The organism is Novosphingobium umbonatum (assembly GCF_004005905.1).
Taxonomy (GTDB): Bacteria; Pseudomonadota; Alphaproteobacteria; order Sphingomonadales; family Sphingomonadaceae; genus Novosphingobium; species Novosphingobium umbonatum.
The window spans coordinates 1-108,543 of the sequence record NZ_SACO01000011.1; the positions used below are offsets into that span (position 1 = coordinate 1).

At 61.5% G+C, this 108,543-nt stretch carries 122 protein-coding genes, 2 tRNA genes and 2 pseudogenes; 52 read left to right on the plus strand and 74 right to left on the minus strand.

The window, feature by feature from the left end; genetic code table 11:
- From EOE18_RS13325 to EOE18_RS13345, 5 genes and pseudogenes are all read right to left on the minus strand, one after another.
- Positions 1-245 (minus strand): annotated as a pseudogene (locus EOE18_RS13325) (IS21 family transposase); the annotation flags it as partial.
- A 334-nt stretch (positions 246-579) separates the two neighbouring features.
- Positions 580-654, minus strand: a tRNA-Gln gene (locus EOE18_RS13330).
- 121 nt (positions 655-775) lie between these two features.
- Entirely contained in the window at positions 776-1,642 is an 867-nt protein-coding gene (gene yghU / locus EOE18_RS13335) for a glutathione-dependent disulfide-bond oxidoreductase (protein ID WP_127710339.1), read from the minus strand.
- Positions 1,643-1,884: 242 nt separating this feature from the next.
- Positions 1,885-2,988: a branched-chain amino acid aminotransferase gene (locus EOE18_RS13340; RefSeq protein ID WP_127710341.1), complete on the minus strand. Its 1,104-nt coding sequence runs from the start codon at positions 2,986-2,988 to the stop codon at positions 1,885-1,887.
- 737 nt (positions 2,989-3,725) lie between these two features.
- Positions 3,726-4,265, minus strand: coding sequence for a hypothetical protein (locus tag EOE18_RS13345; protein WP_127710343.1), 540 nt, complete (start codon positions 4,263-4,265; stop codon positions 3,726-3,728).
- Positions 4,266-4,321: 56 nt separating this feature from the next.
- Between EOE18_RS13345 and EOE18_RS13350 the strand changes: the two genes are divergently transcribed.
- From EOE18_RS13350 to EOE18_RS13360, 3 genes are all read left to right on the plus strand, one after another.
- A complete protein-coding gene (locus tag EOE18_RS13350) occupies positions 4,322-5,083 on the plus strand; it encodes a TlyA family RNA methyltransferase (protein ID WP_181953056.1) in 762 nt (253 codons plus the stop codon).
- 186 nt (positions 5,084-5,269) lie between these two features.
- Positions 5,270-5,824 carry a TspO/MBR family protein gene (locus EOE18_RS13355; protein ID WP_127710347.1) on the plus strand — a complete coding sequence of 185 codons (555 nt, stop codon included), beginning with the start codon at positions 5,270-5,272 and terminating at the stop codon, positions 5,822-5,824.
- 102 nt (positions 5,825-5,926) lie between these two features.
- Positions 5,927-6,175 carry an accessory factor UbiK family protein gene (locus EOE18_RS13360; RefSeq protein WP_127710349.1) on the plus strand — a complete coding sequence of 83 codons (249 nt, stop codon included), beginning with the start codon at positions 5,927-5,929 and terminating at the stop codon, positions 6,173-6,175.
- Between the two features lie 509 nt (positions 6,176-6,684).
- Here the strand turns inward: EOE18_RS13360 and EOE18_RS13365 are convergent.
- Positions 6,685-7,374: a PEPxxWA-CTERM sorting domain-containing protein gene (locus EOE18_RS13365; RefSeq protein ID WP_127710351.1), complete on the minus strand. Its 690-nt coding sequence runs from the start codon at positions 7,372-7,374 to the stop codon at positions 6,685-6,687.
- 239 nt (positions 7,375-7,613) lie between these two features.
- The gene (locus EOE18_RS13370) at positions 7,614-8,411 is read right to left on the minus strand and encodes an EF-hand domain-containing protein (protein WP_127710353.1); all 798 of its coding nucleotides are present in this window, start codon (positions 8,409-8,411) and stop codon (positions 7,614-7,616) included.
- A 126-nt stretch (positions 8,412-8,537) separates the two neighbouring features.
- Between EOE18_RS13370 and recO the strand changes: the two genes are divergently transcribed.
- From recO to EOE18_RS13385, 3 genes are all read left to right on the plus strand, one after another.
- A complete protein-coding gene (gene recO / locus EOE18_RS13375; protein WP_127710355.1) occupies positions 8,538-9,164 on the plus strand; it encodes a DNA repair protein RecO in 627 nt (208 codons plus the stop codon).
- Between the two features lie 16 nt (positions 9,165-9,180).
- A complete protein-coding gene (leuB, locus tag EOE18_RS13380) occupies positions 9,181-10,239 on the plus strand; it encodes a 3-isopropylmalate dehydrogenase (RefSeq protein ID WP_127710357.1) in 1,059 nt (352 codons plus the stop codon).
- 205 nt (positions 10,240-10,444) lie between these two features.
- Entirely contained in the window at positions 10,445-11,587 is a 1,143-nt protein-coding gene (locus EOE18_RS13385) for a glycosyltransferase (protein WP_127710359.1), read from the plus strand.
- A 56-nt stretch (positions 11,588-11,643) separates the two neighbouring features.
- Here the strand turns inward: EOE18_RS13385 and EOE18_RS13390 are convergent, their stop codons facing one another.
- Entirely contained in the window at positions 11,644-12,906 is a 1,263-nt protein-coding gene (locus EOE18_RS13390) for a phospholipid carrier-dependent glycosyltransferase (protein ID WP_127710361.1), read from the minus strand.
- A gap of 73 nt (positions 12,907-12,979) precedes the next feature.
- Between EOE18_RS13390 and EOE18_RS13395 the strand changes: the two genes are divergently transcribed.
- A complete protein-coding gene (locus EOE18_RS13395; protein ID WP_127710363.1) occupies positions 12,980-14,188 on the plus strand; it encodes a trans-sulfuration enzyme family protein in 1,209 nt (402 codons plus the stop codon).
- Positions 14,189-14,212: 24 nt separating this feature from the next.
- Here the strand turns inward: EOE18_RS13395 and EOE18_RS13400 are convergent, their stop codons facing one another.
- Complete coding sequence (locus EOE18_RS13400; RefSeq protein ID WP_127710365.1) at positions 14,213-14,647, minus strand: DUF6628 family protein; 435 nt, start codon at positions 14,645-14,647, stop codon at positions 14,213-14,215.
- A gap of 154 nt (positions 14,648-14,801) precedes the next feature.
- On the opposite strand from EOE18_RS13400, the gene apaG reads away from it, so the two are divergent.
- Together apaG and EOE18_RS13410 are read left to right on the plus strand one after the other, a co-directional pair.
- Entirely contained in the window at positions 14,802-15,212 is a 411-nt protein-coding gene (apaG, locus tag EOE18_RS13405; protein WP_127710367.1) for a Co2+/Mg2+ efflux protein ApaG, read from the plus strand.
- A 71-nt stretch (positions 15,213-15,283) separates the two neighbouring features.
- Positions 15,284-16,066 (plus strand): LysR family transcriptional regulator, encoded by a 783-nt coding sequence (locus tag EOE18_RS13410; protein ID WP_127710370.1) that lies wholly within the window; start codon positions 15,284-15,286, stop codon positions 16,064-16,066.
- Here EOE18_RS13410 and EOE18_RS13415 read toward each other — a convergent pair.
- The 3 genes from EOE18_RS13415 to EOE18_RS13425 all read right to left on the minus strand — a co-directional run bounded on the left by EOE18_RS13415 (position 16,056) and on the right by EOE18_RS13425 (position 18,595).
- A complete protein-coding gene (locus tag EOE18_RS13415) occupies positions 16,056-16,823 on the minus strand; it encodes a hypothetical protein (RefSeq protein ID WP_127710372.1) in 768 nt (255 codons plus the stop codon). The genes EOE18_RS13410 and EOE18_RS13415 overlap by 11 nt on opposite strands.
- A 298-nt stretch (positions 16,824-17,121) precedes the next feature.
- On the minus strand, positions 17,122-17,904 hold the full coding sequence (locus tag EOE18_RS13420; protein WP_127710374.1) for a 3-hydroxybutyrate dehydrogenase: 783 nt from the start codon (positions 17,902-17,904) through the stop codon (positions 17,122-17,124).
- A 91-nt stretch (positions 17,905-17,995) separates the two neighbouring features.
- Positions 17,996-18,595 (minus strand): nucleotidyltransferase family protein, encoded by a 600-nt coding sequence (locus EOE18_RS13425; protein WP_164852756.1) that lies wholly within the window; start codon positions 18,593-18,595, stop codon positions 17,996-17,998.
- A gap of 201 nt (positions 18,596-18,796) precedes the next feature.
- Between EOE18_RS13425 and pstS the strand changes: the two genes are divergently transcribed.
- Genes pstS through pstB form a run of 4 tightly spaced genes read left to right on the plus strand, consistent with a single transcriptional unit; the run spans position 18,797 to position 22,426 of the window.
- Positions 18,797-19,849 (plus strand): phosphate ABC transporter substrate-binding protein PstS, encoded by a 1,053-nt coding sequence (gene pstS / locus EOE18_RS13430; RefSeq protein WP_246027447.1) that lies wholly within the window; start codon positions 18,797-18,799, stop codon positions 19,847-19,849.
- On the plus strand, positions 19,846-20,763 hold the full coding sequence (pstC, locus tag EOE18_RS13435; RefSeq protein ID WP_246027448.1) for a phosphate ABC transporter permease subunit PstC: 918 nt from the start codon (positions 19,846-19,848) through the stop codon (positions 20,761-20,763). The genes pstS and pstC overlap by 4 nt, the downstream gene beginning before the upstream one ends.
- A complete protein-coding gene (pstA, locus tag EOE18_RS13440) occupies positions 20,763-21,611 on the plus strand; it encodes a phosphate ABC transporter permease PstA (RefSeq protein WP_127710380.1) in 849 nt (282 codons plus the stop codon). The genes pstC and pstA overlap by 1 nt, the downstream gene beginning before the upstream one ends.
- On the plus strand, positions 21,608-22,426 hold the full coding sequence (pstB, locus tag EOE18_RS13445; RefSeq protein ID WP_220446013.1) for a phosphate ABC transporter ATP-binding protein PstB: 819 nt from the start codon (positions 21,608-21,610) through the stop codon (positions 22,424-22,426). Before pstA ends, pstB begins: the two co-directional genes overlap by 4 nt.
- A gap of 105 nt (positions 22,427-22,531) precedes the next feature.
- Here pstB and EOE18_RS13450 read toward each other — a convergent pair whose 3' ends face one another.
- Positions 22,532-23,962 carry an AMP nucleosidase gene (locus EOE18_RS13450; RefSeq protein WP_127710382.1) on the minus strand — a complete coding sequence of 477 codons (1,431 nt, stop codon included), beginning with the start codon at positions 23,960-23,962 and terminating at the stop codon, positions 22,532-22,534.
- A 145-nt stretch (positions 23,963-24,107) separates the two neighbouring features.
- Here EOE18_RS13450 and EOE18_RS13455 point away from each other — a divergent pair, with 145 nt between their 5' ends.
- The gene (locus EOE18_RS13455; RefSeq protein ID WP_220446014.1) at positions 24,108-25,079 is read left to right on the plus strand and encodes an amidohydrolase family protein; all 972 of its coding nucleotides are present in this window, start codon (positions 24,108-24,110) and stop codon (positions 25,077-25,079) included.
- 64 nt (positions 25,080-25,143) lie between these two features.
- On the opposite strand, the gene rplI is transcribed toward EOE18_RS13455, so the two are convergent.
- From rplI to EOE18_RS13475, 4 genes are all read right to left on the minus strand, one after another.
- Entirely contained in the window at positions 25,144-25,740 is a 597-nt protein-coding gene (gene rplI, locus EOE18_RS13460; protein WP_127710386.1) for a 50S ribosomal protein L9, read from the minus strand.
- Positions 25,741-25,752: 12 nt separating this feature from the next.
- Entirely contained in the window at positions 25,753-25,977 is a 225-nt protein-coding gene (gene rpsR, locus EOE18_RS13465) for a 30S ribosomal protein S18 (protein WP_127710389.1), read from the minus strand.
- A gap of 3 nt (positions 25,978-25,980) precedes the next feature.
- Complete coding sequence (rpsF, locus tag EOE18_RS13470; protein WP_127710391.1) at positions 25,981-26,343, minus strand: 30S ribosomal protein S6; 363 nt, start codon at positions 26,341-26,343, stop codon at positions 25,981-25,983.
- Positions 26,344-26,544: 201 nt separating this feature from the next.
- A complete protein-coding gene (locus tag EOE18_RS13475; RefSeq protein ID WP_127710393.1) occupies positions 26,545-27,885 on the minus strand; it encodes a coiled-coil domain-containing protein in 1,341 nt (446 codons plus the stop codon).
- Positions 27,886-28,135: 250 nt separating this feature from the next.
- On the opposite strand from EOE18_RS13475, the gene EOE18_RS13480 reads away from it, so the two are divergent.
- Positions 28,136-29,071: a DUF808 domain-containing protein gene (locus EOE18_RS13480; protein ID WP_127710395.1), complete on the plus strand. Its 936-nt coding sequence runs from the start codon at positions 28,136-28,138 to the stop codon at positions 29,069-29,071.
- Between the two features lie 68 nt (positions 29,072-29,139).
- Here EOE18_RS13480 and EOE18_RS13485 read toward each other — a convergent pair whose 3' ends face one another.
- Positions 29,140-29,577, minus strand: a complete 438-nt coding sequence (locus EOE18_RS13485) for a PilZ domain-containing protein (protein ID WP_127710397.1) — start codon at positions 29,575-29,577, stop codon at positions 29,140-29,142.
- A 191-nt stretch (positions 29,578-29,768) separates the two neighbouring features.
- Positions 29,769-31,379 carry a globin-coupled sensor protein gene (locus EOE18_RS13490; RefSeq protein WP_246027449.1) on the minus strand — a complete coding sequence of 537 codons (1,611 nt, stop codon included), beginning with the start codon at positions 31,377-31,379 and terminating at the stop codon, positions 29,769-29,771.
- A 346-nt stretch (positions 31,380-31,725) separates the two neighbouring features.
- Here EOE18_RS13490 and EOE18_RS13495 point away from each other — a divergent pair, with 346 nt between their 5' ends.
- Both EOE18_RS13495 and EOE18_RS13500 read left to right on the plus strand, forming a co-directional pair.
- Positions 31,726-31,941 carry a hypothetical protein gene (locus EOE18_RS13495; protein WP_127710399.1) on the plus strand — a complete coding sequence of 72 codons (216 nt, stop codon included), beginning with the start codon at positions 31,726-31,728 and terminating at the stop codon, positions 31,939-31,941.
- Complete coding sequence (locus EOE18_RS13500) at positions 31,913-32,926, plus strand: DUF6976 family protein (RefSeq protein WP_127710401.1); 1,014 nt, start codon at positions 31,913-31,915, stop codon at positions 32,924-32,926. Before EOE18_RS13495 ends, EOE18_RS13500 begins: the two co-directional genes overlap by 29 nt.
- 151 nt (positions 32,927-33,077) lie before the next feature.
- On the opposite strand, the gene EOE18_RS18475 is transcribed toward EOE18_RS13500, so the two are convergent.
- Positions 33,078-33,377, minus strand: coding sequence for a hypothetical protein (locus EOE18_RS18475; protein WP_164852757.1), 300 nt, complete (start codon positions 33,375-33,377; stop codon positions 33,078-33,080).
- A gap of 351 nt (positions 33,378-33,728) precedes the next feature.
- On the opposite strand from EOE18_RS18475, the pseudogene EOE18_RS19010 reads away from it, so the two are divergent.
- Positions 33,729-33,836: pseudogene (locus tag EOE18_RS19010) on the plus strand (PEPxxWA-CTERM sorting domain-containing protein); the annotation flags it as partial.
- Here the strand turns inward: EOE18_RS19010 and EOE18_RS13510 are convergent.
- Entirely contained in the window at positions 33,837-34,088 is a 252-nt protein-coding gene (locus EOE18_RS13510; protein WP_127710405.1) for a hypothetical protein, read from the minus strand.
- 46 nt (positions 34,089-34,134) lie between these two features.
- Entirely contained in the window at positions 34,135-35,553 is a 1,419-nt protein-coding gene (locus EOE18_RS13515; RefSeq protein ID WP_127710407.1) for a glutamate ligase domain-containing protein, read from the minus strand.
- Between the two features lie 54 nt (positions 35,554-35,607).
- On the opposite strand from EOE18_RS13515, the gene EOE18_RS13520 reads away from it, so the two are divergent.
- From EOE18_RS13520 to dnaN, 4 genes are all read left to right on the plus strand, one after another.
- Complete coding sequence (locus tag EOE18_RS13520; RefSeq protein ID WP_127710409.1) at positions 35,608-36,417, plus strand: LD-carboxypeptidase; 810 nt, start codon at positions 35,608-35,610, stop codon at positions 36,415-36,417.
- Positions 36,418-36,493: 76 nt separating this feature from the next.
- Positions 36,494-37,432, plus strand: a complete 939-nt coding sequence (gene fabD, locus EOE18_RS13525; RefSeq protein ID WP_127710412.1) for an ACP S-malonyltransferase — start codon at positions 36,494-36,496, stop codon at positions 37,430-37,432.
- Positions 37,432-38,172, plus strand: coding sequence for a 3-oxoacyl-[acyl-carrier-protein] reductase (fabG, locus tag EOE18_RS13530; RefSeq protein WP_127710604.1), 741 nt, complete (start codon positions 37,432-37,434; stop codon positions 38,170-38,172). The genes fabD and fabG overlap by 1 nt, the downstream gene beginning before the upstream one ends.
- Positions 38,173-38,436: 264 nt before the next feature.
- On the plus strand, positions 38,437-39,555 hold the full coding sequence (dnaN, locus tag EOE18_RS13535) for a DNA polymerase III subunit beta (RefSeq protein WP_127710414.1): 1,119 nt from the start codon (positions 38,437-38,439) through the stop codon (positions 39,553-39,555).
- A 520-nt stretch (positions 39,556-40,075) separates the two neighbouring features.
- Here the strand turns inward: dnaN and EOE18_RS13540 are convergent.
- Together EOE18_RS13540 and EOE18_RS18950 are read right to left on the minus strand one after the other, a co-directional pair.
- Positions 40,076-40,363 carry a hypothetical protein gene (locus EOE18_RS13540; protein WP_127710416.1) on the minus strand — a complete coding sequence of 96 codons (288 nt, stop codon included), beginning with the start codon at positions 40,361-40,363 and terminating at the stop codon, positions 40,076-40,078.
- A gap of 159 nt (positions 40,364-40,522) precedes the next feature.
- Positions 40,523-41,713 (minus strand): GGDEF domain-containing protein, encoded by a 1,191-nt coding sequence (locus tag EOE18_RS18950; protein WP_127710418.1) that lies wholly within the window; start codon positions 41,711-41,713, stop codon positions 40,523-40,525.
- A gap of 350 nt (positions 41,714-42,063) precedes the next feature.
- Here EOE18_RS18950 and EOE18_RS13550 point away from each other — a divergent pair, with 350 nt between their 5' ends.
- From EOE18_RS13550 to ybaK, 5 genes are all read left to right on the plus strand, one after another.
- Complete coding sequence (locus tag EOE18_RS13550; RefSeq protein WP_246027450.1) at positions 42,064-44,892, plus strand: EAL domain-containing protein; 2,829 nt, start codon at positions 42,064-42,066, stop codon at positions 44,890-44,892.
- Between the two features lie 105 nt (positions 44,893-44,997).
- Complete coding sequence (gene lepA / locus EOE18_RS13555) at positions 44,998-46,815, plus strand: translation elongation factor 4 (RefSeq protein ID WP_127710420.1); 1,818 nt, start codon at positions 44,998-45,000, stop codon at positions 46,813-46,815.
- A gap of 8 nt (positions 46,816-46,823) precedes the next feature.
- The gene (locus tag EOE18_RS13560) at positions 46,824-47,825 is read left to right on the plus strand and encodes a polysaccharide deacetylase family protein (RefSeq protein WP_127710422.1); all 1,002 of its coding nucleotides are present in this window, start codon (positions 46,824-46,826) and stop codon (positions 47,823-47,825) included.
- 193 nt (positions 47,826-48,018) lie between these two features.
- Entirely contained in the window at positions 48,019-49,941 is a 1,923-nt protein-coding gene (locus EOE18_RS13565) for a methyl-accepting chemotaxis protein (protein ID WP_127710424.1), read from the plus strand.
- A gap of 106 nt (positions 49,942-50,047) precedes the next feature.
- Positions 50,048-50,521, plus strand: coding sequence for a Cys-tRNA(Pro) deacylase (gene ybaK, locus EOE18_RS13570; protein ID WP_127710426.1), 474 nt, complete (start codon positions 50,048-50,050; stop codon positions 50,519-50,521).
- 7 nt (positions 50,522-50,528) lie between these two features.
- On the opposite strand, the gene EOE18_RS13575 is transcribed toward ybaK, so the two are convergent.
- Positions 50,529-51,401: an SGNH/GDSL hydrolase family protein gene (locus tag EOE18_RS13575; RefSeq protein WP_127710428.1), complete on the minus strand. Its 873-nt coding sequence runs from the start codon at positions 51,399-51,401 to the stop codon at positions 50,529-50,531.
- A 147-nt stretch (positions 51,402-51,548) separates the two neighbouring features.
- Between EOE18_RS13575 and EOE18_RS13580 the strand changes: the two genes are divergently transcribed.
- The 4 genes from EOE18_RS13580 (at position 51,549) to EOE18_RS13595 (ending at position 55,896) form a co-directional block, all read left to right on the plus strand.
- Entirely contained in the window at positions 51,549-52,106 is a 558-nt protein-coding gene (locus EOE18_RS13580; RefSeq protein WP_246027451.1) for a peroxiredoxin, read from the plus strand.
- 105 nt (positions 52,107-52,211) lie between these two features.
- Positions 52,212-53,339: a peptide chain release factor 2 gene (gene prfB / locus EOE18_RS13585; protein ID WP_127710429.1), complete on the plus strand. Its 1,128-nt coding sequence runs from the start codon at positions 52,212-52,214 to the stop codon at positions 53,337-53,339.
- A complete protein-coding gene (gene bla / locus EOE18_RS13590) occupies positions 53,339-54,316 on the plus strand; it encodes a class A beta-lactamase (RefSeq protein ID WP_220446015.1) in 978 nt (325 codons plus the stop codon). The genes prfB and bla overlap by 1 nt, the downstream gene beginning before the upstream one ends.
- Positions 54,317-54,489: 173 nt before the next feature.
- The gene (locus EOE18_RS13595) at positions 54,490-55,896 is read left to right on the plus strand and encodes an NAD(P)H-dependent flavin oxidoreductase (protein ID WP_127710433.1); all 1,407 of its coding nucleotides are present in this window, start codon (positions 54,490-54,492) and stop codon (positions 55,894-55,896) included.
- Positions 55,897-55,941: 45 nt separating this feature from the next.
- Here the strand turns inward: EOE18_RS13595 and EOE18_RS13600 are convergent, their stop codons facing one another.
- Positions 55,942-56,238 (minus strand): DUF1294 domain-containing protein, encoded by a 297-nt coding sequence (locus EOE18_RS13600; protein WP_246027452.1) that lies wholly within the window; start codon positions 56,236-56,238, stop codon positions 55,942-55,944.
- 105 nt (positions 56,239-56,343) lie between these two features.
- On the opposite strand from EOE18_RS13600, the gene EOE18_RS13605 reads away from it, so the two are divergent.
- On the plus strand, positions 56,344-56,823 hold the full coding sequence (locus tag EOE18_RS13605; RefSeq protein WP_164852759.1) for an SH3 domain-containing protein: 480 nt from the start codon (positions 56,344-56,346) through the stop codon (positions 56,821-56,823).
- A 15-nt stretch (positions 56,824-56,838) separates the two neighbouring features.
- Here EOE18_RS13605 and EOE18_RS13610 read toward each other — a convergent pair whose 3' ends face one another.
- From EOE18_RS13610 to EOE18_RS13620, 3 genes are read right to left on the minus strand one after another with little or no spacing between them, the layout of a single operon-like run.
- Positions 56,839-57,639 carry an inositol monophosphatase family protein gene (locus EOE18_RS13610; RefSeq protein WP_127710437.1) on the minus strand — a complete coding sequence of 267 codons (801 nt, stop codon included), beginning with the start codon at positions 57,637-57,639 and terminating at the stop codon, positions 56,839-56,841.
- Positions 57,636-58,862, minus strand: coding sequence for a bifunctional glutamate N-acetyltransferase/amino-acid acetyltransferase ArgJ (gene argJ / locus EOE18_RS13615; RefSeq protein WP_127710439.1), 1,227 nt, complete (start codon positions 58,860-58,862; stop codon positions 57,636-57,638). The genes EOE18_RS13610 and argJ overlap by 4 nt, the downstream gene beginning before the upstream one ends.
- Positions 58,863-58,895: 33 nt before the next feature.
- The gene (locus EOE18_RS13620; RefSeq protein ID WP_164852760.1) at positions 58,896-59,936 is read right to left on the minus strand and encodes an acyltransferase family protein; all 1,041 of its coding nucleotides are present in this window, start codon (positions 59,934-59,936) and stop codon (positions 58,896-58,898) included.
- 93 nt (positions 59,937-60,029) lie between these two features.
- Between EOE18_RS13620 and EOE18_RS18480 the strand changes: the two genes are divergently transcribed.
- From EOE18_RS18480 to EOE18_RS13630, 3 genes are all read left to right on the plus strand, one after another.
- Positions 60,030-60,299 (plus strand): hypothetical protein, encoded by a 270-nt coding sequence (locus EOE18_RS18480; protein WP_164852761.1) that lies wholly within the window; start codon positions 60,030-60,032, stop codon positions 60,297-60,299.
- Positions 60,300-60,415: 116 nt separating this feature from the next.
- A complete protein-coding gene (gene secA, locus EOE18_RS13625) occupies positions 60,416-63,109 on the plus strand; it encodes a preprotein translocase subunit SecA (protein ID WP_127710442.1) in 2,694 nt (897 codons plus the stop codon).
- Positions 63,110-63,319: 210 nt separating this feature from the next.
- Positions 63,320-63,988, plus strand: a complete 669-nt coding sequence (locus tag EOE18_RS13630) for a PilZ domain-containing protein (protein ID WP_127710444.1) — start codon at positions 63,320-63,322, stop codon at positions 63,986-63,988.
- A gap of 66 nt (positions 63,989-64,054) precedes the next feature.
- Here the strand turns inward: EOE18_RS13630 and EOE18_RS13635 are convergent, their stop codons facing one another.
- Together EOE18_RS13635 and EOE18_RS13640 are read right to left on the minus strand one after the other, a co-directional pair.
- A complete protein-coding gene (locus EOE18_RS13635) occupies positions 64,055-64,546 on the minus strand; it encodes a hypothetical protein (RefSeq protein WP_127710446.1) in 492 nt (163 codons plus the stop codon).
- Between the two features lie 159 nt (positions 64,547-64,705).
- Positions 64,706-65,353 (minus strand): hypothetical protein, encoded by a 648-nt coding sequence (locus tag EOE18_RS13640; protein WP_127710448.1) that lies wholly within the window; start codon positions 65,351-65,353, stop codon positions 64,706-64,708.
- Positions 65,354-65,541: 188 nt separating this feature from the next.
- Between EOE18_RS13640 and EOE18_RS13645 the strand changes: the two genes are divergently transcribed.
- Positions 65,542-65,883: a DUF2322 family protein gene (locus EOE18_RS13645; RefSeq protein WP_127710450.1), complete on the plus strand. Its 342-nt coding sequence runs from the start codon at positions 65,542-65,544 to the stop codon at positions 65,881-65,883.
- 173 nt (positions 65,884-66,056) lie between these two features.
- On the opposite strand, the gene EOE18_RS13650 is transcribed toward EOE18_RS13645, so the two are convergent.
- The 8 genes from EOE18_RS13650 to EOE18_RS13685 form a co-directional block, all read right to left on the minus strand.
- Positions 66,057-66,275: a helix-turn-helix transcriptional regulator gene (locus tag EOE18_RS13650; protein ID WP_127710452.1), complete on the minus strand. Its 219-nt coding sequence runs from the start codon at positions 66,273-66,275 to the stop codon at positions 66,057-66,059.
- The gene (locus EOE18_RS13655) at positions 66,272-66,457 is read right to left on the minus strand and encodes a hypothetical protein (protein WP_127710454.1); all 186 of its coding nucleotides are present in this window, start codon (positions 66,455-66,457) and stop codon (positions 66,272-66,274) included. The genes EOE18_RS13650 and EOE18_RS13655 overlap by 4 nt, the downstream gene beginning before the upstream one ends.
- Positions 66,454-66,924 carry a hypothetical protein gene (locus EOE18_RS13660; RefSeq protein WP_127710456.1) on the minus strand — a complete coding sequence of 157 codons (471 nt, stop codon included), beginning with the start codon at positions 66,922-66,924 and terminating at the stop codon, positions 66,454-66,456. The genes EOE18_RS13655 and EOE18_RS13660 overlap by 4 nt, the downstream gene beginning before the upstream one ends.
- Before the next feature lie 12 nt (positions 66,925-66,936).
- A complete protein-coding gene (locus tag EOE18_RS13665) occupies positions 66,937-67,302 on the minus strand; it encodes a hypothetical protein (protein WP_127710458.1) in 366 nt (121 codons plus the stop codon).
- 53 nt (positions 67,303-67,355) lie between these two features.
- A complete protein-coding gene (locus tag EOE18_RS13670; protein WP_127710460.1) occupies positions 67,356-67,616 on the minus strand; it encodes a DUF2312 domain-containing protein in 261 nt (86 codons plus the stop codon).
- 180 nt (positions 67,617-67,796) lie between these two features.
- Complete coding sequence (locus EOE18_RS13675; RefSeq protein WP_127710462.1) at positions 67,797-68,162, minus strand: ogr/Delta-like zinc finger family protein; 366 nt, start codon at positions 68,160-68,162, stop codon at positions 67,797-67,799.
- Positions 68,159-68,617, minus strand: a complete 459-nt coding sequence (locus EOE18_RS13680) for a hypothetical protein (protein WP_127710464.1) — start codon at positions 68,615-68,617, stop codon at positions 68,159-68,161. The genes EOE18_RS13675 and EOE18_RS13680 overlap by 4 nt, the downstream gene beginning before the upstream one ends.
- Complete coding sequence (locus EOE18_RS13685; RefSeq protein ID WP_342772668.1) at positions 68,614-69,003, minus strand: transcriptional regulator; 390 nt, start codon at positions 69,001-69,003, stop codon at positions 68,614-68,616. Before EOE18_RS13685 ends, EOE18_RS13680 begins: the two co-directional genes overlap by 4 nt.
- On the opposite strand from EOE18_RS13685, the gene EOE18_RS13690 reads away from it, so the two are divergent.
- From EOE18_RS13690 to EOE18_RS13710, 5 genes are all read left to right on the plus strand, one after another.
- The gene (locus EOE18_RS13690) at positions 68,974-69,675 is read left to right on the plus strand and encodes an XRE family transcriptional regulator (RefSeq protein ID WP_127710468.1); all 702 of its coding nucleotides are present in this window, start codon (positions 68,974-68,976) and stop codon (positions 69,673-69,675) included. The two genes, EOE18_RS13685 and EOE18_RS13690, sit on opposite strands and share 30 nt — an antisense overlap.
- A gap of 11 nt (positions 69,676-69,686) precedes the next feature.
- Positions 69,687-69,911, plus strand: coding sequence for a hypothetical protein (locus EOE18_RS13695; protein WP_127710470.1), 225 nt, complete (start codon positions 69,687-69,689; stop codon positions 69,909-69,911).
- Positions 69,908-70,222 (plus strand): hypothetical protein, encoded by a 315-nt coding sequence (locus EOE18_RS13700; RefSeq protein ID WP_220446016.1) that lies wholly within the window; start codon positions 69,908-69,910, stop codon positions 70,220-70,222. Before EOE18_RS13695 ends, EOE18_RS13700 begins: the two co-directional genes overlap by 4 nt.
- A gap of 88 nt (positions 70,223-70,310) precedes the next feature.
- Positions 70,311-70,580 (plus strand): hypothetical protein, encoded by a 270-nt coding sequence (locus tag EOE18_RS13705; RefSeq protein WP_127710472.1) that lies wholly within the window; start codon positions 70,311-70,313, stop codon positions 70,578-70,580.
- Positions 70,577-71,104 carry a hypothetical protein gene (locus EOE18_RS13710; protein WP_127710474.1) on the plus strand — a complete coding sequence of 176 codons (528 nt, stop codon included), beginning with the start codon at positions 70,577-70,579 and terminating at the stop codon, positions 71,102-71,104. The genes EOE18_RS13705 and EOE18_RS13710 overlap by 4 nt, the downstream gene beginning before the upstream one ends.
- Positions 71,105-71,205: 101 nt before the next feature.
- Here EOE18_RS13710 and EOE18_RS13715 read toward each other — a convergent pair whose 3' ends face one another.
- The 30 genes from EOE18_RS13715 to EOE18_RS18840 form a co-directional block, all read right to left on the minus strand.
- On the minus strand, positions 71,206-71,499 hold the full coding sequence (locus tag EOE18_RS13715; protein WP_127710476.1) for an addiction module antidote protein: 294 nt from the start codon (positions 71,497-71,499) through the stop codon (positions 71,206-71,208).
- 66 nt (positions 71,500-71,565) lie between these two features.
- Positions 71,566-71,874: a type II toxin-antitoxin system RelE/ParE family toxin gene (locus EOE18_RS13720; RefSeq protein ID WP_281278046.1), complete on the minus strand. Its 309-nt coding sequence runs from the start codon at positions 71,872-71,874 to the stop codon at positions 71,566-71,568.
- A gap of 37 nt (positions 71,875-71,911) precedes the next feature.
- Positions 71,912-72,907: a contractile injection system protein, VgrG/Pvc8 family gene (locus tag EOE18_RS13725; RefSeq protein WP_127710478.1), complete on the minus strand. Its 996-nt coding sequence runs from the start codon at positions 72,905-72,907 to the stop codon at positions 71,912-71,914.
- Positions 72,907-73,305, minus strand: a complete 399-nt coding sequence (locus tag EOE18_RS13730) for a phage tail protein (protein WP_246027453.1) — start codon at positions 73,303-73,305, stop codon at positions 72,907-72,909. The genes EOE18_RS13725 and EOE18_RS13730 overlap by 1 nt, the downstream gene beginning before the upstream one ends.
- The gene (locus EOE18_RS13735) at positions 73,306-75,318 is read right to left on the minus strand and encodes a FlxA-like family protein (protein WP_127710480.1); all 2,013 of its coding nucleotides are present in this window, start codon (positions 75,316-75,318) and stop codon (positions 73,306-73,308) included.
- A 148-nt stretch (positions 75,319-75,466) separates the two neighbouring features.
- A complete protein-coding gene (locus EOE18_RS13745) occupies positions 75,467-75,793 on the minus strand; it encodes a phage tail assembly protein (RefSeq protein ID WP_127710482.1) in 327 nt (108 codons plus the stop codon).
- 124 nt (positions 75,794-75,917) lie between these two features.
- Complete coding sequence (locus EOE18_RS13750) at positions 75,918-76,421, minus strand: phage major tail tube protein (RefSeq protein ID WP_127710484.1); 504 nt, start codon at positions 76,419-76,421, stop codon at positions 75,918-75,920.
- Between the two features lie 24 nt (positions 76,422-76,445).
- On the minus strand, positions 76,446-77,603 hold the full coding sequence (locus EOE18_RS13755; protein WP_127710486.1) for a phage tail sheath subtilisin-like domain-containing protein: 1,158 nt from the start codon (positions 77,601-77,603) through the stop codon (positions 76,446-76,448).
- Positions 77,604-77,613: 10 nt separating this feature from the next.
- Positions 77,614-77,976, minus strand: coding sequence for a GPW/gp25 family protein (locus EOE18_RS13760; protein ID WP_127710488.1), 363 nt, complete (start codon positions 77,974-77,976; stop codon positions 77,614-77,616).
- A gap of 74 nt (positions 77,977-78,050) precedes the next feature.
- A complete protein-coding gene (locus EOE18_RS13765) occupies positions 78,051-78,611 on the minus strand; it encodes a phage baseplate assembly protein V (protein WP_164852762.1) in 561 nt (186 codons plus the stop codon).
- Positions 78,608-79,165 carry a hypothetical protein gene (locus EOE18_RS13770; protein WP_127710492.1) on the minus strand — a complete coding sequence of 186 codons (558 nt, stop codon included), beginning with the start codon at positions 79,163-79,165 and terminating at the stop codon, positions 78,608-78,610. Before EOE18_RS13770 ends, EOE18_RS13765 begins: the two co-directional genes overlap by 4 nt.
- Entirely contained in the window at positions 79,165-79,749 is a 585-nt protein-coding gene (locus EOE18_RS13775) for a lysozyme (RefSeq protein WP_127710494.1), read from the minus strand. The genes EOE18_RS13770 and EOE18_RS13775 overlap by 1 nt, the downstream gene beginning before the upstream one ends.
- A complete protein-coding gene (locus EOE18_RS13780; RefSeq protein WP_127710496.1) occupies positions 79,736-79,975 on the minus strand; it encodes a DUF7940 domain-containing protein in 240 nt (79 codons plus the stop codon). The genes EOE18_RS13775 and EOE18_RS13780 overlap by 14 nt, the downstream gene beginning before the upstream one ends.
- The gene (locus EOE18_RS13785; protein WP_127710498.1) at positions 79,959-80,177 is read right to left on the minus strand and encodes a hypothetical protein; all 219 of its coding nucleotides are present in this window, start codon (positions 80,175-80,177) and stop codon (positions 79,959-79,961) included. Before EOE18_RS13785 ends, EOE18_RS13780 begins: the two co-directional genes overlap by 17 nt.
- Positions 80,174-80,605 (minus strand): hypothetical protein, encoded by a 432-nt coding sequence (locus tag EOE18_RS13790; protein WP_127710500.1) that lies wholly within the window; start codon positions 80,603-80,605, stop codon positions 80,174-80,176. Before EOE18_RS13790 ends, EOE18_RS13785 begins: the two co-directional genes overlap by 4 nt.
- Positions 80,602-83,319, minus strand: coding sequence for a hypothetical protein (locus EOE18_RS18635; RefSeq protein WP_181953057.1), 2,718 nt, complete (start codon positions 83,317-83,319; stop codon positions 80,602-80,604). Before EOE18_RS18635 ends, EOE18_RS13790 begins: the two co-directional genes overlap by 4 nt.
- Positions 83,320-83,322: 3 nt before the next feature.
- Positions 83,323-84,279, minus strand: a complete 957-nt coding sequence (locus EOE18_RS13800) for a gp53-like domain-containing protein (protein WP_127710502.1) — start codon at positions 84,277-84,279, stop codon at positions 83,323-83,325.
- Positions 84,276-84,893 (minus strand): phage tail protein I, encoded by a 618-nt coding sequence (locus EOE18_RS13805; protein ID WP_164852763.1) that lies wholly within the window; start codon positions 84,891-84,893, stop codon positions 84,276-84,278. Before EOE18_RS13805 ends, EOE18_RS13800 begins: the two co-directional genes overlap by 4 nt.
- Positions 84,883-85,830 carry a baseplate assembly protein gene (locus EOE18_RS13810; protein ID WP_127710506.1) on the minus strand — a complete coding sequence of 316 codons (948 nt, stop codon included), beginning with the start codon at positions 85,828-85,830 and terminating at the stop codon, positions 84,883-84,885. The genes EOE18_RS13805 and EOE18_RS13810 overlap by 11 nt, the downstream gene beginning before the upstream one ends.
- Before the next feature lie 73 nt (positions 85,831-85,903).
- Positions 85,904-86,311, minus strand: a complete 408-nt coding sequence (locus EOE18_RS13815; RefSeq protein ID WP_246027454.1) for a type II toxin-antitoxin system HicB family antitoxin — start codon at positions 86,309-86,311, stop codon at positions 85,904-85,906.
- 33 nt (positions 86,312-86,344) lie between these two features.
- Positions 86,345-86,527, minus strand: coding sequence for a type II toxin-antitoxin system HicA family toxin (locus EOE18_RS13820; RefSeq protein WP_127710508.1), 183 nt, complete (start codon positions 86,525-86,527; stop codon positions 86,345-86,347).
- Between the two features lie 663 nt (positions 86,528-87,190).
- Positions 87,191-87,676 (minus strand): phage virion morphogenesis protein, encoded by a 486-nt coding sequence (locus EOE18_RS13825; RefSeq protein ID WP_164852764.1) that lies wholly within the window; start codon positions 87,674-87,676, stop codon positions 87,191-87,193.
- Positions 87,666-88,166: a phage tail protein gene (locus EOE18_RS13830; RefSeq protein WP_127710517.1), complete on the minus strand. Its 501-nt coding sequence runs from the start codon at positions 88,164-88,166 to the stop codon at positions 87,666-87,668. Before EOE18_RS13830 ends, EOE18_RS13825 begins: the two co-directional genes overlap by 11 nt.
- Positions 88,167-88,170: 4 nt before the next feature.
- Entirely contained in the window at positions 88,171-88,395 is a 225-nt protein-coding gene (locus EOE18_RS13835) for a tail protein X (protein ID WP_127710519.1), read from the minus strand.
- Positions 88,395-88,889, minus strand: a complete 495-nt coding sequence (locus tag EOE18_RS13840; protein ID WP_127710521.1) for a head completion/stabilization protein — start codon at positions 88,887-88,889, stop codon at positions 88,395-88,397. The genes EOE18_RS13835 and EOE18_RS13840 overlap by 1 nt, the downstream gene beginning before the upstream one ends.
- Before the next feature lie 133 nt (positions 88,890-89,022).
- The gene (gpM, locus tag EOE18_RS13845; protein WP_127710523.1) at positions 89,023-89,778 is read right to left on the minus strand and encodes a phage terminase small subunit; all 756 of its coding nucleotides are present in this window, start codon (positions 89,776-89,778) and stop codon (positions 89,023-89,025) included.
- A gap of 114 nt (positions 89,779-89,892) precedes the next feature.
- Positions 89,893-90,996 carry a phage major capsid protein, P2 family gene (locus EOE18_RS13850; RefSeq protein ID WP_127710525.1) on the minus strand — a complete coding sequence of 368 codons (1,104 nt, stop codon included), beginning with the start codon at positions 90,994-90,996 and terminating at the stop codon, positions 89,893-89,895.
- Positions 90,997-91,042: 46 nt separating this feature from the next.
- Complete coding sequence (locus EOE18_RS13855; protein ID WP_127710527.1) at positions 91,043-91,912, minus strand: GPO family capsid scaffolding protein; 870 nt, start codon at positions 91,910-91,912, stop codon at positions 91,043-91,045.
- A gap of 312 nt (positions 91,913-92,224) precedes the next feature.
- Positions 92,225-94,696 (minus strand): LamG-like jellyroll fold domain-containing protein, encoded by a 2,472-nt coding sequence (locus EOE18_RS13860; protein ID WP_127710529.1) that lies wholly within the window; start codon positions 94,694-94,696, stop codon positions 92,225-92,227.
- Complete coding sequence (locus EOE18_RS18840; protein WP_246027455.1) at positions 94,697-95,212, minus strand: spike base protein, RCAP_Rcc01079 family; 516 nt, start codon at positions 95,210-95,212, stop codon at positions 94,697-94,699.
- A gap of 135 nt (positions 95,213-95,347) precedes the next feature.
- Between EOE18_RS18840 and EOE18_RS13870 the strand changes: the two genes are divergently transcribed.
- From EOE18_RS13870 to EOE18_RS13880, 3 genes are all read left to right on the plus strand, one after another.
- Entirely contained in the window at positions 95,348-97,321 is a 1,974-nt protein-coding gene (locus EOE18_RS13870; protein ID WP_164852765.1) for a terminase large subunit domain-containing protein, read from the plus strand.
- A gap of 8 nt (positions 97,322-97,329) precedes the next feature.
- Complete coding sequence (locus EOE18_RS13875) at positions 97,330-98,445, plus strand: phage portal protein (protein WP_220446017.1); 1,116 nt, start codon at positions 97,330-97,332, stop codon at positions 98,443-98,445.
- A 153-nt stretch (positions 98,446-98,598) separates the two neighbouring features.
- Entirely contained in the window at positions 98,599-99,408 is an 810-nt protein-coding gene (locus EOE18_RS13880; RefSeq protein WP_246027456.1) for a DNA adenine methylase, read from the plus strand.
- A gap of 33 nt (positions 99,409-99,441) precedes the next feature.
- Here EOE18_RS13880 and EOE18_RS13885 read toward each other — a convergent pair whose 3' ends face one another.
- On the minus strand, positions 99,442-99,645 hold the full coding sequence (locus tag EOE18_RS13885; protein WP_127710533.1) for a hypothetical protein: 204 nt from the start codon (positions 99,643-99,645) through the stop codon (positions 99,442-99,444).
- 243 nt (positions 99,646-99,888) lie between these two features.
- Here EOE18_RS13885 and EOE18_RS13890 point away from each other — a divergent pair, with 243 nt between their 5' ends.
- Genes EOE18_RS13890 through EOE18_RS13920 form a run of 7 tightly spaced genes read left to right on the plus strand, consistent with a single transcriptional unit; the run spans position 99,889 to position 103,016 of the window.
- On the plus strand, positions 99,889-100,533 hold the full coding sequence (locus EOE18_RS13890; RefSeq protein WP_127710535.1) for a ParA family protein: 645 nt from the start codon (positions 99,889-99,891) through the stop codon (positions 100,531-100,533).
- The gene (locus EOE18_RS13895) at positions 100,526-100,843 is read left to right on the plus strand and encodes a hypothetical protein (RefSeq protein WP_127710537.1); all 318 of its coding nucleotides are present in this window, start codon (positions 100,526-100,528) and stop codon (positions 100,841-100,843) included. Before EOE18_RS13890 ends, EOE18_RS13895 begins: the two co-directional genes overlap by 8 nt.
- Positions 100,836-101,390 (plus strand): hypothetical protein, encoded by a 555-nt coding sequence (locus tag EOE18_RS13900; protein ID WP_127710539.1) that lies wholly within the window; start codon positions 100,836-100,838, stop codon positions 101,388-101,390. Before EOE18_RS13895 ends, EOE18_RS13900 begins: the two co-directional genes overlap by 8 nt.
- Positions 101,383-101,760, plus strand: coding sequence for a hypothetical protein (locus tag EOE18_RS13905; RefSeq protein WP_127710541.1), 378 nt, complete (start codon positions 101,383-101,385; stop codon positions 101,758-101,760). Before EOE18_RS13900 ends, EOE18_RS13905 begins: the two co-directional genes overlap by 8 nt.
- Positions 101,757-102,392 (plus strand): methyltransferase, encoded by a 636-nt coding sequence (locus EOE18_RS13910; protein WP_127710543.1) that lies wholly within the window; start codon positions 101,757-101,759, stop codon positions 102,390-102,392. The genes EOE18_RS13905 and EOE18_RS13910 overlap by 4 nt, the downstream gene beginning before the upstream one ends.
- Positions 102,389-102,670, plus strand: a complete 282-nt coding sequence (locus tag EOE18_RS13915) for a hypothetical protein (RefSeq protein WP_127710545.1) — start codon at positions 102,389-102,391, stop codon at positions 102,668-102,670. Before EOE18_RS13910 ends, EOE18_RS13915 begins: the two co-directional genes overlap by 4 nt.
- Positions 102,660-103,016, plus strand: a complete 357-nt coding sequence (locus EOE18_RS13920) for a ribbon-helix-helix domain-containing protein (RefSeq protein WP_127710547.1) — start codon at positions 102,660-102,662, stop codon at positions 103,014-103,016. Before EOE18_RS13915 ends, EOE18_RS13920 begins: the two co-directional genes overlap by 11 nt.
- A gap of 462 nt (positions 103,017-103,478) precedes the next feature.
- Here the strand turns inward: EOE18_RS13920 and EOE18_RS13925 are convergent, their stop codons facing one another.
- The 4 genes from EOE18_RS13925 to EOE18_RS13940 all read right to left on the minus strand — a co-directional run bounded on the left by EOE18_RS13925 (position 103,479) and on the right by EOE18_RS13940 (position 106,693).
- Positions 103,479-104,243, minus strand: a complete 765-nt coding sequence (locus EOE18_RS13925; protein WP_127710549.1) for a hypothetical protein — start codon at positions 104,241-104,243, stop codon at positions 103,479-103,481.
- A 16-nt stretch (positions 104,244-104,259) separates the two neighbouring features.
- Positions 104,260-105,546, minus strand: a complete 1,287-nt coding sequence (locus EOE18_RS13930) for a tyrosine-type recombinase/integrase (RefSeq protein ID WP_127710551.1) — start codon at positions 105,544-105,546, stop codon at positions 104,260-104,262.
- A 188-nt stretch (positions 105,547-105,734) separates the two neighbouring features.
- A tRNA-Asn gene (locus tag EOE18_RS13935) sits at positions 105,735-105,809 on the minus strand.
- 104 nt (positions 105,810-105,913) lie between these two features.
- On the minus strand, positions 105,914-106,693 hold the full coding sequence (locus tag EOE18_RS13940; protein ID WP_127710553.1) for an NAD kinase: 780 nt from the start codon (positions 106,691-106,693) through the stop codon (positions 105,914-105,916).
- A gap of 179 nt (positions 106,694-106,872) precedes the next feature.
- Between EOE18_RS13940 and EOE18_RS13945 the strand changes: the two genes are divergently transcribed.
- Complete coding sequence (locus EOE18_RS13945; protein WP_127710555.1) at positions 106,873-108,219, plus strand: bifunctional diguanylate cyclase/phosphodiesterase; 1,347 nt, start codon at positions 106,873-106,875, stop codon at positions 108,217-108,219.
- Positions 108,220-108,543: the final 324 nt, after the last annotated feature.

Here is a 108,543-nt window from a genome sequence, read left to right on the forward strand (position 1 = left end):
AGCTGCTTGGCTGTCCGCTTCTGCTTGCGCGATTTGCCCGCCTCCACCCGTAGCCAACCTGTCAGTTTCTCGGCAAACGGGTCCAGCTTACTTGGTCGATCTGGCACTTTGAACACCGGCTCTACCGCGTCGGCGCGAAGATATTTGCGGATCGTGTTGCGCGACAAGCCGGTACGCAGCTTGATCTCGCGAATGGGAATGCCTTGGCGAAAGTGCCAGCGGCGGATCACACTGAGTAGGTCCATGTCGATCACTCCGATGCCTCCCGACTGTCAGCCGGAGGCGAGGAAAGCATGGGTCAATTCTCAGTGAAAATTTACGCCCCTCCCGGGTCAATTCTCAGCGCAACTCAACACCCGGTAGTCAGGTTGATGCGAATCGCGCTCAAACTGGGGCTTACAAAACGGCGCGGCAAAGCGCTGCTTCGCCTGCAAGGCGTGGGACTTTGCTCCTAACTAGGTTGCATCTAATTCGGCGATAAGCAGCCGGTTTTTCGCGGTTGTGACAGTGACACAGACCGGTCACACACGGACTGGGGATTTTCGTCTATCAAATTGATTTTCAACGATAATAAGGAAATGGCTGGGGCGGGAGGATTCGAACCTCCGCATGGCGGTACCAAAAACCGCTGCCTTACCGCTTGGCTACGCCCCAGCATGGCGATTGTCTCGCCGCCAACCTTCCGGTCGGGAGGAGGCGCTTAGCCCGATTGGGGGCGGATGAAAAGAGGCAATTTGCATAAAGCCTCAATTTTCCGCCCCCTTGGGCAAAGGCCTTAGAAGCCGCGTACCACATCGCCCAGCAATTCGGGCGGCAGAGTGGCGAAATCCTCGGCGCTATGGCGCTCGATCAGGCCCTTGCGATTGTTGACCAGACGGCCACGCTTGACCGCCGGACGCGCGTCAATCTCGCCCACCCAGCGGCCCACATGCTCATATTCATCCAGCGTCAGGAAAGCCTTGGCTTCGCCATAGGCCTCGCCGCGATAGAGATTGCCCATCCATGTATAGGCGGCGATATCGGCGATGGAATAATCCTCCCCGCCCAGGAAACGGCTTTGCGCCAGACGGTTGTTGGCCACGTCGAACAGGCGCTTGGTTTCCATCGCATAGCGGTTGATGGCATATTCGATCTTCACCGGCGCATAGTGATAGAAATGGCCAAAGCCGCCGCCCATGAAGGGCGCGCTGCCCATTTGCCACATCAGCCAACTGATGGTTTCGGTGCGGGCGGGGCCGCTGGCGGGCAGGAAGGCGCCGAATTTTTCGGCCAGATGCATCAGGATCGCGCCCGATTCAAACACGCGCACCGGCTCGGCTCCGCTGCGGTCGAGCAGGGCGGGGATTTTGGAATTGGGGTTGATGTCGACAAAACCCGAACCGAACTGATCGCCCGCGCCAATGTCGATAAACCATGCGTCATATTCGGCTTCGCTGAAACCGGCGGCCAGCAGTTCCTCGAACATGATCGTCACTTTTTGCCCATTGGGCGTGGCCAGCGAATAGAGCTGGAAAGCATGTTCGCCCACGGGCAGCGCCACTTCGCGCTGGGCACCGGCGGTGGGGCGGTTGATATTGGCGAACTGGCCGCCATTGGCCTTGTCCCATGTCCATATGGCGGGCGGGGTATAGGTGTCGGTCATCTTTCGGCTCCTGCTCTCATGGGGTCCATACAGATTGTATGTGATGCATCCTATTTTGGCGCATCAGCGGGGGAGGGCAAGCAGAAAGATAGGGTGGGGCAGCCTTTGCTGCCAGTCGCGGGGCACAAGAATGTGTTGGCCAAGGGCAACAAAGCTTTGCTTGCCCGCAGGGTGGACAGGGGCATGAACAAAAAAAGGGGGCGTTGCGGCCCCCTTTTCCCGTTTTACGTTTTGCCCAAGGCTCAGGCGATCTTCACCACCCAGCCATGCGGATCGGGCGCCTGACCGCGCTGGATGGCCACCAGACGGTCCTTCAGCTTGGCCGTGGTCTGGCCGGGGCCGCCGCTGCCGATAGTAAAGCTGCTGCCATCGGGCGAGGCGACCTTGCCCACCGGCGTCACCACCGCGGCCGTGCCGCAAGCGAAAGTTTCCAGCAGGCGGCCCGAGGCGGCATCCTCGCGCCACTGGTCGATGCTATAGCGTTCCTCGCGCACGGTCAGGCCTTCCTCGCGGGCCAATTGGATCAGGCTGGCGCGGGTGATGCCGGGCAGGATCGTACCGGCCAGCGGCGGGGTCAGCAGGCTGCCATCCTCAAAGCCGAAGAACAGGTTCATGCCGCCCAGTTCTTCGACCCATTTATGCTCTGCCGCGTCAAGGAACAGCACCTGATCATGGCCGCGTGCAAAGGCTTCGGCGGTGGGCACCAGACTGGCCGCATAATTGCCGCCGCATTTGGCCGCGCCCGTGCCGCCCGGCGCCGCGCGAGTATAGTCCGAAACCCAGATCGACACGGCGGGGGCGCCGCTCTTGAAATAATTGCCTGCGGGGCTGGCGATGACGATGAACTTATACTGCTTGGCCGCGCGCACGCCCAGAAACGCCTCGGTGGCGATCATGAAGGGGCGCAGGTAGAGCGAGGCGCCTTCCTGTGCGGGGATCCACTCGCGGTCGGCCAGCACCAGGCGCTTCACCGCCTCGACGAACAATTCCTCCGGCAATTCGGGCATGGCCAGACGCTGTGCGCTGGCGTTGAAGCGCTGCGCATTGGCTTCGGGGCGGAACAGGGCCACCGAGCCATCGGCATGGGCATAGGCCTTCAAGCCTTCAAAGATCTCCTGCGCATAATGCAGCACGCTGGCGGCCGGATCGAGCGCGATAGGGCCGCGCGGGCCCAAGGTGGCATCGTGCCAGCCCTGTCCCTCGGTCCATTCGATCACCACCATGTGATCGGTAAATTGCGTGCCAAAGCCGGGGTTGGCCAGAATGCTGGCGCGCACATCCGCCGGTGTCGGGGCGGGGTGGGGCAGGCTGGCGAAGGAAAGCGGGGCTTCGGCGATGGTCGCCATGGGATTCGACTCCTTGGGGTTGGATGCGAGCCCTTTGAACGAAAGTTGCGCGCAGTTCAACCTAAATGTAATTTAAAAACGCGCCCCGCAGGTGCAGCGGCGCGGGCTACGCCGGCTTCTTGCGGCAATTTGATCGGCCGGTCCAGATGTTTGCGTGAGCCATTTTGCGCATAGCGCGGCGGGGATCAGCGTTACCCGCAAAAGAGCGTGCCCCCTAAAGAGCCTACCCCCAAAAGAGAAAGCCTGCGCGTAACCCTGTAAAGGATCAGCGCAGGCTTTCGCATGGTCAGCGGCCGGAAAGTGCCGCCCGTAGAGCCTCTATCGCTTAAACGTCCACTTTTTAGCGATAATGCTCCGCGATGCGCAATGCCGACCTCTCTGCTGAACCATGAGACATCGGATCACCTCCTTTCGCGCTTAGAGCCATAGGGAGCCGCACGTCTCCTGCCGGCAGCGGACCAACCCTGCATGGCAAGATCTGAACGACGGGGCGGGCGACGCTTTCACCCATTCCCTAGAACGGAAGGTTCCCCATTTTTGAAAGCACAACAAGACTTGATCGCAAAAATTTTGCTGTCACACTCGCGGCCTTCAAGGGGGCTTGGGCGCGTCGAATCCCGATGTTTCGGGCCTGCTGTGGCGGGGCAGATTACGCGCCGGATGGCCGCCGGTCCTTATCCACAATTTTGCCGGTGAAGGCCTGATTCGCAGGGGCGCTTTTCGCCTCCTTGGCGGTGCTATTTGCCCCCGCTTTGGCGGCAATCATCGACCACGCGGCCAAATTCGGGCGTAGCGGGCAGGATCAGGGGCGCAAGGCCGGGCACTTCCACCATCCAGCGCCCGCGTGAAAAGGCGATGGCGTCCAGCAACTTTTCACCCACCGGCAGGTTCACCAGCAGGCGGCTCCCTTCCAGCAGGCTGGCATCCAGCACGCGCTGGCCGCGACTGGTGGTAATGGCCAAAGTGGGGGTAAGCGGGGCGCTGTGGCTGGCATGCAGGGTGATCTGCACAAAGCGGTGATCGCTGCTGCATTGTGCGGTTAGTTGCTGGGAAGGCGCGGCAAAGCGGGCCTGCGCGGGCCTATGTCCAGTGTCCAGCTGCCAATGCCCCTCGGCCACGGGCGCGCTTTGCCAGTCCAGCGGCTGGGCCACGGGCGGCGGGGCAGGGCGCGGAGCGGCCACCACCGGAGCGGGGGCGGGCGGGGCTGCGGGCGGCACCGTGCAAGCGGCCAGCGTCAGGGTGAGCAGCAGGAGCGAGCTTTGCGGATTTGCCTTCATCGCTTCCCTATGGAATGAGGCCCCCGTCTAAGCAACCCTGCGATAGAGTACTCTCGATGACCGACCCGAAACCCCGTCCCGCTAAAAAAATCCGCGTCGATCAAATGCTGGTGGAACGCGGGCTGGCCGAGAGCCGCGCGCGGGCGCAGGCTTTGGTGCTGGCGGGGCTGGTGTTCAGCGGTGAGACCAAGATTGCCAAGTCGGGCCAGACCTTGCCCGCCGATGCCCCGCTGGAAACGCGGGGGCGCGATCATCCATGGGTCAGCCGTGGCGGGATCAAGCTGGCCCATGCCATCGCCCATTTCGGGCTGGACCCGCAAGGTGTGACCGCGATGGATATTGGCAGCTCGACCGGCGGCTTTACCGATGTCCTGCTGACCCATGGCGCGGCGCATGTGTTCGCGGTGGATTCGGGCACCAACCAATTGGCGTGGAAATTACGGCAGGACCCGCGCGTGACCGTGCTGGAACAGACCAGTGCCCGTATCCTGACGCCCGACCATATTACCGCGCCTTGCACTTGGGTGGTGTGCGATGCCAGCTTCATCGGCCTGTCCAAAGTTCTTGAAGTGCCGCTGGCCTTGGCCGCGCCGCAGTGCCGCCTGGTTGCGCTGATCAAGCCGCAATTTGAAGTGACCCGCGCCGAAGTGGGCAAGGGCGGGGTGGTGCGCGATCCGGCGCTGCATGAACGCGTCTGTGGCGAGGTCAAGGCTTGGGTGGAAGGCTTGGGCTTTATCGTCGATGGCATCGAGCCTAGCCCGATCACCGGACCAGAGGGCAATGTCGAGTTCCTGATCGCGGCGCGGCGGGGGTTTTGAGGGGGTAATTACGCATTTCTCCTGAATTGCCTGTTATACGGAAATAGACTTGGTTCGCGCGGCTTTGTGGATGGGCTTGCCCGTCCCCTCCATAATTTCACAGATTGCAAGATAAGGTTTCGCTTCCTCCTCATTCCCCGCTAGATTCAGGCTGAAACGATGTTCGCGACAGGATCCTTTTTAGGCATGACCGAAATAGCCTCGCCCAGCCAATTGCGCGCCGCGCTTGCCCGATGGGCTTTGGTGACCGTGCCGGGGATCAACCTGTTGGGCTTCATCTCCGCCCGTTTCAGCTTTAGCGGCGAGAGCAATCCGTGGTTCTCGTCCTTGATCAAGCCGGAGATCTATCCGCCCGCGATTGCCTTTCCGATCGTGTGGACCTTGCTTTATGTGCTGATGGGCGTGTCGCTGGCCATGGTGATTACCGCGCGCGGTGCAAGGGCGCGCGGGCTGGCGGTGGGGCTGTTCGGGCTGCATCTGCTGGCCAATCTGGCATGGTCGCCGCTGTTTTTCGGGGCGCATCAAATGACCTGGGCGCTGGCCGATATTGCGGTGATGGCGCTCAGCCTGTTGCTGGTGATGGTGGTGTTTGCGCGGGTGCGGCCTTGGGCGGCATGGTTGCTGGTGCCCTATATGGCGTGGATCCTGTTCGCCTCGGTGCTCAATTGGCAGTTTCTGACGCTCAACCCTGCGGCCGATGGTGTGGCCGGCGATGTGCCGGTGGTGCGGGTGCAATTGTAAACAAGGCCCTCTTGCAGTTCGCGTGTCGCAGGGCCATTTAGGCGGCGTGATTGGCGCTGTGGCCTTTGGTGGGCTTTGCGCCATAGATATGGAGCATCACCAATGCAGAGCGACAACCCTTTCATCGCCGATTTCGTCAAGATGATGAACAGCGCGGCGGGCACTTTTGCCGGTGCCACGCGTGAGGCGCGCGATGCGGCGCGTGAACGTTTCCGTGAAGCCTTTGGCGGGCTGGATTTTGTGAGCCGCGAGGAATTTGACGCGGTGAAGGCTTTGGCCACCAAGGCTCGCGAAGAGGTGGAAGATCTGAAGGCCCGTCTGGCCGCGCTGGAGGCCAAGTCGGGCGAATAAGCCGGTTGGGCAGGATTTTGGGGAAGGGGCGCTCGGTTTGGGCGCCCTTTTCTTTTGGGCAGGCTTGTTCATCGGGCAGGCTGGGGCGCGCTCTGGCGTCAGAGTTTGGGCATATCATCGAACTATGACTGAAAAATCAGGTCGGCCTTACGGGCGCCTGTCTGGGCGCGGAGGGCTGCCTTCGCGTGCGACCGGCCGGGTAAAGGCTTGGCAAACAGCCCGGCTCGACCCTGTGGCCTTGGCGCGGATCGGGCGGGCGGGCTCGCAAGAACCGCGCGATCCTGTCGGTGCGTGGCCCTAATGGGCGGCGGCACCGGCGCTAGAACCATATTGGCGATGCGTTGGCCTACGACTGTGGCGTCACAATCCGCGTGGACCAGCCCGCAAGGCCGACCTGAAACACCGATGCATCTGACGCGTTCAGCGCAGCGGATGGCGGATTGTTAACCGATATGGTTCTATTTGTCAAGATGGGGCGCCGAAACGCATCGGCGCCCCAAGGGCAGTCTTTAGGCCAGCGCCAGATCGCCGCGCGACTGCGCCTTGGCCTGTGCCTTGGCGCGGCGCATGGCATGGGCCACCACGCCAAAGCCCAGAATCATCAGCGCCCAAGTGGCCGGTTCGGGGACGGCGGCAACCGCGCTGGTCAGGCTGCCCTGAATGGTAAATGCAGCGTCAGAGATGCTGGGGTTGTAGAAGATGCCGCTATTCGTGGATTGCGAGGCGCGGTTGAGCAAAGTTTGGCCCGAGGTGATGTAAGAGGTCAAGCCGCCATTGGCGTTGTTCTGGATGCCAAGCCAATAGGTGCCGGATGCAAGCGAGATGTTGAGGCCGGTGACCGTGGTCAGCGCGGTTCTGCTACCGGTTGCCGTGTTGGTGCCAATGCTATTGCCCGAGAACAGCGGGCCTGCGGCGAAACTGGTGACCGGATTGGACGCCCAGATCGACCAATTGGTGCTGTTGTAGGATCCGGAGTAGTAATAGGAATTGTAGGTAAAGCCGGAGATGGTTGAAGCTGCCGTCAGGCTGAAATCGTCGTAGATGTTCCAGCCCAGGCCACCGCAAGAATAGCCCGAAGAACTGCACCAATTGCTGGCGGCTGCAGGCCCGCCATTGTCCCAAAGCGTAGTCGCCGCCTGTGCGGCATTGGCGCCGAACAAGGTTGCTGCGGCGGCGATGGCAATAGCGAACTTCTTCATGGCATTGTCTCCGGTTATATTTATGCTGCAGACTTATTTTATATATTAACTATAAATCTGCATTTCATGGGGAGTTGAGATAAAGCGGCTGATGAAGTTTGGATATTTTGTTATGTCATGATTTGCAAATGGGTAAAATGAGCTGTCTCTTCGCGGGACGGTTCATTGCGCATTCATGAAAAAGCCCCGCCGGTGAGGGCGGGGCTCTGAATTCTTGGGGAATTTATAGTTCAGGATGGTTAATCCTGCGGCGGCGGGCCTCCGGCCATGCGCCCTTCCGGCGGCCTGCCTTCCGGCCCGCGACCACCCATCGGCCCACCCTTGGGCTCACCACGCAGGCCATCCAGTTCCTCGCGCACCAGATAGGTGTCGTGGTTGGCGTCGGCCTTGTCGAAACGCGCGCCTTCATAGGCCAGCAATTCTTCCAGACTGACGCCGGCGTCGTAATTGAGATTGGCCTTGGCGATCACCACCGCGTTGAATGGCTCGATCGCCATGGCCAGCGCCATGTCGCGTTCCTTGTCGCCCAGCACGGGGCCGACCGAATCGGGGATGATCTCGCCCACCGCGTCAAAGCTCTGTTCCATCTGCGCGGCGGAGCCTTTCGCGCCCTGCCATGCGGCAAATTCGGCCTCGTCGATGCGGCCGTCATGGTTGGCGTCGATGCGGGTGAAGCGGTTGTGGATCACGGCCATGCGGCGGGCATTCACCACGCCTTCGAATTCGGCCAGCGTGACGATGCCATCCTTGTTGGTGTCGACAAGGCGGAACATGGCGGTGACGGCTTCGTCAAATTGCTTGCGGGCGATGGGTTTCATGGTCTTGGGCGCGCGCGGGCCGGATGGGCCTTCGCCGCCTTCGGGCGGGCCGCCGCGTCCGCCGCCGCCACCGGGGCCGCCCATGCCGCCGCCGCCGCCCATACCGCCGCCCATTCCGCCCATACCGCCACCCATGCCGCCCATCTGGGCATGGGCCGTACCGGCCAGCAGTGTGGCGGCCAGAATCCCTGTCAGAATTCCCGTCATAATCTTGCGCATCAGCGTCGCCCTTTAATGAATCCGTTGATGTCGCAACCCTTGGGTGGCGATGCAGAGGCCAAGCTTGCGGAAAGCTGAACAGGTGGGCCTCTTGTCGTAACCAAACGCGCAGGGCATTGGGGCGGGATGCAAATTCGCTCCTCCGCCATCATCTGTTCCGCGCGTGCCCATGGCGAGGTGGGGATGATCGTGCGGATGATGAGCGAGGCGCATGGCATGTTGGCAGGCTATGTCTCGGGCGGGCGCGGGCGCGAGATGCGGCCCGTTTTGATCCCCGGCAATGCGGTGATGGCCGATCTGCGCGCCCGCACCCCCAGCCAGCTGCCCGCCGCGCGGGTGGAACTGGCCATCAGCCGCGCGCCTTTCCTGAGCGAGCCTTTGCCTGCCGCCGCCATTGGCTGGGTTACCAGTTTTTGCGCAAGTGTCCTGCCCGAAAGGCAGCCCTATCCGGCCATCCATCACGCGTTGGAGGCTTTGCTGGAGGCGGTTTGCCATGCGCCCTCGGCGCGCGGATGGGCGCCTGCCTTGCTGGCCTTTGAGGCCTTGGTGCTGCGCGAATTGGGCTATGGTGAGCGGTTTGGCGCGGGCGCGGATGGCCAGCGCTGGCTGGATGGCGGCGATTGGGGCGAGGTTCTGGCGCGTTTTGACCGGATCGGCATGGCGCTATCGCGCTATCTGCTTGCCGATCGGCGCGGCGATGTTATGGGGGCGCGCGAGATATTGCGCCACCGTCTGGGGCGTATGGCGGCTTGAACAAGAGGTTTGACCCATGAAGATTGCGGTTTTCGCCGGTGACGGCATCGGTCCCGAAGTGACGGCACAGGCCGTGCGCGTGTTGAACGCGCTGGCGATTGACGGGCTGGAAATGGTGGAAGGCGATGTGGGCGGCGCGGCCTATTACAAGCATGGCCATCCCTTGCCCGAAGCCACGCTGGAGATTGCCCGCAATGTGGACGGCATCCTGTTTGGCGCGGTGGGCGATTTTTCCTGCGACCATCTGGAACGCGCTTTGCGCCCCGAACAGGCCATTCTGGGCCTGCGCAAGGCCTTGAGCCTGTTTGCCAATCTGCGTCCGGCCAAGCTGTTTGCGGGCATGGAAGGCTTTTCGGCTTTGCGTCCGGAAGTGGCCAGCGCGATTGACCTGTTGATCGTGCGCGAGCTGAACGGCGATGTTTATTTCGGCGAAAAGGGCATGCGCAAGACAGAGGATGGCCGCCGTCAGGGCTGGGACATGATGTCCTATGCCGAGGACGAAGTGCGCCGCATCGCGCATGAAGGTTTCAAGGCAGCGCAAAAGCGCGGCGGAAAGCTGTGCAGCGTGGACAAGGCCAATGTGCTGGAAACCAGCCAGCTGTGGCGCGATGTGGTGATCGAGGTTTCGGCCGAATATCCCGATGTGGAACTCTCCCACATGTATGTCGACAATGCCGCGATGCAGCTGGTGAAGTCGCCCGGCCAGTTTGACGTGATTGTCACCGGCAATCTGTTTGGCGATATCCTGTCGGATCAGGCCAGCATGTGCGTGGGTTCGATCGGCCTGCTGGCCTCGGCCTCGTTGGGCACGCGCCAGACCGAATATGGCACGGTGGGTCTGTATGAGCCGATCCATGGTTCGGCCCCCGACATTGCAGGGCAAAACAAGGCCAATCCGATGGCCACCATCCTGTCGGCGGCGATGTTGCTGCGCCACTCGCTGGGTCTGGGTGAACAGGCGGACCGGATCGAGGCGGCGGTGGCCAAGGCTTTGGCCGATGGCATTCGCGGCGGCGATCTGGGCGGCAATGCCTCGACCAGCGAAATCGGCGACGCGGTGCTGGCGCGCCTTTAAGCCGACATTTTTGTCATGCAGGGTTAAGGCCGCCTTCGCCAATGGGTGCGGGCGGCCTTATTCTTGGCCGAATGCGGCCGGTCTTGCCACGATTTGACCAAAGTTTCTGTGCAAGGCGCGGCCATCCCACGGATGCGACAGTTTTGCTGGCGGATATAAGGCTTGGGGCACCTGCGTTACGCTGGCTCTGGAACAGTTTGAGATTATGGAAAAAACCCTAGAACTTGCCATTGTGCTGCCCACGTTGAACGAGCGCAAGAACCTGCGCCGTCTGGTGGAACGACTCGATAATGCGTTGCAAGGGATCGCCTGGGAGGCGATCATTGTCGACGATAACAGCCGCGATGGCACCTCGGACGAGGCCCGCGCCATCAGCCTGGAAGACCCGCGCATTCGCTGCATCCAGCGCATTGGCCGCCGTGGTCTGGCCAGCGCCGCGATTGAGGGCATGTGCGCCACCGCCGCGCCGGTGGTGGCGGTGATGGATGCCGATCACCAGCATGATCCCAAGCTGTTGCCCGGCATGTTGGCCGCGATCAACAGCGGCGACTATGATCTGGCCTATGCCAGCCGCTTTGCCGAAGGGGCCAGCACCGAGGCATGGGGCCGCCCCGACCGCGTGAAGGCCAGCGGCCTGGCCAACAAGATCGCCCGCAAGGTGACCGGCGTCGATCTGTCCGACCCGATGAGCGGCTATTTCATGCTGCCCACCGCCATTTTGCGGGGCGATGCGGATCGTCTTTCGGGTGTGGGTTTCAAAATCCTGCTCGACATTCTGGCCACGGTGGATACGCCATTGCGGGTCAAGGAATTCCCCCTCGATTTCGCCGCGCGTGCCGAAGGCGAAAGCAAGCTTGATCGGACGGTTGTGTTTGAATTTCTGATTGGCCTTTATGACAAGTGGCTTGGCCGCATCATCCCTACCCGCTTTGCCCTGTTCGGCACGGTGGGGGCCATGGGCGTGGTGGTGCAATTTGCCATGCTGTGGCTGATGCTATCGGTCGTGCTGGGCGAGCGTTTCGTCTATGGCCATTGGTCGAGCGATGAGACGACTTTCAACATTGCCAATACGATTGCCGCTTTGGTGGCGATGACGTTCAACTTCGTGCTGAACAATGAACTGACCTATGCCGACAAGCGTCTGCGCGGGCTGGGGCCTTTGCTGCGCGGCTGGCTGAACTTTGCGGTCACCTGCTCGCTGGGCCTGTTGACCAACATTGGCGCCACGGCGGCCTTGAAGCGTATGCATATCAATGATGTGATTGCGGTGCTGGTGGGCATTGTGCTGGCGGCGGTGTGGAACTTCGCCCTGTCGAGCAAGTTCGTTTGGGGCAAATACGGGAACTGATGGTTCCTGTCGCTCGGTTTGAAAACCCGCCGGAGTTTAACGCTCCGGCGGGTTTTTTATCTCCAGCTGTCCAGCCACATCCATTGTTCAAAGCTGCGCGCGCCATGGGATAAAGGTGCAGCCGAAAGGATGGGGTAGAACCAGACCATCACGCCAATGGAGAGCAGCACGATCCCCGCAGCCTCGCGCCGCCAGCGTTGCCCCGCCTGCCACAGGCCATCCACCGCCAGCGCAAGAGCCGCCATCAAGCAGGTGCCGGGCAGCAGATAGTGGTAATAGAATTGCACCGGCTTGGCCGCCACCACCCATAGGCCAAGGCTGGCAAGGTAAGCGGCCAGCACCAGCGCGGCATCCACCCGCCTTTGCGCATAGGCGACCCAGCTGCACCAGACCAAAGCTACCAGCCCCGCCAGCATGGAAAAGGGATTGCCCAGCAGCACCACACCCCGCTGCGCCCCTTCAGTGAATTCATACAGATACCAGATCGCGCGCCAGTTGATGATCCATTGGCTCCACACGCTTTGATAGGGGTGATGTTTGATCACGCCTTCCTGCAGGTCCAGCATGGTGCGATGCCAGCCCAAAGGGTCCCATGGCGAGATGGCATCATGCGCATGATGGAACGCGGGCCAGAAGGTGAGCCAATAGGCGATAAGGGGCAGGGCGATGGTGTAAAACAGCACAGGCCCCCAGCCGAGCCGGTTCAGCTTATCAGGGCGCAAAAGTCTCAGCGCCAGCAAGGCGAAAGCGGCCAGCGCCCAGAGCGGCAGGGCGCTCCATTTCGCCCCCAGCGCCAGACCAAAGCCTACCCCGCCCAGTGCCAGCCACAGGATGCGCCGCGCTGGATGGGCGGTGCTGTCCATCGCCGCTCCGCTCCACAGCGCCAGCGCCAGCATGGCAAAGCCCGCCATCACCATATCCAGCATGGCAATCCGGCTTTGCACAAACCATGCAAAATCGCTGGCCAGCAGGACCATGCCCGCCAGAGCCGCCACCGGCCTGCCAGTGATCCACCATAGGCAGCGGCCAAAGGCTAGCAGTCCCATACAGCCCATCACCGCGCTGGGCAGGCGCCATGCCATGGGTGTATCGCCCAAAAGGCGGATGGACAGCGCCATCAGGCTTTTGGCGAAAAGCGGATGTTCGGGATTGGCGGGCAGGCCCTGCAACATGGCGCGGGCGGCGGGTATATAGTGGATCTCGTCAAAGAACAGTTTGGCGGGTGTGGCCAGATGCCAGAACACCAGCAGGGCAAAGCCCAGCGTCAGCAGGATTTGCAGCCTTAGCGGGTCTTGCGGGCGGGCTTTGGTGCCGATCATGCGATCTTGGTTAAGAGCGCGCTGCCCCCGAAGCAAGCTTGCCCAAGCGCGAGCGTGCAATTAAAGCGATGACATGAAAAGAAGCACTGGACAGGATCGCAAGATCACCTCGAATTGGCGTAGCGCAACGCAGGCTGTGCGCGGCGGCACTTGGCGCAGCGAAATGGGCGAGACCAGCGAGGCCATTTTCATGACCTCGGGCTATTCCTATGACGATGCCGAAACACCGGCGGACCGCTTTGCGGGCAAGATCCCCGGCATGACCTATTCGCGCACCGCCAACCCCAGCGTGCAAATGCTGGAAGAGCGTATCGCGTTGATGGAAGGGGCCGAGGCCTGCCGTTGTCAGGCCAGCGGCATGGGCGCCATGTCCAGCGTGATGCTGTGCCAATTGTCGGCGGGCGATCATATGGTGATTGCCAAAGCCGCCTTTGGCCCGACCCGCTGGGTAACGGATAATCTGTTGCCGCGTTTCGGGATTGAAGTGACGGCGGTGGACGGGCGCGACCTCAACCAGTGGCAAGATGCGATCAAGGACAACACCAAGCTGTTCTTCTTTGAAACGCCCGCCAATCCAACCATGGATCTGGTGGATATTGCCGAGGTTTCCAAGATTGCCCATGCGCGCGGCATTCGCGTGGTGGTGGACAATGCCTTTGCCAGCGTGGCTTTGCAGCGCCCGCTGGACCATGGCGCGGATGTGGTGGCCTATGCGGCGACCAAGCTGATGGATGGTTCGGGCCGCACTCTGGCAGGCGCGATTGCGGGCGATGCGCAATTCATCAACACCATCCTGCATCCCTATACGCGCAACACGGGCAATGTGCTCTCGCCCTTTAACGCTTGGGTGGTGCTCAAGGGGTTGGAAACGCTGGAACTGCGCGCCAAGGCGCAGGCGGCGGCCGCGCTCGATCTGGGCGCATGGCTGGAAACGCGTCTGCCGCGCGTGTTGCATCCCGGCCTTGCCAGCCATCCCCAGCATGATCTGGTGAAAAAGCAGATGTATGCGGCGGGCTCGATCTTTTCGTTCGAGGTTGATGGCGGGCGCGAGCAGGCGATGAAGCTGCTCAACGCTCTGCAATTGATCGATATTTCGAACAATATTGGCGATACCAAAACGCTGATGACCCATCCGGCCAGCACCACCCATTCCTCCATCTCCCCCGCCACCCGCGCCGAAATGGGCGTGAGCGAGGGCATGTTGCGCATCAGCGTGGGGCTGGAGGATGTGCAGGATCTGAAGGATGATCTCGACGCGGCGATGAAGTCGGTCGGCCTGTAAAAACGGGTTGTAATAGGGGGGGGGCTATTCCCCCACCGTCACCAGTCGCCGCCCGCTATCGGCAATCGCGCCTGCCAGAACTTGCGCGGTGGCCAGCAGCGAGGCGGCGGCATGGGGCTGTGACAGGCTTTGCGCATAGGCGCTGGCGCGGGCGGGGTCCTGCAGCGCCAGCGTGATCGTGCCCAGCAGCGCCGCCTCGTCCTGCGTCATGCGCGGGGCGCAGCAGGGGGCGATGCGGATGGCATGATCGGCCCCTTGCGAGGCCTGCATCACATAGGCGCGCAGCAGCACCAGAACTTTCCGGAAATGCAGGCCGAATTGCTGCATCATCATCATTGACGCGCCTGCTTCAAACAGGCCCAGCGCCGCCATGCGCCGCATCGCCACCAGCATGGCGCGGGTGGTGGGACAAAAGGGCGCGACATGGGGGAGGAGGCTGGCGACGGGATCGGTTTGCATGGTGGGACTCCTTGACTGACGACTCGATGTTATGTTTATTGCGAGTCATTATCAATATAAATCCCGCTCATCCCCTCATGGCTTTTGCTCAACCCGTCGCATTGTCCCTTTAGCATGGTTGCAGCGCGCCTGCCTCCTCGCTACCTTTCCTTCCATGAAGCAACTGTTCCAGCATTCGGCCACCACCCATGGCGTCACCGTGCGAGTCGCGGTCAATTTCCTGCCCGAACAATCGCGTATCGAGGCGGGGAAATGGTTTTGGGTCTATCATATCCGGATCGAGAATGGCTCTGACCAGACGCTGCAATTGCTCAGCCGCCATTGGCGCATCACCGATGGGCATGGCGCGGTCAATCTGGTGGATGGCGAAGGCGTGGTGGGCGAAACGCCGGTGCTGGCGCCCGGCCACAGCCATGATTACGTGTCGGGCTGCCCCTTGGCCACCGCCCATGGCAGCATGGAAGGCTATTACACGTTCCGCATCCATGCTGGCGCGCGCGAGGGGGATATGATCCGCGTGGCGATCCCGCATTTCGCGCTGGCGGCGCCGGCCACGGCGGGGTGAAAGTTTTGGCTGTTGCGCCTAAACGCAGCCTGTCTTGACGAAAGGCGCGGGCGGCGCGACAAGCTGCGCCCATGAAGCGCACCCATCTTCCGCTTAACGCCCTGCGCGTGTTTGACGCCGCCGCGCGCCATTTGTCCTTCACCCGCGCGGCGGATGAATTGGCGGTGACGCCTGCCGCCGTGGGCCAACAGATTCGCGCTTTGGAGGATTTGCTGGGCGTGGTGCTGTTCCGCCGCACGACCAAGGGGCTGGAGCTGACCGACGAGGCGCAGGCGGGGCTATCCTCTTTGCGCGCCGGTTTCCTGCAGTTTGAGGACGCGGTGCAGGCGATGCAGGCGGGGCAATCGGCCCATGTCTATACGATTGCCGCCCCCCGCGATATTTTCAACGCATGGCTGGCCCCGCGTCTGGCCGAATTCCGCGCCGCCAATCCTGATGCGCGCATGGTGTTGGTGGATGGCGATGCCACCGATTTTACCGAGGCGAATCTGGACCTTGCCCTGCGTCTGGCCGATGGTCCTGCCGATTTGCAGGGGGTGCAGATCGGCGCGGCGCAGCAGGTGACCGTGGGGGCGGGCGAATGGATCGCCTGGCCCGGAGACCCTTTCCCCGCGGGCGAGGGTGTGGATGTCGGCCTGCAAGTGGGTGATGCGGGACAGGCCATGGGTGCCGCCGCCGCTGGGCTTGGCAAGGCGCGCGTGCCTATGCTGCTGGCGCAGGGCTGGCTGGAAATGGGTCGTGTAGAGGCTGTGGGCGAACCGGAGGACTGCCACCGCGCCTATTGGCTGGTGGCGCCCTTGCCGCAATGGCGGCAGAAGAAGGTCAAGGCTTTGGTGGCGCATCTTACCGCTTGAGCTTTGCCTCCTCCAGTTCCAGCTTGGCGGCCTGAATTTCCTCTAACCGGCTGCGTAAACGGCGGTTTTCGGCGCGCAATTGCGTGACCTCCACCTTTTCACGCAAGCTTGGCGTTGGTGTCGCGCCGCGTGGGGCCATGGGAAAACCACGCTGGGGCACGGCGGGTTGATAGGTCAGGCGGCGCGGCTTTTTCTTCATAAAGCCCGATGCCAGCATTTTGCCAAAGCTGGATAGCCACGCGCTGATCGCGGCGATCAAGCCTTCGCCTTGGCGGGTGAGGGCGCGGTTGCGCGGCAGGATGGTGGGTTGTTGGCTGGTTGATGGTTGGTTTGCGACCAGGGGCTCATGTCTATCGGGCAGCGTTATGGCAGGGCGCGATGTGGCTGGTTGGGCCACGGGGGTGGCGGGCGCTTTGACCGCTTTAGGCACCGTTGTTTTGGGGAGCGCCATTTCCGGCATGGCAATGCTGGCAATCGCCACGCCCAAAGGCTTTGGCGAGACCAGACCGGCGGGGAAGGCGGGCGCGGTTTTTGCGGGTGCTACGTCCTGCTTCACAGGCGCGTCAACCTTGCGCAGGGCGGCCATGGCCTGATGGCGGTTCAGCTTGGCCGGAGCCTTGCGGCGTTTGTGCAAAGGTTTGGCGCCGGTGACCAATGCCGCCTCGGTCTTGGCGCTATGCCTTGCGGCCAGTCGGCGGAATTGGCGTTTTTGCGTGGCGATCCGGTTGCGTCCGGTGTTCATTGTGCTGGTCGGCATGGCTCGTCCCACCCCCCACGGGTCAGAAGTGCAGCTTCTATGTTGGGGCAAGGCGGGCTTTGCTGGGTCTCGTCCTTGCCTTGACTCCTGTTTGGCATGGCAGTGGAGTCGGGGCAAAGCGTAGATGCGCCTTAATTGGATGGTGTGGCTGGGGGTAAAAGTTGCGCGGATATTGCAAATTTGCGCGATTTTTGTATGGAACGCCTGCGTTACTGGCAATTGCTTATCGGTAATTACTTATGCTGCTCTGGACGAGGCGGCGTAAAAGCCTGCCCCGCCCCATGCTGACACTTTGAATTTATTCCATGAACCAACCATGGCTGGCCACCAGCGACTGACCGGTCAGCGCATTGGTGGGGAAGGCGGCAAAGAACAGCGCCACTTCGGCGATGTCTTCGATGGTGGTGAATTCCCCATCCACCGTCTGGCCCAGCATCACCTTTTTGATCACTTCCTCTTCGGAAATGCCCAACTCGCGCGCTTGTTCCGGAATTTGCTTATCGACCAGCGGCGTCCGCACAAAACCGGGGCAGACCACATTGGCGCGCACGCCTTTGGTGCCGCCCTCGCGCGCGATGGAGCGGGCAAGGCCCAGCAAGCCATGCTTGGCGGTGACATAGGCCGATTTCAAGGGACTGGCCATTTTGGAATGGACCGAACCCATAAGAAGGATCGAGCCGGACCCTTGCGCGTACATATGTGGCAGCACCGCCTTGCTGGTGAGGAAAGCGCCATCCAGATGGATCGCCAGCATCTTTTTCCAGTCGGCAAAGGCGAAATTTTCCACCGGATTGACGATCTGCACCCCCGCATTAGACACCAGCACATCCACCGTGCCCCAACGCGCCACCGTGGCGGCGACGCCTGCTTCCACCTGTTCCTCGCTGGTGACATCCATGGCGATGCCGATGGCTTCACCCGGCCCCTGTGCGGTCAGTTCGGCAGCGGCAGCAGCGGCGGCCTCGCCATTCAGGTCCGCCAGCGCCACCTTGCCCCCTTCGGCCACAAAGCGGCGGGCGATGCCAAGGCCCAGCCCGCTGGCCGCGCCGGTGACGATGCAGATCTTGTTATTGAGTTGCATGGGGAAAGGCTCCGTGGTCTGTCTTGGGGCGCAGTCTAGGCTCGCAAAGGTCGGCAGGGCAAGCGGGCGTTAGCGCTAGTTTGGCGTAACTTTAGTCGGTGGCCGCGCCTTGCCAGCGGGCCAGATCGTCCGGTGTGTCCAGATCATCGGTGTAGCGCTTGTGGTCGACATCCAGCCAGTCAATCCGGTCAGGATGGGCATCCAGATAGGCGCGGGGGGGCAGGCCATTGTCGCGCAGGGCGGCCAAAGCGGCAGGGGATAGCAGCACCGGATTGCCGCGCTGGCCCAGATGGCGGGGGATGGTGATGCGGTGGGGGCGATGCGCGGCGATCAGCGCGGTGATATCCGCAGCTTGCAACCAAGGCTGATCGGCCAAGGCCAGCAGCGCGCCTTGGGAGATATCCGTCAGCGCGGCGATCCCGATGCAGGCCGAGGTGCCCTGTTCGGTCAGCGGATCGGGATTTTCCAGTAGCCTCAGCGGCAGGCCTGCCAAAGCCTGCGCCAAGGCACTATCTGGCGCGGCCTCGCCCTTGCGGCCCACCACCAAGAGTTCAAGGCCCAGATCGAGATAGAGCCGCGCGCTGCGCCGGACCAAAGCTTCGCCCGCGATGGGCAGTAGCCTTTTGTCCCGTCCCATACGGCGCGATTGGCCGGCGGCCAGCAATATGACAGGGGGGGAGGGCTGGTTCATCGCCCCCTTGTGCCGCGCTTGGGGCAGAATGGGAAGCGGGCGCGACAGGGCGGCATAAAATGTCCGACAAAAACGGCGATTTCTTGGGGATTTTGTCTCGTTTCGCGCTGTTGTGGATATTGTCACAAACCTGTCATTATTCCATCCTAGCCCCTTTGATGCGCCTGCTGGTCCATTTGGGCCCAAGGCCTTTGGAGAATCATGATGTTCCGCCGCATTGTTCAGGCTCTGGGTCTTGCGGCCATGTCTTTCTCCATCGGGCTGTCCCATCCCGCCATGGCGGAAAATGTGACAGGGGCAGGGGCCACTTTTCCCGCCTCGCTTTATCAGGCTTGGGCGCGGGACTATCAGGCGCTCTCGCCCGACAGGGTCAATTATCAGGCGATTGGTTCGGGCGGCGGCGTGCGCCAGATCATGGCGCGCACGGTGGATTTTGGCGCGACAGACCGCCCTTTGACGCAGGAAGAACAGGCGCGCGCCGGCCTTGTGCAATTTCCGGTGGTGATGGGGGGCATCGTCCCCATCGTGAATGTGCCCGGCATCGCGGCGGGGGCCTTGCGGCTGGACGGGCCTTTGCTGGCCGATATTTTTCTGGGCGTGGTCAAGCGCTGGAACGATCCGCGCCTGCGGGCGATGAACCCGCAATTGGCATTGCCGCCTTTGCCGATCACCGTGGTGCATCGCGCCGATGGAGCGGGCACGACGTTCCTGTTCACCACCTATCTGGCGCAGGTTTCGCCTGTGTGGGCTGCCAAAGTGGGGGCGAAAGATGCGGTCAATTGGCCCACGGGGCTGGGGGGCAAGGGCAATGATGGCGTGGCCGCCTTTGTGAAGCAGACCTATGGCTCGATCGGCTATGTCGAATTTGCCTATGCGGGCAAGACCGGCGTGGCGCCGGTGCAATTGCGCAACCACGATGGCGCCTTTGTCAGCGCTGGCCCCGCCGGTTTTGGCGCGGCGGCGGCGGCGGCGCCTTGGGGGCGGGCGGCGGGCAATTATGTGCTGCTGCTCAATCAACCCGGCGCGCAGGCCTGGCCGATTTCGGGCGCGACTTTCGTGTTGATGCAGCGCCAACAGGCCAGTGCGGCGCGGGCGCAGGCAACTTTGCGCTTCTTTGACTGGGCCTATCGCAACGGAGACGCCACCGCGCAGCGCCTGCATTTTGTGCCTCTGCCCGAAAAGGTGAAGGCGATGGTGCGACGGCAATGGGGCGATATCAAGGCGGGCAATGCGCCCTTATGGAGCGCCCGATGAACAAGGCCGCGCGGCATGACCGCCTGTTCCAGCGCCTGTGCCTGTCGGCGGCGCTTTTGGTGATGGCCACATTGGCCGGATTGCTACTGGCGCTGGTGATCGGTGGCTGGCCCGCGATCAGCCATTTCGGTCCGCGGTTTTTCACCTCCGCCGCATGGGACCCCGTGGCCGACAATTATGGCGCGGCGGGGCCTTTGGTGGGCACTTTGGTCACCGCGCTGGGGGCGATGATGCTGGCGCTGCCGCTGGCGATGGGGGTGGCGGTGTTTCTGGTGGAGTTTTGCCCGCGCCGACTGGCCCATCCTTTGGGGCTGGCGGTGGAGATGCTGGCGGGGATTCCTTCGATTGTTTACGGCATGTGGGGCTTGTTTGTGCTGGCGCCATGGTTTGCGCTGCATGTGCAACTGCCGCTTCTGCTCAATCTTGATCCGGACACATTCTGGGGCAAATTGTTCAACGGCATTCCCAATGGCGCCAATATTTTCACCGCCTCGCTGATTTTGGCGGTGATGGTGCTGCCCTATATGGCCACGGTGTTCCGCGAAATGCTGCTGACCGTGCCGCCCCATATGCGCGAGGCGGCCTATGGCATGGGCTGCACTTCCTATGAGGTGGTGACCTATATCATGATCCCCTATGTCCGGCGCAGCGCGATTGGCGCGGTGATGCTGGGGCTGGGACGGGCCTTGGGCGAGACGATGGCGGTGACTTTCGTGATCGGCAACAGCCATGCTTTCCCCGACAGCCTGTTTGCATCGGGTTCGACCATCGCCTCCACCATCGCCAATGAATTTGCCGAGGCGAGCAGCGATCTGCATGTTTCGGCGCTGATGGCTTTGGGCCTTGTGCTGTTTTGCATCACCTTTGCCACGCTGGCGGCGGCGCGGTTGCTGATCGGGCGGGAGGCGAGCTGATGGCGGTGCTGTCGCGCGAGAAAAGGCGCAAGATCAAGAATGGCGCCTTTGTCGCGGCCACCAGTCTTGCCACTGTGCTGGCGGTGGGGGCCTTGCTGTTGATCCTTTATTCGCTGCTGGTGAACGGGCTGGGCGGATTGGGCGCGCATATTTTCACCATGGACCAGCCTCCGCCCGAAACCTTGGGCGGGCTGCGCAATGCGATGGCCGGTTCGCTGGTGCTATGCGCGCTGGCGATGGTGATGGCGGTGGTGGTGGGCGTGCTGGCGGGCACATGGCTGGCCGAATATGGGGGCACGCGGAAACTGGCCAATCTGGTGCGGTTTTTGAACGATGTGCTGCTGTCGGCGCCGTCCATTCTGGTCGGCCTGTTTGTCTATGAAGTGCTGGTGCGCCCGTTTCAGGGCTTTTCGGCGCTGGCGGGCGCGGTGGCTTTGGCCTTGCTGGCGGTACCGGTGGTGACGCGCACGACCGAGGACATTCTGCGCCTGCAATCCAACCAGTTGCGCGAGGCGGGCATGGCGCTGGGCGCGGGTAAGGCCTATGTTATCCGCGCGATCATCTGGCGCGCCTCGCGTCCCGGTCTGGTCACCGGCGCGCTTTTGGGCTTTGCGCGTATTTCGGGTGAGACGGCGCCCTTGCTGTTTACATCTTTGGGCAATCCCAACCTGTCATGGCATTTGACCCAGCCGATGGGGGCCTTGCCCACCACGATTTTCCAATTCGCCCTATCGGCCTTTGATGATTGGCGTTCGCTGGCATGGGTGGGCGCTTTGCTGATTGCGGTGACGGTGCTCAGCGCCAATATTCTGGGGCGTGCCTTGGCGCGCAGGAGAGATGCCCGATGAAATTTGACGCCGTCCCAAGCCAGAGCGTGATGCGCCCCCCATCCGAGGCGGAAAGGGTGCTGGACGTGCGCGGGCTGGATTTCAGCTATGGGCAGAACCAGATCCTGTTTGGCGTCGACCTGCCGGTGGCGCGGCACCAGATTACGGCGGTGATCGGGCCATCGGGCTGCGGCAAATCGACGCTGCTGCGCTCGATCAACAAGATTTACGACATTTATGACGGGCAGAGCGCCAGCGGCGAAATCCTGTTCCATGGGCAGAATATATTGAACCCCGCCAGCGCGATGGGCGCGGACAATGCGGCTTTGCGCGCCAAGATCGGCATGGTGTTCCAGCGGCCCACGCCTTTCCCCATGTCGATTTATGACAATATCGCCTTTGGCCTACGGCTGCACCGCAATGTGTCGCGCGCCGATATGGACGATATTGTCGAAAGCGCGCTGACCCGCGCCGCCTTGTGGGACGAGGTGAAGGACGGCCTGCACAAATCCGGCCTTGGTCTGTCGGGCGGGCAGCAGCAAAGGCTATGCGTGGCGCGCGCCATTGCCGTGGAGCCGGAAGTGCTGCTGCTCGACGAACCGGCCTCGGCGCTTGATCCTTTGTCGACGGCCAAGCTGGAAACGGCGCTGATCGAGATGAAGGACAGTTTCACCATCGTCATCGTCACGCATAATCTGCAACAGGCGGCGCGTATTTCGGACTATACCGGCTTTATGCTGCAAGGGCGGATGGTGGAATTCCGCCCCTCCAGCGAGGCTTTCGTGAAGCCCGAAACGCAGGCGATGCGTGATTATGTGACGGGGCGTTACGGGTAACGGGCTGGTTTGGACGGCACCGGCCCTCTCCCCCTGCCCTACCACCCAAAGAGTTTACCCCGTCGGGTAGTAGGGCAGGGGGAGAGGACCGGCGCGCGGCGATACTTACCGGAAAGGCGGCTCCTTGAAAGCGCGCAGCTTGCGGCTGTGCAACCTTTGCCCTTCGGCATGCAGCAGGTCGCAGGCGGTGGTGCCGATCGCAAGATGGGCGGCAATCGCCTCTTCATAGAAACGGTTGGCTTGGCCCGGCAGCTTGATCTCGCCATGCAGGGGCTTGTCTGACACGCAGAGCAAAGTGCCATAGGGCACGCGGAAGCGGTAACCTTGCGCCGCGATCGTGGCGCTTTCCATATCGATGCCCACTGCGCGGCTCAGGCTGAAACGCTGGGCGCTTTGCGTGTAGCGCAATTCCCAATTGCGATCATCGGTGGTTACGACTGTACCGGTACGCATCCGCTTTTTGAGGTTCGCGCCGGTCTGGCCGCTGATGATTTCGGCGGCTTGGGCCAGTGCCAATTGCACTTCGGCAATGGCGGGGATGGGGATTTCAGGCGGCAGCACGGGGTCCAGCACATGGTCATCGCGCAGATAGGCATGGGCCAGCACATAGTCGCCGATGCGCTGCGTATCGCGCAGGCCGCCGCAATGGCCGATCATCAGCCAAGCCTCGGGGCGCAGCACGGCCAGATGGTCGCAGATGGTTTTGGCATTGGACGGGCCGACGCCGATGTTCACCAGAGTGATCCCGCCGCGCCCTTCGCGCACGAGGTGATAGGCGGGCATCTGATGCCGGCGCCATGCCGTGTCGGACAGCAGCGCGCGGGCATTGTCTTGCGGCTGGTCCAGATAGAGGCCGCCCGCGCCGGATAGGGCACTATAGCCATCCTTGCCCAATTGCTGCGCCGCCCAATCGACAAATTCGTCCACATAGCGGTGGTAATTGGTGAAAAGGATGAAGCGCTGGAAATGGTCGGGATTGGTGCCGGTGTAATGCGCCAGACGGGCCAGACTGAAATCGGTGCGCAAGCCGTCGAACAGCGCCAGCGGGATAACGGCATCGGGCGCGTTCAGCTCGATCATGCCATCGGCCAACTCATCACCGATCAGCGCCAGATCGGTGGTGGGGAAATGCTGCGCCAGTTCGGACGGGCGCACGGTGATCCCCGCGCTGGCGTCCAGCACATAGGGGAAGGGGATTTCCTGAGTAGAGGCGGCCACTTCGCAGGTGATTTCATAATCTTCGGCCAGAGTGGCGATCTGTTCGGCCAGATATTCGGCGAAAAGCGAGGGGCGCGTGACGGTGGTGGCATAGGTGCCCACATCGTTCAAACGGCCAAAGGCACGGCTGGAATCGGGATGGGTTTCGCGCCCCGCATAATGGATGCGCAATTCTGGATAGCACCAACTGCCATCGCTACGACGCGAAGCGGGGGGCAGCGTGCCAAGCTGGGCATAGGCCAGAATATCGGCGCGCAGGGTGGATTGGGCCGCCTCATACAGGCGGTTGAGTTCAGAGAGGATCAGTTCGATGTTCATAAGCAACAAGGTAACTCAGATTCTCCGCTGTGCAAGCAGGCTTGACCTGGTGCTGGGCGCTGCGCAGGATGGGGTTAAGCAGGCATTGATCCAGTCCTGCGTTTGGAGAGGTCAATTTATGGAACTGAAACGGAAAATTGCATTATTGACGCTGCCTTTTGTCAGCGCTGTCACAGGGCAGGCCGCGCTGGCGCAGAATATGGCGGGCGATCCGCCGCCGGTGATCGACGTGCATGTCCATGCCGGTGATTTCAGCGCCAATGCCCCCATGTGCCCCAATGCCGCGCAATTCCTCGCCTCTGATCCCGCCGATGGTCCCGAAGCGCCCTTTGGCTGGTCGAAGGAAGGCTGCACCCCCGCGCTCTATCCCGCGGCCAAGGGGCAATATCGCGCCGAAGTGCTGGCCGAGATGAAGCGCTTGAACGTGACCGCCGTGGTGTTTGGCGAGGTGGATCAGGTGAAGGCGTGGGCGGCCGCCGCGCCTGAGCGTGTCATCCCCGGCACAGCGTTCAAAAGCGTGGTCAGCCCCGATCAGGCCGAGCAGTTGAAGCGCATGGAAGTGGCCTTCACCAAGGATGGCTTTAAGGTGATGGGCGAGATCGGCCTGCAATATGAGGGCATTTCGCCCAGCGATATGCGCGCCGAGCCCTATTTCGCGCTGGCCGAAAAGCTGGATATTCCTGTCGCCATCCATATGGGCACCGGCGGTTCGGGCCGCGCCAATGTGTCGAGCCCGAAGTTCCGTGGCTCGATGGGCAATCCGCTGCTGCTGGAAGAATTGCTGGCCCGCCATCCCAAGTTGCGGGTGCAGGTGATGCATGCAGGCTATCCCATGGCCGAGAATATGCTGACCCTGTTGCAGGCCAGCAGCCATGTCTATGTCGATATTGCGGGGCTGATCTGGTCCTATCCGCGCAAAGAGGTCAACCGCTATATCCAGCGTCTGGTCGATGGCGGTTTTGGCGACCGGATCATGTATGGCACCGACCAATTGGCATGGCCGGGCCTGATGGCCTATTCGATCGGTCTGATCCAGAATGCGGACTATCTGACGCCGGAGCAGAAGCGCGACATTCTCTATAACAATGCCGCGCGTTTCCTGCGTATCAAAAAGTAAAGAAAAAGGGGCGGGCCATTTCTGGCTCGCCCCCTGATCTTGTTCAAGCCTTTCGGCGCAAAGCTTATTCAGCTTCGGCGGCGGGCTCGTCCAGCAGGTCGGCCGGGATTTCGCCCGGTTCTGCGTTGGGGTCATATTCTTCGGTGAAACCGCCGACTTCATTGTCGAACAGAGCTTCCGAAATGTTGACGCCCTTGGCCTGCAGTTCGGCTTCGTCGGGCGAACGGGCAACGTTCACCTTCACGCCAACATGCACTTCGGGGTGCAGCGAAACGCGCACGTCGTAGATGCCGATGGTCTTGATCGGGCGTTCCAGCACGATCATCGACTTGTTCACCTTGGCGCCTTCGGCAACCAGAGCGTCCACGATGTCACGAACCGACACCGAACCATACAGCTGGCCAGCGTTCGAAGCGGCGCGGATCAGAACCACGCTCTTGCCTTCGACGTCGCCCGACTGGGCTTCGGCAGCAGCCTTGGCAGCAGCGTTGCGAGCTTCGATGTCCGCGCGCTGGGCTTCGAAAAGCTTGCGGTTGGCTTCGTTGGCGCGCAGGGCCTTCTTGTTGGGCAGCAGGAAGTTACGGGCGTAACCGTCCTTTACAGTGACAACGTCACCGATCGTGCCCAGCTTCTCGATACGTTCGAGGAGAATGATCTGCATGAGTTTTCTCCCTTACTTGACGAGGTAGGGCAGCAGGCCCAGGTGACGGGCGCGCTTGATCGCCTGGCCCAGTTCACGCTGCTTCTTGGCAGAAACGGCGGTGATGCGGCTGGGAACGATCTTGCCACGTTCGGACATGAAGCCCTGAAGCAGGCGGATGTCCTTATAGTCGATCTTGGGAGCGTTCTTGCCCGAGAAGGGGCAGCTCTTGCGACGACGGAAAAATGCACGAGCCATGGATCAAGCCTCCTCGCGTTCGCGGCGACGGCTGCGCTCGCGGTCGTTCTTGCGCATCTGGACCGAGGGACCAGCTTCCAGTTCATCAACGCGGACGGTGATGAAACGGATGATGTCTTCGTTGATGCCCATCTGGCGTTCCAGCTCGGCGGTCACGCCGGCAGGAGCGTCGATGTTGAGCATCACGAAATGCGCCTTGCGGTTGCGCTTGATCTTGTACGCCAGACCCTTGAGACCCCAGGTTTCAGTCTTGGTGACCTGACCCCCGTTGGTTTCAACGATTTCGGTGGCGAATGCGGCCAGCGCATCAACTTGCGCTTGGCTCAGATCCTGGCGAGCCAGGAACACGTGCTCATAAAGAGCCACGGCAGCTTCCTTCAATCTGTGTAACCGATCGCTGGCTAATCCGCACCATTGCGGGGCCCCTCCGGCTTTCTTCGCAAATCCATGATGTGCGGGCTGCGAATCCGCACTTTCAGAAGATGAGGCCCTTAGCCAAACGGGCGGGGAAAGCAAGCGGAAAGGGCGGGGGGCTGCGTTTCGGGTAGGTGCCGCTGCTGCTGCCACTCATGCCATTTTGGCGACCAGACTTTCATTATGGTCATTGGCCACCCGCACCACCGAACGCAACTGGTCATTTTCGGCCGAGAGTTTGGCAAGGCGGGCCTGCAATTTCTGGATGGCATCGGCATGGGCCATATCGGCCATGCGGGCGCCTTCGGTCAGCCCCTTGTTCTTGATGGTCAGCGCCGAATTTTCGTTGCGTAGCATGTCCAGTTCCAGTTCCAGCCGGTGGCGGGTGTCGATTTCGCCCGACAGCAACTGACCCGTGGTCGAGGCCGAGGTGGAGGCGGCCTGCAATTGGGCGCGCAATTCGTTGCTCTCGCGCTGCGATGCTTCCAGCGCAAGCTTTAACCGGCCGATCTCGCGGTCGCGGTCCACCCGTTCCAGTCGGGCCTGCGACAATTGGCGGCTCTCCTCGCCCAGACGCGCGCGGCTGTCGGCCATCGCCTGATCCAGAAACTGGTGGCGTGATTGCAGCGTTTCGATCTCGCTCTCGCTCTGCATGCGCGCTTCCTCGGCATCCTTGCGCAATTGCAGGTTTTCGATGCGCAAACTGGCCGAAGTCTTGCGTTCGCGGTTCAGCTCCAGCTTGCCTGCATTGTATTTTTCTTCCAGCTGCACCACCGCGCATTCCAGCTCGCTGATGGATTTACCGGCGCTGTCCAGCCTTTCGCGCAGGCGTTCATGGGTCAGCTGCAGGTTGGACAATACGTGGTTGCGATCCGAAATCGTGTCGATCGCATTTTGCAATTCGCTGTGCAATTCGTCGATCGTCTTGTCGGCAATATCCTTGGCCAGACGCAAATCCTCCACCTCGCCCTGTAACGCATTACGCAAAGTGGTCAGTTCATGGATCTGCGGCTCCATCTGGCCCAGCAGATGTTGCAGGGCGGCATGGTCCTGCCCCAATTGCAGGTGGCTGGCCTCGATGGTGGCATTCTGCAGCTTCAGGGCGGCGGCGGTGGCCTCTTCCAGCTTCAGCGCGGACAGGGTCTGCGTCAATTCCTGGGCCAGATTGGCCCTTTCCTGCATCAACTCGCCGCTGCGCTGGACTTCTTCGGCCAGAGCGGTTTCGCTGTTTTCCAGCCGGTTGCGCAACAGGTTCATCCCGCTGACCGCATTTTCCACCGGCGTCATCATCAGACGGAACTGTTCGGGCAGGCGGGCCACCTGTTGCAGCGCGGCTTCAAATTCGCCGATATGGCTCCATACATTTTCACGGGCCATATTGATGCTTTCGGTGGGAACGGTTTTGAGCGTGGCGATGTCGTTCAACATGTCATCCGCGGCGGTTTCGCAGGCGTTGCTTTTGCCCATGATGAATTTCTTCAGCCCAATAGCCATGCCGGTTTCCTGCCTGTTGTGGATGGATCGCTGTAGCTTGTGTTTAGCGCTATGTTTTTCTTATTCCCAGAAATTCACTTAATGATCAATGAATTATGGGTTGCCGCGAACTTCTTGGTGGCTCATTTTGAAAAAATGGCGGGTGCAGGGCGCGCCATGCGCAACATGGCTGCTTGCGCGGGGTCTGGCTTGTTGCAGGGCGCGATTGCGGGCATGAGGCGATGAATGGCAAGCGAGGTGCGTTAAAGACATGTCCGTTGGTTTGGTGGCTTTGCTCGATGATGTGGCGGCGATTGCGCGGGGGGCGGCGGCTTCGCTGGACAAGGTGGGCGCGGGCGTGGCGCAGGCTGGGGCCAAGGCGGCGGGCGTGGTGGTGGACGATGCCGCGGTGACGCCGGCCTATGTCAATGCTTTCACGCCAGAGCGCGAATTGCCGGTGATCGCGCGGATCGCGCGGGGCAGTCTGGTCAACAAGCTGGTGATCCTGCTGCCGCTGGCGCTGGGGCTTTCGGCGTTTCTGCCTTGGGCGATCATGCCGCTGTTGATGCTGGGGGGCTTGTTCCTGTGCTATGAAGGCGCGGAAAAGCTGATGGAGGCTTTGGGCGCCGAGCATCATGGCGAGACGGTGGAAGATGGCCCGCAGGATGCGGTGGCTTTCGAACAGGCGCGGGTGAAGGGGGCGGTACGGACCGACCTGATCCTGTCGGCGGAAATCATGGCGATTGCGCTGGGCGAGGTGGCCGCGCGGCCGGTGGCGGAACAGGCGGTGATCCTCAGTCTGGTGGGCATTGGCATTACGGTGGCGGTCTATGGCGTGGTGGGCCTGCTGGTGAAGCTGGACGATATTGGCCTGCATCTGGTGCAGCGGGGCGGGGCAGTCGCCACACCGCTGGGCCGCGCGCTGGTGTTGGGCACGCCTTATGTGTTGAGCCTGCTGGGCGTGTTGGGCATGGCGGCGATGTTATGGGTGGGCGGCGGCATTCTGCTGCATGGGGCCGAGAGCCTCGGCTTTGGCGCGGCGGCGCATTGGCAGCATGAGGCGGCGCATCATGTGGAGGCCATAGCAGGCGCGGCGGCGGGTTGGCTGACGGGCGCGGCTTTGGCCGGTGTGCTGGGCGTGGTGGCCGGCTTTGTGGTGGTGGGCCTGTTGCACGGGGTTCCGGCGCTGTTCAAACGGCAGGCCTGAAACGGCGGGCCATAGAAAAGGGGGCCATCAAGACCCCCTTTTCCCCCCGATCAACCGGTGAAAGGTGATTAATGAGAAAGGGTAGGCGCAGGTGCCCCGGCCTGCGCCTCGGCGGCCAGAACCGCAGCGTCGAGCCGGTCATAGCGGCTGTCGATCTGGGTCAGGCGGTCGATCTCGGTGCGAGGGCGGCGGCGGGCATGGCGCAGCACCAGTTCCTCGAAAATATCGGGATGCAGCGGGCGATCAAATTCCACGCCCACAATGTCGCCCATGGTCCACATCACGGTGGCTTCCTTGGGCTTGAGTGAGGGCAGATAGACGGTCGTCTTGTCGCCCGCGCGCAGACCCAGCGGCAAGCCTTCGATACGGGCTCCCCCGCAGGTCAGGTTCTTGAGCAGCGTGGCGGGGCGGTGTTGCCCCTGACGCACACGGATGGGAAGGTCAAAGCTGATCCTCTCGGAGCGCGGCACATAAACGGCTGTGTCGACAAGGGTATTCAGCAGCATGATGGTCTCCGGCCCTAGTGTGCTTGGGGCATTTTCGTCGCGCTCTTTGAACGGAGGAGGCCGGATGCTTTTAAGGGGCTAAACAGCATGGTTTGCGAAAATTTACCTTGATGGGGTGATCGCGGGGCGCAAAGGCCAAAGAAAAGGGGCCGGTGAGGGCCCCTTTCCTGAACGCAGATGGCGGGTTGGGTTCAGAACTCGCTCCAATCCTCGTTGGGCGCGGAGCTGGCCGCCGGAGCGGGCAGCGGGGCGGCTGCGGGTTTGAGCGCCAGCGCGCCCGATGTGCTGCCATAATTTGGCGCAGGTGGGGGCGTGCGTTTGCGGCTGGGCAGTTCCACCACGGGGGCGCCCAGCGCGGGGCTGCCGCCTTCGATGGTGAAGGAGCGCAGCAGGCGCGTCAGCTCCTCGGCCTGACCCGACAGGCTGCGCGCGGCGGCGGTGGCTTCCTCGGCCATGGCGGCGTTGGATTGGGTGTTGCGGTCCATATCCACCACAGAGGAATTGATCTGCACCAGATTATCCGCCTGTTTGCGGCTCATATTGGCGATGGTGATGGCCAGTTCGGAAATTTCGGCCACTTTGGTTGCGATGCGGGTGAAGGCATGGCCCGATTGGTCCACCAGCGCCACGCCGCGCGCCACCTGATCCACCGAAGTGCCGATCAACCCGCGAATATCCTTGGCCGCATCGCCGCTGCGCTGGGCCAGAGCGCGCACTTCATTGGCCACCACGGCAAAGCCTTTGCCCGCGTCACCGGCGCGTGCCGCCTCGACCCCGGCGTTCAGCGCCAAGAGGTTGGTCTGGAAGGCGATGCCGTCGATCACATTGATGATCTGGGTAATTTCGGTGGCGGAGGTTTCGATCTCGGCCATGGCTTTGACCGCCTCGCGCACCACGTCGCTGCCGGTGGTGGCCTCTTGCTGGGCCTCGGCCACGCTGGATTCGACGCGGGTGGCGCCGCGCGCGGCCTCGGAAATGCCTGCGGTCAATTCATTCATCGCGGCAGAGGTTTCTTCCAGCAGGCCCGCCTGTTGTTCGGTGCGGCTGGCCAGATTGTCCGAAGCGACAAGAATTTCGCCCGCGCCCGAATTGATCGTATCGGCCGCCTGCGCCACGCCCGACAATGCCATGTTGAAAGCCATCCGCATGGATTCAAAATCGGCCTCGATGCGTTTGTATTCCTCGGGCAGATTGGCCATGGCCGTGGTCAGATCCCCCGCCGCCAGTGCGGCCAGCGCGGTGGAAATGGTTTCGATCACCGCCTGTCTTTTGGCTTCCTCGGCGCGGAAATAGGCGGCCAGCGCCACATCCATGTCCAGAATGCCCAATTTGACCAGCGTGCCGATCTCTTTGGCCTTGCCGCGCGTCAGGATGGCGGTGGGGCCGGAACTGAGCAGCGAGGTGATCACATCTTCCAGAATAGTGGCATAGCCGCCGGTGTACCACGTCGGCTCCAGCCCGATGCGGGCATGAACATCGCCAATATGGCTGGCGCGGCGATGGTAATTGTCGGACAGGCCGCCTGCATTATCCTCGAACAGATCGACCCAATGCGCCAATTGTTTCGAACTGGCCGCGTCCATCGCGCCGCGATTCGGAAAGAATTTGGCGGTGTGACTGTTGCGCGACACGCGCTCGTAAAAGCGGGCCAGCGCGCCGGGGGCCAGTTTGCGCAAGGATTTCGCTATTTGCGGGAACATTCGGTAATTGTCTGCATCCAAAGCGAAAAAGTCGATACGCTTTTCCATTTCGGAACGATCCGGCGTTTTTCCGGATGCAGCGTGATGGTGGGCAGCAGACATGCCGTAAACACTCCTCGGGGTCAGGCGCTTTCGGGGGGAAGCAAGTTGACGACGGTTTGAATAGAGCCTTGGTTAGCAGGCCTGCCTTCCCAAATGGTGGGAAGGGCGCTGTTTATTTCCCTAGGGAGTAGAGCGAGAAGTCAAATTTTACCTAATGTTTACCTAAAGGCGGAATGAGGCAACTTGGCGTGTTATAGGTCTTTAGTCCTAGGGGCTTGTGCATAAGCCGGATCAGGTAAGTTCGGAAACGTAACGCTTCTATACGGGGCGGGCACAGGGAGCGGGGGCTGCTTCACCCCAAGGCCACCCGCGAGACAGCCCGCATGTGCGGTTGAGGACTGAACTTATGGCACTACCACCCAAAAGTGCCCCGGTCTGGCAAAAGCTGGCTTCGGGAGGAATGAAGAAGCTGCGCACCAGCAACCTTGGTGCGCAAATGCTGTCGCAGCGCTTGGAACTGTCCAAGTTGCCGATCACGCAAAAGGCCGATGAGGTCTATGATTTCTTTGTGAAATGGGAAAGAGGACTGACGAATGAAATCGCTCAACTTGGCAGCCTCTGACCTTGGCCGCATCAACACTCTGCTCTCGCTGGACGATGCCGCCGCGTTGATCAACGCCGGTGCGCCGCTGGCCGTGGCGGGGCGTAAGGAAGCGCTGGACCAATTGCCCAAAGGCAAATGGATCGGCGGCACCACCCCCTATTTCCTGACCGGCGAGGGTGGCCAGATTATCGATGCATCGCAGGTGTTTGTGACCGATTTCTCCGGTCTGGGCGCGGTGGATGTGGTGGTCTATGACGAGCATGGTCTGCAAGGGATCACCGATGACGCGCCGGAAAATGGCTTTGCGCTGGCAATCCTGCCGTTCCAGTCAGCGGTGCATCGTCGCTTTGCGGCGGAGGCTTCGTCCTATCCGCAGGCCTTCCTGAAGCCCACGGTGGGCTGGATCGCCGGTTTCGATCTGGGCGAGGCAGGGGCCAAGGCCTATGTCTACAACGGCCTGACCGGCGAGGCTTTGGACAATCGCGTGGCGGTGCTGCATGTGGCTTTGGAAGATGGCCAGATGCCGGCGGTCGAAATCGTCAATATTTTCGAGGCCGATGGCGTGGATGTCATCCGCTTTACCGAGGCTGGCTTCTCCCCCGCCGAGGTGGTGGTGAATGGCGAGACGGTGAAATTTGCCGATTACGTCCGTTCACGCGGGCGTGAGGATGGCCGCCTGCCTCTGGTGGGGGATTACAGCGGGGCGCGGATCAATTCCTCGATCCGTTTGATCGAGGGCGATACGGTGCATCTCTATGCCCCCGTGTTCCCCGGCATCGACTATTCCTTTGCCGCGCCGGTCGATGATTATGCCGCCGCGTTCCAGAGCGAATTTGCCGCCCATTCGCAGGATGGTGCCTTGTGGTCCTGCAATTGCATCCTCAATTTCCTGTTCGGGGAATTGGAAGGCAAGACCGTGGGCAGCGTGGCTGGCCCTGTGACCTTTGGCGAAGTGGCCTATCAATTGGTCAACCAGACGCTGGTTCAGGTGCGGGTTTTGTAACTTAAACCTCTGAAAATATGTTGAAAAAGCGGTTCCAGCGCGGGGTCGCTTTTTTGACTCCGGAATGAACCTTAATCCGATTTGTTTACAGATGCGTAATGCGACGAGCCGAGTATAGATGAGACTCCCCAAATTGGTGGTTTTTCTATATTTAAGGATTCAAAGCTAAAAACAGCATGCCGGACATTTTCCGGCAGGTCGCACAATCTTCGAAGAGTTTCACCCTATGAGAGGCAAGAAAAGGAAATGGGCGATTGGCCTTTGCCTCTTGGGCATCAGTGTCACTGCTGATGATGCTTTGCTTTTTCATGAAACTTTGGGAATTGGAAGCCATCATTCGGCCTTTGCCGAAATGGCGCGGCTGATTCGCCGCAGGCCCGTGATAGGCAAGATTGCGGTTGTTCCGCCCCATTTGGGTTTCCCGCATCGTGACGGCGCCGATATTGGCCATCTGGTGTTTGCGCGTCCGCCTTTGGGGGCAAAGGGGCACGGTTCCTGTGTTGGCGTCAGCTGCCTTGCCACATCGGGTCTTGCCGATGCCTCTGATGCTGGCGCTCTGGGCGCGGCAGAGGAATTTGCCTTTAGCGGGGATCTCTCGCTCAACGGGCAGGATCTGGGCGGTTTAAATGGCGGCAATCCGGCCAATTTCGGGCCGACCGGCGGGCTTGGCAATCCGAATGGCGGGGCCAATGGCGGGGCCAATCGCAATGGCCTGCCGCTGGGCGGAGGCGGTGGTTCGTCGGGCGGCGGGGATGGCACGATCTTTGTCCCGCAGGATGGCGGCGGCACAGTGGTGCCCACGGTGCCCGAACCGGCGACTTGGGGCCTGATGATCCTTGGCTTTGGCTTTACCGCGCAGGCGATGCGGCGCAGGGTAAAGCGTGTGGATCAGACCCAGCCTGAAGCTTGATCAATTGTGGCGGGCTGGCTTGTGGGCGCGATGCCACAGCTTGGCCATATCCTGATGCAATTCGTGGCGGATCGGGCGCGGGGTGCTGTGCCAGGCGGCCGCTGCCACCCCGCTCCACAGCAGCAAGGACAGGGGGAGCGCCAGCACCAGCGCCCGCAGCAAGCCTGCGGGCACGGGTTCGGGCGCGGTGCGTTGCGGCGTGGCGGGCCAGAGGGGGCCAACCGACCGCTTGGGGGATGAGTCGTGTGCCATGGCGAGGGCTTACACCGCTCTGGCTGAACCGGCGCTGAGCGTGGCGTTAATTCAGGCCCGCGAGCAATTCGCGTGCGAAGAGACTGAGCGTGTCATCGCGCGCGCCCATCACCACGATGCGATCCCCAGCCTTGGCCTCGGCCAGAATATGGCGCGCCACATCCTCGCGCGCGGGGATATGCAGGGCGTTGCCGCCGTGGTTGTTGATCAGGCCCACGATCCGTTCCGAACCTTGGCTGCGGTCCACCGTGCCGCCGAAATAGACCGGATCGCACAGGATGGTGATATCCTCCGGCCCCAGCAGGCGGGCGAAAGTCTCGGCCAGTTCGGCGCCCATCTGGCGTAGCGGGCCATAGCCATGGGGCTGGAAAAAGGCGATGACGCGGCCTTGGTGCTGCTTTAAAGTCGCCAAAGTCGCGCCGCATTTTTCGGGATTATGGCCGAAATCGTCGATGACGCTGATGCCACTGGGGCTGGTGCCCACAATGTCGAAACGGCGGGCAAGGCCGGCAAAGCTGCCCAAGGCTTGCGCCACCGCGCCCAGCTCCAGACCCAGCGCGGCGCAGGCCCCGCAAGCGGCCAGCGCATTGGCCAGATTATGCCGCCCGGGCACGCGCAGGGCCAAGGGATAGGTCGCGCCATCGCGCCGGTCGAGCAAAGTGGCGCTGATGCTGGTGGGCGTTTCCACGATGGAGCCTGCCGCCACGCCCAGATCGGCTTCGAGCGCGGTCAGGCCAAAAGTGATGGCGCGGACGGCGCGGGGGGCAAGCGCGGCGGTCTCGGCATCATCCAGATTGAGCGCGGCCACTTGCGCGCGGGCGATGAAGTCGCCGAATAGAGCGCGCAATTCCTCAAGGCTCTTGTGGTCAAGGCTGACATTGTTGAGCACGGCCACGCTGGGGTTATACAGCGCGATCGAGCCGTCGCTCTCGTCCACTTCGGAGATAAAAGTGCCGCCTGCGCCCACCCGCGCGCTGGCAAAGGGCGCATCGGGGGCAACGAAATTCTTCATCACCGCGCCATTCATGATCGTGGGGTCTTGGCCCAAAGCGGTCAGCACCCAGCCGATCATGCCGGTCACCGTACTTTTGCCGCTGGTGCCGCCCACCGCGACCGATTGCGGCGCGGCGTTGAACAGGGTGGAGAGCAATTGCGCGCGGCTCATGCGCGGGCAGCCCAAAGCCTTGGCTTGCACCACTTCGGGCACGCTGTCTTCCACCGCCGCGCTGGCGACCAGAACTTGGGCCGCGCTGGTGATGCCGCTGCCATCCTGCGGAAACAGGGTGAAGCCAAGGCTTTCCAGCCATGCGAATTTTTCCGGCGTGCGGCCCTGATCGCGGCTGCGGTCAGAGCCGGATACTTGCGCGCCAATGCCGCGCAGGATCAGCGCGAGGGGCAACATGCCCGATCCGCCAATGCCGCAGAAGAACCATTGTTGCGAGGTAAGAGAAGGAGCGCCAGTCATGGCCGGAGTGCCTAAGCGGTGGCGCGGCTTGGTGCAACTGTCTATGGCGGGGGCATGACGATCCATATTGCCCTTTGCGCCCCTGCCACGCCGATCCTGCCCGAAGATCTTGCCCGTGCGGAGGCTTTGGCGGGCGAATATGGGGTGCGTTTGCACGCCCATCCGCAATGCTATGCCAGCGCGGGGCATTTTGCGGGCAGCGATGCGCAAAGGCTGGAGGCTCTGCTGGAATGCGCCAATGATCCGGCCTTTGACGGCGTGTGGTTTGCGCGCGGCGGCTATGGCAGCAACCGGATTGCGCAGGCGGCTTTGGCGGGCATGAACGCGGCGGCGCGGGCCAAGACCTATCTGGGCTATTCGGACATGGGCTATCTGCTGAGCGGGCTTTACCGCGCTGGCATAGGCCGCCCCTGCCACGGCCCGATGCTTGCCGATGGGCGCAGGGTAGGCGGCGAGGCGGCCTTGCGCCGCGCATTGGATTTCTGGCGCGGCGGGGCGGAGGGGCTGGAGCCTGCCCGCGATGGCGCGCCGGTGGTGGCGTTCAACCTGATGACTCTGGCCATGTTGGCGGGCACGGATTTGATGCCCGACCTGACCGGCCATGTGGTGATGGTGGAGGAGGTGAGCGAGCATCTCTATGCGGTGGATCGTTTGCTGTTCCATGTAACCGCCCATTTGCGGGGGGCTGCGGGCATCAGGCTGGGGCGCGTTTCGGACGTGCCGGAGAATGACCGCCCCTTTGGCGCGGAGCCGGAGGAGATGGTCCGCCATTGGTGCGCGCAACGCGATATTCCCTATTTGGGCGCGGCCGATATTGGCCATGATGCGGGCAACAAGATCGTGTGTTTTGGGCGTTGGGCGTAAACCAACCCCTCTTGCCAGCGGCGCGCTTCCGCAATAGGCCCGCGCGCAATTGGTTTGATTAAAGGATGGATTGGCCATGCGGGCATTTGTGTTTCCGGGGCAGGGTAGCCAGAAAGTGGGCATGGGCGTGGAATTGGCGCAGGCCAGCGCCGTGGCCCGCGCGGTGTTCGAGGAAGTGGATGATGCGCTGGGGCAGAAGCTGTTCCAGATCATGGCCGAAGGGCCCGAAGACGCGCTGACGCTGACCGAGAATGCGCAGCCTGCGATCATGGCCAATGCCATCGCCACCTTGCGCGTTTTGGAGGCCGAGGGCGGCATCACGCTGGCGCAAAAGGCCGATTTCGTGGCGGGGCACAGTTTGGGCGAATATACCGCGCTGTGTGCCGCTGGCGCTTTCAGCCTTGCCGATACGGCGCGCTTGCTGAAGCTGCGCGGGACGGCGATGCAGGCGGCGGTGCCGGTGGGCGTGGGCGCGATGGCGGCTCTGCTGGGTGCGGATATTGATAAGGCGCAGGCCTTGGCCGATGCAGCGGCAGAGGGCGAAGTCTGCACCGTGGCCAATGACAATGATCCGGGTCAGGTGGTGCTGTCGGGCCATAAGGGCGCGATCGAGCGGGCGATTGCTCTGGTGAAAGAGCATGGCATCAAGCGCGGCGTGGCTCTGCCGGTTTCGGCGCCTTTCCACTGTCCGCTGATGCAGCCTGCGGCGGACGCCATGGCCGAAGCTCTGGCCGCGACGCCGCCTTCGGCGCTGCAAGTGGCGCTGTTTGCCAATGTGACCGCGTCGGTGGTCAGCGATCCGGCGCAGGCGCAGGCCTTGCTGGTGGAGCAGGTGTGTGGCCGTGTGCGCTGGCGCGAAAGCGTGATCGCCATGCAGGCGGCGGGCGTTGAACAATTTATCGAACTGGGCGGCAAGGTGCTTGGCCCCATGATTGGCCGCACCGTGAAGGATGTGGCGGTGACCAGCGTGGTGACGATGGGTGACATCGAAGCGCTGCTGAAGGAGATCGCATGATGTTTTCGCTGGAAGGTATGACCGCGCTGGTAACGGGCGCGAGCGGTGGTATTGGCAGCTCGGTGGCCAAGGCTTTGGCCGCGCAGGGCGCGCGTCTGGCTTTGTCGGGCAGCAATGCGGAGAAGCTGGAGGCGTTCAAGGCTGAACTCGGCGGCGATCATGTGTGTCTGGTGGCCAATCTGGCCGATGCCGCCAGCGTGGATGGCCTTGTGCCTGCCGCTGTGGGCGCGCTGGGCAAGCTGGATATTCTGGTCAACAATGCGGGCATCACGCGCGATAACCTCGCCATGCGCATGAAGGACGATGAATGGGATGCGGTGATCCGCATCAATCTGGAAGCCGCCTTCCGCCTGATGCGCGCGGCCACCAAGCCGATGATGAAGGCCCGCTTTGGCCGTATCATCTCGGTCACCAGCGTGGTGGGCGCCACCGGCAATCCGGGGCAGGTGAATTATGCTGCCGCCAAGGCTGGCCTTGTGGGCATGAGCAAGAGTCTGGCGCAGGAATTGGCCAGCCGCAATGTGACGGTCAACTGCGTGGCCCCCGGCTTCATCCGCACCGCCATGACCGATGTTCTGCCCGATGCGCAGAAGGAAGCGCTCAACAGCCGCATCCCGATGGGCCGCATGGGCGAGGGCGAGGATATTGGCGCGGCGGTGGCCTATCTGGCCAGCCGCGAGGCGGGTTACATGACCGGCCAGACGCTGCATGTGAATGGCGGGATGGCGATGTTCGCCTAAACAGCGGGCAGCGTTCAAACGGGGCGGGCAGGGGCAACCTTGCGCCGCCCCTTTTGCATTTTTGGCACCCGATATTCGGATTTATCCCCAGAAACACTTGAGGGCAGTGCAACACATCTTGTCGCTTGGTTTTTGCGCGTTATGGAAGATAGTCCGCAATAGCAGAGGTGGGTTGATTCAAGACCCGCCAATGCGACAAGGAAGCATATAGCGATGGTCCGGCCTGTCCGGCCTTTCGCGCATAGGTTGGGATCTGTTGACGCTATGAAAGCCACACTTGAACGCGCCGCGCTGCTGCGTTGTCTCAGCCATGTGCAGTCGGTGGTGGAACGGCGCAACACCATCCCCATCCTGTCCAACGTGCTGGTCGAAGCCAGCGCCGATGGCGTGCTGCGCCTGATGGCAACCGATCTTGATCTGCAAGTGGTGGAATATCTGCCCGCGGTCAGCGTGGAAGCGCCCGGCGCGATTACCGTTTCGGCGCATCTGCTGTTCGATATCGCCCGCAAGCTGCCCGATGGCGCGCAGGTCTCGCTGCAAACCGCCGACAACCGTCTGGTGGTCAAGGCTGGGCGCAGCCGGTTCCAGCTGCCCACGCTGCCGCGCGATGATTTCCCCGTGATTGTCGAAGGCGATCTGCCCACTTCGTTCGAACTGCCCGCCGCCACGCTGGCGCAGTTGATCGACCGCACGCGCTTTGCCATCAGCACGGAAGAAACCCGTTATTACCTCAACGGCATTTTCCTGCATGTGACCGAAACCGAGCTGAAGGCCGCCGCCACCGATGGCCATCGCCTCGCCCGTTTCACGCTGGAAAAGCCCGAGGGCGCCGATGGCATGCCCGATGTGATCGTGCCGCGCAAATGCGTGGGCGAATTGCGCAAGCTGCTGGACGAACATGCCGATAGCGCGGTGATCATCGACCTGTCGGCCAGCAAGATCCGCTTCTCGCTGGGTGGCGAAAATGGCGTGGTGCTGACCAGCAAGCTGATCGACGGCACTTTCCCCGATTACAATCGCGTGATCCCCACCGGCAATGACAAGCTGCTGCGTCTGGATCCCAAGAGCTTCCGTGAGGCGGTTGACCGCGTGGCCACCATCGCCACGGAAAAGACCCGCGCGGTGAAAATGGGCCTCGACACCGATCGCGTGACCCTGTCGGTCACCAGCCCCGACAATGGCACCGCCGCCGAGGAACTGCCCGCCGATTATGGCTTCACCGGTTTCGAAATCGGCTTCAACGCCAATTATTTGAAAGACATCCTGAGCCAGATTGATGGCGACAATGTGGAACTGCATCTGGCCGATGCCGGTGCGCCCACGCTGATCCGCCAGAATGACAAGAGCCCTGCGCTTTACGTGCTGATGCCGATGCGGGTGTGATGTTTCGGTTTAATTGAAACGCGAAAGGGGCGGGGAGGCTGGTTAGGCTTTCCTGCCCTTTTTGTTTTTGTGGTCGAATTTGCCTCCGGCGGGCGTTTTATGCCTCCGGCGGGCAAAGGGCGGGGGCCCTTTGCAATCCCGATAATGGGGTGGGTGTGGTTTGATAGGCTATGCAAGGGGAGGTGTTGAGGGTCGCTGCGCGGCGAGAATAGTTCTTCGAAAAATGCTAATGAACTGCCTCTTCGCGCAACATCTTTTCAACGCGGATCACATTCCGAGAGAACGTGCCGCCAAAAGAAGAATCCTCCGGTCTCTGGGCATTGCAAAGAGCCTCTCTGCCGATGAACTTCACCCAACTAACTTGAGTTTTCATCAAATCTACTGATTTAACAGCGTTTGAGCTTTCATCGTCTGACGAAGCTTCTTTAATCGGCGGGAAAAGTAGGCTGGCATAATATCTCTCGCCCTTAAGGCGATCCACATTCTCTGACCGCCGCGCAGCGACAAAAATAGAACCTTCCTAAGTTCTTACAAAATAACCCTGAAAAATACGGGGGCTTCGCAATTTGATTTTTTCGACGTCAATTTCGATGAAGGATGCCCGTTGTCCATACATATGCGCACCGACCTCGAAACAATCCGGATCGCTGTGCCATTGATGCGGCTCAATCGGGAATGAAGCAATATTTTCGGCCTGTTCCGGCAGATTTCTGCGCTCACTGATATTCGAAGAAGCCTTGTCGGGCGAACAAGCCGCGAGACATAATGTAGCAGCCAATGCCAGTGCTATTCCTTTAAGGCCGATCATCGGCTATTTGTGTCATACAATCCGTAAATTAACAACAGAGTTGCATCCGGTTCGCCAACCTCTTCTCGAGAAGTGGCTTAAAAACCACCCATTAACGGGATTGCAAAGGGCCTCGCCCTTTGCCCGCCGGAGGCATATTAAACTCCCTCAAAATCCCACTCACCCCACCCGCCGCAATTTCGGAGCCGACTTGGCGCGCTTGCGGGCGGCTTTGTCGGCATAGAGGCGGCTGTCGGCGGATTGGATCAGGGCGATGGGGTCGGAGGGGATGCCGGACAGACGGCCGGTGCTGACCACGCCAAGGCTGGCGCCGATGGTGACGATGGCCCCGTTGACGGGATAGGGTAGGCACAGGCTGGTGCGCAGCGCTTCGATCTCGGCCATGGCCAGCGCGTCCCCCTTGGCCACGTCATAGACCAGCGCGAATTCATCGCCGCCCAGACGGGCTACCTGAACCGAACGGAGCGAGAGGCTGCGCAGGCGTTCACCCACTTGGGCCAGCACGGCGTCACCGGCAAGGTGGCCATGCGTGTCATTGGCTTGCTTGAACCCGTCAAGGTCGATCAGCGCCAGCATGGTGGGCTGGCCACGGTGCAGGCGGCGCTCCAATTGGCCCAGAAAGGCGCGGCGGTTGGCAAGGCCGGTCAGGGCATCGGTATGGGCGCTGCGGTCAAGGGCGCGCTGCATGGCCAGCATTTTGACCATTTCGCGGAATTTCGCACCGGCCAGACGCAGGGCCATGGCGGTGGAGAGCATCAGCATCACCGCCAAAGCGCGGGCTTGCGCATCGCCGACCAACAGCATGGCCAGCGCCAGCGGCATGACCGAGGCCACCACCAGCACGATCAGCGCCCGAGGTGCGCCATGCAGGCATGCGGCGCTGACCAGAGCGGTGAGGGTGAGCAGAAAGCAAGGCACCAGCGCGGCCTGTTCGCCCGCCTGCAGATAGAACAGCAAGCCCCAGATGCCATTGGCCCCGCCCACCACCAGCGCAATCGCCAGACAGCGGCGCACATCGGCCAAAGCCTCACGCGCGGTGGGGACCATGCCGCGCCGCCCGACCATACGCAGCAATTCATGCAAGGCCACCGCGCCCATCGCGGCACCGGGCAGGGTCTGTTGCCAATGCGGCATCGGGCCAAACATCGCCACCGTGATCGAGATCGCCATGGCCAGCATCAACAGGCAGAGCATCGGCAGATAGGCCTTCAACTGCTCATGCTGCTTGGCCAGCACCTTCTGCCGCAGGCCGGGGGGGACTGCGCCTACAAAGGGCGAGGCCCAGCGGCGGACCAGCTTGTGGCTGGTAAGCTTTGTACGGCAGGTCAGGGCATGAGACAGGTCGGCCATGACTGATCCGGTGCTCCTTGGGGTTGATAGGGGAAGGCTACTTAAGCTTTCCTAACAAAATCTTAATTTCGCGTTTTTCCAGTGGGATAGCGGAAGGGGTGGTAGAGGGCTTTATACGGTATTTTCCGTATTAACACCCTGTGTTTGCTGCAAGATTTCGCCAATTTTGCCATTTTGGCGCGCCAGCGGTCCAAGTATTTACCCTTAACGCTCTTTTAAGCCCGTTTGGGGCATCGAACATATAAAGGCATTTGGTACGAAAAGGCTGCGGGCTTGTGGCGAAACGTGACGGGATTTTGGGTCGAATCGGTGCGGATCGCAGTGCCCCCGCTGGCCATGAAGGGGAATATGTGAGTCGTCGTCGTCAATTGCTGGGTGGCCAACAAGAGGCCCATGGAAAGGGCGATTCGGTTTCGGCCCCCATGGCAGAGGCTGTGGCAGAGGCTGCGCCCGCGCGCGCCGCGCCGCGTAAAGCGGCGGCGGCAGACAAGCCCGTCAGTTTCGATCGCCGCCTGCCCGGTGCCGCGCAAGACCGCCGTCAGGCCGAGGCCGCCACTCTGGCGGGCAGTGCGCAGGTTGATCCCGCCCGCCCGCGCCGCAGCGCGACCAAGCCAGCGACGCCTAGCATGGCTGAGCCTTACCTGGGCTACTTCCTGATGTCGGAAGGCTGGCCGATGACCGCGCCTGCGCTGGCGATTGCCTGTCTGTTGCTGGTACTGGATGAATTTGCGCTGCCCAATCCGGTGGTGCTGGTGCTGGCGGCCATATCGGCGGTGCTGGTGGCGGCGGGGGGGCGCTTTGCCGCCTTTGAACGCAGCCCCCAGCGGCCCCAATCGGCACGCATTGCCGCGATGCTGACGGGTGTTGCGCTGCCCATGGCCATGTTTGGCGCGGCCATGGCCCTCTGGCGGTATAGTACGGTGGGCCATGGCAATGTCGCGGCCATTCTGGGCGCGGTGCTGGTGATCAGCATTCTGGTGGCGGTGACCCTGTCGGGGCGGCTGTTTGCGCTGATCGTGGCGCAGGCCTGCCTGTGGGGCGCTTTGGCAATAACGTCAGGCATGCCGGTGATCATGGGCATCTATGGTCTGGGTTGCGCCATGGGCGTGGTGCTGGCGGTGCGTCAGGCGAAACTGGACCGTGCGGCGCAGGCCAGTCAGCGCGAGACCCTGCGCGCCCAGCATAGGGCCGAGGAAATCCTGACCGAATTTGAACAGACGGGGCAGGGCTGGTTCTGGGAAACCGACCGCAAGGGGTTGATGACCTATGTCTCGCCCACCACGGCGGCGCAATTGGGCAAGGATCAGGCGCAATTGCTGGGGCAATCCCTGACCGATCTGTTCGAAGTGGAACAGGGCAAGGCCGAGGGCGAGCGCAGCCTGTTGTTCCATTTGACCGCGCGCTCCTCCTTTGCCGATCTGCCGCTGCGCGCGGCCAGCGCCGATGAACGCTGGTGGTCGGTCAGCGGGCGGCCCATTTATGATGGCTTCAACAATTTCCTCGGCTTTCGTGGGTCAGGCAGCGATCTGACCGAAAAGCGCCGCAGCGAGCAGCAGGCCACCCGCCTTGCCCATTTCGACTCGCTGACAGGTTTGGCCAACCGGTTCCAGATGGGCCAGACTTTGGACACTCTGCTGGCCGCGCCGCGCGTGGACCAGCGCCATTGCGCGGTGTTCCTGCTGGACCTTGACCGGTTCAAGGCGGTGAATGACACGATGGGCCATCCGGCAGGAGATGCCTTGCTGAAACAGGTGGCGCAGCGTCTGTCGCATACGGTGGGCGATGCGGGGCGTGTGGGCCGTTTGGGCGGTGATGAATTTCAGGTGATCCTGCCGGGCCGGATCGCGCCGGAGCGTCTGGCCCATCTGGCGCATCGCATCATCGAAAACCTGTCGCAGCCCTATGCCATCGAAGGCGCGCGGGTGGTGATCGGCGCTTCGGTGGGCATTGCCATGGCACCCGACCATGGGCTGTCCAGCGAGGACATCATCCGCAACGCCGACCTTGCGCTTTATGCCGCCAAGGACAATGGTCGCGGCTGTTATCACTTCTATGCCGAGGACCTGCATGCCGAGGCCAAGGAGCGCCGTCAGCTGGAGCAGGATCTGCGCGAGGCTTTGGTGACCGGCGGGCTGGAACTGCATTATCAGCCGCAAGTGGCGTTGGGCACGCAGACGATCAGCGGGTTTGAAGCCTTGCTGCGCTGGAACCACCCGACGCAGGGGCGGTTGAGCCCCGCCAAATTCGTGGCCGTGGCCGAGGAAGCGGGCCTGATCACCCAGATCGGTGAATGGGCCCTGCGCACCGCTTGCCACGATATGGCCCAATGGGGCGAGGATGTGCGCGTGGCGGTCAATGTCTCGCCGCTGCAATTTGCCAATCCGGCTTTGCCTGCAATTGTCACCTCCGCGCTGGCCGAGGCGGGCGTGGCGTCGCATCGGCTGGAGCTGGAAATTACCGAAAGCGTGTTTCTGGGCGATGGCGATGCGACCGATGCGATGTTTGCCTCGCTTAAAGGTATTGGCGTGCGGCTGGCGCTGGATGATTTCGGCACTGGCTATTCCTCGCTGGGCTATTTGAAGAAGGCGCCTTTTGACAAGATCAAGATCGATCAGGGCTTTGTGCGGGGCGCGACCATGGCGGGCAGCCGCAATGGCGCGATCATCGCCTCGATCGTCAGTCTGGCCAATGCGTTGGACATGGAAACCACGGCGGAAGGCGTGGAGACCATGGACGAGCTGGATCTGGTCCACCGTCTGGGTTGCAGCCATGTGCAGGGCTATATTTTCGCCAAGCCTTTGACCGCTGCGGACGCGCTGGAACTGGTGGGCAAGGGCCTGTCGATGACGCCTAGCGGTCCGCGTTCGGCCCGCGCCCCGCGCCGCACGATGTTGCGCAAGGTGACGCTGCTGGCCAGCGGCCATCCCTATCCGGTGACCATCCGCAATATTTCCGAGGGCGGAGCCATGTTCGAAGGCCTGCTGGATGTGCCGGTCGGGCTGGACGTGGAGATTGCCTTTGCCGAGGATATGCTGGTCCCCGCCCGCGTGACATGGAGCAAGGAGGGGCGCACCGGTATCCAGTTCGCCCGCCAGATCCGGTTCGACCCCAGCGGGGCGATCCTGCGCGGGGAATGGGCCTATGATCCGGCGGTGGATGCGTGGGCTAAAGCGGGCTGAGCTTTCGCGCAAGGCACAAGGTGACATCCCAGCCTAGCGTTGCTAACGGGGCGCTGCTAAGGGCGGGATTCGCCTTGCTGGCCACCCTCTTTGTTAAAGACACCCATGACCGACCAGTCCAAGATCCGCAATTTTTCCATCATCGCCCATATTGACCATGGCAAGAGCACGTTGGCGGATCGTTTGATCCAGTTCACCGGCGGCCTGACCGAGCGCGAAATGAGCGCGCAGGTGCTGGACAATATGGACATTGAAAAAGAGCGCGGCATCACCATCAAGGCGCAAACCGTCCGGCTGAATTACAAGGCCAAGGATGGCGAGACTTATGAGCTCAACCTGATGGACACGCCGGGCCATGTGGACTTTGCCTATGAGGTAAGCCGCAGCCTTGCCGCCTGTGAAGGCGCGCTGTTGGTGGTGGACGCGGCGCAAGGCGTCGAAGCGCAGACGCTGGCCAATGTGTACCAGTCGATCGAGCATGACCACGAGATCGTGCCGGTGATCAACAAGATCGACCTGCCCGCCGCCGAGCCGGAAAAGGTGAAGGCCGAGATCGAGGAAGTGATCGGTCTGGACGCCAGCGAGGCGGTTTTGGCATCCGCGAAGAGCGGCATTGGCATCGAGGAAATCCTTGACGCGGTGGTGGCCAAGATCCCTGCACCGACCGGCGACAGCAATGCGCCTTTGAAGGCGATGCTGGTGGATAGCTGGTATGACCCCTATCTGGGCGTGGTCATTCTGGTGCGCGTGATCGATGGCGTGATCCGCAAGGGTCTGCAGGTGAAATTCATGCAGGGCGGCACCGAACATCTGATCGACCGCGTGGGCTGTTTCACCCCCAAGCGCGAGGAATTGTCGCAATTGGCCGCAGGCGAGATCGGCTTTATCACCGCGCAGATCAAGGAAGTGGAAACCGCCAAGGTGGGTGACACGATCACCACCGTAAAGGGCGGCGCGACCGAGGCTCTGCCGGGCTATAAGGAAGTGCAGCCGGTGGTGTTCTGCGGCCTGTTCCCTGTGGACGCGGCCGATTTTGAAAAGCTGCGCGAAAGCATTGGCAAGCTGCGCCTGAACGATGCCTCGTTCAGCTTTGAAATGGAAACCTCGGCCGCGCTTGGCTTTGGTTTCCGTTGCGGTTTCCTTGGCCTGCTGCATCTGGAAATCATTCAGGAGCGCCTGAGCCGCGAATATGACCTCGATCTGATCACCACCAGCCCTTCGGTGGTCTATCGTATCCAGCTGCGCGCCAGCCGCACCGAGGATGCGGGCGAGTTGATGCTGCATAACCCCGCCGACTATCCCGATCCCAGCCGCATCGAGCAGATTGACGAGCCGTGGATCAAGGCGACCATTTACACGCCCGACGAATATCTGGGCAGCATTTTGAAGCTGTGTCAGGACCGTCGCGGTATCCAGACCGGCTTGACCTATGTTGGTGGCCGCGCTCAGGTGAATTATGAATTGCCGCTCAATGAAGTGGTGTTCGATTTCTATGACCGGTTGAAGTCGATCAGCCGTGGCTATGCCAGCTTTGACTATGAACAGATTGGCCTGCGCGAGGGCGATCTGGTGAAGATGGGCATTCTGGTGAACAATGAGCCGGTGGATGCCTTGAGCATGATCGTCCACCGTAGCGTGGCCGAAGAACGCGGGCGCCATATGTGTGAGCGCCTCAAAGACCTCATCCCCCGCCATCTGTTCAAGATCCCCATTCAGGCGGCGATTGGCGGCAAGGTGGTGGCGCGTGAAACCATTTCGGCCATGCGCAAGGATGTGACCGCCAAATGCTATGGCGGCGATATTACGCGTAAGAAAAAGCTGCTGGAAAAGCAGAAGAAGGGCAAGGCTCGTATGCGCGAATATGGCAATGTGCAGATCCCGCAGGAGGCCTTCATCGCCGCGCTGCGCATGGGTGAGGAATAAGCCTGACCATGGGTTTGAAGCTCGCTCTGCTGGCTGGCGCGATGGCGTTGACCAGCACGCAGGCTTGTGCGCAGGCCACCAAACAGCCCGCGCCCAAAGTGTCGCGCGGGCAGGTGGCGCTGACCTTTGACGATCTGCCCGGCCTAACGCTCAAGGCTGATCAGGCCTATGTGGATGGATTGAACCGCGACCTTTTGCGCGGGCTGAAGCGTCATCATCTGCCCGCCATCGGCTTTGTCAATGAAGGTAAGCTGGAAGAGGGTGAGTTCGGCCAGAAGGGCCGCATCCGCCAGATTGCCAATCTGCGCCGCTGGCTGGATGCGGGCATGGATCTGGGCAACCATACGTTCAGCCATGAATCGCCTGATGAACTGGGCGGGGCAGGCTATATTGCCGATATTGCCAAGGGCGAGCCGGTAACGCGCCAACTGTTGGCTGCGCGTGGGCGCAAATTGCAATGGTTCCGCTATCCCTATCTGGAAACCGGCGCGCCTTTGGCGGTCAAGCGGCAGATCTCCGACTGGCTGGGCCAGCATCACTATCGCATCGCGCCGGTGACGATTGACGCCAATGACTGGCTTTTCGCCGAACCCTATGACGAGGCGCTGGCCCAGCATGACAAGGCGCGGGTGAAGCGCCTGCGCGGGCAATATCTGGCCTATACCGAACGCACCATCGCCTGGTTCCAGCAGGCTTCGCAGGAATTGTTCGGGCGGCCGATCCCCTTGGTGATGCTGCTGCATGCCACGCGATTGAATGCCGATACGATGGACGATCTGGCTGCGATCCTGAAGCGGCGCGGGTTGAAAGCTGTCTCGCTGGAACAGGCCATGCGCGATCCGGCCAACCATACGCGCGATGATTATGCCGGCCACGACGGCATTGAATGGATCGAGCGCTGGTCCGAAAGCCTCAAGCGTCCCCTGCCATGGGATAGCTGGCAAGACCCGCCCAAGCAGGTCGAGCAAGAATATGAGCGCAACAATCAGGACCGTCGCAACGTCAAGTGAGCGGCGGTGCTTTAGTGAATTCTTACATAAACTCGGCGGATTCGCGGCTTTTATTGCGGCATCGGGGATGAATTCCTTTGCGCGTGCCGGATAATCGCGTCCGGATAAGTGTTAACATATAATCAGGCGTAGGCCGCCCGAAACCACCCTTGCGCTATCCCCACGATGGGAAGTGGCCGCAAGGGAATGTGCAATGATCCGTGACCAGGCTCGAAATGGGTCCAATATCTTGATCGGGCTGGTGTTGGTCGCGGTGGCGATTTCCACCTTTGTGATTCTGCAGATCCGCTATGGCGGGCCGATTTACCAGAAATACGCGCTGGAAAACGAGCTGCTGGCCGACATCCTGCCGCCGCCCGCCTATGTGGTCGAACCCTATCTGGAAGCCACGCTGGCCATGGAGCACCCCGATCAGGTAGAGGCCAAGGCCAAGGCGCTGGCCCAGTTGCGCAAGGATTACGAGACGCGCAAGACTTATTGGCAGACCACCACGTTGCCCGCCGACCAGTTCGCCATTTTGAAAGACAGTCAGGTGGCCGCCGACAAATTCTGGGCTGCGCTGGAACAGCGCTATCTGCCCGCGATCCGCAGCGGCAATCTGGAAGAGGCGCGCCGCATCCACGAGGCCGAATTGGCGCCCGCCTATAGTGCGCAGCATGATGCCATCCTGCAACTGGTCGAAAAATCGAACAATTATGTCGCGGCCGAGCATGGGCATGATGATCTGGTGGTCACTTTTTCCTTGGTGGCGGTGGGCGTGTTGATGTCGGCGCTGGTCGGCGCGGTGGTTCTGGCGCGGCGTTTGATCGCCCGCCGCGTGGTGGAGCCTTTGGCGCAGACCGCCCATGCCATGCGTCACATGGCCGATGGCGATTATGCCAGCGCGATTGAAGGTCTGGACCGTCAGGATGAAATTGGCGTGATGGCGCAGGCGATGGAAGTGTTCCGCAGCAATGGCGTGGCCAAGCAACAGGCCGAAGCCGCGCAAAAGCAGGTGGTGGCGGCCTTGACCACGGGCCTGTCGAAACTGGCCGCGCAGGATCTGGAATATCGCATCAACGAGCAATTCCCGCAGGATTATGAAGTGCTGCGCCTCGACTATAACCGCGCGCTGGAATCCTTGATGGAGGCGATTGGCACGGTGCGCGTGGGCACGGGCAGCCTGTCGCGCACGATCGAGGAATTGCGCGTGGCCGCCGATGATCTGGCGCGGCGCAATGAAATGCAGATGAACAGTCTGGACGCCACCAGCAATTCCATCGCGGCGGTGGCAGAGACGGTGCAAACGGCAGCCTCTTCGGCCAGCAATGTGCGCGAATCGAGCCAGGAGGCCCATCGTCAGGCCAGCGAGGGCGGGGCCGTGGTGGAGCGTGCGATTGCGGCGATGGATGCCATCGAGCAATCCTCGCAAGAGATTGGCCAGATCGTCAATGTGATCGATGGCATCGCGTTCCAGACCAACCTGCTGGCCTTGAACGCGGGTGTGGAGGCCGCGCGTGCTGGCGATGCGGGCAAGGGCTTTGCGGTGGTCGCCAATGAGGTGCGCGCCTTGGCCCAGCGCAGCGCGGATGCCGCGCGCGATATAAAGGCCTTGATCGGCAATTCCACCGCGCAAGTGGCGATGGGGGTTGAACTGGTGGGCGAAACCGGCGGCAAATTGCGCGATATTGTGGCGCAGGTGGCCGATATCACCGGACTGATCGAGGAAATCGCCAGTTCGGCCCATAATCAGGCCGCCAATATCGATCATGTGCGCAATTCCATGCGCGAGATGGAAGTGATGACCCAGCAGAACGCCGCGATGGTCGAACAATCCACCGCCGCCACACGCAGCCTGTCCGACGAGGCGAACAAGCTGTCGGATATGGTGTCCAGTTTCCGCACGCGCAAACGCAATGTGCGGCCCGATTACGTGGCCAATCCCGCCTCGGTGCGGCGCAGCACGGCGGTGGACAATCCCGTTGACTACGGCGCTGCGGATTTTGCCGAGGAGGTGGCTTTGCCATCCTTCCGTGCGCGCAAGGCGCCAGCGGTTGCGGCCAAGCCTGCTCCACGCCCTGCGCCGGTGGCGGTTGGCAATAATGCGCTGGCCATGGATGAATGGAGCGATTTCTAGGGTTTGACCACGAGCCGGTCTGGACGCCGCCGCGCTGTCTTGGCACAAGGGGGCAACAGCGGGCGATCGTGCCTGCGGCAACAGACGGGTTGAAAGGAAGCGCGCCATGGCCAAGGCCACCCGCGCCACGGTGATGCTGGAAAAGGCGAAAATGGCCTTTACCACCCATGCCTATGATTATGACGCAAGCGCCGATTCCATCGGCATGGCCGCCGCCGCCGCGCTGGGTGTGGAGGGCGCGCAAGTGTTCAAGACGCTGATGGTGCTGGCCGATGGCAAGCCCGCCTGTGTGATGGCGCCCAGCGACCGCGAGGTGGCGTTGAAGAAAGCGGCGTCCGCCTTGGGCGCGAAACAGGTAGAGATGATGAAGCCGGATATGGCCGAGCGTGTGTCGGGCTATAAAATCGGCGGGATCAGCCCCTTTGGCCAGACGCGCCGCGTGCCAGCGGTGATGGATGAAAGCGCGCTGGCCCATGAGGCGATTTTCCTCAACGGTGGCCAGCGCGGGCTTCAGGTGCGTCTGGCTCCGCAGGATGCCGCCAACCTGTTGGGAGCCAAGCTGGCGGCGATTACGGCGTGACGGGCGTTTAGCGCAGGCTGGTGGCGATCAACCGCGCCGCCGCCGCCATGCCCGCGGCATTGGGGTGATAGGGCGCCCCATCCTTGGCGGCCATATCGGGATTGCCGCCATTCATCCAAGGCTCCTTGCTGCACAGGCCATGGGGCGCGGAAATGCGGTCCAGCGGCACCAGCCCCGCGCCATTTTCCCGCGCCACATCCACGGTCAGCTTGGCCAGACGGCGGCCGATGGCGCGGATTTGCGGCACTTCGCCATCGGTCAGGCCGGTTGCGGGGCAATTGCCGCTGGCGGGCATCAGCGAGAAATATTGTACGATCAGGATGCGCGCCTCTGGAGCCTGCTTGCGCACCTGCTGGATGATGCTGGCCATGCGGGTTTTGAGCGCTTCTTCATCCTGCGCGGTGATGGGTTTGGGGGCGGGGCAATTGCCGCCGAAATAGCGCTTGCGCTCGTCCTCGCTGGCGCGGGGGCAGCGCATGATGCCAATGGCGGTCATATAGCCCAGATCATTGCCGCCAATGGTCAGCGTGACCAGTTGTGTGGCGGGCGTCACCGCGCTGATCTGCGGGGCAATCGTGTCCCACGGGCCAAGGATATGCGCAGTAGTCGCCCCGCTACAGGTGACATCGGTCAGCGCCAGTTTCTTGGCCTGCGCCAGCAGATGGGCATAATTGACCGCCGAGCGGGCGCAGCGGTTGGGCGGCGTATCCGCGCTCTGGCCAATATTGGGGCCTGCGGCATAGGAGCTGCCCATGGCCACATAGCGCGCCTGCCGTTCCAGCGGGGCGTGGCGGGCGCTGGCCGGGCTGGCCAAGAGGACATTGGCAGGCAACAGGGCGAGCAGGGCGGCGCTGGTTTTGGCAAGGGCAGAGGCGCGCATAAATTCTCTCCGATAAGGCGCTGTGTCGACACAGGTCTATATTGCCGCAAGTAGGCGATCTGGCCGGTGATTGATAGAGTGATCGCCTGTAAGTCATGCCCTTCAATGCGGCTGGACTTTACGCCTTTTCAGGCACAGTCTGCCGCCATGACCAAGCAACGCAAGATGATCGCCCCCGCTCTGGCAGCTTTGGCCGCCATGGCATCCCTGTCCACCTCTGCCCATGCCGAACTGGCCGTGGGCGCAACCGCCCCCGCCTTTGTCACCCAAGGCGCCACGGGCGGTAAAGCCTTCACTTTCAAACTGAAGGATGCGCTCAAGAAAGGTCCGGTGGTGGTCTATTTCTACCCCAAGGCATTTACCAAGGGCTGCACGCTGGAGGCCCATGCCTTTGCCGATGCGATTGACGATTACGCCAAGGTTGGCGCGACCGTGATCGGCCTGTCGGCGGATGACCTGCCCACGTTGCAGAAATTTTCCACCATGGAATGCCGCGACAAATTCCCCGTAGGCATTGCCGATGCCGGTATCATCAAGACCTATGACGTGGCCCTGTCCTTTGCCGGTGTTTCGGCGCCGATGACCAAGCGCACCTCCTATGTGATTGGCAAGGATGGCAAGGTGAAGCTGGCCTTCACCGACATGGATTACAAGGACCACGTGGCCAAGACTCTGGCCACGGTGAAGGCGCTGGCGGGCAAGTAATCGCGCGAGGAAAGGGAGCGTCCGGCGCGATGCTCCCTTTACTTTCGCGCTAATCCGTTTAACGGCCCGTGGTTTCCAGATTTGCCAAGATTAAGGGTATTGACCATGCGTGCCGAGGGGCAGGCCCATATCGACCGGATCAACGCAGCGCTGGCGCTGGTTCGCAAGTTTCTCGACTGGGAGCGCGCGCTGCGCCGCTTTGACGAGCTGAACGCGCGTGTGGAAGATCCCAAGCTCTGGGACAATCCCAAGGAAGCCGAAAAGGTGATGAAGGAGCGCCGCCGTCTGGAGGCCTCCATCGGCGCGGTCAATCAAATCACCGCCGAGATGAATGACGCGATCGAGTTCATCGAGTTGGGCGAGATGGAAGGCGATGAGGGCACCGTCGATGACGGTCTGGCCACGCTCGCCGCTCTGGCCGAGCGCGCCGACCGAGACAAGGTGCAGGCTTTGCTGGCCGGTGAGGCCGATGGCATGGACACCTATATCGAAATCCATGCCGGCGCCGGTGGTACCGAGTCGCAGGATTGGGCCTCGATGCTGCTGCGTATGTACACGCGCTGGGCGGAAAAGCGCGGGTTCAAGGTCGATCTGATTGAATATCAGGCGGGCGAAACGGCAGGCATCAAAAGCGCGACCATCCTGTGCAAGGGTGAAAACGCCTATGGCTATGCCAAGACCGAGAGCGGCGTACACCGGCTTGTCCGCATCAGCCCCTATGACTCTTCGGCCCGCCGCCATACGTCTTTCAGCTCGGTCTGGGTCTATCCGGTGATCGACGATAGCTTCACCATCGAGGTGAACCCTGCCGATCTGAAGATCGACACCTATCGCGCATCGGGTGCCGGTGGTCAGCACGTGAACACCACCGATTCGGCGGTGCGTATCACCCACGTGCCCAGCGGGATCATTGTGGCCTCGCAGGTCGACCGCAGCCAGCACAAGAACCGCGAAATCGCGATGAACATGCTGAAGGCGCGTTTGTACGAGGCCGAAATGCAGCGCCGCGAGGAAGCGGCCAGCGCAGAACATTCGGCCAAGAGCGATATTGGCTGGGGCCACCAAATCCGCTCTTACGTGTTGCAGCCGTATCAGATGGTGAAGGACCTGCGTACCGGCGTGACCAGCCCGACTCCGGCCGATGTGCTGGACGGCGATGTGGATGCCTTTATGGCCGCCGCCCTGTCGCAGAAGGTGACGGGCGAGAAGGTCACCGTGGAAGACGTCGACTGATGCTGGACCGGCGCGGCTTTGTAGGGGCCGCGCTGGCGGCGGGAATAGCAAGTAGGGCGGGGGCGTCGTTGCCCTATCTGGCGTCCGATTTGGAAATCCTCGAGCGCAAGCATGGCGGACGACTTGGCGTTTCGTGCTTAATGCTGGAGCGAGACATCGTGATACCATTCCCGCTGATCTATAGCGATGGGTACCCAATCCCAGAATTCAGAGAAGTTCTTGGCTTTTGGCAACACCAGCGTTTTGCCTTCTGCTCTTCCTTCAAGCTCAGCCTTGCGGCTCTGGTGCTGGACGGTGCCGAGAAAGGCGAATGGCGGCTTGAGGAAAAGCTCGCCTATTCCGCCGCCGACCTTCTGCCCAATTCGCCTGTGACGCAGGCCAATCTGGCGTTGGGCAATATGACGATAGAGGCACTGGCCGAGGCCGCGCAAAAGTTTTCCGACAATGCCGCTGCCAACATTCTGTTACGTAAGATTGGCGGTTTCGATCGTCTCAACCAGTTCTGGTGGGGCCTTGGCGATACAGTCAGCAGGCTCGACGATTACGAAACCGCGCTCAATCGAGTGCCGCTGGGTAGCGTCCGCAACAGCACAACGCCCGCGGCGATGGCTTTGAACCTGGTCAAACTTTTCTACCAAGGCGCTCTCTCACCCGCCGCCGCCGCCAAGCTCAAAGGCTGGATGCATGACACCGCCACCGGCGCCAAACGTCTGCGCGCAGGCCTGCCCGCCGATTGGTGGGCGGGGGACAAAACCGGCACCGGCCTGCCGGATGACATTCGCGGCACCTATGTCGATCTGGCCTGGGTGGAGCCGCCGAAATTGCCGCCCTTTGCCATCGCCGCCTTTTACCAGCCGCCCAAACCCACACCTGATGGCGACCCCAACGCCGAAGCCATTCTGGCCGAAGTAGGGAGGATGGTGGCCGCGCGGGTCATCGCGCAGGCCGCGAGAAAGCCGCATAGCGCCAAACCATAACCTTTCGTCGCACCCGTATGCGGTTTTTATTCGCAAGCGGGGAAGAACCGTCTATGGAGGCCAATCTTTAATGGCGGGTCACGCGGATTGCTTCCATATGGCTACCATGTTGCGGGGGTGTGACATGGGGCAAAGCCGGATGGCGGCGGAGTTAGAAGGCGAAAGTTAAGTCGATGGGATTTAAGGGTTTACAGCCGATCCTCTATGGTGGTCGCGAAGTGTGGCCGCTGGTCGAAGGCGGCAAGGGCGTGGCGGCGACAAACCATGCCAGCTCGGGCGCATGGGCGGCCGCAGGCGGCATCGGCACGGTCAGCGGCGTGAATGCCGATTCCTATGACGATGATGGCAATGTGATTCCCCAGATCTATCACGCGGCCACCCGTCAGGGCCGTCATGAAGAGCTGATCCGTTACGCCATTGATGGCGGCATCGAACAGGTCAAGCGCGCCTATGACATTGCCAATGGCAAGGGTGCGATCAATCTCAACGTGCTGTGGGAAATGGGCGGCGCGCAGGCAGTGCTGGAAGGCGTGCTGGAAGGTACCAAGGGCCTGATCACCGGCGTGACTTGCGGGGCGGGCATGCCCTATAAGCTGTCGGAAATCGCCGCGCGGCATAATGTACATTACCTGCCCATCGTGTCCTCGGGCCGTGCTTTCCGCGCGCTGTGGAAGCGTGCCTACAGCAAGGTGCCCGAATTGATGGCGGCGGTGGTCTATGAAGACCCGTGGCTGGCCGGTGGTCATAATGGCCTGTCGAACGCCGAAGACCCGACCAAGCCGCAGGATCCCTATCCCCGCGTGAAGCAATTGCGCGAAACCATGCGCGCCGAAGGCGTGGCCGATAGCGTGCCTATCGTGATGGCAGGCGGCGTGTGGGCCTTGCGCGAATGGGAAAACTGGATCGACAATCCCGAACTGGGCAGCATTGTGTTCCAGTTCGGCACCCGTCCCTTGCTGACGCAGGAAAGCCCGATCCCGCAGGAGTGGAAGGACCACCTGCGCACGCTGGAGCCGGGCGATGTGCTGTTGCACAAGTTCAGCCCCACCGGTTTCTATTCCTCGGCGGTGAAGAACAAGTTCCTCAACGCGCTGGTGGACCGCAGCGAGCGCCAGATTGCCTATTCCAAGGTGGAAGCGGGCGATCATGCGGTGCAGCTGGACGTGGGCGTGAAGGGCAAGAATTTCTGGGTTACCAATTGCGACCGCGAACGCGCCCGCGCATGGGTGGCCAAGGGCTTTACCGAGGCTTTGCGCACGCCTGACGATACGCTGGTGTTTGTGACGCCGGAAGAACGCGCCGAAATCCGCAAGGATCAGGCCGATTGCATGGGCTGCCTGTCGCATTGCGGTTTTTCCAGCTGGAAGGACCATGATGACTGGTCGACCGGCCGTCTGGCCGATCCGCGCAGCTTCTGCATTCAAAAGGGCCTGCAGCAAATCGCCCATGGTGGCAGCATTCAGGACAATCTGATGTTTGCCGGCCACGCGGCCTATCGTTTCAAGACCGACCCGTTCTATTCCAACAATTTCACCCCCACGGTGAAGGAATTGGTAGACCGGATCCTGACCGGCGATTGATCCAGCAAAAGAGGGGCGCGGCGAGAAGCTGGCGCCCCTTTTCTTTTACAACATGAACCAGCCGATCAGCGCGCCCAGTTGAAGCAGGGCGATCAGTTGCAGTCGGGTGGCAAAAGGCTCCTTGCGGGTTTTATGCCGCAACAGGCTGCGCGCCAGCAATGCGGCGGGCGAACCGCCCAGCGCGGCCAGCATCAACAGGTTAGCCTCTGGCACGCGCCTTTGCCCAAGACGGGCGGCGCGCTTGTCGATCCAGAAGCGGAAGAAGGTCAGCGCGTTGATCAAGGCCAGCGCAGGCAGCCAGAACGGGAAATGCATCGCGGGCCTTTTCGTGAATATAACCATTATGGAGCGCTTGGTCGCCTAATCGCCTCCATTGGACTTGTCCACAGGGGCAAAGCCTTGAAGCCTGAGGCCTGCTTTGCGTAAAGGAGCAGCATGGTGGGACGAATGATCAAGCTGATATCCAAACAGTCGCTGGCTGTTATGCTGGCGGGGGCTTCTGTCGCTCCGGTGCAGGCAGCCTCCGACCCAGCCTTTCCCTCTTGGCGGTCTTTGCGCGATCCGGTGGTGAATATGCGCGTGGGGCCGGGTGAGGATTATGCCATCCGCTTTGTCTATCACCGGCAAAATCTGCCGATCAAAGTGCTGCGCCTGTATCAGGGCTGGTATCTGGTGGAGGACCCCGATGGCGCGCGCGGTTGGATGAACGCCCGCTTTGTCAATAAAACGCCCACCGCCATACTCCGTGGCAAGGGGGCGGTGGAAATGCATGCTGGCCCGGCGCAGGGTTCGGCTTTGCTGTGGAAACTGGCGCCGGGCAATGTGGGCCGCGTGGGACCGTGTCAGCAGGGCTGGTGCGAATTCACGCTGGAGGCGCGCAAGGGCTTTGTGCCGCAGGATCGCATCTGGGGGCCGGGGGCGCAATAAGCGCCCCTTTGTGAGTTAGAGCGCCGCCATCCGCTTCGCCAGATCGTCCCACAAGGCCGGATTGGCCGCCGCGATCAATCCGCGCCGCCCGTCATCCACGCGATAGGCGCTGCCATCCTCACGCGCGGCCTTGCCGCCCGCTTCGTTCAGGAACAACACGCCCGCCGCATGATCCCATGCCAGCGTCCGTTCAAACACCGAGAGATCATTCACCCCCAGTGCAAGGCGGGGATATTGCTCGGCGGCGCAGCGGGGGATGTCCACCATCGTGTAATGCGGGGTAATACCCGACAATAGCGCAGCACGGCGGTTGGGATCGGCAAACAGCACCGAAACGGCGGCGATGGGCGGCGTATGGCCGGTGGTGCGGGCCGTGATCCGCTCGCCATTGACATAGGCGCCTTCGCCCAACCGCGCATGGCAGAATCGGCCCGAGAGCACATCATAGATCCAGCCGCCAATCGTTTCCCCGCCTTGCGACAGGGCGATCAGCACGCCAAAGGGCGGCTTGCCAGCGGCGAAATTGTTGGTGCCATCCAGCGGGTCGATGATCCAGCACAGGTCGGACGACAGGCGGTCCAGAATCGCGGGGTCGGCATGGGCGGCTTCCTCGCCCACAATCGCCGCTTCGGGCAGGATGCGTGCCAGCCCTTCGGCCAGAATGACCTCGCTTTCCTTGTCGGCAATGGTGACGAGATCGTCGCTAGCCTTTTCCACGATGTCGGCTGCATTCAGGCTTTGATAGCGCGGGGCAATGGCGCGGCTGGCCGCATTATGCATCACGCCATAGACGGCTTCGGTCAGGCTGTCGGTCATGAACGGTAATCCGCGTTGATGGAGATGTAGCCATGGGTGAGGTCGCAGGTCCACACCGTGGCACGGCCTTGGCCCAGGCCGATGTCCACCTCGATCGAGATTTCCTGCCCCTGCAAATGCGCGGCCACGGGGGCTTCGTCATAATCGGGCAGGGGTTGGCCGTCCTTGGCCTGCCACACGCCGCCAAAGCCGATGGAAAGCTTGTCGCGGTCGGCCGGTTCGCCTGCCTTGCCCACGGCCATCACGATGCGGCCCCAATTGGCATCCTGCCCCGCGATGGCGGTTTTGACGAGCGGCGAATTGGCAATGGCCATGCCGATTTTGCGCGCGCTTTTATCCGAGACAGCGCCCGAGACGGAGACGGCGATGAATTTCTGTGCGCCTTCGCCATCCTTCACCACCAGATGGGCCAGTTGGCGGCAAATATCGTGCAGCGCGGCGGCAAAGGCATCGGCGCCCTCGCTGCTTTCATCCTCCAACCGCGCATGCGCCGCCTTGCCGGTGGCAAAGGCCAGCACCGTGTCGCTGGTCGAGGTGTCGCTATCCACCGTGATGCAGTTGAAGGTGGCGTCGGCGGCCTTGCTCAACAGGCGTTGCAGGAGGGCGGGGGCGACATTGGCATCGGTGAAAATATAGCCCAGCATCGTGGCCATATCGGGCGCGATCATGCCGCTGCCCTTGATGATCGCGCTGAAAGTGACCTTTTGCCGGCCGATGATGGCGGTGGCGGTGGCGCCTTTGGCAAAAGTGTCGGTGGTGCCGATGGTGTTGGCCGCATCCAGCCAGTTGCAGGGCTGGGCGGTCAGCGCGGCTTCGACGCCCGCCTTGGCCTTGTCCTTGGGCAGCGGCACGCCGATCACGCCGGTGGAGGAGACGAAAACCTGTTCACGCGCGCAGCCCAGATGGGCGGCCACCTGATCCATGATCTGCTCCACCGCCTCGCGCCCGCGATAGCCGGTGAAGGCGTTGGAATTGCCAGCATTCACGACAAGCGCGCGGGCCAGGCCCTGCGCGACATGGGCGCGGCCCAGCTCCACTTCGGAAGAGCAGCAAATGTTGCGGGTGAACACGCCCGCCACGCTGGTGCCCTCGGCCAGTTCGACAAAGGTGAGGTCGCAGCGGTCCCATTCCTTGTATCGCGCGCGGGCAACACGGGGGGTGACGCCCGCGATCATGGGCAGGGCGGGGAAGGGCGTGGCGAGCGGAGAGATGGCTTCTGACATGGCGGCAGGGATTAGCCGGTTCGGCCCTGTCCTTCAACCGCGCTTTGGCTTTAACCGCAAAGGAAAACCACGCGCCAGAGGGCTATAGGCCAGCGCCAGCCCCAGCGCGAAAGTGGCCAAAATGGCCAAGGGACGCACCACATCGGGCGAGGCCCCGTGATAGCGCACCAGCAGGGCGCCGAAAATCAGCACCGGCCCATGCACGGCATAGAGCGGATAGGACAATTTCCCCAGAACCGAGGCGGAGCGGGCCGACACACCCGACAGGCGCACCTGTGCCGCGCACCATAGCGCGGGTGGCAGCAATACGAACACCGCCAGCATATCCCCCGCCACCACGCCCAAGGGCCACAATGGCGCTGTGCAGAGCGCGATGGGCACCAGCAGCGCGCCCGCCCATGCAATGCCTTGGTTCAGGCGTCCGCGCCCCGCTTGTGCTTGCCGCGCCATCCATATGCCCAGCCCATAGGAAAAGCCCACGCGGGCAAAGCCCCCCCACCAGTTGCGGGTGATGTCCCCCATGGTGACCGCCCCCCAATGCAGCGTCTGCCACGCCAGCAAGGCGCCGCAGGCCAGCACGAAAGCCAGCAAGCGCCGATTGGATAACCGCCAGAGCAGCAGCGCATGAACATAATTGGCCAGTATTTCAAAAGTGACCGACCATTGCGGGCCATCCAGCTGATAGATCCCCCCGCGCCCGCGCAGCACGGGCAGCAGGGCAAGGCTGGCCAGTGTCAGGAACCAGAGATGGCCGGTAACCCCGACCCACCACCGGCCCAAGGCACCGATCAGGATGCCCACGGCCAGCACCGGCCACAGGCGGGCAAGGCGTTGGACAAGGAACAGGTCCGCCCGCAGGCCTTGCTGCATTTTGCCTTCAAAAGCGAAGGTCAGCACATAGCCCGAGAGCATGAAGAAGAAATCCACCGCCAGATAGGCGCGCGGAAAATAGCCCGCCGAGCCATAGAGAATAGGCTCGTGGTGGAACATCACCGCCACCGCCGCCAAGCCGCGCAGGGCGTCGAGCAGCAGCAGGCGCGAAGGGGCGGAGGATGGAGCGGTTTGTTCCGTCATGACACAGGTCTTTGCGGCAGAATGGAGTTTTGGGCAATATGGGGCCAAGAAGGCTGGACGCGGGGGCGGCGCTTTCCTATATCCTTGCAGACCATGTTGCGCATTCTGCTCTCTTTGCTGGTGCTGATGTCTGGTCTGGCCTCTGCCGGACCGGAGGCATCGGCCTATGGCTGGAGCAACCGCCCGCAAGTGGCGATGGTGGCCCAGGCAGGCGCGGCCCGGGTTTCCGCCCATGTGGTGGCCCATGCGCGGGAGATAACGCGTCCGGCCCAGCCCAGCCTGATCGAGGCGGCATCCGCGCCTTTGGCTGCGCCGCAAATGGTGCCCGCTGTGCGCTTGCGTGTGGACCGCGCGCGAGAATAAGCGCGCCTTTCGGCCTGCCCTGTGTGCGGGCCAATGATCACATCCATTCCATCAGGCCCGCCCGTGAATGGCGCAAGGCCTGAACCCGACCCTTATAGTTTCAGGAATCACCGCCCATGTTCGGCAAATTGGCCAAGGCATTCTTCGGCTCGTCCAACGACCGTTACGTTAAATCGCTTGATAAGCTCGTGCGTCAGATCGCCGCTTATGAAGACCAGCTTCAGGGCATGAGCGACGAGGAATTGCGCGACATGACCGGCAAATTCCGCGAGGAACTGGCGGGCGGGCGCAAGCTGGATGATCTGTTGCCCGAAGCCTTTGCCGTGGTGCGCGAAGCGTCCAAGCGCTGCATGGGCATGCGCCATTTCGATGTGCAGATGATCGGCGGCATCGTGCTGCACCGTGGCGAAATCGCCGAAATGCGCACCGGTGAAGGCAAGACGCTGGTGGCAACGCTGGCGGTTTACCTCAACGCTCTGGAAGGCAAGGGCGTGCATGTGGTGACGGTGAACGACTATCTGGCCAAGCGTGACGCGGAACAGATGGGCGTTCTGTATAATTTCCTCGGCCTGACCGTGGGCGTGATCGTGCCTAATCTGAACGAGGACGAACGCCGTCACGCCTATAATTGCGACATCACCTATGCCACCAACAATGAGCTGGGTTTTGATTATCTGCGCGACAATATGAAGTCGGAACGCAGCCAGATGGTCCATCGCCCGTTCCATTACGCGATTGTGGACGAGGTCGATTCGATCCTGATCGACGAGGCGCGCACGCCTTTGATCATTTCCGGCCCCACCGATGACAAGAGCGATGAATATGTCGCCGTCGACGCGGTGGTGAAGCAACTCATCACGGACGAGACCACGTTTGAGGCCGATGAAAAGTCGAAGAATGTCACGCTGACCGAGGATGGCGTGGAAAAGGCCGAGCGCCTGCTGGAATCGGCTGGCCTGCTGCATGGCAGCAACCTGTATGACATTGAAAACACCCAGATCGTGCATCATCTCGATCAGGCGATGAAGGCCAATGTCATGTTCCGCCGCGATATTGATTATATCGTGAAGGACGGCAAGGTGGTGATCATTGACGAATTCACCGGCCGTATGATGGATGGCCGCCGCTGGTCCAATGGTCTGCATCAGGCGGTGGAGGCCAAGGAAGGGGTCAAGATCGAGCCTGAAAACCAGACCATGGCCTCGATCACCTTCCAGAACTATTTCCGCATGTATCCCAAGCTTTCGGGCATGACCGGCACCGCCGCGACCGAAGCGCCGGAATTCTTTGACATTTACAAGATGAATGTCGTGACCATCCCCACCAATGTGCCGGTGCAGCGCATTGACGAAGAGGATGAGTTCTACAAGAACACCAACGACAAATTCGCCGCCATCGCCAAGCTGATCCGCGAAAAATATGAAAGCGGGCAGCCGGTGCTGGTGGGCACGGTGTCGATTGAAAAATCCGAATTGCTCAGCGAATTCCTGACCAAGGAAGGGGTGAAGCATAATGTGCTCAACGCCCGTTTCCACGAGATGGAAGCCCATATCGTGGCGCAGGCGGGCCGTCTGGGCGCGGTGACCATTGCCACCAATATGGCCGGTCGCGGCACCGACATCAAATTGGGCGGCAATCTGGAATTCCGTATCGAGGATGAATTGCGCGATATGCCCGAAGGGGCCGAGCGCGACGCCAAGATCGCCGAGTTCAAGGCCGAGATCGATGCGGAGAAGGAAAAGGTGCTGGCTGCCGGTGGCCTTTGCGTGATCGGCACCGAGCGCCACGAAAGCCGCCGCATCGACAACCAGCTGCGCGGCCGTTCGGGCCGTCAGGGCGACCCCGGCCTGTCGAAATTCTACCTCTGCCTGGAGGATGACCTGCTGCGCATTTTTGGCCCCGACACTCTGTTCGCGCGCATGATGAACAGCAATCTGGCCGATGGCGAGGCGATCGGCAGCAAATGGCTGAGCAAGGCGATCGAGACCGCGCAGAAGAAGGTGGAAGCCCGCAATTACGACCAGCGCAAGCAGGTGGTGGAATATGATGACGTGATGAACGACCAGCGCAAGGTCATCTATGACCAGCGCGCCGACATCATGGATGCCGAGGTGATGGATGAAGTGGTGGCCGAAATGCGCCATGACACGATCAACGCCATGGTCAGCACCGCTTGCCCCGCCGGCACCTATCCCGAAGTGTGGGATGTGGATGGCCTTGCCGAAAATGTCCGCACGACCTTGGGCTTTGACGCGCCCTTGGGCGAATGGCTGGCGCAGGACGGCATCGAGCCGGAAACGCTGGAAGAACGTCTGGTGGAAATGGCCGACGCGCATATGGCCGACAAGCTGTCGCGCAATGACCCCGAAATCTGGCGTCAGGTGGAAAAGAGCGTGATGCTCGAACGCCTCGACCATTACTGGAAAGAGCATCTGGCCACGCTGGATGCGCTGCGTCAGGTGGTGTTCCTGCGCGCCTATGCGCAAAAGACGCCGATCAATGAATATAAGCAGGAAGCCTTTGGCCTGTTCGAGCGCATGATCGACCATATCCGCAATGATGTGACCCGCATCCTGTGCACCGCCGAATTGCAATTCGCCCAGCCGCAGCCGCAGCCCGAATTGCCGCAATTGCCCGATTTCCTCACCACGGGTGCCTTTACGCCTTCGGGCAATGCCTATGGCGGTGAGCAAACCTTTGCCGCCCCGCCTGTGCCCAGCACCGATATCGACCCCAACATCCCCCGCAACGCGCCTTGCCCTTGCGGTTCGGGCCAGAAATACAAGCATTGCCACGGCGCTGTGGTGTAAACCACGCGGCCTGAGGGCTGATGGCAAAGGGGGCGGGTCTGCGGTTGCGGCCCGCCTTTTTTGCGTCTGGTTTCCGGAACTCTGTGGCTAACCCCGTTGGTCTACGGAGGAGGTTTAGCAAGCTTTTACTATTGTCTGTTTATTAAAGTGACACTTGCGACAGGTCCGGCTCTCCTTGGCCGTGCGCCGCATGGAACAGGTGGAATCAAGGTGAATCCTGAAGCTGAACGCCTCGCTGCATCTTCCCCGCCGCCGCCCATGGCGCGTTCGGTGGAGGAATTGCGTGATGCGCCGCGTTTCACCCTGCTGGTGCGCACGGCGAAACTGGTGGTGGACGGTCAGGAATATCTCTGCGTTCTGCGCGATGCCTCGGCTTCGGGTTGCAAATTGCGTCTGTTTCACGGCCTGCCCAAGGCCAAGTCCTTTGCGTTGGAAACCAGCAATGGCCAGCGTTACCCGATGGACATGATGTGGGCGCGCGACGACCATGCCGGTTTCCGCTTTCACGAGATGATCGATGTGCAGGAATTGCTGGCCGACAAGCGCGGGCCCTATGCAAAGCGGCATGTGCGGGTGCGGTTGCAATGCCCGATCGTGGTCCATGCCCTGGGGCGGGCCATTCCGGCCGTCTTGCGCGACATTTCCACCGAGGGCGCCAAGATTGATTGTTCGGAACGGATGATGTTGCGGCAATTGCTCAAGCTGGAAATCCCCGGCTTCCCTCCGACTTTCGGGCGGGTGGCGTGGCGGCAGGTGCCCTATCATGGCCTGTCGTTCGAGAGCGGTTTCCCGCTGGACCAACTGGCCCATCATTTGAAGGCGATGTATGCCCTTCAGCCGCAGAATGCCGCTGGTGAGGCGCCGCCGCTTCTTTCCTGATCAACGCCACAAAAAAGGCGCCGCGATCCCTCGCAGCGCCTTTTTTGTGGCTCTATGTATGCTGCCTCAAGCGTTGGCCTGAGGCAGATCGGGCAGGCCAGCGGCGGGAGGCACGGGCATGGGCGCGATCCCCGCCACGGGGACAGCTGCGGCGCGGCCATGGGCGCGGGCGTGCTTGTGCAGCTGATGCAACTGCACCGCGCGGCGATTGTCGCGCAGCGACAGCGTATTGCCCGGCTCGTCCAGCCCATATTGCTCGCGTAGTTTCAGCTTCAGCGCTTCGACATCTTCCTCGCTGGCGCTGAGCGGCACCGGTACGCGGGCCACGATCACCGCATCCAGATCATCGACGATAGACAGAAAGCTGGTGGCCGCATCGCCCAGCGTTTCGGCATTGAACCCGCCGTCTATGTGCCATTGTTTGCCGTCCATCGAAAAGATTGGCCGTTTGCAATGGCGGCATTGTGCATAGAAGGAATCATCCACCCGCGCCTTGGGCATCATCAAGGGCGCATGATGGCGGGTGAACCAACAGGAGGTGAGGGCTAGAGTAGACACGGGCTCTGCTACCTTTCGGGGGGATAGTGAGCGCAGTGTAAACCATGGGGCTATTATCGGCGTTAAGCATGGCCCCGTGCCCTATGCAGGGGCGGGGCGAGGGAATGCGGTAATCTGGGTTAAGCCGTGTCAATCGGGGTTAAGCGAGGTCAATCGAGGTTAAGGAGCATCAGGATCCACCTTGCGGTTGGATACGCGCTCTTCCAATTGGCGCTTGTTAAGATCCGCATCGGTGTCGGTGTTCACCACGCGCGACAGCACCTTGACCGTCCGACCGGGCAGATCATCGGGCACACCGGCGGTCAATTGGCGGCTGTCCTTGCTGCTACCCTTTTGCGCGGTGTTGGTGGCAAAATCGACGCCGGTGGACAGAACCTTTTTGCAATCGGCCAGCATGGAATTGGGCTCGGCACAGGCATAGGCATCGACCCATAGCGTTACGCCCAGGATCACCTGTTGCGTGCCATTATAGACCTGCACCGGCAGGTCCAAGGTAAGTTGGTTGCCCGAAATCGTGCCCGTGGCGCCATCGGTTTCCACCTGCAAGGCGCCTTCGATGAAATGGCCGCTGTTCTGCACCATCTTGACCGCCGCATAGCCGGGGATGACCAGCAAGAGCAGCATCACCAGTTGCAGCGGCCGCCAGTTGAACAGGCCGCGCGCCTCGGCGGTTGGCGCCACGCGGGCGGGCGGGATATAGCCATAGTGATCTTTGCGCGGAGCGACATTCTGCCCCTTGTGCACCGTGCCGAAATGCGGGCTGATGCTGTTGCCTTGGGGGCGGGCTTTGCGCGGAGTCTGTGCCATAAGCTTCTTATCGGCCTACGGTCTTTCACTAGGCTTGCTTGTAGTGGTTACAGCGCTGTTGAGGGTGTTTTAGGGGCAAATGCGGAAAGGGCCTATCCGTGGTCGGCCTAGGCGCAAACTGGTGCTGATCATCGGAAGCTGTTAGGGGCGCGGCCAGTTGCATTACCCCGATCAACAGAGGACGATTTATGGCGCAAAAGTTTGAGCCCACCACGAATTTCAAGGATAATCTGGCGCAAATGCCCGCGATTGACGGTCTGGAGCGGCTGGACCTGATCGCTGCTGATGGCGCGGTGGTGGCGACAATCGAGAATCAGCCCGGCAAGCAAGGCTCGCTGGCGCTTTATCAATATTTGCAATTGGTGTTCGGCACGCTGGATGCGGCGGCGGCTGACTATGGTCTGGCGCTGTTTGCCGAACATACAGCCGATGCCAAGAACCGCCCCGGCGCGCATCCCAATATCGACCGCTTGCTGGACATCGCGGCGGGCGCAGCGCCTTTGTCGATGCGACTGGTGGCCAAGGCCTGAATTTGTGGGGGCAGGGCGCAAGCTCTGTCCCTGCTGTCTGGCGCGGGATGGGCTGGATTTTTGGGGGGTGATCCGCGTGGCTCCCTGAGTAGGATTCGGTTTGCATCTGTAAATACCTGATTTTATGATAATTATAGGAAAAATCTAAATTTGATACCCGATAATGTACCCGTTCAAGGCGGGCTTGAAGCGGAAAGAACCTGCTGCTTCCACGCTTCGATATCGCGCTCCAGCCAGACGACTCTGCCGCCGCCTATCGGGCGCGGTTTGGGGAAGCGGTTTTCGCGCATCCGCGCGTAGATCACGCTTTTGGAAAGCGAGGTCTCGTTCGTCACATCCTTGATGCTGAAAAAGCGACCGGGGGAGTCGTGGGTGTTGGCGGCGGACATCATGCAGCTTTCTTCTTGGCGGCGGCTTCGCGGTGGCAGTCTTGGCAACGCCATGGGCCGCGAGGGCCGGTTAGACTGTGAGAGGGGTGGAGCGTGCCGCAATCGGCGCAGCCTTCCGGCTTCCAGTTTGGAGCAGCGGGGCGCGTGCCGGTGCGGGCAGTGGTTGAGAACAGGTCGCGGCTCATTCGGGCTGCGCCAGTGCGGCGGTGGCTTTTTTCATCCAGCCATCCAGCATCAGCCGCTTGTCGCAGCCGGTGTTGGAGATGGAGATGCCGCCGAGCGAAAAAGTAGAGGTCACGCCGGTATCGCGCAGGCGGGCGCCATGGGCTGCGATAATCACATCCATCACGGTGGCGGGCTGGATGCCGTCAAGAGCCAGAAAATAGGTGGCGTCTTTTAGGGCTGCGGCCACGCGGCGGCGCTGGGCGATGGAGAGCGATTTGGGTATGGGTTCTCCCAGGCGGGGATCGGGATCAAGGCCACAAAGGGCGCGCAGATGGCGGGCCATGGCCAGAACGTGCTGGCGCTGTTGGTTGTGTGCCACAGAGGCCAGCACAGCGGCGGCGGCAGACGGGGTGACAGCCATGCTCTGCGCCACGGCCACAGTCTTTCCAGCGCGGCGGCTGGGCAGGATATGGGTGAGGTTGAGCATGGCGGGCACCGATCAGCGGGGGCGCTGGTGTTTGCAGGGGATGTCGCCGCGCGTGCCACAATTGGGGCAGGGCGAGCGGCCATCGGAGAACCGGCGGGTGTCCGATGCTGCCACCGGCCTGCGCACCAGTCCCATGGCGCGCGATGCGCCGATGGGGGCGGTGAAGCGGGCGGGGGCAGATTGATAGCCAGCAGTGTTGCGCAGGGCGGCGGCCAGCTTTTCCGCGCCGGTCATCAGGTCGCGCTTCATACGGATGCTGTTGCCTTCGGAAGCGGCATAGAGCGACTTGTCGATAAAGACAGTCGACACGCCCAGCTCGGCCATGATGGCCTTTTTGCCGATGCCCGTGTTGTGCAGGTCAATTACGGCCTGCTGCATGGCCGAGACGCCAGCGTATTGGCTGGCAACGGGGTGAGGTTGTAGGTGCGCCATCAGTCGATCCCCAGTGCCGATTTGTAGACATCAAGGATTGCTTCCATTTCCTTGCGATCATCGGGCTTCATCTTGCGGATGCGGACAACGGTCCGCATCGCCTTGGGATCGTAGCCAGTGGCCTTTCCCTCGTTGTAGACATCCTTGATGTCGTCACTGATGCCCTTCTTTTCTTCCTCCAGGCGCTCGATGCGCTCGATCAGCAGGCGGAGTCTTTCGTCGGCGGCTGTCTCGACCTTTTTTGTGATTGTTTCAGACATTGGGGTGGATTTCCTGTCGTTGCGGGGCGGAAAAAGGGAGCGGTTAGGCCGTGGGCAGGCATCCGAGGGCGGAACACTGCACGATGCCGGTGATCACGCGGTCCACCGTGAGCATTACGGTGGCCACAGTGAGGAGAAGGATGGGCAGGTGTGCGAGCGATTTGGGCATTGGCTGGTCCTTCACTCTTCGGGGAACATGGAAAGCTGGTTGGTGTCTTCTTCGGGATCGGGCGGGAAAACCTGTGTGATCCGTTCCGGCGGGCAGCGGGGGAGATCGAGATCGGATCGATCAATCAGCCCCGGATTGACCATCCATTTGAGAGAGATGACCCATTCCGCCGTGGCGCCGCATCCGGTGTTGGTGCAGTGTGCGCCCAGCAGCTTGGTGGTTTCCGAAAGGCGTTCCGACCGGCGGATGAATGCGGGGGCGCTGCATATCGGGCAGGTGATCATGGCGGCGCGCGATTGAGACCCACCATTGCGCAGCCGAAATTGCAGCGCGGCTGATAACATTTCCAGCTTGATAGTGGGGATTTGGTGCATCATGTGCGGGCGCTGTCCCTTGCATCCATCGCCGCCACGCTGGCCTGCAGGGCGGTGATGGCTTCTTCGGCTTCGCGCTTGGCGGTGCGGATGGTGGCCGGTGCCCCAGATTGGGTCGCAAGGATCAGCGCGGAGATAGCTTCACCGGCTTCCTTTGCCGCCACGGCGGTGGCGGTGGTCAGGTCCATCGCGGTGGCGTTTATCGCCATTTCCGCGATGTCGAGCCGCATGGTCATCAGCCGGTGGAAAGGACGATAACTGCCGCCCGCTTCCACATAGGCGCGATCCAGCCTTTCAGCGTCGATCATGCGGATTTGCTTTTGGCATTCCGGTTCAGACCAGTATCGGGCCGACCGCAGGGAAACGCCGCAGAGGCCCGCGACCGTATCCCAGCCCAGCAGTTCTGCCACCACAAGCATGGTGTTTTCATAGGTGAGGGGTTCGCGGCGCATTGTCATGCGGCCACTCCATTGTGCAAATCTGCGGCCCGATTGAACGCGCAATCAGCCGCAATATCCGGCATAAGGACCGCAGCCGAACAGGATTGGCACAGCGAAACCGGATAGATATCGGGGCGGAGGTGATGGCGAGAAACACCAGTGGCAGCTTCAACGCGCAGAACATATTCTGCGGGAAGGCGCTTGGAGCTTTGAAGCCAGCGCCATGCTACTGGCTGGGTGACATTACAAAGCCGCGCTAGCGCCGCTTGTGATTTAAGCCTCTCTGTCGCTTGGCAGAGGGCTTCATATGGTGTTGGCGTCTTCATACGTGCCCGTATGATACGCTCGCGTATTTTCGTCAACGGAAAAGTTGAATGATTGATATTACGCGCCCGTATACACATACTCGCATGTGGGAGATAAACGCCAAGCACCTTCTGATGGCTATGGAGCGAGAGGGGATAAACCAATCGCAGCTGGCCGAACGCGTTGGCGTTAAGCAACCGTCGATTGGACGCCTAATTAGTGGCGAGACCAGAACTACTCGTGCGCTAGACAGAATAGCTGCTGCGCTCAAAACTACCCCTCAATACTTGCGCGGTGAAACTGACGATCCAGACTGTGGGTTCGTTCCAGTTATTGTTGAAACCAGAGAGGCGGTTAATCCAGATATGGTCGAGCTTGATGAGCTTGACCTAGCATTTGGCCTTGGCGCTACATTTATTGATGCGCCGGTTAAGTCAAAAAAAGTCATCTTTTCAAGGAATTGGCTGAGAACCTACACCCAGACACCCCCTGAAAACTTGTTCTTTGCGCGTGGCATTGGCGACTCAATGATGCCAACTATTTTTGATAGTGATGAACTATTGATTGATCGAGCTCAGGTCGCGCCGCAGATGGGCGACCATATCTGGGCGATCGCATATGGACAAACTGGAATGATTAAGCGGCTTCGACCGATGCCAAATGGCTCGGTTAAAATCCTTTCAGACAATCCATCCGTACCGCCGGAGATCGCCTATGATGGCGAAATGCATGTCTTAGGTCGAGTGGTGGCCGTCGTGCGCAAGGTGTGAAGTTATCAAATATGAATATTCCAATTGGATTGGTGATTGGCTTTGCAATCGTTGCGATCATCTTTGGTGGGCAGGCGGCAGTTGAGATTGCATCAGTAATATTACTGCTATATTTTATATTTTACATCATACCTCTAAAATCCATTCCAATCCTTAGCGATATTGCGCTAAAAATTTTATCTGGACCGGCCCGCGCAATTAAGTGGTTCATTCGATGGTCAAAAGATGAAATTTGAGCATTTATTTGATTAAAGGGGCTTATCTGGTGCGTCGATTGTTTTTGTTATTAGGTTCTGCCGCGCTCCTTTCCACAGCCATTGCAGAAAGCGCCCAAGCGCGTGGCAGGCGGGGATTTTCCAGCCAGAGCAGCGTTTCATCCCACCACAGGACAAAGCGACATCATGCCCGAGGGGCGCGCGGCGCATATTCGAGCCGTGGCGAAAGCAGCGATGGTTCTTGCCCTTGCAACGGCGGCAATGTGTGTGTCGGCCCGCGCGGCGGGCGGTATTGCATCACCAGTGGCGGCAACAAGCGCTACGGGGTTTGATCAGCTTGGCGCCATTGATTATGTCCAAGCTTTGATCTAGGCGAGCGGCCTCTCCAGTTGATGGTCAGGCTGGGTTAAGGGGGGATGCTTGAAATACGATATTGCCTTGCAATTGAGCTCTATCGTTGCGCTATTCGAGCAACACCCAGTTGGTTTTAGTGTGATTGCGTTCTTCGCATTTATTCTGCTTGCGAGTCAAAAGGATGGGTTGTTTTCCCGGTATGTGGCCTTGTTGCAAGCCAGGGCCGATCATCATGCGGCGCTGGAAACGCGTCGTATCGAGGTTATATCTATGTTAGAGAATCGCAGGCAACCTGAGTTGCCTGGTATGAGAAATGAAGGAGAAGATGTGCCATGATTGTCGCGCTGGTTATCGCCGCGCTGGTGATTGCATACGCTTGCGCTTCTCTCTATATTCGTAAAGCTTCTGCTTATTTGCAGGGTTCGGCTGATGTGTGGGATAGAATGTATCTCGCTGCGAAAAAGGTCATCTCCGACCCTGAAATGCCTGACTCGGTGGCAGCGTTTGCCGCTGCAGCCATTCTGTGCTCGGGTTGCGGATGTTTGACTCGCAGCTTCTTGCTGGATTCTGTGAAACAACTTTTTGGAAAGCGTTCGTCGAAGGCAGAAGAAGCTTCATTGGTGATGACTGATGAACAGCGGGCTAACTTCAGCGATGTTGTTGTGAATGCAATTTATTATGACTCGCTCCATGCTCCGTTGAGTGGATTTCTTTTGCGCCGTTTCTTTACGCCTTGGCTGAAGATGGCGTCTGAAAAGCGTAATAGTGCACGAAGTTCAACTGTGCGTCAGATGGTTACAGCATCTCGTAATGCTATTGAACATAAGGCTGAAGGTAAAAGGTTGCTTGCACACGCCTGAATGTCGGTTTGATTAGTAGCGAAAGCCCCTGCCATGGTTGGTGGGGGCTTTTATTTGTGCCCATGCTGGTCTCCGCGCTTCCGACCAGCATGGGCTATGTTTCAAGCCGCCTTTGGCTTTGCCGCCAATTCAATCCCCAATTGATCCAGCACGCCCAGGATGGTGCGTAGGGTGGGGTTTCCTCCTTCGGACAGGGCGGAATACAGGCTGCCCCGGCTGATGCCGGTTGCGCGGGCAATATCCGATGCGCCGCGCGCGCGGGCAACAGTGCCGATGGCCGCCGCGATGATGGAAGCATCGCCGCTGGAAAATGCATCGTTGAGATAGGTGCTGATATCATCGTCGTCGCGGATGAATTCAGCAGGGTCGAAGTTCGTGGTAGGGACCTTGACCATGTCTGGTTACTCCATCTGGTCTATATATACGCCAAGGATAAACTGCCTTGGCACAGGTGATTTATGCTAATCGTCTAACATCTCTCTCGCGGCGGCAATGTCGCGCTGTTGCGTGGATTTATCGCCGCCAGACAGCAGGAAAATCACCTGTCCACCTTCTATGGTGTAATACAGGCGATAGCCGGGGCCGAAGGCGATGCGCAGTTCTGAAAGCCCGCCGCCCAGCGCCTTGCAATCACCAAAATTGCCAATCGCGATGCGTTCGATGCGAGCGGCAATGATGGTTTGCGCCTTGCGGTCCCGCAAGTTGCGGAGCCAATCGGCAAAGGTTTCAGTTTGGCGGACTTCATACTGCATGTGCATTTTAATAGACACATTATGTATGTGTGTCAATTAAAATATACAAAAGTCGCTAGGCGCTTTCCATCCTGATCCGTTGCTTCATCCCACCAGCCCCCATGCTGGTTTCCACGCTTTCGATCAGCCATTTGATGCTGGTCACTGTGGCGCTCCACCCTTCCAGCGCAACGCGCAGGTTCGGGCGCAGGGTGCAATCGGCCAAGGCCAGATCATAATCAAAGCTGTATGCCCCGCGCTGGCGCCGTTTCGCGCTGGACGCGGCGGCGCGGGTGGCCTCGGCATGGCTGGAATAGATGCGTTTCAGCCGGTGGGGATTATTGCCGCCGGTGGCCACCGTGCGGCGGCGGCCTGTGGTGGGATCGTGGTATTGCGCCTGCGCGCCGTTTTGGGCATCGCGCTTGGCATGTTGGAACCGCCAGCCCCAGCCTTGATTGCGGGTGATAGTGTGGCTGGGCAGCGTTTGCCCGCTGGCATTGGTGGTGGAGCCGATCGGCATAAACACCAGCTTTCCGCCCTTCCATGTCGCCAGCGCATCAAAGCGCCGACCCAGATCCTGCACCAGGGCGACATCGGATTTGTTGGCCTGTTCCAGATGCTCGATAGGCTGGGCGGCCAGATCGGGATGCACGCTGGCCGTGGCGCTGTGCCGCGCGGCGATGGCGGATAGGACGGCGCCCAGAGTGGTATTATGCCAGATACGGTTGCGGCGGCGGCTGTGGCCGTTGGACAGATCGGCGGAGCGGGCGCGGATGGTGACGCGATCGGGCGGGCCGCCTTCCTCCACCTCGTCCACCACAAAGCTGCCCTTTTCCACCAGCCCCACCGCCACATCATCGCCACTTGCCCAGCCCAACGACAGGGTGAGTTTGCGCCCCGTGGCGGGCACGGCCAATTTGCCATCGGCATTGTGCAGCGACAGGGTTAGCTCATCAGCGCCCGCCTCGCGCTTTTCGGTGAGCGTGAGCTCCAGCAGGCGGGGGCTGATCTTGTCGGTCAAGTCGGTGCCATCATCCAGCACCACGCGCCAGTCGGGGATGTTGGCCGCCATTATTTCACCCGCGTCAGATCGAGCGTGAAGTTTTTGGAGCGGGGCAGGCCACCGGCCATGATATCGGCGTGGGTCTCCTCCATCCGGTCGATGCGATACCAGCCCAGCACGCGGCCCGTGCCATCCATCAAAGCCCAATTGTCGCCCGTATCGGCCATGTCGCGCAGGGTGGTGATGGCGCCATAGCTGCCCGTTACCTCCGGCACGATGCGGCCGGAAATCGAAATGCTATCCTCGCCCGGTCCGGCAAACTGGCTGGCGGCGCGGGCCATGAACCGTTCGGATTGTTCATGCCGCCACGATATGCGGCGGGTGAGCGCGTCATAGGCGATGGTGTCCATGCCAAACACAAACAGGCCCAGCGTCATCAGATGGGCGGAGGATAGCGCATCGGTCATTTATCGGCCTGCATCATAGGTGGAGCGCCCAGCCACGCCGCGCTTTTCTTCCAGCTTGCGGATGGCATGATCGGCAATCACATCGGGGGCTTGGCCGGGGGCGCCATGCACATGGAGGGTGATGGGGGCGGCAGGGATGGCGTGCCATTGGGGGGCATGCGCGGCAGCGGGGCGTGGGGTTGTGAATGCGGCAGCCGGCATCACATTGGCGGGCCGCGTGCTGCGCCATTGCGACCAATCCACCGGGTTTGCGGCAGGACGGGGTGTTGATGGCGCCGTGGTGCCATTGAGCCATGAAAGCAGCGATGAGGCAGCATTAAGGCTGGCGGTAAACGCAGACAGAGCGCCGCCGGTTTCGGCAAACGAGATTTTGATGTTTTCAATACTGGCATCCAGCTTGGCATTGGCACCCAACATGCCTTCGACTACCATCTGATGCGTTTCGCCGATGCCCAGGGTCTTATCATAGGAGCCACGTGCTTCCATGATCACCGACAGCTGCTTTTCGATCAGATTGAACAGCTTGCCGCCGGTTCCGCCGAACAGCATGACGTTTTCACGGTTGATGTCCGTTACGCCCTTGGCCTTATACATTGCCCGCATCTTGAGGTAGAAATCGACCGGGCTTTCATTCAAATCCTTGGCCAGATCGGCCCGAAACGGATTCTGCCCGTTCTTGAACTCCTTGATACCATCGACGCGGTTGAAGATGATCTTGTCTTTGTCCCACGCGCCAAGCCGGATCATTTCACGCATAGCGGGCTGACTTTTGACCATCCCGTTTGCGCGTTTCCATGCAGTATAGAGGCCTACACCTGCGCTTTGATGCATTTCCGCGATCAGAGGTTCAAAATCGGCAAACAGCGCCCGTTTGGACAGGCCATTGGCGGAAGAACCTGCGGCGCCGAGAAAGGTCTGATAGTTTGTAGCATCGACGTTGCCACCCGAAGATATAATTGCGCGAAACAGGCCATCGGTAAGCTCTGCGGCCTTCTTGGGGTTGGTCAGGCCACCCTGCATTTCAACCACACGCAGCAAATCGCGCTCAAGCTCGGGCGTCATTTCCTGACCCAACGCCTTCATGCTGACATTCAGCCGCGCGATGAGCGGCGCCATGAGCTTTGCCCCGGCCAGTTGCTCTTCCATCGTGTGCTTGCCGGATTCACGAAATGCGCCCTGTGCCTCCACTATCAGGCGCATATTATCGGTCGCGCTGCTGCCTGCGATGTTCATGTTTTTCGCATAGGCTTGCAAATTGGCGACCGCATCGGGCGAAAGGCCAAGGGCGCGCAGGCGATAGGTGAGCGCTTCGAATTGTGCGCCAGCATTCGCCGCTTCGCGCGCATAGTCGAAGGTGCTGGTCGCAATTCCGGCACCGCGTTGCCCCATGCTACGGATGTCCAAGCCCGTTAGCTTGCGCAGGTCGCGGTGATCGGACGATTCATGGCCCACAGGCGAGGCTTTGCCATTCGCCTTATCCCGCTTCACCTCCTCGGCCATCAGCCCTTTTACGCGGGTCTTTTGGCCATCCAGCAAATAGCTTTGGCGTTTGATGCTGGCGTTGGTCCGCTCGATCTTGGCGGCAAGGTCTTTTTCATGCGCGCCCAGGCGGGTGATGTCGACACCGGCAGAGCGCAGGTTCGCCATCATTTCCTTGGTAGAGGTAGCCGCGGCCTTTTCCGCCGCCTGCATTTTGAACAGGTTCTTTTCCGCCGACTGGATCGAGCGGACCAGCGCCTTTGACGGGGCCTCACCGGCCACGATTTGCGATTTCAACATGGCCAGCTTGGCCGCTGCCTCTTTGGTCGCGGTCTGGTGCTTTTTCAGTTCCGCCGAGGCCGAGCGTAGGGATTTGATGTCGGCCAGCGACTTGTTCAGCTTGGTGACTTCATCGCGGGCGGATTTGATTTGTTTGGCCGCGTTTTTGTTGGCCTCCATAATGGCGCGGGTGGTGGCCGACAGTTTGTCATGCCCCACAAAATCGACCTTGAGAGAGAGTTGGTTGCTACTCATGGTCAATCTTCCTTCGCGCCAAAGGTGCTGTTCCAGCGCTTCACGGCCAATTCGCGGTAAAGCATCAATTTGCCGATCGGCATCGCTTCCAGTTCAGACGGTTGCCAGCCATTGAAAAAGCCCAGATCGGCGATCAGGCCCTCGACGGTCAGGCTATCGTCGTCGGCAGACCGCGCGCCGTTCTTTCGGCCCGCGTCATAAAAAAACCTCGGATGGCCCCGCAGATTTCGGTGATGTCACCGGCGGGTAGCGCATAGACTTCGGCCTCGGTGATCGCGGGATTGGAACAGCGGGTGACAACATTCACCACGGCATCCGTTTCAAGGCTGATGATCGAGGGCAGCGACAGGCCGAGCAGGTCCACAGCATTGGGGAGCCGCAGGTCGAATTTGTCGATGACGGTTTCGCCGCGCTTGATGGGCTTCATCAGATGGATGGTTTCCCATTCGGGAATGGTTTCGTTCGCCTTGGTCATATGCGGGGCCTTTTGACAAACGCGGGGCGGGAAACGGGCCGGAGGCGGGGGAATGTGCAATCCGCCACCGGCCCGTGCCCGACAGGCTGCGCCCCGCAACAGGACAGCCTGCCGGATGGGAAGTTTAGCCGGTCAGCGCGCTGGAGGCGGGCGGGATGATATCCACACCGGCCACTTGCGTGATGCCGTTGACAGGATCGTGCAGCACATCAATCGTGCCATCGACCACGCGGCGGTAGTAATGGACATCCACCTTGTGCTTATGCTCGGTGTCATCGCCCGGCTTGGCCGAGCCAAAGTCGATTTCGTGGATCTTGCCGCGCAGATAGATTTCGACCACCTCTACCGAGGTGTCGCCATCGGCGGCATATTCCAGCACCAGTCGCAGGCGGGTGCCGCCGCTAGCCGAGAATTTGCGCACCAGGGCGCGTACATGGCCACCCATGGTGATGGTGCAATCCATGGCCTCCATGCCGCGCCCGACCTTGATGGTGCCGGTCATACCGCCGCCGCGCCAATCGCCCGTGGCCTGCACCAGTTTGGGTTCGTCAAAGGCCTTGATCACGCCAAGATAGCTGCCGCCATCGGCCCAGACGTTGATGCGTTTCAGTTGTTTCGGCCCTGCCATGGATGGTTCCTATCGAAAGAGGGATCAGGCGTTCACTGCATCGGCAAAGCCGGTGTAGTAATAATCGGTGAGGTTGAGTTTGACCGTAGGGTTTTGCAGCGGGGCCACCGGCGTCCATTCCAGACGGAAAGTGGGGCGGCCCTGCGCCAATTGGTTTGCTGGGTTGGCATCCTTGTCAAAGAACACCTCGGCCCCCATGATCCAGCCATCGGTGGCCAGATCGGCAAACTGGTCGTTGATGTCCTCCATCAAATCCTTGACCAGCCCGAGCGACATCGGGCTATCCATGTAAGGCTGAACGGTCGACTGGATGATATCCTGCAGCGCGTGGAGCGTGCGGACCGTGCTTTCAAACTTGTAGTTCGCATCATCGGCGCAGGTGGTGTTGCCCCAGAAGCGGAAGCCCGCGCTGGTGCGGATGATGGTGACGATATCGTGATCGTTCAAAACGCCTGCATCGGTGCTGCTGTCCAGCAGATCGAAATGCACGTCCTTGGTGATGCCGATCACGCCGGTCAGCGCTACATTGCTGATGGTTTTATGCCAGCCTGTCGTCTCGTCTATATAGGCGCGCAGGGCCAAGGCGCGGGCCACGGCATCGCCCGCAATGGTGGCGGAAGTGTTGGGCCAGATCAGCGTCAATTCGCGGTGGCCGAAATTGGCGCGATAGGTGTTCACCTCGGCAATGGTCTCGCCAAGGGCGCGGGCATAGACGCGACCGCGCAGCCGCTTGGCCACCGAGACCAGTTCTTCCACCACCTCCTGCGTGTCCAGCCCAGGAGCGCCCAGAATGCGCGGGCGCACGCCCACCACCGCTTCTGCGGCTAGCAGCGCCTGCAAGCCGGTATAGGCCCCGTTGGCATAGCCGCCGATCACATTGGCCTGCGTCTCGGCATCGGTAGCACCGGCAGCCACGCGCACCACGACGACAAGAGGCGTGGTGATATCGCCAATCGCCTCCAGCGCGGAGGCCAGCGTGCCGCCGGTGCCAGCCTTGCCCACTGCCTCGTCAATATTGGTGACCAGCACCGGCGTGTTGAGCGGAAAGGCCTCATTGAGCGCGGTGGTGGCCGCGCCTGCTGCAGCACTGGCCGTGGCGACAAGGCCGATCACGGCCAGAGAATTGGTGACAATGCTGCGCGTGGTGGTTGCGCTTTCGGTCAGGGTTAGGCCGTGAGTCATGGAGCGTCCTTCAGCTGGCCGACGATGCGGCGCGGATGGGGATGGAGAGGGTTTGCAGGCTGGTGCTGGCAGCGGCGCCCACCTTGCCGGTGATGGTGATGACCAGATTGCCAGCGGCGAAAGCGCCGGAAATGCCCACCTTGGTAATAGTGACCCGCGTTTCCCATTTGGCGATGGCATCGACCACGGCGGCGCGCATCAGCATGGCAGTGGCAGCGTTAAGCGGGCGGTCGATCAGGCTGAACAGGGCCGAGCCATAATCGCGCCGCATCAGGCGGGTGCCCAGCGGCGTGGACAGGATATCGCCCAGCGACTGCGCCAGATGCGCAGTGCCCGACAGGGATTTTCCGGTGGAGGCGTCCATTCCAATCATGGTGCGAGAAAGCCACCGCGCGCGCGCGAAAGCGAGGCGGTGGCAGGGTAAGGCGCGGTGTTACCTTGGGCGACTTAGGCCACCGGCGGATCGGTGCGCAGGGCGCCGCGCTGGACGCCGGTGTGGACATGGCTCGACAGGCTGATGCCTGCGCCTGTTATATCCTCGCTGGCCGTGATGGGGCCATCGACTTGCAGCGGCCCATCGATAGTCACGCCGCCACTTGCCGCTATCTGCACTGTGCCGCCTTCGGGCAGGATAGCGGTCAGCAGATGGCCGACCGGATCATAGCCGATCTTGGCCCCGTCCTTATAGGTCACCAGTTCGGCCACGGTGGTGCCTGCGGGCGGGAAATTGTTGTTGGACAGGCCGCCCAGCACCACTCCATTGCCGATCTGGCCATCGGGGCAAAGCAGCACGACTTCCTCGCCCACGGTCGGCGGCGACCAGTGGCGCGTATCGCCTGATCGCAGATTGAGCCAGCGGACAGGCGGGCTGGTAATCGCGCCATCATCGGCATCAGGATCACCGAACTGCACCGTGCAGCGCGGCGGCGAGAGCGTGACCGAGGCGATGATGCCAAGGCGTATAAGCGTCGACACGTCGACGGGGATGTCTTCATCATCCTGCATCATGGGGCGACCGGCTTGGTGACTTGGCCCGCCCATTGGTGAGCGGCCAGAGCGTATGAATAATCAGCGTCACAGGCCCGCCAATCAGCGCGGGTGATCCACACCTGGTCTAGCGCCGCCAAGACGGCGCTGGTGGTGGGGATTTCAGGAAGGCTGGCCGTTCGATCTGTGGTGGGCTGGGAGGCAGGGCTTGGGGATGGGCGCAGGCGGTGAGCAGCAGCATAGGCAGCAAAGCGGGCATCAGCATCCGCAGAGAGCGCGAGAAATTGCGCTTGGGCATCGGCAGCATCCTTTCGGTATTTGGCCTCGGCAGCGCGGCGAGTGGCTTCGGCCTGCGCGCGGGTGGTGGCAAAGGCGGTGGCGGTGGTGCTTTCGCGCGCGATCGCCGATTCCGCGCGCCGGTATTGCCAAGCCGCCATGGCCAGCGCGGCCACGGCCAGCAGCGCGAGCAGGCGCGCAGGCGAGCCAAAGGCCCAGCGCAGGCCAAGCCCCGCGAGATAGCGAAGGCTGCGCCAGATGGTGATCGCGCGGAAGGCGAGGATGGCGAGCAGTTCCATCAGGCATCCTTCACGCAAATGGCCCATTCGCGGCGGCGGCGGGCATCCAGCCCGCGCACCACACGCCCACCGGCCTTGTTGAACGAAAGCAGCGTGTCGCAGGCGGCGCGGATCTGGCCGGCTGCGATCTTGCGCGGGATGGACGAGCGGCAATAGCCCGAGACGCCCACGTTGTAGGCCAGCGAGATCATGGCGTAGCGTAGATGGTCACGCCCCGGCACAGTGGGGGCAAGGGAAGGCGTGCAGGCCAGAACGCCCTTGGCATGGACGGCCAGCGCGGCCTCCAGCATCGCGGCGCATTGGGCCTCGGTGTAAATCTGCCCCATCTTCACGCCATCGGTGATGCCATCGCAGGCGGTGGCGACTTTGACGATATCGAGATAGGCGCGCAGATGCTGCGGCCCGCTGATATGACGGATGGTGACGCTTTGAGGCTGGACCTGCACTTCCACCTTGCGCCCGCTTTCTTCTTTGGGCGTTTCGGTGAACAGCAGGCCGGTGGTGGCAGGCCCGACAAGGCCCAACAGCACCGCGCCCAGCGCGATCAGGCCAGAGCGGCCAGCATTCGGTTCAGCTTTTGCCATTGGCAGGTTCCTTTTGCTTGAGCAGGCGGGCAGCGATGGGCGCCACAGCGACCAGCAGGCCCGCGATGGCACCGGCCAGCGGGCGCCAGCGTTCGGGCACCACGGCCACCGCGCCGGTCAGGATCTGCGGTTGATCCACCACTAGCCCCGCCGCTGCGCCCGCCAGCACAGCAAGGCGCACACTCCACCAGCGCCATGCGGCGCGGGCATCATCGACCAGTTGCATTGTCGGCCTCCTGTGGCTTGCGCCCGCGCAGCCGTGCCAGCAGGCGCTGCACAGTGGGCTTTTCGTAAAGGGTGATCAGCACCGAGAGCAGGACCAGCAGCTGGATGATCTGGGGCAGATGCGAGGCCACCGAAGCGGCCAGCGCCGTGGCCAGCGCCACCAGTTCGCCCGCGCGCGGTTCAATGTGGTGGATCTGGCTCATGCCCCGCCTCCGGCCACCGGCCAGCCCACGCTTAGATCGAGCGCCTCCAGCTGGGCGGCGGTGCTGGCCGCATTGATCTGCGCGCGCAGGCTGATCGAATGGCCGGTGAGCGCCTCGACATAGGCTCCATCGGTGGGCGCGAGGTTGAAGCGGGTGGCGGTTTCCCGATGTAGCTGGTTGAGGCGGGTTTGGCGCAGGACATCGAGCGCGGGCGCGAGTGGCACAAGCGCCGCCCCGTCCGCGCTGATCACAAATTCGCCCAGGACATCCGAGCCGACCCAGACTTCGCCTTCCAGCAGCTGGACGGCAATGGTCAGCGGGGAATAGTCCAGCACGGTGCGCGGCGCCTGTCCGGGCAGGCCGACATAGGCGTAAGCATAGGTCGGCAGGGTTTCTTCGGGCACGGCCTCGGGCGCGACTTCCGTCACTTGTACCTCCTGTCACTCATCAATTTGGATTTGCCCGCCGCATAGGTGATGGTGAAATCGCCTTGTACGCACAGTTCAACGAGCAGGGTTTGACCGGCATTGGCCGCATATTTGGCCAGCAGCGGGACACCGTCCTGTTTCGATCCACCGCCCAGCGTGTCGTCGATGATTTCGCCATTCACGCGAATGGAGCATTCGAACCACATACCGTCGCGCGGGAAGGACTGTTTCACCTTGCCCCAGACATAGAGTGTGCCCGGATATTCGAAGTAGACGCTGTGGCTGGTGAGTACGACGCGGGCGTCATAGGGCTCGACCCAGTTGCCTTCGCCATCCACATAGCCTTCGTAAGACCAGCCCGCACTGGTCCTCGTCGAGGCGTTGTAGCTTTGCGTGAGCAGGCTGATCGAGTTGTCCGCGATCTTGATGGTGCCGACTTCGAGGTTCTTGATCTTCGCGCTGCCGATCGCGGCATCGGCAATATAGGCCTCGGTGATGACACTGAGCGCGGATACCTCGCCCAGAATGCGCTGCCACCCGTCCGTGCCGGTGGCCGTGGCGACATACCATTCCTTGGAGGTCGGGCGGTACCAGGTCTGATATTGCACGACCGCGCTGGGTACGGGGGCATCCTGCACGAAGGGGATAGCCGATTGACCGGCAGGGCCTTGCGGGCCGCCGGGGCCTTGTGGCCCTTGGGGGCCGGTAGCGCCTTGCGGACCTGTCGGCCCCTGCGGGCCGGTCGCGCCGGATGGGCCAGCAGGGCCGCTCGGTCCGGTGGCACCCGTTGCGCCGGTGGCACCATTGGTCCCGTCTTGCACCAGCTTTTGCGGGGCCGACCATTCGCCAGCGGTGATCGTGTCGCTGGCGCCGCTGGAAATGGCAGTGGCTTGAATGACCCAGAGTGGATTGCCATCCGTGGCGGGAACCGTGGTGGTCCAGCCATTGGAGATCCCGTCCACCGCGCCCGTGGCAAAGGTATAGGTGACGGTCGCACCCGGCAGCGAAGGCGAGGAGGCCGCGCGGCGGTAGAGGAAGACCGTGGCCTGGCTAAGACCAGCGGTCCCATTGGAGCCGCTGGCCACCAGCTGCACAGGCGTGGCCCATTCATTCGGGGCAATCGTGTCCGTTGCGCCTGAGGACACCGCGCTCGCCGAGCTGACCCAGCAGGGCTGGCCATTGTCGGCAGGCACGGTGAGGCTCCAGCCATTGTCCAGCCCCGACAGATCATTGGTGGCGAAGGTGAAAGTGGTGGTGGCCGTGGGCAGCGCGGGCTGGGATGCCGCGCGCTTGAAGATCATCGGGCGCGCAACGCTCTGGCCGTTCGCACCGGCAGGGCCGCTCGGGCCAGTCGCGCCGGTCGCTCCGGTTGCACCCGTTGCGCCGGTTGCCCCTGTGGCCCCATCCTGCACCAGCTTTTGCGGCGCAGACCATTCACCAGCGGTGATCGTGTCGCTGGCACCGCTGGAAATGGCCGTGGCTTGAATGACCCAGAGCGGATTGCCGTCCGTGGCGGGGACCGTGGTGGTCCAGCCATTGGAGATCCCGTCCACCGAGCCCGTGGCAAAGGTATAGGTTACGCTTGCCCCTGGCAGCGAAGGCGAGGAGGCCGCGCGGCGGTAGAGGAATACGGTGGCTTGGCTCAAGCCAGCGGCGCCATTGGTACCATTCGCGCCGCTGGCCACCAGTTGCACCGGCGTGGCCCATTCATTGGGCGCGATGGTGTCCGTCGCGCCCGACGATACCGCGCTGGCCGAACTGACCCAGCAGGGCTGGCCATTGTCGGCAGGCACGGTAAGGCTCCATCCATTGTCCAGCCCCGACAGATCATTGGTGGCGAAGGTGAAGGTGGTGGTGGCCGTGGGCAGCGCGGGCTGGGAAGCCGCGCGCTTGTAAATCAGCGGGCGGGCCACGCTCTGGCCGTTTGCACCGGCAGGACCGCTCGGGCCAGTCGCGCCGGTCGCTCCGGTTGCACCCGTTGCGCCGGTTGCCCCTGTGGCCCCATCCTGCACCAGCTTCTGCGGCGCAGACCATTCGGCAGCGGTGATCGTGTCGCTGGCACCGTTGGAAATGGCCGTGGCCTGTATCACCCAGAGTGGATTGCCATCCGTGGCGGGGACCGTGGTGGTCCAGCCATTGGAGAGGCCATCTACCGCGCCCGTGGCAAAGGTATAGGTGACGGTGGCACCTGGCAGCGAAGGCGAGGAGGCGGCGCGGCGGTAGAGGAAGACCGTGGCCTGGCTAAGGCCAGCGGCCCCATTGGCCCCATTCGCGCCGCTGGCCACCAGTTGCACCGGCGTGGCCCATTCATTCGGGGCAATCGTGTCCGTTGCGCCCGAGGATACCGCACTGGCCAAGCTGGCCCAGCAGGGCTGGCCATTGTCGGCAGGGATGGTCAGGCTCCAGCCATTATCCAGCTCCGACAGATCGTTGGTGGCGAAGGTGAAGGTGGTGGTGGCCGTGGGCAGCGCGGGCTGGGAAGCCGCGCGCTTGAAGATCATCGGGCGCGCCACGCTCAGGCCATTGGCACCATTGGTGCCGTTCGTTCCGTTCGCACCCGCCGGACCAGCGGGACCGGCGGGGCCAGCAGGGGCTAAACCGGATGCAGCTAGTGCGTTCAGATTGGTCCGCTTCGATTTCCCGCCATGCACAATGGGGATAATCGTTTCGCCGGTCAGGTCGCTAACGTGGGTGAAGCTTGTGATCTTGGGCATGGCTTAACCCTCCAGCCCGATAGCGCGCCAGAAGACGCCGACATCGCCGTCATCGGAGAAGACGCTGAATTGCGTGTTGCTGACCACATTGCCGCCCACCTTGTTGCCGTTGGTGGCGGCATTGTTCGGGCTGCGCGCGGTGACTTGCAGATTGACCGACGCGGTGTCGGAAAATGGTCGGGGGAACGTGCTGGCGCCGGGGCTGTTGGTTTCGCCCGCCGTCATCGAGCCCCATTGCTCGATCATGCCGTTGGAATGGCGAAGCCAGTGGCCATTCTCATTGCTGCCCGCATTGCCAGCCAGCGCAGCGGGCCAGAAATAGCCGCTAGACAGCCCGTCCAGCGTATCGCCATCCAGACCGCTACCCGCACCATCGGCCAGTTTGATCAGTTCGAGCAGTTCTGCCGGATCGAGCGCTTGCAACCATGTGAGCAGCGCGCCCTTGGCGGCAGACGGGGTGAGAACACGCGAGGTGTCCGTGCCCGCCTTGGCTTCGGTCAGCGTGGCCAATTCGGCCACGCCCTGGCGCGTGGTGGTGGCAGGGGGATTGAGGAAATTGGCGCTGGCAAAGGCGATGTTGGCGGTTTGCCCCTGCGCCAATTGCACATCGATCGGCACATAGGTGACGCTGCTGCTGGCCTTGCCCGCGATGGGATCAGCCTGCCCATAGGCGGCAAACAGGGTGCCATCGGCAAAGAAGATGCCGAAGCCGCGATATTCGTAAACATCGGCGCTATCGTCGATGCCGACAACATGCAGCACATCATCGCCCGAAACCTCGCCATGGACCGCGATGCGTTTGAATTCGCCGGGGATCGAGGTCATGGCCGAAGTGGCGGTGAAAGGCGTATTGGTCAAGGCAAGCTGGGCAATGACAGCGGGGCCAAGTACCGGAGCATTGTCATCCACGATGGCAGCGAGGCCCGCCTTGGTCAGCGTGACAGAAATCGGCTCCATCATTCAATCTCCAACAGGGTGCCGTCTTCGGCGAGCAGCGGTTCGCCGGTCTCGGTCAAAAACAGTTCATCAAGGGGCTGCACGGCCACCGCGCGCAGACGGTCCATGCGATAGGGATGGGCGGCGACCACGAAGGGCAGGGCGACGACCGCCGCCAGCGATTGGCGCAATTGGAAGTGCGAGCGCGCAGGCTTGACGCGGGTGATGTCCTCGTGGAGCTCGCGCGCGAAACGGGCGGTGGAGCGGGCGCCGCCCGAATTATCGAGCGGCAAGGTGACCGTGAATGTGTGGGGCACGCCGCCATATTCCCACCAGCGTTTGAGCGAGAGGCGGCTGTCATAAACGGCCATCACGCGCCGCACCGCGCCCACGGTGCCCTTGCGCCGCGCTTCTGGGATGGCGGTGGCTACGGCATCGCGCTTTTGCGCCTCTGTCCAATTAAGCCGCCACACATCGACCGACAGGCCCCAACCCAGCCAGGGTAGGGCGACCAGCGGGCAATCGGTGGCCGACCACAAGGCCTCGAGCGGGCGCGGCACATCGGAGATGCGCGCCAGCACCAGCCCCACCGCATTTTCCAGCGGGGTGACATTGGGGGGGAGCAGACTATTCGCCACGGCCCGCCACCGTGATGGTGATGCCGGTGCAATGGCCCGCCTGTGTGCTGTCCATGACTAGATCTGCCGCAGGGCTGGACAGGGCGACATTGGAGACGCCCGCAACGCACAGCGCGGCGATGATGCTGGTGCGGTTGATGTCGCGGCCCAGCGCGCGGGCATTGGCCACATAGGCGGCAACCGAGGCCTGGGCGGCGGCCAGAACCGTATCGCCATCCGGCCCGTCAAACAGGGTGAGGCTGGCCGTGATGGCATAGGGGACGATCTGCGCCGATTGGACCACCACCAGATCGGTCAGCGGCACCACATCATCATCCAGCGCGGCATTGGCGGTGGCGATCTGCTCCGCCGAGGCGGTGCCATCGCCGCTGGCCGACAGCAGGCTGACCGTTACGGTGCCGGGCCAAGTGGCGGCATCGAGCGCGGCGCGCATGGTGGCGCGGATGGCCGAGGATACGCCCTGCGCGGCCAGCGTGGTTTCCACCAGCGCCTTGATATCGGTGGGTGTGGGCGAGATGGCCGAGACATCGGCCACGGTGCTGTCGGCGGTTTTGACGTGATAGCGATAGGCGCTTTCCGGCCCCGCCACGCTCATGGCATCGGGGGCCAGCAGGGCACGGGCCAGCAACGAGGCATCCGATTCATCGGCCTGCCGCTCGACACCGAGCAGCGCGACCAGATTGGTGAGATTGGTGCCGGTGGCATAGGCCAGCATGGTTTGCTTGGCCCGTTCGTTAAAATCCTGCCGGATCAGCAATTCGCGGTAAGCGGCCACCTCCAGCAGCTTGACCACCGGATCGCTTTCCACGCTGGCATCCCACGTGGGCAGCAGCGAAACCATCGTGGCCAGCAGCGCGGCGCGAATGGTTTCATAGTCCAGCGTCTCCACAATGGTGGGAGCGGGGAGTTGCGAGAGGTCGATTGCGGTGCCAGCCATGTGCCCACCGTGGCGCAGCTTCGCGCGCGCGTGGAGCGGTGGGCAGGGTAAGGCGCGGTGTTACCTAGGGGGATTAAATGCTCCTGCCATGGGCGCCCTGAATTTCATTGCGCGCGGCCATGGCCAGAAAGGCGGAGCGCGTCAGCTTGTGCAAACTGGCGGCAGCGTCGATGGCTTCCAGAATGCCGCTATCAAGCGAGAGGTTTACACGCACAGAACGGCCTGCGTTCGTGACGCGCGGAACGACCAACAGGAAAGCGCCAGCGGCAAGTTCATCTGCCACCAATTCACGGATTTCAGCCATGCTACGCGGCGTTACATCTGGCCGATCTTCAAACCAAAGCTCCAGCGCTTCGCAGGCATTGGGCAAGATTTCATCAAGCGTATCGGCAGCGGAGAAGCATCCCGGCAGATCGGGAAAAGATACGCCCCAAGCGCTATCTTCGTCTTTGTGCACAATGGCGATATAGTTTTTCATCATCGGCCTTTCAAATTACCGGCGCTGGCGGGTGGCTTAGAGCCACCCAGCTTGCTTTGCGATGTTGCGGGCGGTGCCAAGAGGCAGATCCTTTTTAGGATGGGGCACCATCACTACCCTGCCGTCTTTGCGGAATTTGTGGTGCGATCCTGTGATCTTCACCAGTTCAAATCCCTCCGACATGAGGCGCTTGACGATTTTCTTGCTGTCCCGTTCCATGCGCAAATATATACACACATCATTGATGGAGTGCAAGCGCCTTGTGTAATTATTTGCGCAAATATATGCCTGCCTGCATAGGTATACGGTAAATCGCGATGTTACCTTGCCGAGGCGGGCGGGTTGAAGGTTATTTCCTTCGCCCGGTCTTGCGCGGCTAAATTTTTCATGGCACCCAGAGAACAGGGTGATAGCCGCCCTATCCCTTCATTTGCTATCGTCAGAAATCGAAGGATAACTGGTTCGGCCAGCGCCGGGTGTGAGCAGTGACATGCTCCACCCGGTTGAACCGCCAGCGCTTATACGCACGAACGTGAACGCGCGGCATAAAGCACCTCTTTCATATACGGGGGTAAGCCCGCTCTCCGGAGAGCCCGATTGCTTCCGCCCCAATCAGAAGCCGGTCGGACGCATGGAGATGAAAGAGGATAGGACGACTATCGAGGTCGTTTATTGTGCTAGGCTGGAAACCTGTCAAGCAAGTTAGCTCGGAGGGACTTTTCGTCAGGAAAAGTAATGCTTGACATGCCGGTAGGCATCAAATCCGGTTCATAGGCCCATGCTCATACTTGGCGTTTCCAAGACTCGGCTGTAAAAGCCGCGCGCATTACGGCACGTCGCGAATCATGATTTGTTCCGATCCGCTTGCAATGGGGTGATTCGCTAGAAGCCTTTCGGCTCCAACAGATCGGCCGCAATTTGCAGGGCCAGATCCCTATCCTCATCTGAAAAGCCCAGCAGGTGCCGCTCTGGGTATTTGGCGCGGATTTTGCCGCGACCGCGCAGGTGGCCCACGGTGGAGGTCAGGCCATATTGGCTGACCGCGCCAATGTAAGCCCCGATGTTGCTGGCGGGGCGTAGTTCCACGCCATCTTGTGCGGCATCAATCCGCCATGCCTTGGCAAAGCGCAGGCCGCGAAACATTTTGGAACCGGCGGGCAAGATCACCTTGCCGTGCTTATCCTTGCGCTCCTTTTTGGGCTCCATGGCGGTGCCGTCTGGCTGCACATTGGCGGTGATGCGTTTCAGGTTCGACCGGCGCAGGGCTTGGCCCAGCTTGAGCGCGGCGCGGCGGCGCTCGGCAGGCGAGAGGCCGTGCAGGATATGGCCGAACCATTCCTCCAACCGCGCCAGATCATTATCCGCCATTGGCCGCACTTTCGCTCTGCGCCACCACGCCTTCGCCTGCAACAGAGACAGCGGTGAGGGCGGGGATGGCGATAGTCTCGTCCTGATCGAGCGGAGGCGGTTCGGGCACATAGGCCAGCGTGTAGCCATCGGCGCCGATGTTCACTGACACGGATTGTTTAAGTTCAAGCTTAAATTCGATATCGACGGTGGCATCGTCCAGCACTTCCACATTGAAAGTGAAAGCATCTTTGCTGCCGTTTTGCAGCAGGTCAGGTTGGTTTTGCTGTATCCAGAGCAGCAGCACCAGCGAGAGCGCCGCAATGTCACCGGTGAATTCGATGATCAGGACGTTAAGCCGGATGAAAAAGCTAAAGCCGTTTGGTGAGCCAACGAAGCGTGGGGTGCGAACCGAGCCTTGATCCGACCATATCTTCAGCGTGTTAGGATCAGCGGCCAGACCGGGTATAGCTTCGACCAGGGCTGCGCGCAGGCTGTTGATTTTCTGCATCGGATCAATTCCAAAGCTGCACGATGTCGATGGTGGCGGTGGCGGTGGCGGCGCTGGCCGTATCGGGCAGGGTCACTTGCGTGCCAGCGGGCAGGCGCGGGCCAGCGGCGGCAAGGCCAGCGTTAAGCGCCAGCACCTGCTCGGTCACGCCCGCAGTAGCGCCCAGCATGCGCCAGCAGATTTCATCCACGGTTTCGCCGTCCAGCGCGGTGGCGGTGATCGTGCCCATCAGAGCAGCCGCACCATATTGCGCGGGATGGGACGCGCCGCGCCGATGGAGCGCAGATCGGCAATGGCGGCATGGCCAAGACGGCGGAATTCATCGGCCTTGCTGGCCTTTTCTTCCTCTCGGTTCAGCCCTGCATCGGTGGCGGTGATGTCCACATTGACGGCCACCAGATCCGCGCAGGCGTAATAGGCCACGGCGCGTTCCCACAGGACAAGGCTGGCCTTTCGCCCCGCCAGCACGGGCGAGGGCAGATCGGCAAGGCTGGCCACGCCCGCCGCCGCATGGGCCGAGCGCCATTCGGACAGCGCGGCCAGCGCGGTGAGCATGCCGCCTTCGATCGCGAATTGCAGTTGTTCATTGGTGATGGAGCCACCGCCGCCGCCGATGGGTAGGCAGGCGCGAATGCGGGCCAGCCCGATCGGCGGAAACCATCCATCGGCGGCCAGTTCGACCGGCGCGGCGGGCGCGATGGGGACAGCGATCAGGCCGGTCATGGGTTGGCTCCATTTTCATCAGGTAACGGGGGGTGAGGATGGGGCTTGGCCGAAGTCTGCGCGTCGCGGCAGGGCCTGCACCATCCGCCCCCCGGCGCCGTGGGGCGTTCGTGCAATCTGGTATGGGTGGCGATTAGCCAGGTGGCGGGCTGGTGTCAGATAGGGCGCGCATGGCGCGATTGATGGCCTCGATATCCTTGACCACGCCGATATTCTTGCCGCCCAGATCGCGGGCGCGGGTAAGCCATTCGAGCGCACCGGCCAGATAGGCTGCCTTGCCACCGGCGGCGGCATTTTCGGCCATGGGGTCAAATGCCTCGGCCTCGGCAGCAAAGGCGCGGCCCACGGCCTTGGCCAGTTTGGCCTTTGCTTGGTCAAACATATCGGCATCGCCCACGATCTCCACCACGCGCAGCAGCTGCTGCAATGTGATGGCGGCGGGGTTATCGAGCGCGATCTTGGCGGCGGTTTCGGCAACAACGCAGGGCAGGGTGGAATTGAAGCGTTCCGGCGCGGACAGGCCAAAGCGCAGGCCATGGGCGGCAAGGCGCAGCGCATAGTCGATGTCGCGGTAGTCAAAGGCCCAGACCATATTCCAGATCAGGATTTCATCCTCTGCCGCCGTGCCTTGCGCTTCGCCAGCAGCCAGTACGCCCTCGATCCATGGCGCAAAGGTCTTGGCCATTTCCGCCTTGTACGGGGCGCGGGCTTCCACGCTTTTGATGTCGGACAGGGTGCGCAGATTGTCATGCAGGGCGACCAACAGGGCTGCATATTCCTGCCCCTCGGCAGTATCGGGCGCGGGAGCGGAAAGCGAGGCAGCGCGCACGGCTGCGCCAGACATCAGGCCGCGCACATGCTGTTGATGGCGGCGGAAGGGATTGGGCATGGCGGGGCTTCCTTTACGGCTAGGAAAAGGCCGGATGGTTTATGGCCAGCATCCGGCAGGTGGGGCACGTAGGAGCCGCGCCGCTGGCCATAGCAGCGCGCTCCGCCGGGGGTATTAGGGGGCGCCGAAAGTGATGTTTTCGGCCATGACCATGAAATCGGTGTCCTCGATCACATAGCCCTCGTTCACCGAGTTATAGTCGACCAGACCACGCTTGTTCTCCGGCTCATCCTTGATGTAGCGGCGGCGCGAGCCTTCCTGATAATAGATCGACAGGTTGGAATTGTTGGTCTGGCCCGCGCGGTTGAGCGGGGTGATCGCAATGGTGCCTTCGGGGAAATAGGGCGCGATTACGGCGGGGCGCCCGCCGATCTGCTTTTGCGACCAGATGATGCCCGACACGATTTCATCGCTGATGGCGCGGCCACCATCGACCGTGTTGGACAGGGCGCGGTTGATCATGGGGAAGTATTTTTCATCCACCAGATCCTGCGACACGATCACCACATGATCGGTGCTGGCACGCGCCCAGCTGGGCATGCCACCAATGAGCGCATGCGCCAGAGCGTCGATGTTTTTGAAGTCGCCATCCTCGTAAATGTGGATGGGCTGGGCAGCGCCGGTGGCGGTGGTTTTGCCATTGGCGGTGACCGTGGCACGGCCCATCACATGGTCGGGCTTTTCCAGACGCAGCTTTTGCAGCCAGCCAATGTTGACATCCTGCCCCAGCGGGTTGTTTGTCGGATTAGTGACCGTCGCAACGCTGGTACCGTTGAACCCGACCATCAGGCGCGAGAGCGCGACCGAAATGGCCACCTGTTTGGCATAGAGCGTGGCGAAATTGGGGAAGCGGCTCCACTGGTCGATGATCTGCCAAGGCATCATCGTATCGAATTCAGTGTCAAAGAGCTCGAATTCACGATCCGACAGCGTGCCGATGTAGCGCGGATTCCGCTTGTCGGCGGTGCGGCCTGCCACCAGATTGGTGGTCATGATACCGATGATCTGGCCCTTCAGATCGCGCACGCCGATGGTGTTGACCAACGAGAGGAAGGCCGAGGATTCGCGCTGCAATTCTTCCAGTGCCTGCTCGACGGCGGGCTCCAGCGAGAATTGGTGCGCTATGCCGTGTACAGCGGCAGAAGGGTTTGCGTGCAGAATGTTGGAATAGTAGTTTTGCAGCGCCAGACGGCCACGGTCAGACAGGGTATAGGCCATAAAGATCAGATCCTATTGAAGGGGAGCGGGGCGGGCTGGAGTTGGCTTAGAAGGCGTAGCCGGTGCTGTTGTTATTGCCTCCATCGGCGGGCGGGCGGCGCGTATGGAAATGGGCGGGATGCTGCTGGGCATCCTCTTCCAGCTTGGCCACCTTGGCCGACAGGTCGGCAAAGAGGTCAGCGGTCTTCTTGTCGCTGGCGTCCAGCGCTTTGCTGAAAGTTTTGCCGAGACCTTCCAGCACATCGCGCATGGCGGTGAAATCGACCGAGGCGGGCGCAGGCGTGGTGGCAGGAGGCGTGGCGGGGGCGGGCGGGGTGACAGGATCGGTGGTTACAGCTTGGCTCTGCGGCGCAAACTTTGCCGCAAAGCCATCGAGCATCGCGCCAAAGGACTTGAGGAAGCTCTTGCCCCCCGCGTCATCATCACCGGGGACCAGTTCGACCGTGACAGGCTGGTCACTTTCCAGCTTGAGCACACCGGGCATCTGACGATTGAATTTGGCGGGCTGGGTGCCGATCACGGCAGGCTTGTCGGTCATGCCCAGGCCGGTGAGATAGGTGAAATTCTTGCCGCCGAAATTGGGCCACAATTCCACGGAAGGATAGCGCTTCTGCCCGCTTTCGATCAGGGCCTTGGCTTCTTCGGTCAGGTCGGCCACGGCGAACATGGCGGCGCGCTTTTCCTTGCGGCCATTCAGGTCAACCTCGGTTTCGCCCATGGTGACTTCGGCGACCACGCCATAGGCGCGGAAGGGGCCTGCCGGATCATAGCCCTGCATATGCTCCAGATTGACCGAGGCGGCATAGGTTTCGGGATTGTAGCTGGTGGCCGCTTCGCGCAGTTCCTTTTCGGTGATCTGGCGACCGTCCACAGTCTGGCCAGCGGTGGCCACGATGAAGGGCTTGGTAAGGGGCATTGGGGCAACTCCCACGGTTTAAAGGATGGGCGGTTGCGGCGCCCGCTTCAGTCGTGGGCATCAAAGGGCGATGGGTGTGCTTTTACAACGCGCGCGCGGGGTAAGGCGCGGTGTTACCTGTGAGCCGTTAGAATTATGGCGAGATAAGGCAGGATCAGCGTAGGGCTACAAGTTTGGACCATTTTACGCAATTTGACGTAATACTCTAGAAATATGGCGCGATTAAAGGGGCACTCCCCGTCTAGACCACTCCTACCCTGACGGGGAGCAGGCCAGCTGGCGATCCCACCGCTGGCCTGCTTTCCAACTAAGTTAGAGGTGCGGTGCAGCACCTGCAGTAAGTGCACCCGTAAGCGTCCCGCCCGTAGCTGATCCCTTATTCGCCCACGCCGCGCCAGCGCCGTCATAATACCATTCCGGCGTTGTGCCGGTGGGCAATTGGCCGGTGGCGCCGAGATTGACGGGCGCTCCAGCGAGGATGAACTTTTCGCGGTTGGCCTGCACGGAAAGGTCCAGCGTAGCGGACACATTCAGATAGTAGTGACCGATTTCGCAAGGCAGCGGAGTTAGACCAGTCGTCGCGGCGCCAAGGCCAAGGCGAGTGATCGTGGCTCCACCCATATCCAAACTGGTGTACGCGAGCGTGCCAACCAGCGAACCATTGACATAGATAGATAGGCCGGTGGCCGTCCATGCTGCCATGATGTGATACCATGTGTTCACGGCGAACTGAGTGTTACCTGCTGCCGCATAGAAAGCGAGCGTATCCGTTGCCGACCCGTTGTTTAGCCGCATATTCATGCGGCCCGTCGTCGTGGTCAGTAGTTCAAGTACTGCCGTGGTGCCGACTCGATACTGACAGACATACTTTCCGGTCGTCCACGCGCTGTCGGTATTCTTAAACCACAGCGACATCAGGCCATTGCTGCTGGCTGGAACGCTGATGGACGAGTTGGTGAACCAGTCCCCACCGTCAAACGCTGCGGAGCGCGCAACGAATGGCGTACTGTCAACCGCCGGTATGGCGAGTTCAACCTGCTGGGGACGAACTGCAACGCCGGGGAAAGGATAGGTGGCGGTCGCATCGTAAAGTGCCGGAATGTGTTCGATCATCATCCACGGGTAGAGGTCATTGTCACGGGTCTGGAGCAGAGCTGCCGTTGCCTCACCGGCAAGATAGGTCAGCTTCTCGCCAGCGGCAAAGGCCGTTTCAGGCGTGATGCGGACAGTGGCCTTCTTGGGCGAACCCGAGCCAGCATCCACGATCTGCACGCTTCCGCGAAAGGCTTGCGGATAGCTGGTCTGCGAGGAAGGAAACACGGGCCGCGCCACCCCGCCGCGAGTAAGTTGGAAGCCGGTGACGGGTTGCTGGTGAGGAGCGCTGGTGGTGTATGTGCGCGTACCGGCACGCAAGGCTGCCAGCGTGGTCAACGTCCCGCCGTTCGGCAAATTGACCAGCACATCCACATAAGCGTTATTCGCCCCGATCACGAGGCTATCTACCGTAGGCTCTGCGATGGTCACGCCGCCAGCTCGGGCCATGGCGATCGCGATAGGCCACATGAGTTGCACCTGCCCATCAGGATCGCGCTTGGAAGGATGAATAGACTTATAGGCGTACTCGCCCGCGTCATTGGTCCATTTTGCGATATGGGCCGAAGGGCCCACAACCAGACTGACTTCCTGCGCCCTCGCCTCATTGGCAAGAGCGTGCAGGTTGGCGCGTGTTGGTTCTGCGTTTCGGCTAGAGGCGTTGTACGCAGTGAAGCCTGTTGCTTCGGTGTCGTTTGGCGCGCTTTGGAACGGCATCGGAGTCAACAAGTGCCATTTGGTTTTGCTACGCGCAAAAATGCCACGCCCCTTTACGTCAGCGCTCGCTGCGGTGGCATCCCAGAGCATGTGGTCCAGCGTGCCTTTGTAACCGTTGGCGTTAGTGGCTGAGCCAAGAGCCACCGGGTTGTTGGACGCATCGACCCCAAAATAGAACGGCCAGAACGTGCTCTTGAAGTTGGCTGTGTAGGACGCGTCCGCGTTATACCAGCACTCGATCAGATGATCGACATTGCCATAATCCGTCTCGATGGCTGAAGCCACATTGGCGAAATCAACCCAGCTACGGTTGTCGTCAATGGAGCCGTTGCCATCGATATCAAGGCCGTCTGTGCTGTCGCTATATAGCTCATATCGAGCAGTGCCTTGCTTGGACCCCTTGCCGAGAACAAACGTCTTGGCCGGTGCGGCAAGCTTAAGAAACGCGCCAAGTGCATGGATCGCAGGGCTAAGGACTCCACCCGTCCTGCTGGCATCGTTGACGGTGATCTTGCTGACAGGTTGGCCAGACACTCCATTCGTTTCGTTGTCGGAGTAATAGACGACGAGGTTGCCCCCGCCGGTAGCGGCGGGCTGCGGAATGAAGCCATAGTCGGGCCACAGGATCGACATTTCCGACTGGCCCATCAGCATTGCCGTGACCACGTTGCCAGCGGGGGGCGTCACCACAGCGGCGGCGCCGGTCAGGGTAATTGGTCGGAAATAGCCCGCCCCGTTCGCGGCGCGCTCTGTAACGACAAGAGATTTGCTCTCGCCAGCAGCAAGGGCGACCGTGATGCCCCCGGTGCCCGTGTCCATTGTCACGCCCGCATCAGCGGAAAACACGGCAAAGACGGATGCCCCGCCCAACAGACGAGCGAGGGTTTTAACGACGCCGCCAGTGGTTGCCACAGTATAGGCTTCGACCTTGGGCTTTCCCCCGCTGCTGCCATTTCCAGAAAGACGACGCCCCATTTACGCCTCCGCGATCAGGTTGGAGGCGGTGGTGCCGGTGGCCCGCACATAGCGCGCCTGGACAGCGATATAGGCGCCATCGGCAAGGTTCTTATAGGTGACATCGGCGGTGCCATCGACTCCGCGCAAAGTCACGTCGCCGCCGGTGCCGACATAGATGCCCTTGGGGATCGCTGGCAGCGCGTTGGCGTCATGGGGCGTGATCGCATAGGGTTTGCGCGAGGGCAGGCTGGCGCTGTCGAATTGTTTGATCGCAAGGCGCGGCAATTGGCCGGAGCTGTCGCGCTGGCCGAGCACCCAAATGGCCGCTGCCGCGCCTGTATCCCGCTGAGTATCGCGCAGGCGCAGGCCTAGCCGCTTGGAGGCCGGCTCATCGCCGCCCCACACGACCAGCACAGAGCCGCTGATGGACTTGCACTGGAGATCCACAGCCAAGCCTGCCAGCTGCGGCATAGTGGTAATGAGGTTCACCCAATCATCATCGGGCACCGAGATTTCGGCAATAGTCGTGTCCATATGCGCTGCCTTCTGTTGGTTCGGGTAGACCAAGCTGCAGCGGCGCGGCGCGGGCAACGCTGCGCATAGGTAACACCGCGCCTTACCCGCGCGCGCGATAGGTTGGGCGGGATGGGCCGGTGTATGGATGGCATCATGCCGAGCAGCCCCGCCACAACGCCCAAGAAGCGCGCCACCAAGGCCAAGCCCAAAGCGGCTGATGCTGGCCTGCCGGTGTTAGCGCAGGGCGTTATCGAGGTGCCGATCAGCAGGCAGGTGAACCGCGCCCAGGCACGGCAGGCGCGATCTATGTATCATCGCGGGGCCTCGCTGACCCAGATCGCCGCCGAGCTGGGCGTGAAATATCCCACCGTGGCCAGCTGGCACCAGCGGCAGGGCTGGGATGCAGACAAGCCGGTCGATGTGATCGAGGATCATTTCGAGGCCAAGATCGCCGCGATCCTGTGCAAGCCCACGCTGGACGAGGGCGACATGAAGCGTGTCGACTTCCTGATGCGGATGATGGAGCGCGCAGCCCGCATCCGCAAATTTAACGAGACCGGCAAGGAGGGCGATCTCAACGAGAATATTGGCCGCCGCAATGACGATAAGGCCAAGAAGAAGCGCGAGGAGAAGCGCAAGAACTTCCTTAGCCTGGAGCAGTGGCAGGCGCTGCTGGATGATTTCCACGCCAAGAATGACGCCTATCAGGAGCTATGGTGGGAACAGCGCAACCAGCGCACCCGCAAGCTCCTGAAGAGCCGCCAGATCGGCGCCACATGGTATTTCGCGCGCGAGGCCCTGTGCAAGATTGCCGAGGCGGTGATCGATGGCGATCAGCCGCGCAACCAGATCTTCCTGTCGGCCAGCGAGCGGCAGGCCAAGAAGTTCATGCGCGAGATTACGGGCTGGGTGCGGCAGGTGACCGGCGTGGAGTTGAAGGGCAATCCTGTCCTGTTCGACTTCAACGGCCTGCATCCGGCCAGCGAGGAGGAGGGGCGCGCCGAGATCCGGCTTGAGCAGGTCGGCCTCTATCCCATGTCGACCAATAGTAACACCGCCCAGGGCGAGACGGGCGATTTCTATTTCGACGAATTCTTCTGGGTGCAGGGCTTTGCCCGCCTGCGCAAAGTGGCTGCGGCTATGGCCACGCTGGCCCATTGCAAGCGTACCTACTTCTCCACGCCCAGCACCAAGACCCATGAGGCCTATGCCTTTTGGAGCGGGGAGGAATGGAACAAGGGGCGCGGGCGCAAGGATCAGGTGGCCTTTGATGTCAGCCACAAGAACCTGCGCGGCGGGGCTATCATGCCTGATGGCAGCTGGTGCCAGATCGTTACGCTGGATGATGCGATCGCGGGCGGTGCCGGTGGCCGCATCAACAAAGAGGAATTGCGGACCGAGAGCAGCGAGGAGGAGTTTGAAAACCTCTATAACTGCCAGTTCGTGGACGATAGCGAGAGCAGCTTTCCCTTTAGCCGCATCGCACCGGCCCGCGTGGACAGCTTTTACAAGTGGCGCGACTTTAGCCCCGCGCTGGTGGCTATTCGCGGCCAGCGGCCCTTTGGCGAAAAGCCGGTGTGGATCGGGTATGACCCGAACAAGAACGGGCGCGATGATGCCGCGCTTATCGTGCTGGCGCCGCCGGATGAACCCGGCAAGGGCAAGTTTCGCGTGCTGGAAAAGCACCGGCTCAACGGGCTGGATTTCGCGGGGCAGGCGGCCTTCATCAAGCAAGTGGCCGAGCGTTATAATGTGGCCGACATATCGATCGACACTACCGGTCACGGTGGTGGGGTGTGGGAGATTGTGGCCAAATGGTTCCCCAATGCCCGCCAGATCGAATATTCGGTGGCCAGCAAGACCGCGCTGGTGACCAAGGCGCAAAACGTGTTCCGAGAGGGCCGGATCGAGTTTGACGCCAACTGGACCGATCTGATGGCGGCGTTGATGGCCATCCGCCCTGCGCTGACCGGAAGCCAGCGCGGCGTGACCTATATTTCCAAGCGCAATGGCGAAATCGGCCATGCGGATCTCGCCTGGGCGCTGCTGAACGCCCTTTCCAATGAACCGATGGACGTGTCGGTGGCCGAGGCTGGCCATGGCGGCATCGTTCGCTTCTCCAAATGACAGGAGCCATGATGACCCAGAATGACAGCGCCCAGATGGCCCTGACCACGACAGAGGAAGGTGTGGCGCAGCAGGTGTTGCCGCCGGAAGGGGGCCAAGGGAGCGGAGGGAAGGCGATTTTCCGTTTCGGCGAGCCGGAGGGCACGTTGGACCGGCGCGAATTGAGCGACTATTTCGAGGTCTGGCATAATGGCCGGTGGTATGAGCCGCCGCTGCCGCTGGGGCGCTTGGCCAAAGTGTTCAATGCCGCGCCTTATCATCGCTCATCGGTGGGCCTGCGCGTCAATATGCTGGTGGGGCAGATGGTGCCCTCGCGCCAGTTGGACATTGAGGATTTTGAGCGGTTCTCGCTGGATTTTGTCCAGATGGGCAATGCCTATCTCGAATATGTGCCCAATGCCAGCAATGGGCTTGCCCGCGCCCAGCACGCGCCCGCCGTGCATATGCGTGTGGGGCGCGATGTGGGGCAATATTGGTTTGTGAATCCGGCCAAGGGCGTGGAGTTTGAATTCCGGCCTGGCACTGTTTTCCACCTGCAGCAGCCCGATGTGGCGCAGGAGGTCTATGGCCTGCCCGAATGGATATCGGCCCTGCAAAGCGCGTTGCTCAATGAAAATGCGACCATATTTCGCCGCCGATATTACTTGAACGGGGCGCATGCTGGGTTTGTGTTTTACCTGTCCGAACCCTTGGCCGATCAGGCCACCGCCGAGGCTATGGCCGACCAGATCGAGGCGGGGCGCGGCGCTGGCAATTTTAAAAACGTGTTTGTCTATATCCCCAAGGGCAAGAAAGACGGCATCCAGATCATGCCGATTGCCGATGTGACCGCGAAGGATGAATTCAATGCGATCAAGACGATCAGCCGCGACGATATGCTGGCCGCGCATCGCACGCCGCCCCAGCTGCTGGGCATTGTGCCGCAGAATAGTGGCGGCTTTGGCAGCGTGAGTAGCGCCAAGGACACGTTTTACGAGACCGAGATCGTGCCGATCATGCAGCGCATGTTGCGGATGAACGCCTTTTTCCGTCAGCCGGTGCTGGCCTTCCGCGATTACGTCTGCGCCGATGGCGCGGTGATCAAGCAGGATGGCAGCAAGATCGCGGGCAGCGGGAAAGTGTAAGAGATTTTCCCGCTGCCCGAAGGTGGCGGGGGATGGGGCGCGGCAACGCCCCAATCCGACGAATTACGCTCGTCATGTCCCAAATCGGTCCCGCCTTCGGGGCCATCCCGCCTGCCGAGTCGGCGGCGGAACGTATATGGAACAAATGACGCCATGCCAATGCAACTTATGGACTTTTCTCCGGTCGCCAGTGTTCGCCCCTTGGCGCCCTACATCGGGGGCAAGCGCAACCTGTCCCGCCGGTTGGTGGAGCGCATCAACGCTGTGCCGCATGCCACCTATGCCGAGGTGTTTGTCGGCATGGGCGGGGTGTTTTTCCGCCGTGACCAGCAGCCCAAGGCCGAGGTGATCAACGATTGGAGCGAGGACGTTTCCACCTTCTTTCGCGTGCTGCAGCGCCATTACCAGCCCTTCATGGATATGCTGCGCTGGCAGGTGGCAAGCCGCAGCGGCTTTGAAAAGCTGGCAGCGCTGGAGCCGTCCAGCCTGACCGATCTGGAACGGTCGGCCCGTTTCCTTTATCTGCAAAGGCTGGCCTTTGGAGGCAAGGTGCGCGGGCGGCATTTCGGGGTTTCGCCTGGTACGCCTGCGCGCTTCGATGTGACCAAGCTGGGGCCTATGATCGAGGCCGCGCATGAGCGATTGGCCGGTGTGGTGATCGAGCGTTTGCCCTGGGCAGACTTCATCGATCGATATGACCGCGAGACCACCCTGTTTTATCTGGACCCGCCCTATTTCGCGTGCGAGCGTGACTATGGCGATGGAATGTTTGCCCGTGAGGAATTCTCCCAGATGGCCGAGCGCCTGCGCCGGATCAAAGGGCGGTTCATCCTGTCGCTCAATGACCGGCCAGAGGTGCGCGAGATATTCGCCGGTTTCGACATTGAGGAGGTGGGGGTGCGCTATACCATCGGCGGCCAAGCCAAGGCCAAGGATGCGCGGGAAGTGATCATTTCCAATTGAAGGGAAGGGGGCGCTGGGTAACCAGCGCCCATTCTATTTGCGCGCGCGCCCTTGCGCCAAGTGTAGTGGCCAGAGGGGCAGCCATGTGGCCAGCGCTTTGGTGATGCCCCATGCGAAAAGCCATTTGGGCCAGTTGCGCCACGCTGTCCCCAGCATGGTCGAGCGGAACATGCCCAGCACAAAAACCAGCGTTCCGGTGATGGCATAGGCGATAGCGGCGGCGGCGAGGTAGCGCATGGGGCTGTATTAAGGGGCGCAGCCAGATTTGCCAAACCGGTTAACGATTTAGCTACTCAGCGCCCTACCAGTTTAGGCGCCGGTGGCTGCAAAAAAATGCGGCCGGAAGGCAAAAAAAGCCCATCTCATACTTGGGGCCTAGGTGGCGGTATTGTAGACTTGTCTACAGGTCGACACGTAGACGGGTCGACATATTTACAGGGTAAAAAGCCCGAAAGTTCCGCCATTTGTCGGGGGTATGAAATGAAGGTAATTGCCGTTTTATCGCAGAAAGGCGGCGTGGGGAAAACCACGCTGGCCACGTGTTTGGCCGTGGCCGCGCAGGCCGATGGCAAGCAAGCCGCGATCATCGATCTGGACCCGCAGGCCACCGCCGCCGCGTGGGCCGATACGCGGTTGGAAGCATCGGGCATCGCCGAGCCGGTGGTGCAATCTATCCAGTATGTGCGCCTGTCGCCTACGTTGAAAGCCGCCGCCGCCAATGGGGCCGATTGGGTGATTATTGATGGTGCGGCGGTGGCGCGCGATGTGGCCCATGCTGCGGCATCGGTGGCCGATTTGATCCTGATCCCCACGCGGGCCGCGCTGTTCGACACGATCAGCATGGCGCACACGCTGGATCTGGCCCGTCAGCTGGACAAGCAAGCCGCCGTGGTTTTGACCCATGTGGCGCCACGCGGGGCCGAGGCCGAGGAGGCGCGGCAGGGTGTGGCCGATCTGGGCGGGCAGATGTGCCCGGTGACCATTGGCCTGCGCAAAGCCTTTTCCCGCGCGCAGACCGAAGGCCTGACCGCGCAGGAGTTTGAGCCCAATGGCGCCGCCGCGCGCGAGGTGGCGGCGCTGTATGCCTATGTCGACCAGGTGTTGGGAGGGATGGGGCATGGATAAGGAATTGAGCTACCTGCGCCATGAGAATGATCGCCTGATCAAATCCAATTATGATCTGTCCAACCAAAAGCGCATTGGCATGCGGATCGCGGACAGCTTGAACAATCAACTTACCGCCGATCTGGCGAAGGCCCATGCTGATCTGGCCATCGCTGTGGCGGCGCTGAAAGTCATCGAGCGGCGCGGCGTGAACAGTGCCAGCGCCACCGAGGCCCGCCGCGCGCTGGCCCAGATCGCCGGAATAGAAGCCGCGCCCGCCGAGAATTCGAGCCGGTTGCGTGAATGGCTGAAAGGAAAATTCCATGACTGACCAACACAACGATCACCCGAGCTACCACATTGGCGTGATGGAATTGCGGGCGATGGCCGATAAGGACAAGGGAGTTGTGACCATGGCGGCAGGGCAGGTCCGATATCTGGCCAATCAGATCGAAAATAGTGCAGCCACAATCCAGACGCTGACCCGCGATGTGCAGAATTGGAAATCGCAGGCTTTCCGCGACAGCTATCTGGACGTGGTGGTGCAGCAGCGCAATGAGGCTTTGGCCGAGGTGGAGCGGTTGAAGTTGAGCGCTGCTGAAGATAGGCTGACCATTGCCGATCTGGCCGGTGCCCATGGCGTAGCCTGCACCCAACTCACCGCCACACAGGCGCGGTTGGAGGAGGCGGTGGGGATCATTCGGCGCGTGGCGGACCGTGACACCACAGCGGAAGCTATGGCTAAGCCCCCAGTGTTTGCGGGCATAGCCCCCAAAGAGCGGGCAAAGATCATTGGTGAGCGTATCCATGCGCAAGACATGATTGTCCTTAACGCCCGCGCCTTCCTCGACCAGCAAAAGGGGCAGGGCAATGGCTGACCCACAAGTCATAACAGAGGCCCAGCGCTTCACGCTTTCTGATAGTCAGCGATTGCTGCGGAAGTCTGATGTGGAGGGGATTTGCCGGTCACCTGATCTTTGCTGGCATTACAGCGACACCGCGAGATGCGGGCCTTGCGCAATCAAACAGGCCCAGGAGCTTGGTGTGGAGCCGGACCATAGGATGCCAAATCTGCCCGAAGTTTACCGCCAACGGCGGGCAAACGAGGCGTTGCGGGCCGAGATCGCGCAGGCCACTGATCATATCCGGAAATTGGTCGACGCCATTAATAAAGGCACTGATCCGCAAAGCGCGGTGATTTGCGCACTTTTATGGACAGTCAGGAATAAGCCTGACGAGACCGCATGAGCCAGAACCGATCAAGCGCGGTGATGCAGCAGCGCAAAGAGCCGCATGATTCGCTGGATGACTTTCCCACGCCGCCCTGGGCGACACGGGCGTTTTGCGAATGGCTGCAAGACAACACCGATTGGCAGATTGGCGGTAGCACGGCCCGAGAGCCAGCGGCCAATCGCGGCCATATGGTGCGCCCGCTGCGCGAGTATTTCGCCAGCGTGGAAGCCAGCGATGTGCATGACTATGGCGCAGGCTTTCCAGTGCTGGACTATTTGTGGGGGCCTTTGCCAGATCCGGTCGACTGGACGATCACAAACCCGCCGTTCAAGCTGGCCGAGCAGTTTATCGCCCGCGCGTTGGCGTCCAGCACATGCGGCGTGGCGGTGATTGTGCGGGCGGCGTTTCTGGAAGGCATCGGGCGTTTCGAGCGTTTGTTCTCGATCACGCCGCCACGATATGTGCTGCAGTTCACCGAAAGGGTGGTGATGCACAAGGGGAGGCTTGTTCCCGAAGGATCGACAGCCACCGCCTATGCGTGGCTGATCTGGGAAACCGGCAGCACAGAGCAGACCGAATTGCACTGGATTGCGCCATGCCGAAAGCAGCTTGAGCGGGCCGGTGATTATATGCTGGAGGCAGCATGAAAGATGGAAAGACTTGCCCGCGCTGCGATGGCAGAGGGGTGAAGGACTATGCGGGGTTTGCGATGGACGTGTGCGAATGCCAGAAACTGCCGGAAATGGAGCTCGAACTGGTGGCTCTGCGCCGCGAGGTGCAGCAGCTGCGCGAGGTGCGCGTGAAGGCAGCGGAATTTGTCAGAGCCTTCGGCACGCCCGAGCAGGCAGCCTATGCCAAGTTTGTGGAGTTGACCAAGGCGGTTAATCAGGCGGGGATACCGATGGAGGCCACACATGGCAGGTGAGAAGGGGCAGCGCCCGAAGAAGCAGAGCGGCGGCGGTCTGGCAGCGGCGATGGCGCGCGCGGCGGCGGCTCCTGTCGCGGGGCCGGATAGCGCGGCGGGTGATCTGGGCGTGCCGGCCGATTTGCCTGCCCCGCACAAAGCCAAGGTGGGGAAGGCAGGGAAGGCTGCGCCCGCGCCCGCTCCTGGTCGGCAGGGCACAAAGCAGATCGCCGGTCACTTCGCGCCAGAGCTATCGATCCAGCTGCGCCTGATCGCGGTGGAGGAGTCGCGGACGGTGCAGGATCTGTTGGAGGAAGCGATCACCGATCTGCTGGTGAAGAAGGGGAAGCGGGTGCGGCGACGATAGCGCGGCGGCGCGCTCCATGGTGGTTGCCCTGCAGGGGGCCGTAGCGGGGGCTGCGGCCCCCTTTCCTTTGCCCTGGGCGGGCCGCGCGGGGCCTCGTGGTAGGGCGGGAGGGGCAAAAGCCAGAGGGTGCGCGCCGCGCTCGCCCCCACACCTCGCTTTCGCCTTCTTCATCGAGATTTATGCAAAGCCTCGGGCCGCAAACGGCCCACAAATAGCTGAAATCCGCACATTTCAATGTGACGCCGCCGAGGGCGCTTCTATGCAGATTTATGCGCTGACGCGCTTTCAGGGCGCACTACGCGCGCGGTTTTGGCACGATCCTCGCAAGCTTCCCCTCTGGGAAGCCATGGAGCGGCATAGCCGCTCCTCCAACGGTGCGGTTTGCGCCTCGGTTAGGTGGTTATCTTGGGTGAGGGCGGGCACTTTATCGTCCAATTACGCATGAAACAGCCTTAAGCTGTTTCATTCCTTTTCCCCTTTAAGATCTTGATCGGGGTACTCCCTAGTGACTGAACTCGCACTATCCCCTTCAAAATGGGCGCCGAGACGGTCCAAAGCCCCTGCAAGGGCGGGGTCATTCGGCAGCAGCATTGAGCCCAGACGGCCAGTGGGCGCGTTGAGGGCGGCTGCGCGGGCTTCTGCCTCGGCCTTTTTCTTGGCTTGGATCTCTGCGGCGCGCTTGCGACCACCCACTAGCTGGGCGAAGCGCTGGCGTACCTTGTCCTTGAGGTTCACCGCGAAGGCATAGGCGTTGCTGATCTGCTCGCGCTGGGGGCCTTCGCTGCGGGCTCGGCCTGTCTTGCGGGTGCGGCGCACTTTGTCGATGAAGCCATGCTCTTTCAGTCGCTCGATTGCGGCCACCACAGTCGCGCGCGCCAGCTTGGCCTTGGCGCAGATCGTGTCGATGGCTGGATCACAGCGTCCCGAGCCGAAATCGACAAAGCCGAGCAGCACTTCCAGCACCCAGAGGGCATTGTTGCCCAGCGGGCCTTCGCGCTTGCCCTTTTCCTTGTGCAGCACGTTATATTCCCGCGCCACCTGCAGCAGCTTGTCGCGCCAGCGCAGGGCCTCGGCAGTGTTACCGCCAGCGATTGGCCGGAAGATTTGGGCGCGCCGGTCGTTCTCGTCATAACTGTCGCGGCGCGGGGTACGGTTGCCGATTCGCTGACCGCTTTGCAGCGCAGCGACCTGCCAACCGATCAGTTCACCAATAGAGGCCCCGCTCATGCGCGGCCTCCCAAGGTCAGCGCAGGTGTGCGACCAGCGCCTGCGGTTCGGGTAAGCCTTGCATCAACAGATCCGCCCACGCTTGCGCGATAGCGCGGCGCTGCGGCAAATAGAGGTAGCGGTTGTAGATTGGTTCGACCCCTTCCGGCACGTGCGCCAGCATAAGGTCGATGATTTCGCGATCGGCTATTCGGCCAGCACTTGCCGCGATACGGTTCATGTTGGTGCTGAACGTTGACCGCCACCCATGCGGCACGTGTAGGCCAGTATAGCCCGCCTCGCGATAGTGCTTGGAGAGCGTGCTGTCGCTGATCGGCTGCAAGCCCTTCTTGCCCACGCGAATGCTCGGGAAAATGTATGGACTTCGGCTTAAGCGCATAGCTGTCTTCACCACGGCCACGGCCTGCGGGGTTAGCGGAATGACGAACTCGAAGGCCGTATCCTTCTTGTGCTCCCGCGTAAGTTTCATTTTCTCGGCAGGGATACGCCAGACTGCATCCGGCGTATCGAGCTGCTCGAACTCGCCCCGTTCCGCCATGCGGATAACGCCCGGACGCGCAGCGGTTAGAGCCAGCAGGCGCGAAGCCAGCAGCGTGGCCCAATAGACATCCTGCATCGCGCCCGTGCGGCGCAGCAGTTCCCGCGCCTTGTCCATGTCCAGCAGCGCGGGGCGCCGCTTTCCATCGCGTGGCTGCAACGCCTTGCGCACGATGGCCGCTGGGTCGGCATCCGTCAGTCCGCTGGATATGGCCCAAACGAACACGTCCGACATGTGCCCACGCACGCGATGCGCCATTTCCAGCGCGCCACGCTCCTCGACCTGCCTGATGGCTTGCAGCACCATGGGCGCTGTGATTTGCTTGATCGGGATATTGCCCAGCATGGGGAACACATTGTCCTCCAACCGCTTCAATATCTGCTTGGCATACCGCGTGTTGCGAAGTCGCGTATGCGTGCGGTGCCATTCCCGAGCGATCTGCTCGAACGTCTCCAGCGCCTCGACCAGCGCGATAGCTTTCTGCCTCTTCTTCTCGACCGAGGGGTCGATCCCCGAAACAAGTAAAGCGCGGGCTTTGTCCCGCGCGGCTCTGGCCTCCGTTAAACCGATTTCGGGGTAGGGTCCGATCACCAGCAGCTTTTCCTTGCCGCCGAAAGTGTAGCGCATCCGCCAGATCTTCGCGCCAGTTGGACGCACAATCAGGAACAAGCCTTTGCCATCCGCAAGCTTGCGATCCTTGCCCTTCGATTCGGGGCTTTCTTTGGGGATTGGCTTGGCCTTGCGGCAGGCTACGTCCGTCAGCATGAGCGGGCGATACCCGGTTTGCTTCCCGTGATACCCGACCTGATACCCAGGCCAGTACCCCGAATGCTACCCGATTTTTCAGGGTACTTTGGAAGGATCGATACGCACCGCATAGGACAGGGTTTAGAGATGGGCCGAAGGAAAATCCAGCCTTCTCAGACCGCATCGGATCGATATGGAAGAGGAAGTGGCTCCCTGAGTAGGATTCGAACCTACGGCCGCTCGATTAACAGTCGAGAGCTCTACCGCTGAGCTATCAGGGAACAGTCCAGCGTTGCCGCTGGGCAGGTGCGCGCTAATAACAGGGCTTCGTTTTTTGGCAAGCACCCTTTCGCGCTTTTATCGAAATTTTTTGCAAGCCCCCGTTTTAAACCTGGAATTGCTCGGCAAAGATGCGCTCGTCCAGACTGGAATGGCGGTCGAACAGCAAGGTCAGCGAATGTTCCCGATTGGCCACGATCCGCACATGGGCGATGTCGCGCACTTCCTTCTGGTCGGCCACCACCGCCACGGGGCGCTTTTCGGGCTCCAGCACGCGGAATTCCACCTCGGCTGTGTCCTTGATGATCGCGCCTTTCCAGCGGCGGGGGCGGAACGGGCTGATCGGGGTCAGCGCCAGAATGCCGCTGCCCATCGGCAGGATCGGGCCATTGGCCGACAGGTTATAGGCGGTGGAGCCGGCCGGCGTGGCCAGCAAAATGCCATCGCAGGCCAGTTCGGCCAAGCGCACCTTGCGGTTGACCGAGATTTCCAGCTTGGCGGTCTGGCGGGTTTCGCGCAGCAGCGACACCTCGTTGATGGCGTAGAAATGGGCGACCTCGCCCGACCATGTCGTTGCCGTCATTTCCAGCGGGGCGACCAACAGCTTGCTGGCGCGGGCCACGCGTTGGGCAATCGGGCGGGCGTTGCGCGGCTTGTTCATCATAAAGCCCACCGTGCCATGGTTGATGCCATAGGCGGGAATCACGCGATCGGCGTCCAGCATCATATGCAGCACGGTCAGCATAAAGCCATCGCCGCCCAGCACCACGGCCACATCAGCCTGTTCCAGCGGCACCCAGTCATGCTCGTCGGCCATCGCCTCCGCCGCGGCCTGCGCCTTGGGCGAGTCCGAGGCGATCAGAGCCAGCCTCAATTCACTGTTCATCGAAAATTCCGCTCCGCAAATCCGGTAAGGGTTCCATTGTGGGGGAGAGTCTTGATGGCTGGCTCTCTTGGCCCTTGCATAGGGCGGGGCGGGGGAAATGGCCAGCGGCCTTGGGCCTTGCTGGCGCATCTTATAGGCGCTCTGGTCACTGTGTGGGCAATGGGCTAGACAGGGGGGCTATGACTTTGCGCCTTGCCCCCCAGATCCAGCCCGCCACCGCCGAGCAGCAGGACAGCCTGACCGGCCTGCGCCATTTCGTCGCGGGGCGCGATCTGTTGGAGGAATGGCTGGCGATGGGGCAGGCCAGCGTGGCCTTGGGGCAGGGGCCTGCGCCTTTGCACGCTATGTTGATCGGCATCAGCCGGTTTGAAACCGTCAATCTGGCCTATGGCGAGGCGATGGGTGATGCGGCGCTGGCCGAGGTCGCGCGGCGCATCCGTGAAGTGGCGGGCAGCCTGCTGGACGGGCCGTGGTTTGCCGCCCGCGCGCCGGGGGGTAGTTTCCTGCTGGTCGCGCATCAGGCGTGTCGGCGCGAACAATGGCAGGCGGTGGCCGAGACGCTGGCTGATATCATTTCCGAACCCATCATGCGCAAGGAAGGCAATCTGCGGCTCAGCCCGCGTCTGGCCCTGTTGCGCTTGCAAGCGGTGGAAAGCGCAGAAGGGGCGCTGGACCGGCTGGCGCAGGCCTTGGCCGCTGCCCAGCGTGAGGGCACCCGCCGCGTGCTATGGGTCGATGGGGAGACGCAGCACGCGGGGCGCACCGCCGCGCAACTGGAAGCCGATCTGTTAAAGGCGATCGATCGCGGCGAGATCGAGGTGCATTTCCAGCCGCAATATGGGCTGGAGCCCGACGGGGCCGAGCATCTTTCGGGTGCAGAGGCTTTGGCGCGCTGGAATCATCCCTTGCTGGGGCAGGTGGGGGCGGGGCCTTTGTTTGCCATTGCCGAAAGAGCCGATTTTGTCGCCCAATTGTCGCGCCATATCGCCGATGTCGCCTTGCGCGCCGCGGCTCAATGGCCGCAGCCCCTGCGCCTCTCGCTCAATGTCACCGCCGCCGATCTGGCCCTGGGGCGCTATACGGGGGATTTGCGGCAGGCGTTGGAGCAATCGGGCTTTCCCGCCGAAAGGCTGACGCTGGAAGTGACCGAGCAGGTGTTGCTGGCCGATCTGGCGCTGGCCGAGCGGTCCTTGGCCGAATTGGCCGAGATGGGGGTGCGGCTGGCGCTGGATGATTTTGGCGCGGGCTTTTGCAATTTCCATTATCTCAAGATCCTGCACCTGCATTATCTCAAGCTGGACCGCTCCATGGTGGTGGGCATCAACGAGGATAAGCGCGATCTGGCCATTCTGCGCGCCATTCTGGCCATGGCCAAGGCGCTGGATCTGGGCGTGATTGCCGAGGGTGTGGAGCATGAGGACCAGCGACTTGCCGTGGCCCGTGAAGGCTGTGGCTGGTATCAAGGCTTTGTCCGTGCCCAACCGATGGATGGCGCGGCCTTTCTGGCACTCGCCCGGGCGGATTAGGTTCCGTTCAACGCTGGCGCTTAAGGGGCCTGTGCGCGCCTGACCATGCGATTTGTGCTGGTCTTGGATGGCGTTCTTTGCCTGCAATCAATCCAATTCGGAATTCCATTTTCCGATGAAAGGGTTGTTTTGGTTAATTTTCAGCCCATTGACTGTTCCAGGGCGCGGTTCGTTGTCCGGAATTTCAAAATGAGCCACCTTGTTCTTTGAACTTTGCGGTCTATTCTTTTAATGAAAATATCCACAGCGGGGTTAATTCGTCATTGTTTGTATAAAAATGCAAAACTGATGAAAAGAATGCTCCACAATCACGATAAACTTGAC

Excerpts from the sequence above, each read along its gene's own strand:
- yghU (WP_127710339.1), bottom strand. The coding sequence starts at position 1,642 with ATGACCGACACCTATACCCCGCCCGCCATATGGACATGGGACAAGGCC.
- EOE18_RS13340 (WP_127710341.1), bottom strand. The coding sequence starts at position 2,988 with ATGGCGACCATCGCCGAAGCCCCGCTTTCCTTCGCCAGCCTGCCCCAC.
- EOE18_RS13345 (WP_127710343.1), bottom strand. The coding sequence starts at position 4,265 with ATGAAGGCAAATCCGCAAAGCTCGCTCCTGCTGCTCACCCTGACGCTG.
- EOE18_RS13350 (WP_181953056.1), top strand. The coding sequence starts at position 4,322 with ATGACCGACCCGAAACCCCGTCCCGCTAAAAAAATCCGCGTCGATCAA.
- EOE18_RS13355 (WP_127710347.1), top strand. The coding sequence starts at position 5,270 with ATGACCGAAATAGCCTCGCCCAGCCAATTGCGCGCCGCGCTTGCCCGA.
- EOE18_RS13360 (WP_127710349.1), top strand. The coding sequence starts at position 5,927 with ATGCAGAGCGACAACCCTTTCATCGCCGATTTCGTCAAGATGATGAAC.
- EOE18_RS13365 (WP_127710351.1), bottom strand. The coding sequence starts at position 7,374 with ATGAAGAAGTTCGCTATTGCCATCGCCGCCGCAGCAACCTTGTTCGGC.
- EOE18_RS13370 (WP_127710353.1), bottom strand. The coding sequence starts at position 8,411 with ATGCGCAAGATTATGACGGGAATTCTGACAGGGATTCTGGCCGCCACA.
- recO (WP_127710355.1), top strand. The coding sequence starts at position 8,538 with ATGCAAATTCGCTCCTCCGCCATCATCTGTTCCGCGCGTGCCCATGGC.
- leuB (WP_127710357.1), top strand. The coding sequence starts at position 9,181 with ATGAAGATTGCGGTTTTCGCCGGTGACGGCATCGGTCCCGAAGTGACG.
- EOE18_RS13385 (WP_127710359.1), top strand. The coding sequence starts at position 10,445 with ATGGAAAAAACCCTAGAACTTGCCATTGTGCTGCCCACGTTGAACGAG.
- EOE18_RS13390 (WP_127710361.1), bottom strand. The coding sequence starts at position 12,906 with ATGATCGGCACCAAAGCCCGCCCGCAAGACCCGCTAAGGCTGCAAATC.
- EOE18_RS13395 (WP_127710363.1), top strand. The coding sequence starts at position 12,980 with ATGAAAAGAAGCACTGGACAGGATCGCAAGATCACCTCGAATTGGCGT.
- EOE18_RS13400 (WP_127710365.1), bottom strand. The coding sequence starts at position 14,647 with ATGCAAACCGATCCCGTCGCCAGCCTCCTCCCCCATGTCGCGCCCTTT.
- apaG (WP_127710367.1), top strand. The coding sequence starts at position 14,802 with ATGAAGCAACTGTTCCAGCATTCGGCCACCACCCATGGCGTCACCGTG.
- EOE18_RS13410 (WP_127710370.1), top strand. The coding sequence starts at position 15,284 with ATGAAGCGCACCCATCTTCCGCTTAACGCCCTGCGCGTGTTTGACGCC.
- EOE18_RS13415 (WP_127710372.1), bottom strand. The coding sequence starts at position 16,823 with ATGCCGACCAGCACAATGAACACCGGACGCAACCGGATCGCCACGCAA.
- EOE18_RS13420 (WP_127710374.1), bottom strand. The coding sequence starts at position 17,904 with ATGCAACTCAATAACAAGATCTGCATCGTCACCGGCGCGGCCAGCGGG.
- EOE18_RS13425 (WP_164852756.1), bottom strand. The coding sequence starts at position 18,595 with ATGAACCAGCCCTCCCCCCCTGTCATATTGCTGGCCGCCGGCCAATCG.
- pstS (WP_246027447.1), top strand. The coding sequence starts at position 18,797 with ATGATGTTCCGCCGCATTGTTCAGGCTCTGGGTCTTGCGGCCATGTCT.
- pstC (WP_246027448.1), top strand. The coding sequence starts at position 19,846 with ATGAACAAGGCCGCGCGGCATGACCGCCTGTTCCAGCGCCTGTGCCTG.
- pstA (WP_127710380.1), top strand. The coding sequence starts at position 20,763 with ATGGCGGTGCTGTCGCGCGAGAAAAGGCGCAAGATCAAGAATGGCGCC.
- pstB (WP_220446013.1), top strand. The coding sequence starts at position 21,608 with ATGAAATTTGACGCCGTCCCAAGCCAGAGCGTGATGCGCCCCCCATCC.
- EOE18_RS13450 (WP_127710382.1), bottom strand. The coding sequence starts at position 23,962 with ATGAACATCGAACTGATCCTCTCTGAACTCAACCGCCTGTATGAGGCG.
- rplI (WP_127710386.1), bottom strand. The coding sequence starts at position 25,740 with ATGCAGATCATTCTCCTCGAACGTATCGAGAAGCTGGGCACGATCGGT.
- rpsR (WP_127710389.1), bottom strand. The coding sequence starts at position 25,977 with ATGGCTCGTGCATTTTTCCGTCGTCGCAAGAGCTGCCCCTTCTCGGGC.
- EOE18_RS13475 (WP_127710393.1), bottom strand. The coding sequence starts at position 27,885 with ATGGCTATTGGGCTGAAGAAATTCATCATGGGCAAAAGCAACGCCTGC.
- EOE18_RS13480 (WP_127710395.1), top strand. The coding sequence starts at position 28,136 with ATGTCCGTTGGTTTGGTGGCTTTGCTCGATGATGTGGCGGCGATTGCG.
- EOE18_RS13485 (WP_127710397.1), bottom strand. The coding sequence starts at position 29,577 with ATGCTGCTGAATACCCTTGTCGACACAGCCGTTTATGTGCCGCGCTCC.
- EOE18_RS13490 (WP_246027449.1), bottom strand. The coding sequence starts at position 31,379 with ATGTCTGCTGCCCACCATCACGCTGCATCCGGAAAAACGCCGGATCGT.
- EOE18_RS13495 (WP_127710399.1), top strand. The coding sequence starts at position 31,726 with ATGGCACTACCACCCAAAAGTGCCCCGGTCTGGCAAAAGCTGGCTTCG.
- EOE18_RS13500 (WP_127710401.1), top strand. The coding sequence starts at position 31,913 with ATGAAATCGCTCAACTTGGCAGCCTCTGACCTTGGCCGCATCAACACT.
- EOE18_RS18475 (WP_164852757.1), bottom strand. The coding sequence starts at position 33,377 with ATGGCCAATATCGGCGCCGTCACGATGCGGGAAACCCAAATGGGGCGG.
- EOE18_RS13510 (WP_127710405.1), bottom strand. The coding sequence starts at position 34,088 with ATGGCACACGACTCATCCCCCAAGCGGTCGGTTGGCCCCCTCTGGCCC.
- EOE18_RS13515 (WP_127710407.1), bottom strand. The coding sequence starts at position 35,553 with ATGACTGGCGCTCCTTCTCTTACCTCGCAACAATGGTTCTTCTGCGGC.
- EOE18_RS13520 (WP_127710409.1), top strand. The coding sequence starts at position 35,608 with ATGACGATCCATATTGCCCTTTGCGCCCCTGCCACGCCGATCCTGCCC.
- fabD (WP_127710412.1), top strand. The coding sequence starts at position 36,494 with ATGCGGGCATTTGTGTTTCCGGGGCAGGGTAGCCAGAAAGTGGGCATG.
- fabG (WP_127710604.1), top strand. The coding sequence starts at position 37,432 with ATGTTTTCGCTGGAAGGTATGACCGCGCTGGTAACGGGCGCGAGCGGT.
- dnaN (WP_127710414.1), top strand. The coding sequence starts at position 38,437 with ATGAAAGCCACACTTGAACGCGCCGCGCTGCTGCGTTGTCTCAGCCAT.
- EOE18_RS13540 (WP_127710416.1), bottom strand. The coding sequence starts at position 40,363 with ATGATCGGCCTTAAAGGAATAGCACTGGCATTGGCTGCTACATTATGT.
- EOE18_RS18950 (WP_127710418.1), bottom strand. The coding sequence starts at position 41,713 with ATGGCCGACCTGTCTCATGCCCTGACCTGCCGTACAAAGCTTACCAGC.
- lepA (WP_127710420.1), top strand. The coding sequence starts at position 44,998 with ATGACCGACCAGTCCAAGATCCGCAATTTTTCCATCATCGCCCATATT.
- EOE18_RS13560 (WP_127710422.1), top strand. The coding sequence starts at position 46,824 with ATGGGTTTGAAGCTCGCTCTGCTGGCTGGCGCGATGGCGTTGACCAGC.
- EOE18_RS13565 (WP_127710424.1), top strand. The coding sequence starts at position 48,019 with ATGATCCGTGACCAGGCTCGAAATGGGTCCAATATCTTGATCGGGCTG.
- ybaK (WP_127710426.1), top strand. The coding sequence starts at position 50,048 with ATGGCCAAGGCCACCCGCGCCACGGTGATGCTGGAAAAGGCGAAAATG.
- EOE18_RS13575 (WP_127710428.1), bottom strand. The coding sequence starts at position 51,401 with ATGCGCGCCTCTGCCCTTGCCAAAACCAGCGCCGCCCTGCTCGCCCTG.
- EOE18_RS13580 (WP_246027451.1), top strand. The coding sequence starts at position 51,549 with ATGACCAAGCAACGCAAGATGATCGCCCCCGCTCTGGCAGCTTTGGCC.
- prfB (WP_127710429.1), top strand. The coding sequence starts at position 52,212 with ATGCGTGCCGAGGGGCAGGCCCATATCGACCGGATCAACGCAGCGCTG.
- bla (WP_220446015.1), top strand. The coding sequence starts at position 53,339 with ATGCTGGACCGGCGCGGCTTTGTAGGGGCCGCGCTGGCGGCGGGAATA.
- EOE18_RS13595 (WP_127710433.1), top strand. The coding sequence starts at position 54,490 with ATGGGATTTAAGGGTTTACAGCCGATCCTCTATGGTGGTCGCGAAGTG.
- EOE18_RS13600 (WP_246027452.1), bottom strand. The coding sequence starts at position 56,238 with ATGGTTATATTCACGAAAAGGCCCGCGATGCATTTCCCGTTCTGGCTG.
- EOE18_RS13605 (WP_164852759.1), top strand. The coding sequence starts at position 56,344 with ATGATCAAGCTGATATCCAAACAGTCGCTGGCTGTTATGCTGGCGGGG.
- EOE18_RS13610 (WP_127710437.1), bottom strand. The coding sequence starts at position 57,639 with ATGACCGACAGCCTGACCGAAGCCGTCTATGGCGTGATGCATAATGCG.
- argJ (WP_127710439.1), bottom strand. The coding sequence starts at position 58,862 with ATGTCAGAAGCCATCTCTCCGCTCGCCACGCCCTTCCCCGCCCTGCCC.
- EOE18_RS13620 (WP_164852760.1), bottom strand. The coding sequence starts at position 59,936 with ATGACGGAACAAACCGCTCCATCCTCCGCCCCTTCGCGCCTGCTGCTG.
- EOE18_RS18480 (WP_164852761.1), top strand. The coding sequence starts at position 60,030 with ATGTTGCGCATTCTGCTCTCTTTGCTGGTGCTGATGTCTGGTCTGGCC.
- secA (WP_127710442.1), top strand. The coding sequence starts at position 60,416 with ATGTTCGGCAAATTGGCCAAGGCATTCTTCGGCTCGTCCAACGACCGT.
- EOE18_RS13640 (WP_127710448.1), bottom strand. The coding sequence starts at position 65,353 with ATGGCACAGACTCCGCGCAAAGCCCGCCCCCAAGGCAACAGCATCAGC.
- EOE18_RS13645 (WP_127710450.1), top strand. The coding sequence starts at position 65,542 with ATGGCGCAAAAGTTTGAGCCCACCACGAATTTCAAGGATAATCTGGCG.
- EOE18_RS13650 (WP_127710452.1), bottom strand. The coding sequence starts at position 66,275 with ATGATGTCCGCCGCCAACACCCACGACTCCCCCGGTCGCTTTTTCAGC.
- EOE18_RS13655 (WP_127710454.1), bottom strand. The coding sequence starts at position 66,457 with ATGAGCCGCGACCTGTTCTCAACCACTGCCCGCACCGGCACGCGCCCC.
- EOE18_RS13660 (WP_127710456.1), bottom strand. The coding sequence starts at position 66,924 with ATGCTCAACCTCACCCATATCCTGCCCAGCCGCCGCGCTGGAAAGACT.
- EOE18_RS13665 (WP_127710458.1), bottom strand. The coding sequence starts at position 67,302 with ATGCAGCAGGCCGTAATTGACCTGCACAACACGGGCATCGGCAAAAAG.
- EOE18_RS13670 (WP_127710460.1), bottom strand. The coding sequence starts at position 67,616 with ATGTCTGAAACAATCACAAAAAAGGTCGAGACAGCCGCCGACGAAAGA.
- EOE18_RS13675 (WP_127710462.1), bottom strand. The coding sequence starts at position 68,162 with ATGATGCACCAAATCCCCACTATCAAGCTGGAAATGTTATCAGCCGCG.
- EOE18_RS13680 (WP_127710464.1), bottom strand. The coding sequence starts at position 68,617 with ATGACAATGCGCCGCGAACCCCTCACCTATGAAAACACCATGCTTGTG.
- EOE18_RS13690 (WP_127710468.1), top strand. The coding sequence starts at position 68,974 with ATGATTGATATTACGCGCCCGTATACACATACTCGCATGTGGGAGATA.
- EOE18_RS13685 (WP_342772668.1), bottom strand. The coding sequence starts at position 69,003 with ATGTGTATACGGGCGCGTAATATCAATCATTCAACTTTTCCGTTGACG.
- EOE18_RS13695 (WP_127710470.1), top strand. The coding sequence starts at position 69,687 with ATGAATATTCCAATTGGATTGGTGATTGGCTTTGCAATCGTTGCGATC.
- EOE18_RS13710 (WP_127710474.1), top strand. The coding sequence starts at position 70,577 with ATGATTGTCGCGCTGGTTATCGCCGCGCTGGTGATTGCATACGCTTGC.
- EOE18_RS13715 (WP_127710476.1), bottom strand. The coding sequence starts at position 71,499 with ATGGTCAAGGTCCCTACCACGAACTTCGACCCTGCTGAATTCATCCGC.
- EOE18_RS13725 (WP_127710478.1), bottom strand. The coding sequence starts at position 72,907 with ATGGCGGCCAACATCCCCGACTGGCGCGTGGTGCTGGATGATGGCACC.
- EOE18_RS13730 (WP_246027453.1), bottom strand. The coding sequence starts at position 73,305 with ATGACCGATGCGCTATCCTCCGCCCATCTGATGACGCTGGGCCTGTTT.
- EOE18_RS13735 (WP_127710480.1), bottom strand. The coding sequence starts at position 75,318 with ATGAGTAGCAACCAACTCTCTCTCAAGGTCGATTTTGTGGGGCATGAC.
- EOE18_RS13745 (WP_127710482.1), bottom strand. The coding sequence starts at position 75,793 with ATGACCAAGGCGAACGAAACCATTCCCGAATGGGAAACCATCCATCTG.
- EOE18_RS13750 (WP_127710484.1), bottom strand. The coding sequence starts at position 76,421 with ATGGCAGGGCCGAAACAACTGAAACGCATCAACGTCTGGGCCGATGGC.
- EOE18_RS13755 (WP_127710486.1), bottom strand. The coding sequence starts at position 77,603 with ATGACTCACGGCCTAACCCTGACCGAAAGCGCAACCACCACGCGCAGC.
- EOE18_RS13760 (WP_127710488.1), bottom strand. The coding sequence starts at position 77,976 with ATGATTGGAATGGACGCCTCCACCGGAAAATCCCTGTCGGGCACTGCG.
- EOE18_RS13765 (WP_164852762.1), bottom strand. The coding sequence starts at position 78,611 with ATGATGCAGGATGATGAAGACATCCCCGTCGACGTGTCGACGCTTATA.
- EOE18_RS13770 (WP_127710492.1), bottom strand. The coding sequence starts at position 79,165 with ATGGAACTGCTCGCCATCCTCGCCTTCCGCGCGATCACCATCTGGCGC.
- EOE18_RS13775 (WP_127710494.1), bottom strand. The coding sequence starts at position 79,749 with ATGGCAAAAGCTGAACCGAATGCTGGCCGCTCTGGCCTGATCGCGCTG.
- EOE18_RS13780 (WP_127710496.1), bottom strand. The coding sequence starts at position 79,975 with ATGCAACTGGTCGATGATGCCCGCGCCGCATGGCGCTGGTGGAGTGTG.
- EOE18_RS13785 (WP_127710498.1), bottom strand. The coding sequence starts at position 80,177 with ATGAGCCAGATCCACCACATTGAACCGCGCGCGGGCGAACTGGTGGCG.
- EOE18_RS18635 (WP_181953057.1), bottom strand. The coding sequence starts at position 83,319 with ATGCCCAAGATCACAAGCTTCACCCACGTTAGCGACCTGACCGGCGAA.
- EOE18_RS13800 (WP_127710502.1), bottom strand. The coding sequence starts at position 84,279 with ATGATGGAGCCGATTTCTGTCACGCTGACCAAGGCGGGCCTCGCTGCC.
- EOE18_RS13810 (WP_127710506.1), bottom strand. The coding sequence starts at position 85,830 with ATGGCTGGCACCGCAATCGACCTCTCGCAACTCCCCGCTCCCACCATT.
- EOE18_RS13815 (WP_246027454.1), bottom strand. The coding sequence starts at position 86,311 with ATGATGAAAAACTATATCGCCATTGTGCACAAAGACGAAGATAGCGCT.
- EOE18_RS13820 (WP_127710508.1), bottom strand. The coding sequence starts at position 86,527 with ATGGAACGGGACAGCAAGAAAATCGTCAAGCGCCTCATGTCGGAGGGA.
- EOE18_RS13825 (WP_164852764.1), bottom strand. The coding sequence starts at position 87,676 with ATGGCGGATAATGATCTGGCGCGGTTGGAGGAATGGTTCGGCCATATC.
- EOE18_RS13830 (WP_127710517.1), bottom strand. The coding sequence starts at position 88,166 with ATGCAGAAAATCAACAGCCTGCGCGCAGCCCTGGTCGAAGCTATACCC.
- EOE18_RS13835 (WP_127710519.1), bottom strand. The coding sequence starts at position 88,395 with ATGGGCACGATCACCGCCACCGCGCTGGACGGCGAAACCGTGGATGAA.
- EOE18_RS13840 (WP_127710521.1), bottom strand. The coding sequence starts at position 88,889 with ATGACCGGCCTGATCGCTGTCCCCATCGCGCCCGCCGCGCCGGTCGAA.
- gpM (WP_127710523.1), bottom strand. The coding sequence starts at position 89,778 with ATGCCCAATCCCTTCCGCCGCCATCAACAGCATGTGCGCGGCCTGATG.
- EOE18_RS13850 (WP_127710525.1), bottom strand. The coding sequence starts at position 90,996 with ATGGCCTATACCCTGTCTGACCGTGGCCGTCTGGCGCTGCAAAACTAC.
- EOE18_RS13855 (WP_127710527.1), bottom strand. The coding sequence starts at position 91,912 with ATGCCCCTTACCAAGCCCTTCATCGTGGCCACCGCTGGCCAGACTGTG.
- EOE18_RS13860 (WP_127710529.1), bottom strand. The coding sequence starts at position 94,696 with ATGGGGCGTCGTCTTTCTGGAAATGGCAGCAGCGGGGGAAAGCCCAAG.
- EOE18_RS18840 (WP_246027455.1), bottom strand. The coding sequence starts at position 95,212 with ATGGACACGACTATTGCCGAAATCTCGGTGCCCGATGATGATTGGGTG.
- EOE18_RS13870 (WP_164852765.1), top strand. The coding sequence starts at position 95,348 with ATGCCGAGCAGCCCCGCCACAACGCCCAAGAAGCGCGCCACCAAGGCC.
- EOE18_RS13875 (WP_220446017.1), top strand. The coding sequence starts at position 97,330 with ATGATGACCCAGAATGACAGCGCCCAGATGGCCCTGACCACGACAGAG.
- EOE18_RS13880 (WP_246027456.1), top strand. The coding sequence starts at position 98,599 with ATGCCAATGCAACTTATGGACTTTTCTCCGGTCGCCAGTGTTCGCCCC.
- EOE18_RS13885 (WP_127710533.1), bottom strand. The coding sequence starts at position 99,645 with ATGCGCTACCTCGCCGCCGCCGCTATCGCCTATGCCATCACCGGAACG.
- EOE18_RS13890 (WP_127710535.1), top strand. The coding sequence starts at position 99,889 with ATGAAGGTAATTGCCGTTTTATCGCAGAAAGGCGGCGTGGGGAAAACC.
- EOE18_RS13895 (WP_127710537.1), top strand. The coding sequence starts at position 100,526 with ATGGATAAGGAATTGAGCTACCTGCGCCATGAGAATGATCGCCTGATC.
- EOE18_RS13900 (WP_127710539.1), top strand. The coding sequence starts at position 100,836 with ATGACTGACCAACACAACGATCACCCGAGCTACCACATTGGCGTGATG.
- EOE18_RS13905 (WP_127710541.1), top strand. The coding sequence starts at position 101,383 with ATGGCTGACCCACAAGTCATAACAGAGGCCCAGCGCTTCACGCTTTCT.
- EOE18_RS13910 (WP_127710543.1), top strand. The coding sequence starts at position 101,757 with ATGAGCCAGAACCGATCAAGCGCGGTGATGCAGCAGCGCAAAGAGCCG.
- EOE18_RS13915 (WP_127710545.1), top strand. The coding sequence starts at position 102,389 with ATGAAAGATGGAAAGACTTGCCCGCGCTGCGATGGCAGAGGGGTGAAG.
- EOE18_RS13920 (WP_127710547.1), top strand. The coding sequence starts at position 102,660 with ATGGCAGGTGAGAAGGGGCAGCGCCCGAAGAAGCAGAGCGGCGGCGGT.
- EOE18_RS13925 (WP_127710549.1), bottom strand. The coding sequence starts at position 104,243 with ATGAGCGGGGCCTCTATTGGTGAACTGATCGGTTGGCAGGTCGCTGCG.
- EOE18_RS13930 (WP_127710551.1), bottom strand. The coding sequence starts at position 105,546 with ATGCTGACGGACGTAGCCTGCCGCAAGGCCAAGCCAATCCCCAAAGAA.
- EOE18_RS13940 (WP_127710553.1), bottom strand. The coding sequence starts at position 106,693 with ATGAACAGTGAATTGAGGCTGGCTCTGATCGCCTCGGACTCGCCCAAG.
- EOE18_RS13945 (WP_127710555.1), top strand. The coding sequence starts at position 106,873 with ATGACTTTGCGCCTTGCCCCCCAGATCCAGCCCGCCACCGCCGAGCAG.